General features: G+C 42.8%; 113 protein-coding genes and 1 pseudogene (2 of these 114 cut by a window edge). 36 read left to right on the top strand and 78 right to left on the bottom strand.

The window, feature by feature from the left end; genetic code table 11:
* Positions 1 to 119: the start of an HDOD domain-containing protein gene (locus LRQ06_RS01985; protein WP_232764767.1), read on the bottom strand. The gene continues 802 nt to the left of window position 1, outside the view; only the first 119 of its 921 coding nucleotides appear in the window; the start codon lies at positions 117 to 119; its stop codon lies off the left edge, out of view.
* A gap of 295 nt (positions 120 to 414) precedes the next feature.
* On the opposite strand from LRQ06_RS01985, the gene LRQ06_RS01980 reads away from it, so the two are divergent.
* A complete protein-coding gene (locus LRQ06_RS01980; protein WP_232764766.1) occupies positions 415 to 1,017 on the top strand; it encodes a TfoX/Sxy family DNA transformation protein in 603 nt (200 codons plus the stop codon).
* 59 nt (positions 1,018 to 1,076) lie between these two features.
* On the opposite strand, the gene LRQ06_RS01975 is transcribed toward LRQ06_RS01980, so the two are convergent.
* From LRQ06_RS01975 to LRQ06_RS01965, 3 genes are all read right to left on the bottom strand, one after another.
* On the bottom strand, positions 1,077 to 1,625 hold the full coding sequence (locus LRQ06_RS01975) for a hypothetical protein (protein WP_232764765.1): 549 nt from the start codon (positions 1,623 to 1,625) through the stop codon (positions 1,077 to 1,079).
* Between the two features lie 159 nt (positions 1,626 to 1,784).
* On the bottom strand, positions 1,785 to 2,285 hold the full coding sequence (locus tag LRQ06_RS01970) for a response regulator (RefSeq protein WP_232764764.1): 501 nt from the start codon (positions 2,283 to 2,285) through the stop codon (positions 1,785 to 1,787).
* Positions 2,286 to 2,310: 25 nt separating this feature from the next.
* Positions 2,311 to 4,254 carry an ATP-binding protein gene (locus LRQ06_RS01965; protein ID WP_232764763.1) on the bottom strand — a complete coding sequence of 648 codons (1,944 nt, stop codon included), beginning with the start codon at positions 4,252 to 4,254 and terminating at the stop codon, positions 2,311 to 2,313.
* 146 nt (positions 4,255 to 4,400) lie between these two features.
* On the opposite strand from LRQ06_RS01965, the gene LRQ06_RS01960 reads away from it, so the two are divergent.
* Positions 4,401 to 5,687, top strand: a complete 1,287-nt coding sequence (locus LRQ06_RS01960) for a DUF945 family protein (RefSeq protein WP_232764762.1) — start codon at positions 4,401 to 4,403, stop codon at positions 5,685 to 5,687.
* A gap of 107 nt (positions 5,688 to 5,794) precedes the next feature.
* Positions 5,795 to 6,889: a 3-phosphoserine/phosphohydroxythreonine transaminase gene (gene serC / locus LRQ06_RS01955; RefSeq protein WP_232764761.1), complete on the top strand. Its 1,095-nt coding sequence runs from the start codon at positions 5,795 to 5,797 to the stop codon at positions 6,887 to 6,889.
* A gap of 119 nt (positions 6,890 to 7,008) precedes the next feature.
* Here serC and LRQ06_RS01950 read toward each other — a convergent pair.
* A pseudogene (locus LRQ06_RS01950) lies at positions 7,009 to 9,174 on the bottom strand (YgiQ family radical SAM protein); the annotation flags it as partial.
* 442 nt (positions 9,175 to 9,616) lie between these two features.
* On the opposite strand from LRQ06_RS01950, the gene LRQ06_RS01945 reads away from it, so the two are divergent.
* Together LRQ06_RS01945 and LRQ06_RS01940 are read left to right on the top strand one after the other, a co-directional pair.
* A complete protein-coding gene (locus LRQ06_RS01945) occupies positions 9,617 to 10,246 on the top strand; it encodes an FMN-binding negative transcriptional regulator (RefSeq protein ID WP_232764759.1) in 630 nt (209 codons plus the stop codon).
* A 286-nt stretch (positions 10,247 to 10,532) separates the two neighbouring features.
* Positions 10,533 to 11,165: a LysE family translocator gene (locus tag LRQ06_RS01940; protein WP_232764758.1), complete on the top strand. Its 633-nt coding sequence runs from the start codon at positions 10,533 to 10,535 to the stop codon at positions 11,163 to 11,165.
* A gap of 52 nt (positions 11,166 to 11,217) precedes the next feature.
* Here LRQ06_RS01940 and LRQ06_RS01935 read toward each other — a convergent pair whose 3' ends face one another.
* Together LRQ06_RS01935 and LRQ06_RS20995 are read right to left on the bottom strand one after the other, a co-directional pair.
* Positions 11,218 to 12,456: an MFS transporter gene (locus LRQ06_RS01935; protein WP_232764757.1), complete on the bottom strand. Its 1,239-nt coding sequence runs from the start codon at positions 12,454 to 12,456 to the stop codon at positions 11,218 to 11,220.
* A gap of 2 nt (positions 12,457 to 12,458) precedes the next feature.
* Complete coding sequence (locus LRQ06_RS20995; protein WP_257794072.1) at positions 12,459 to 12,593, bottom strand: hypothetical protein; 135 nt, start codon at positions 12,591 to 12,593, stop codon at positions 12,459 to 12,461.
* 112 nt (positions 12,594 to 12,705) lie between these two features.
* On the opposite strand from LRQ06_RS20995, the gene LRQ06_RS01930 reads away from it, so the two are divergent.
* The 8 genes from LRQ06_RS01930 (at position 12,706) to LRQ06_RS01895 (ending at position 18,281) form a co-directional block, all read left to right on the top strand.
* Entirely contained in the window at positions 12,706 to 13,584 is an 879-nt protein-coding gene (locus tag LRQ06_RS01930; RefSeq protein ID WP_232764756.1) for a LysR substrate-binding domain-containing protein, read from the top strand.
* 95 nt (positions 13,585 to 13,679) lie between these two features.
* A complete protein-coding gene (locus tag LRQ06_RS01925; protein WP_232764755.1) occupies positions 13,680 to 14,375 on the top strand; it encodes a 2'-5' RNA ligase family protein in 696 nt (231 codons plus the stop codon).
* A 185-nt stretch (positions 14,376 to 14,560) separates the two neighbouring features.
* Positions 14,561 to 15,322, top strand: a complete 762-nt coding sequence (locus tag LRQ06_RS01920) for a DeoR/GlpR family DNA-binding transcription regulator (protein ID WP_232764754.1) — start codon at positions 14,561 to 14,563, stop codon at positions 15,320 to 15,322.
* A 114-nt stretch (positions 15,323 to 15,436) separates the two neighbouring features.
* Complete coding sequence (locus LRQ06_RS01915) at positions 15,437 to 16,090, top strand: HAD family hydrolase (protein WP_232764753.1); 654 nt, start codon at positions 15,437 to 15,439, stop codon at positions 16,088 to 16,090.
* A gap of 61 nt (positions 16,091 to 16,151) precedes the next feature.
* Positions 16,152 to 16,799, top strand: coding sequence for an HAD family hydrolase (locus LRQ06_RS01910; protein WP_232764752.1), 648 nt, complete (start codon positions 16,152 to 16,154; stop codon positions 16,797 to 16,799).
* Between the two features lie 67 nt (positions 16,800 to 16,866).
* On the top strand, positions 16,867 to 17,421 hold the full coding sequence (locus tag LRQ06_RS01905) for a GNAT family N-acetyltransferase (protein WP_232764751.1): 555 nt from the start codon (positions 16,867 to 16,869) through the stop codon (positions 17,419 to 17,421).
* Positions 17,408 to 17,815 (top strand): GNAT family N-acetyltransferase, encoded by a 408-nt coding sequence (locus LRQ06_RS01900; RefSeq protein WP_232764750.1) that lies wholly within the window; start codon positions 17,408 to 17,410, stop codon positions 17,813 to 17,815. Before LRQ06_RS01905 ends, LRQ06_RS01900 begins: the two co-directional genes overlap by 14 nt.
* Positions 17,816 to 17,909: 94 nt before the next feature.
* On the top strand, positions 17,910 to 18,281 hold the full coding sequence (locus LRQ06_RS01895; RefSeq protein WP_232764749.1) for a TlpA family protein disulfide reductase: 372 nt from the start codon (positions 17,910 to 17,912) through the stop codon (positions 18,279 to 18,281).
* A gap of 113 nt (positions 18,282 to 18,394) precedes the next feature.
* Here the strand turns inward: LRQ06_RS01895 and LRQ06_RS01890 are convergent, their stop codons facing one another.
* The 7 genes from LRQ06_RS01890 to LRQ06_RS01860 all read right to left on the bottom strand — a co-directional run bounded on the left by LRQ06_RS01890 (position 18,395) and on the right by LRQ06_RS01860 (position 26,204).
* A complete protein-coding gene (locus tag LRQ06_RS01890; protein ID WP_232764748.1) occupies positions 18,395 to 19,423 on the bottom strand; it encodes a DUF6765 family protein in 1,029 nt (342 codons plus the stop codon).
* Between the two features lie 189 nt (positions 19,424 to 19,612).
* Complete coding sequence (locus tag LRQ06_RS01885) at positions 19,613 to 20,515, bottom strand: AraC family transcriptional regulator (protein ID WP_232765454.1); 903 nt, start codon at positions 20,513 to 20,515, stop codon at positions 19,613 to 19,615.
* Between the two features lie 120 nt (positions 20,516 to 20,635).
* On the bottom strand, positions 20,636 to 21,664 hold the full coding sequence (locus LRQ06_RS01880; RefSeq protein WP_232764747.1) for a purine-nucleoside phosphorylase: 1,029 nt from the start codon (positions 21,662 to 21,664) through the stop codon (positions 20,636 to 20,638).
* A 185-nt stretch (positions 21,665 to 21,849) separates the two neighbouring features.
* Positions 21,850 to 22,947, bottom strand: coding sequence for an ABC transporter ATP-binding protein (locus LRQ06_RS01875; protein ID WP_232764746.1), 1,098 nt, complete (start codon positions 22,945 to 22,947; stop codon positions 21,850 to 21,852).
* Between the two features lie 4 nt (positions 22,948 to 22,951).
* Positions 22,952 to 23,914 carry a carbohydrate ABC transporter permease gene (locus tag LRQ06_RS01870; RefSeq protein ID WP_232764745.1) on the bottom strand — a complete coding sequence of 321 codons (963 nt, stop codon included), beginning with the start codon at positions 23,912 to 23,914 and terminating at the stop codon, positions 22,952 to 22,954.
* Between the two features lie 4 nt (positions 23,915 to 23,918).
* Positions 23,919 to 24,782: a carbohydrate ABC transporter permease gene (locus LRQ06_RS01865; RefSeq protein ID WP_232764744.1), complete on the bottom strand. Its 864-nt coding sequence runs from the start codon at positions 24,780 to 24,782 to the stop codon at positions 23,919 to 23,921.
* A gap of 66 nt (positions 24,783 to 24,848) precedes the next feature.
* Positions 24,849 to 26,204: an ABC transporter substrate-binding protein gene (locus LRQ06_RS01860; protein ID WP_232764743.1), complete on the bottom strand. Its 1,356-nt coding sequence runs from the start codon at positions 26,202 to 26,204 to the stop codon at positions 24,849 to 24,851.
* Positions 26,205 to 26,615: 411 nt separating this feature from the next.
* On the opposite strand from LRQ06_RS01860, the gene LRQ06_RS01855 reads away from it, so the two are divergent.
* Both LRQ06_RS01855 and LRQ06_RS01850 read left to right on the top strand, forming a co-directional pair.
* On the top strand, positions 26,616 to 27,293 hold the full coding sequence (locus LRQ06_RS01855) for an HI_1241 family integral membrane domain (RefSeq protein ID WP_232764742.1): 678 nt from the start codon (positions 26,616 to 26,618) through the stop codon (positions 27,291 to 27,293).
* 88 nt (positions 27,294 to 27,381) lie between these two features.
* On the top strand, positions 27,382 to 27,576 hold the full coding sequence (locus LRQ06_RS01850) for a DUF4250 domain-containing protein (protein ID WP_232764741.1): 195 nt from the start codon (positions 27,382 to 27,384) through the stop codon (positions 27,574 to 27,576).
* A gap of 41 nt (positions 27,577 to 27,617) precedes the next feature.
* Here LRQ06_RS01850 and LRQ06_RS01845 read toward each other — a convergent pair whose 3' ends face one another.
* Positions 27,618 to 28,079, bottom strand: coding sequence for an Lrp/AsnC family transcriptional regulator (locus LRQ06_RS01845; protein WP_232764740.1), 462 nt, complete (start codon positions 28,077 to 28,079; stop codon positions 27,618 to 27,620).
* A 160-nt stretch (positions 28,080 to 28,239) separates the two neighbouring features.
* Between LRQ06_RS01845 and LRQ06_RS01840 the strand changes: the two genes are divergently transcribed.
* The 4 genes from LRQ06_RS01840 to LRQ06_RS01825 all read left to right on the top strand — a co-directional run bounded on the left by LRQ06_RS01840 (position 28,240) and on the right by LRQ06_RS01825 (position 32,207).
* Positions 28,240 to 29,445, top strand: coding sequence for a trans-sulfuration enzyme family protein (locus LRQ06_RS01840; RefSeq protein ID WP_232764739.1), 1,206 nt, complete (start codon positions 28,240 to 28,242; stop codon positions 29,443 to 29,445).
* A 186-nt stretch (positions 29,446 to 29,631) separates the two neighbouring features.
* Positions 29,632 to 30,441 (top strand): transporter substrate-binding domain-containing protein, encoded by an 810-nt coding sequence (locus tag LRQ06_RS01835; protein ID WP_232764738.1) that lies wholly within the window; start codon positions 29,632 to 29,634, stop codon positions 30,439 to 30,441.
* Between the two features lie 76 nt (positions 30,442 to 30,517).
* On the top strand, positions 30,518 to 31,462 hold the full coding sequence (locus tag LRQ06_RS01830) for an amino acid ABC transporter permease (protein WP_232764737.1): 945 nt from the start codon (positions 30,518 to 30,520) through the stop codon (positions 31,460 to 31,462).
* Between the two features lie 19 nt (positions 31,463 to 31,481).
* Entirely contained in the window at positions 31,482 to 32,207 is a 726-nt protein-coding gene (locus LRQ06_RS01825) for an amino acid ABC transporter ATP-binding protein (protein ID WP_232765453.1), read from the top strand.
* A gap of 66 nt (positions 32,208 to 32,273) precedes the next feature.
* Here LRQ06_RS01825 and metR read toward each other — a convergent pair whose 3' ends face one another.
* A complete protein-coding gene (gene metR / locus LRQ06_RS01820) occupies positions 32,274 to 33,185 on the bottom strand; it encodes an HTH-type transcriptional regulator MetR (RefSeq protein WP_232764736.1) in 912 nt (303 codons plus the stop codon).
* A 217-nt stretch (positions 33,186 to 33,402) separates the two neighbouring features.
* Here metR and metE point away from each other — a divergent pair, with 217 nt between their 5' ends.
* Complete coding sequence (gene metE / locus LRQ06_RS01815) at positions 33,403 to 35,685, top strand: 5-methyltetrahydropteroyltriglutamate--homocysteine S-methyltransferase (protein ID WP_232764735.1); 2,283 nt, start codon at positions 33,403 to 33,405, stop codon at positions 35,683 to 35,685.
* 244 nt (positions 35,686 to 35,929) lie between these two features.
* Positions 35,930 to 38,230 (top strand): EAL domain-containing protein, encoded by a 2,301-nt coding sequence (locus LRQ06_RS01810; RefSeq protein ID WP_232764734.1) that lies wholly within the window; start codon positions 35,930 to 35,932, stop codon positions 38,228 to 38,230.
* A 41-nt stretch (positions 38,231 to 38,271) separates the two neighbouring features.
* Here LRQ06_RS01810 and LRQ06_RS01805 read toward each other — a convergent pair whose 3' ends face one another.
* From LRQ06_RS01805 to LRQ06_RS01720, 18 genes are all read right to left on the bottom strand, one after another.
* Positions 38,272 to 38,673, bottom strand: a complete 402-nt coding sequence (locus tag LRQ06_RS01805; protein ID WP_232764733.1) for a GspS/AspS pilotin family protein — start codon at positions 38,671 to 38,673, stop codon at positions 38,272 to 38,274.
* A gap of 2 nt (positions 38,674 to 38,675) precedes the next feature.
* Positions 38,676 to 38,972: a YciI family protein gene (locus LRQ06_RS01800; protein ID WP_232764732.1), complete on the bottom strand. Its 297-nt coding sequence runs from the start codon at positions 38,970 to 38,972 to the stop codon at positions 38,676 to 38,678.
* 134 nt (positions 38,973 to 39,106) lie between these two features.
* The gene (yciA, locus tag LRQ06_RS01795) at positions 39,107 to 39,502 is read right to left on the bottom strand and encodes an acyl-CoA thioester hydrolase YciA (protein WP_232764731.1); all 396 of its coding nucleotides are present in this window, start codon (positions 39,500 to 39,502) and stop codon (positions 39,107 to 39,109) included.
* A 123-nt stretch (positions 39,503 to 39,625) separates the two neighbouring features.
* The gene (locus LRQ06_RS01790; protein WP_232764730.1) at positions 39,626 to 40,171 is read right to left on the bottom strand and encodes a septation protein A; all 546 of its coding nucleotides are present in this window, start codon (positions 40,169 to 40,171) and stop codon (positions 39,626 to 39,628) included.
* Between the two features lie 324 nt (positions 40,172 to 40,495).
* Complete coding sequence (locus tag LRQ06_RS01785; protein ID WP_232764729.1) at positions 40,496 to 41,881, bottom strand: amidase; 1,386 nt, start codon at positions 41,879 to 41,881, stop codon at positions 40,496 to 40,498.
* A gap of 88 nt (positions 41,882 to 41,969) precedes the next feature.
* Positions 41,970 to 42,785, bottom strand: a complete 816-nt coding sequence (locus tag LRQ06_RS01780) for an ABC transporter ATP-binding protein (protein ID WP_232764728.1) — start codon at positions 42,783 to 42,785, stop codon at positions 41,970 to 41,972.
* A gap of 11 nt (positions 42,786 to 42,796) precedes the next feature.
* Entirely contained in the window at positions 42,797 to 43,522 is a 726-nt protein-coding gene (locus LRQ06_RS01775) for an ABC transporter ATP-binding protein (protein WP_232764727.1), read from the bottom strand.
* Positions 43,523 to 43,593: 71 nt separating this feature from the next.
* A complete protein-coding gene (locus tag LRQ06_RS01770; RefSeq protein WP_232764726.1) occupies positions 43,594 to 44,412 on the bottom strand; it encodes an ABC transporter permease in 819 nt (272 codons plus the stop codon).
* Positions 44,409 to 45,353, bottom strand: coding sequence for an ABC transporter permease (locus LRQ06_RS01765; RefSeq protein WP_232764725.1), 945 nt, complete (start codon positions 45,351 to 45,353; stop codon positions 44,409 to 44,411). The genes LRQ06_RS01770 and LRQ06_RS01765 overlap by 4 nt, the downstream gene beginning before the upstream one ends.
* Positions 45,354 to 45,420: 67 nt before the next feature.
* Positions 45,421 to 46,911, bottom strand: a complete 1,491-nt coding sequence (locus LRQ06_RS01760; protein WP_232764724.1) for an ABC transporter substrate-binding protein — start codon at positions 46,909 to 46,911, stop codon at positions 45,421 to 45,423.
* 431 nt (positions 46,912 to 47,342) lie between these two features.
* Positions 47,343 to 48,305: a LysR family transcriptional regulator gene (locus LRQ06_RS01755; RefSeq protein ID WP_232764723.1), complete on the bottom strand. Its 963-nt coding sequence runs from the start codon at positions 48,303 to 48,305 to the stop codon at positions 47,343 to 47,345.
* 421 nt (positions 48,306 to 48,726) lie between these two features.
* Positions 48,727 to 49,992 (bottom strand): dicarboxylate/amino acid:cation symporter, encoded by a 1,266-nt coding sequence (locus LRQ06_RS01750; RefSeq protein WP_232764722.1) that lies wholly within the window; start codon positions 49,990 to 49,992, stop codon positions 48,727 to 48,729.
* Between the two features lie 559 nt (positions 49,993 to 50,551).
* Complete coding sequence (gene trpA, locus LRQ06_RS01745) at positions 50,552 to 51,358, bottom strand: tryptophan synthase subunit alpha (RefSeq protein WP_232764721.1); 807 nt, start codon at positions 51,356 to 51,358, stop codon at positions 50,552 to 50,554.
* Positions 51,358 to 52,548, bottom strand: coding sequence for a tryptophan synthase subunit beta (gene trpB, locus LRQ06_RS01740; RefSeq protein ID WP_232764720.1), 1,191 nt, complete (start codon positions 52,546 to 52,548; stop codon positions 51,358 to 51,360). The genes trpA and trpB overlap by 1 nt, the downstream gene beginning before the upstream one ends.
* A gap of 31 nt (positions 52,549 to 52,579) precedes the next feature.
* The gene (gene trpCF / locus LRQ06_RS01735) at positions 52,580 to 53,989 is read right to left on the bottom strand and encodes a bifunctional indole-3-glycerol-phosphate synthase TrpC/phosphoribosylanthranilate isomerase TrpF (protein WP_232764719.1); all 1,410 of its coding nucleotides are present in this window, start codon (positions 53,987 to 53,989) and stop codon (positions 52,580 to 52,582) included.
* 4 nt (positions 53,990 to 53,993) lie between these two features.
* On the bottom strand, positions 53,994 to 55,001 hold the full coding sequence (gene trpD / locus LRQ06_RS01730) for an anthranilate phosphoribosyltransferase (protein ID WP_232764718.1): 1,008 nt from the start codon (positions 54,999 to 55,001) through the stop codon (positions 53,994 to 53,996).
* A gap of 35 nt (positions 55,002 to 55,036) precedes the next feature.
* Positions 55,037 to 55,621, bottom strand: coding sequence for an aminodeoxychorismate/anthranilate synthase component II (locus LRQ06_RS01725; protein ID WP_232764717.1), 585 nt, complete (start codon positions 55,619 to 55,621; stop codon positions 55,037 to 55,039).
* Positions 55,622 to 55,631: 10 nt separating this feature from the next.
* A complete protein-coding gene (locus LRQ06_RS01720; RefSeq protein ID WP_232764716.1) occupies positions 55,632 to 57,200 on the bottom strand; it encodes an anthranilate synthase component 1 in 1,569 nt (522 codons plus the stop codon).
* A gap of 315 nt (positions 57,201 to 57,515) precedes the next feature.
* On the opposite strand from LRQ06_RS01720, the gene rnm reads away from it, so the two are divergent.
* Together rnm and LRQ06_RS01710 are read left to right on the top strand one after the other, a co-directional pair.
* Complete coding sequence (gene rnm, locus LRQ06_RS01715) at positions 57,516 to 58,391, top strand: RNase RNM (protein WP_232764715.1); 876 nt, start codon at positions 57,516 to 57,518, stop codon at positions 58,389 to 58,391.
* 2 nt (positions 58,392 to 58,393) lie between these two features.
* Positions 58,394 to 59,014, top strand: coding sequence for an L-threonylcarbamoyladenylate synthase (locus tag LRQ06_RS01710; RefSeq protein WP_232764714.1), 621 nt, complete (start codon positions 58,394 to 58,396; stop codon positions 59,012 to 59,014).
* Positions 59,015 to 59,080: 66 nt separating this feature from the next.
* Here LRQ06_RS01710 and LRQ06_RS01705 read toward each other — a convergent pair whose 3' ends face one another.
* The 10 genes from LRQ06_RS01705 to LRQ06_RS01660 all read right to left on the bottom strand — a co-directional run bounded on the left by LRQ06_RS01705 (position 59,081) and on the right by LRQ06_RS01660 (position 64,830).
* Positions 59,081 to 59,272 (bottom strand): hypothetical protein, encoded by a 192-nt coding sequence (locus LRQ06_RS01705; RefSeq protein ID WP_232764713.1) that lies wholly within the window; start codon positions 59,270 to 59,272, stop codon positions 59,081 to 59,083.
* Between the two features lie 18 nt (positions 59,273 to 59,290).
* Complete coding sequence (locus LRQ06_RS01700; protein WP_232764712.1) at positions 59,291 to 59,650, bottom strand: VOC family protein; 360 nt, start codon at positions 59,648 to 59,650, stop codon at positions 59,291 to 59,293.
* Positions 59,651 to 59,698: 48 nt separating this feature from the next.
* Positions 59,699 to 60,079, bottom strand: coding sequence for a nuclear transport factor 2 family protein (locus tag LRQ06_RS01695; protein ID WP_232764711.1), 381 nt, complete (start codon positions 60,077 to 60,079; stop codon positions 59,699 to 59,701).
* Between the two features lie 678 nt (positions 60,080 to 60,757).
* Positions 60,758 to 61,780 carry an alpha/beta hydrolase family protein gene (locus LRQ06_RS01690; RefSeq protein ID WP_373054802.1) on the bottom strand — a complete coding sequence of 341 codons (1,023 nt, stop codon included), beginning with the start codon at positions 61,778 to 61,780 and terminating at the stop codon, positions 60,758 to 60,760.
* A gap of 140 nt (positions 61,781 to 61,920) precedes the next feature.
* Positions 61,921 to 62,388: a 2TM domain-containing protein gene (locus tag LRQ06_RS01685; RefSeq protein ID WP_232765452.1), complete on the bottom strand. Its 468-nt coding sequence runs from the start codon at positions 62,386 to 62,388 to the stop codon at positions 61,921 to 61,923.
* Between the two features lie 115 nt (positions 62,389 to 62,503).
* Positions 62,504 to 62,860, bottom strand: a complete 357-nt coding sequence (locus LRQ06_RS01680; RefSeq protein WP_232764709.1) for a nuclear transport factor 2 family protein — start codon at positions 62,858 to 62,860, stop codon at positions 62,504 to 62,506.
* 51 nt (positions 62,861 to 62,911) lie between these two features.
* Entirely contained in the window at positions 62,912 to 63,109 is a 198-nt protein-coding gene (locus LRQ06_RS01675; protein WP_232764708.1) for a tautomerase family protein, read from the bottom strand.
* 24 nt (positions 63,110 to 63,133) lie between these two features.
* Complete coding sequence (locus LRQ06_RS01670) at positions 63,134 to 63,775, bottom strand: LysE family translocator (protein ID WP_232764707.1); 642 nt, start codon at positions 63,773 to 63,775, stop codon at positions 63,134 to 63,136.
* Between the two features lie 24 nt (positions 63,776 to 63,799).
* A complete protein-coding gene (locus tag LRQ06_RS01665) occupies positions 63,800 to 64,177 on the bottom strand; it encodes an OsmC family protein (protein WP_232764706.1) in 378 nt (125 codons plus the stop codon).
* 29 nt (positions 64,178 to 64,206) lie between these two features.
* On the bottom strand, positions 64,207 to 64,830 hold the full coding sequence (locus LRQ06_RS01660) for a LysE family translocator (RefSeq protein WP_232764705.1): 624 nt from the start codon (positions 64,828 to 64,830) through the stop codon (positions 64,207 to 64,209).
* Positions 64,831 to 65,260: 430 nt separating this feature from the next.
* Here LRQ06_RS01660 and rluB point away from each other — a divergent pair, with 430 nt between their 5' ends.
* Complete coding sequence (gene rluB / locus LRQ06_RS01655; RefSeq protein WP_232764704.1) at positions 65,261 to 66,172, top strand: 23S rRNA pseudouridine(2605) synthase RluB; 912 nt, start codon at positions 65,261 to 65,263, stop codon at positions 66,170 to 66,172.
* A gap of 84 nt (positions 66,173 to 66,256) precedes the next feature.
* Here rluB and cydC read toward each other — a convergent pair whose 3' ends face one another.
* The 8 genes from cydC to LRQ06_RS01615 form a co-directional block, all read right to left on the bottom strand.
* Positions 66,257 to 67,978, bottom strand: coding sequence for a heme ABC transporter ATP-binding protein/permease CydC (cydC, locus tag LRQ06_RS01650; protein ID WP_232764703.1), 1,722 nt, complete (start codon positions 67,976 to 67,978; stop codon positions 66,257 to 66,259).
* Positions 67,971 to 69,761: a heme ABC transporter permease/ATP-binding protein CydD gene (gene cydD / locus LRQ06_RS01645; protein ID WP_232764702.1), complete on the bottom strand. Its 1,791-nt coding sequence runs from the start codon at positions 69,759 to 69,761 to the stop codon at positions 67,971 to 67,973. The genes cydC and cydD overlap by 8 nt, the downstream gene beginning before the upstream one ends.
* Before the next feature lie 124 nt (positions 69,762 to 69,885).
* Positions 69,886 to 70,842, bottom strand: coding sequence for a thioredoxin-disulfide reductase (gene trxB / locus LRQ06_RS01640; RefSeq protein WP_232765451.1), 957 nt, complete (start codon positions 70,840 to 70,842; stop codon positions 69,886 to 69,888).
* A 261-nt stretch (positions 70,843 to 71,103) separates the two neighbouring features.
* Entirely contained in the window at positions 71,104 to 72,399 is a 1,296-nt protein-coding gene (locus LRQ06_RS01635; RefSeq protein WP_232764701.1) for a 2-hydroxycarboxylate transporter family protein, read from the bottom strand.
* Positions 72,400 to 72,603: 204 nt separating this feature from the next.
* Positions 72,604 to 73,431: a DUF2797 domain-containing protein gene (locus LRQ06_RS01630; RefSeq protein WP_232764700.1), complete on the bottom strand. Its 828-nt coding sequence runs from the start codon at positions 73,429 to 73,431 to the stop codon at positions 72,604 to 72,606.
* A gap of 18 nt (positions 73,432 to 73,449) precedes the next feature.
* A complete protein-coding gene (locus LRQ06_RS01625; protein ID WP_373054801.1) occupies positions 73,450 to 74,226 on the bottom strand; it encodes a SanA/YdcF family protein in 777 nt (258 codons plus the stop codon).
* A complete protein-coding gene (locus tag LRQ06_RS01620; RefSeq protein ID WP_232764698.1) occupies positions 74,199 to 74,519 on the bottom strand; it encodes a DUF3392 domain-containing protein in 321 nt (106 codons plus the stop codon). The genes LRQ06_RS01625 and LRQ06_RS01620 overlap by 28 nt, the downstream gene beginning before the upstream one ends.
* Before the next feature lie 71 nt (positions 74,520 to 74,590).
* On the bottom strand, positions 74,591 to 76,279 hold the full coding sequence (locus LRQ06_RS01615; RefSeq protein WP_232764697.1) for an NAD-dependent malic enzyme: 1,689 nt from the start codon (positions 76,277 to 76,279) through the stop codon (positions 74,591 to 74,593).
* A 333-nt stretch (positions 76,280 to 76,612) separates the two neighbouring features.
* Here LRQ06_RS01615 and LRQ06_RS01610 point away from each other — a divergent pair, with 333 nt between their 5' ends.
* The gene (locus LRQ06_RS01610; protein ID WP_232764696.1) at positions 76,613 to 76,981 is read left to right on the top strand and encodes a transporter; all 369 of its coding nucleotides are present in this window, start codon (positions 76,613 to 76,615) and stop codon (positions 76,979 to 76,981) included.
* A 107-nt stretch (positions 76,982 to 77,088) separates the two neighbouring features.
* On the opposite strand, the gene LRQ06_RS01605 is transcribed toward LRQ06_RS01610, so the two are convergent.
* The 8 genes from LRQ06_RS01605 to LRQ06_RS01570 all read right to left on the bottom strand — a co-directional run bounded on the left by LRQ06_RS01605 (position 77,089) and on the right by LRQ06_RS01570 (position 83,069).
* Entirely contained in the window at positions 77,089 to 78,195 is a 1,107-nt protein-coding gene (locus LRQ06_RS01605) for a phosphoribosylaminoimidazolesuccinocarboxamide synthase (RefSeq protein WP_232764695.1), read from the bottom strand.
* 317 nt (positions 78,196 to 78,512) lie between these two features.
* Positions 78,513 to 78,905: a hypothetical protein gene (locus tag LRQ06_RS01600; RefSeq protein ID WP_232764694.1), complete on the bottom strand. Its 393-nt coding sequence runs from the start codon at positions 78,903 to 78,905 to the stop codon at positions 78,513 to 78,515.
* A 223-nt stretch (positions 78,906 to 79,128) separates the two neighbouring features.
* Positions 79,129 to 79,308, bottom strand: coding sequence for a Flp family type IVb pilin (locus LRQ06_RS01595; protein ID WP_232764693.1), 180 nt, complete (start codon positions 79,306 to 79,308; stop codon positions 79,129 to 79,131).
* A 218-nt stretch (positions 79,309 to 79,526) separates the two neighbouring features.
* Positions 79,527 to 79,727, bottom strand: coding sequence for a hypothetical protein (locus LRQ06_RS01590; RefSeq protein ID WP_232764692.1), 201 nt, complete (start codon positions 79,725 to 79,727; stop codon positions 79,527 to 79,529).
* A 113-nt stretch (positions 79,728 to 79,840) separates the two neighbouring features.
* Positions 79,841 to 80,827, bottom strand: coding sequence for a tetratricopeptide repeat protein (locus tag LRQ06_RS01585; protein ID WP_232764691.1), 987 nt, complete (start codon positions 80,825 to 80,827; stop codon positions 79,841 to 79,843).
* A gap of 33 nt (positions 80,828 to 80,860) precedes the next feature.
* Positions 80,861 to 81,532 (bottom strand): YiaD family glycine zipper/OmpA-like lipoprotein, encoded by a 672-nt coding sequence (locus LRQ06_RS01580; RefSeq protein ID WP_232764690.1) that lies wholly within the window; start codon positions 81,530 to 81,532, stop codon positions 80,861 to 80,863.
* 40 nt (positions 81,533 to 81,572) lie between these two features.
* A complete protein-coding gene (locus LRQ06_RS01575; RefSeq protein ID WP_232764689.1) occupies positions 81,573 to 82,256 on the bottom strand; it encodes a DUF2786 domain-containing protein in 684 nt (227 codons plus the stop codon).
* Positions 82,257 to 82,385: 129 nt separating this feature from the next.
* Entirely contained in the window at positions 82,386 to 83,069 is a 684-nt protein-coding gene (locus LRQ06_RS01570) for a DUF3334 family protein (protein ID WP_232764688.1), read from the bottom strand.
* Between the two features lie 199 nt (positions 83,070 to 83,268).
* Here LRQ06_RS01570 and ydiJ point away from each other — a divergent pair, with 199 nt between their 5' ends.
* Both ydiJ and LRQ06_RS01560 read left to right on the top strand, forming a co-directional pair.
* A complete protein-coding gene (gene ydiJ / locus LRQ06_RS01565; RefSeq protein ID WP_232764687.1) occupies positions 83,269 to 86,307 on the top strand; it encodes a D-2-hydroxyglutarate dehydrogenase YdiJ in 3,039 nt (1,012 codons plus the stop codon).
* Between the two features lie 87 nt (positions 86,308 to 86,394).
* A complete protein-coding gene (locus LRQ06_RS01560; RefSeq protein WP_232764686.1) occupies positions 86,395 to 86,853 on the top strand; it encodes a methyltransferase family protein in 459 nt (152 codons plus the stop codon).
* 57 nt (positions 86,854 to 86,910) lie between these two features.
* Here LRQ06_RS01560 and LRQ06_RS01555 read toward each other — a convergent pair whose 3' ends face one another.
* The 4 genes from LRQ06_RS01555 to efpL form a co-directional block, all read right to left on the bottom strand.
* Positions 86,911 to 87,639 (bottom strand): DUF3581 domain-containing protein, encoded by a 729-nt coding sequence (locus tag LRQ06_RS01555; protein WP_232764685.1) that lies wholly within the window; start codon positions 87,637 to 87,639, stop codon positions 86,911 to 86,913.
* Positions 87,640 to 87,838: 199 nt separating this feature from the next.
* On the bottom strand, positions 87,839 to 88,549 hold the full coding sequence (hutC, locus tag LRQ06_RS01550) for a histidine utilization transcriptional repressor HutC (RefSeq protein WP_232764684.1): 711 nt from the start codon (positions 88,547 to 88,549) through the stop codon (positions 87,839 to 87,841).
* Between the two features lie 171 nt (positions 88,550 to 88,720).
* Positions 88,721 to 89,041 (bottom strand): HI1450 family dsDNA-mimic protein, encoded by a 321-nt coding sequence (locus tag LRQ06_RS01545; RefSeq protein WP_232764683.1) that lies wholly within the window; start codon positions 89,039 to 89,041, stop codon positions 88,721 to 88,723.
* 19 nt (positions 89,042 to 89,060) lie between these two features.
* On the bottom strand, positions 89,061 to 89,627 hold the full coding sequence (efpL, locus tag LRQ06_RS01540) for an elongation factor P-like protein EfpL (RefSeq protein ID WP_232764682.1): 567 nt from the start codon (positions 89,625 to 89,627) through the stop codon (positions 89,061 to 89,063).
* Between the two features lie 118 nt (positions 89,628 to 89,745).
* Between efpL and LRQ06_RS01535 the strand changes: the two genes are divergently transcribed.
* Positions 89,746 to 90,513 (top strand): nucleotidyltransferase domain-containing protein, encoded by a 768-nt coding sequence (locus LRQ06_RS01535; protein WP_232764681.1) that lies wholly within the window; start codon positions 89,746 to 89,748, stop codon positions 90,511 to 90,513.
* A gap of 1 nt (position 90,514) precedes the next feature.
* On the opposite strand, the gene LRQ06_RS01530 is transcribed toward LRQ06_RS01535, so the two are convergent.
* The 3 genes from LRQ06_RS01530 to LRQ06_RS01520 all read right to left on the bottom strand — a co-directional run bounded on the left by LRQ06_RS01530 (position 90,515) and on the right by LRQ06_RS01520 (position 95,338).
* Positions 90,515 to 92,887 carry a DNA polymerase II gene (locus tag LRQ06_RS01530; RefSeq protein ID WP_232764680.1) on the bottom strand — a complete coding sequence of 791 codons (2,373 nt, stop codon included), beginning with the start codon at positions 92,885 to 92,887 and terminating at the stop codon, positions 90,515 to 90,517.
* 48 nt (positions 92,888 to 92,935) lie between these two features.
* On the bottom strand, positions 92,936 to 94,789 hold the full coding sequence (locus LRQ06_RS01525; protein WP_232764679.1) for an Lnb N-terminal periplasmic domain-containing protein: 1,854 nt from the start codon (positions 94,787 to 94,789) through the stop codon (positions 92,936 to 92,938).
* A 63-nt stretch (positions 94,790 to 94,852) separates the two neighbouring features.
* Complete coding sequence (locus tag LRQ06_RS01520; RefSeq protein WP_232764678.1) at positions 94,853 to 95,338, bottom strand: DUF3015 domain-containing protein; 486 nt, start codon at positions 95,336 to 95,338, stop codon at positions 94,853 to 94,855.
* A 393-nt stretch (positions 95,339 to 95,731) separates the two neighbouring features.
* On the opposite strand from LRQ06_RS01520, the gene uvrY reads away from it, so the two are divergent.
* Genes uvrY through pgsA form a run of 3 tightly spaced genes read left to right on the top strand, consistent with a single transcriptional unit; the run spans position 95,732 to position 98,808 of the window.
* Complete coding sequence (gene uvrY / locus LRQ06_RS01515; RefSeq protein WP_232764677.1) at positions 95,732 to 96,376, top strand: UvrY/SirA/GacA family response regulator transcription factor; 645 nt, start codon at positions 95,732 to 95,734, stop codon at positions 96,374 to 96,376.
* A complete protein-coding gene (gene uvrC / locus LRQ06_RS01510) occupies positions 96,376 to 98,208 on the top strand; it encodes an excinuclease ABC subunit UvrC (RefSeq protein ID WP_232764676.1) in 1,833 nt (610 codons plus the stop codon). The genes uvrY and uvrC overlap by 1 nt, the downstream gene beginning before the upstream one ends.
* 42 nt (positions 98,209 to 98,250) lie before the next feature.
* A complete protein-coding gene (gene pgsA / locus LRQ06_RS01505; RefSeq protein WP_232764675.1) occupies positions 98,251 to 98,808 on the top strand; it encodes a CDP-diacylglycerol--glycerol-3-phosphate 3-phosphatidyltransferase in 558 nt (185 codons plus the stop codon).
* Between the two features lie 153 nt (positions 98,809 to 98,961).
* Here pgsA and LRQ06_RS01500 read toward each other — a convergent pair whose 3' ends face one another.
* The 8 genes from LRQ06_RS01500 to pspF all read right to left on the bottom strand — a co-directional run bounded on the left by LRQ06_RS01500 (position 98,962) and on the right by pspF (position 106,941).
* The gene (locus LRQ06_RS01500) at positions 98,962 to 99,768 is read right to left on the bottom strand and encodes an ABC transporter permease (protein WP_232764674.1); all 807 of its coding nucleotides are present in this window, start codon (positions 99,766 to 99,768) and stop codon (positions 98,962 to 98,964) included.
* Positions 99,769 to 99,797: 29 nt separating this feature from the next.
* Entirely contained in the window at positions 99,798 to 100,592 is a 795-nt protein-coding gene (locus LRQ06_RS01495; protein WP_232764673.1) for a DUF2927 domain-containing protein, read from the bottom strand.
* Positions 100,593 to 100,595: 3 nt separating this feature from the next.
* Entirely contained in the window at positions 100,596 to 101,381 is a 786-nt protein-coding gene (locus LRQ06_RS01490) for a peptide ABC transporter ATP-binding protein (protein WP_232764672.1), read from the bottom strand.
* The gene (locus tag LRQ06_RS01485; RefSeq protein WP_232764671.1) at positions 101,378 to 102,379 is read right to left on the bottom strand and encodes a peptide ABC transporter ATP-binding protein; all 1,002 of its coding nucleotides are present in this window, start codon (positions 102,377 to 102,379) and stop codon (positions 101,378 to 101,380) included. The genes LRQ06_RS01490 and LRQ06_RS01485 overlap by 4 nt, the downstream gene beginning before the upstream one ends.
* Entirely contained in the window at positions 102,379 to 103,266 is an 888-nt protein-coding gene (locus LRQ06_RS01480) for an ABC transporter permease subunit (protein ID WP_232764670.1), read from the bottom strand. Before LRQ06_RS01480 ends, LRQ06_RS01485 begins: the two co-directional genes overlap by 1 nt.
* Positions 103,253 to 104,215, bottom strand: a complete 963-nt coding sequence (locus LRQ06_RS01475; protein WP_232764669.1) for an ABC transporter permease — start codon at positions 104,213 to 104,215, stop codon at positions 103,253 to 103,255. Before LRQ06_RS01475 ends, LRQ06_RS01480 begins: the two co-directional genes overlap by 14 nt.
* On the bottom strand, positions 104,215 to 105,825 hold the full coding sequence (sapA, locus tag LRQ06_RS01470; protein WP_257794071.1) for an ABC transporter substrate-binding protein SapA: 1,611 nt from the start codon (positions 105,823 to 105,825) through the stop codon (positions 104,215 to 104,217). Before sapA ends, LRQ06_RS01475 begins: the two co-directional genes overlap by 1 nt.
* 108 nt (positions 105,826 to 105,933) lie before the next feature.
* The gene (gene pspF, locus LRQ06_RS01465; protein ID WP_232764668.1) at positions 105,934 to 106,941 is read right to left on the bottom strand and encodes a phage shock protein operon transcriptional activator; all 1,008 of its coding nucleotides are present in this window, start codon (positions 106,939 to 106,941) and stop codon (positions 105,934 to 105,936) included.
* A 170-nt stretch (positions 106,942 to 107,111) separates the two neighbouring features.
* On the opposite strand from pspF, the gene pspA reads away from it, so the two are divergent.
* Genes pspA through LRQ06_RS01445 form a run of 4 tightly spaced genes read left to right on the top strand, consistent with a single transcriptional unit; the run spans position 107,112 to position 109,030 of the window.
* Positions 107,112 to 107,792, top strand: coding sequence for a phage shock protein PspA (gene pspA, locus LRQ06_RS01460; RefSeq protein ID WP_232764667.1), 681 nt, complete (start codon positions 107,112 to 107,114; stop codon positions 107,790 to 107,792).
* Positions 107,792 to 108,028 carry an envelope stress response membrane protein PspB gene (gene pspB / locus LRQ06_RS01455; protein WP_232765449.1) on the top strand — a complete coding sequence of 79 codons (237 nt, stop codon included), beginning with the start codon at positions 107,792 to 107,794 and terminating at the stop codon, positions 108,026 to 108,028. Before pspA ends, pspB begins: the two co-directional genes overlap by 1 nt.
* Entirely contained in the window at positions 108,018 to 108,410 is a 393-nt protein-coding gene (gene pspC / locus LRQ06_RS01450) for an envelope stress response membrane protein PspC (protein WP_232764666.1), read from the top strand. The genes pspB and pspC overlap by 11 nt, the downstream gene beginning before the upstream one ends.
* Positions 108,411 to 108,451: 41 nt before the next feature.
* Positions 108,452 to 109,030 carry a DNA-3-methyladenine glycosylase I gene (locus LRQ06_RS01445; RefSeq protein WP_232764665.1) on the top strand — a complete coding sequence of 193 codons (579 nt, stop codon included), beginning with the start codon at positions 108,452 to 108,454 and terminating at the stop codon, positions 109,028 to 109,030.
* 32 nt (positions 109,031 to 109,062) lie between these two features.
* Here the strand turns inward: LRQ06_RS01445 and LRQ06_RS01440 are convergent, their stop codons facing one another.
* From LRQ06_RS01440 to LRQ06_RS01430, 3 genes are all read right to left on the bottom strand, one after another.
* Positions 109,063 to 110,262: a cystathionine beta-lyase gene (locus LRQ06_RS01440; RefSeq protein WP_232764664.1), complete on the bottom strand. Its 1,200-nt coding sequence runs from the start codon at positions 110,260 to 110,262 to the stop codon at positions 109,063 to 109,065.
* Between the two features lie 80 nt (positions 110,263 to 110,342).
* Positions 110,343 to 111,797 carry a cardiolipin synthase gene (gene cls / locus LRQ06_RS01435; RefSeq protein ID WP_232764663.1) on the bottom strand — a complete coding sequence of 485 codons (1,455 nt, stop codon included), beginning with the start codon at positions 111,795 to 111,797 and terminating at the stop codon, positions 110,343 to 110,345.
* 188 nt (positions 111,798 to 111,985) lie between these two features.
* A complete protein-coding gene (locus LRQ06_RS01430; RefSeq protein WP_232764662.1) occupies positions 111,986 to 114,151 on the bottom strand; it encodes a methyl-accepting chemotaxis protein in 2,166 nt (721 codons plus the stop codon).
* 500 nt (positions 114,152 to 114,651) lie between these two features.
* Here LRQ06_RS01430 and LRQ06_RS01425 point away from each other — a divergent pair, with 500 nt between their 5' ends.
* Positions 114,652 to 115,343: the 5' portion of a sodium-dependent transporter gene (locus tag LRQ06_RS01425; RefSeq protein WP_232764661.1), read on the top strand. Its footprint extends 652 nt past the window's final position; only the first 692 of its 1,344 coding nucleotides appear in the window; it begins with the start codon at positions 114,652 to 114,654; its stop codon lies beyond the right edge, outside the window.

Here is a 115,343-nt window from a genome sequence, read left to right as displayed (position 1 = left end):
GGCAAGACAATTTTTCCGTTAGCGATTGATTCATCAACCATCTGACAGAAATCTCGTTCAACGGCACTAAGCATGTCGTTCTGTTGATTCGGGGTCCAAAAAAATGATACGTGATCCATGATAAATCTTATTTACTGGCAGTTATTTACATTATCGATTGCTTTAGTGGGTACTGCAATCTTTTGAGCTAATAAAGTCAGTGCTTTTTGATTCAAATCGGATGAAGTGAGAGTTTTTACACATAAACACTAAAAATTACGACTTTTTCTGGCTGAAAATCATTCATTCTCACATGGAATACATATCACAAATTTTATTTTAAATTACCATTTACATCGGTTATATGTGAGAGGTTAATCCCTTTATACACAATAAGTTAAAAGTTTTCTTTGTAAGAATTTGAAAGGATATCTAATGATTAAAAATCATTTTTGTCACTTGGTCATGATTGAAAATAACATGAAAACAAAGCCCATTTTTGGTGATCTTGGTGTGTTTTGCCAGGGGGTAATGTTTGCACTTGTCGGAGACGATAAGTTGTATCTGAAGGGAGGAAGTTGGTTGGATTCCTGGTTTCAGGAATTTGAATGCGGGCGATATTGTCTGGAAAAGAAACATTCAACAACAACTGTTAATTATTATGATGTTACCGATTTGGCTGTTCACAATCATTCCTATATGCAACCGCTTATCCATTCTTCAAAAAATTTAGCCATTCGGCAATCTGTTTTCAAAAACCATTGTGAAAATGCAAGACTTCGTAATTTACCGAATATGAATGTCTCTCTTGAGAGAATGCTAAAAAAAGCAAGCATATGCTCGGTTCCCGAATTATTAGAACTGGGAGCAGAAAAAGCATTTATTAAAGTAGCAAAGGTCAGGGCGCTGAATGGGAGAGAAACCGATAAACGGGTATTGCTAAAATTGTATGGCGCAATCAACCGGCTCCAATGGCAGCTAATACAGCAGCCAACGGTTGATCGGCTCATGCTTAAGATAGCTGAATCAGAGTTCTGACTACATATGCATTGCGGAGCACTGCTAGTTTTAAATAAACAGCAGTGCTCGTAGCCAGATTAGAATTTAAATCTTGCGCTAAACAGAAGCTGATCATCATAGAGAACTTCATTGAATCTGGCTTCAAGGCCTACTGAAAACAGTTCTGTAGAATGGAATCGTGCGTATGCTGCACCCAGCCAGTCATCATCATTATCAATGGTTATATAGCCAATTTTGCCACCGACTTCTAACTGAGGCCCAAGCCATTGACGAACACCAAGATTTAACTCCATACCGGTATCACTGTCTGAATGCTCAGGATCAGTATATCTTGCTAATGCCTCACCGGTAAAGTCAGCCCAATTGTTGATTGGAGCATGAAACCCTAAACCAGCGGCTAAATCCATATCGCCATCAAGCTCAGAGTCAACACGAGCAATGACATGAGCATTCGGATGAATGGACATGCTCATTCCAGCACCATAGGTATTAGGGCTGGCGCCAATACGAGCTTCCACATAGTCATAACTAAAATTACTCATCACAGACGAACTGCTTGGATCAACAGCCGCTTGTGAATAACCTGAGACTAATAATAATACTGTTGCACTAATGACTTTACGCATAGCTAAAACCTGTTGTTAATGAATCCCTGTTAATGACACTTTAAGTGGCGATGTATTATCTATCTGCATATTAAACACTTAATGTGGAAAAAAACTACTCAATAGCGTCATACTTCTGACTTTCTAACAGAGATTTAGCAATATTAATGCCAGTTTGACTTATTCTCCGAATTGATTTCGTTTTTCGGCCATTTTTTTCAGTAAAAGATCCGCTTCAAGTATATTCAGCCAGGGGGTCAGGTCAGAAGAGTAGTTAATCACAAACAGAGTAAGCTGGTGTTTAATGGTTTTTCTCAACTCATACTGGTCCCATGGTTTGCCAATGTAGAAATCAAGGCAGGCATGGTTAATGGCTTCAACTGTATCGTCCAGTCCGGCTTGTCCTGTTAATAACAGTTTTCGGGTATGAAATGTGGGCTCTTCGTCGTTCAGTTCAATCAGAAAGCTTATTCCGGTTTGTTCCGGCATGATGTGATCACACAAAACAAGTGCTAAGGGAATGTCCTGTGATGCATAATCTGCAATCACATCTTTGGCTTCGCTTACGGATTCTGCCGCTTCAACAATAAAGTGTTCCTCAAATTCTTCCAGATCCTGAACGACACTATCCAGAACATCTCTTTCATCATCGACACATAGTATAAGAAATTGTTGAGTCATTCGTATTCTCCTAAAGTCAGGCTAACTATGATTGCTTAACTGGCAGATAAGCAGATACTGTTGTTCCTTTACCTAATGTAGATTTGATATCCATCCAGCCATCGTGCCGGTGAACAATTTGCTGGCAAATAGACAGGCCAATGCCCAATCCGAAATTGCCTTCTTTTTTCGTTGTGAAGTTTAGTTCAAATACATGATCAAGTTTTTCCGGTGCAATACCAACGCCGCTGTCGGCGACACTCACTTTAATGTAATCCGAATTATCTATTTCTGTCAGATGCGTAGAAATTTCGATGAGTCCTTTATTGTCTTCCAATGCATCAATGGCATTTGATATAAGATTAGTCCAAACCTGCTGAAGACTGTTACCCCATTCGTAAATTTCAGGTATTTTGTGATACTTCTTAACAATATCATGGCGTTGAAGTTTGCTTTCGAAAATCACTAATGTATCGTCAATTCCCTCCTGGATGTTCGAGAGTTGTCTCTTTTCCGTGTCTTTTCTGGCATACGTCTTCAGGCTTTTAACCATTTGAGCAATACGTCCAGAGCAGACTTTAATGGATCGAAGGGATTCGCCCAACTGAGTATAATGCTCAAGCTCTGATAGCTCAGCCAGTGACTGTTTTGGATACGTTTTAGCTTTTGTTGTGACTTGCTTATTCTGTTCAAGCTGGAGTCGGACTATTTTTTTACTTAATGTGCGATTATTCAGCTCATTATTCAGCTCATTCACTTTGGTTCTTTGTTCCACGGTTGATATTGGGGTACTCGAGCTCCCTTTTTGAAACAGTTCTGCGAATGACGGGTACATCTCATTTTCTACGCCGGATTGCTGAGTATTCAGAATACTTTGCAGAGCCGATGTAATCTTGGATGCCTGATGGGCAATGGCTGCAATCGGATTGTTTAGTTCATGAGCAACACCGGCAACCAGTTGCCCCAACACCGCCATTTTTTCTTTTTCTATGAGTTCGTTCTGGGCACTTTCTAATGACTCTAATGTTTCTTCTAACTGCAGTTTTGTATTAATGCTTCTTTGTAAACGGCGGTTAAAATGCCTGAGCAGCAGGTTAGTGAACAGAGGAAGCAGTTCGCTGTTAGAATGCATTACTTTGGCAAAGACTTCCCGGTCAAGTTTAATGACATGTGTTTTTGTCAATGTAACAGCGGTTGAAAAAGATGGTTCTCCGGTAACAAATGACATGCCGCCGACCAGATTCCCTTTGCTGTGTCGTACAACTTCACGTTCTGTGCCGTGTTCATCTTTTTTATACAGAGCTACTTCGCCATTGCTGATAAACCACAAAAAACGATTTTCAGTTCCTTCGCGGGTCAGGACATGATTTTTGGAATAGGTCCGGCAGGCTTTGGTTTCATCTTCTTTTTCAAAAAAATGGTATAACGCGATGATGACATCTTCCGCTAACTGTTCGTCTGACAGGTCATGGTAATTGGTAAGAAAGCCCTGACGGTAATTTTTCATTGACTGGCTGATATGTGTATCCAGTAAGGTTTTGCTGTCGAGGGTCTGACTGTAGAAAAGCAGGTTTTTCTTATCCTGCTCGATAACGAATTTAGTCAGTTCTTTTTTTGCGATAGAATAGAGTACGTTACTGGCCAGTGGTTTTGTCAGACAGTGGTCTAAACGACCTTCGTTAACGGTGTTTAGCATGGCAGGAAGGTCTTTTTCGTCACTAAGAACAAGTATCTTGTGACTTTTTTTTGTATTTGGTGATTTTTCCAGCTCAATCAGGTAGTCCGCACCATGGAGAGCGGAATGATGACTTGCGACAAACAGTGCAACGGTCTGCTTTTGGCCCGTGATAAAATCAATGGTTTGAGTCGCGTCATCCAGAGATTCGATGCAGTAAAGATCAAAACAATCTGAAAAATGGACAAGCTCTTCCTGAAATTGCTCTATACAGATTGGGTTATTATCCAAACAGACGATCGCAAATTTATTCATTACCAGTCTACGCTTGTTATGATTGTTAATTATGTAGTTTACTATTCTTTAACAAATTTGGATGCGAGCTGGGTTTTATAATAAGCACCAAGTTAATAAAAATTCAGGGCTTATCGTTAAAAATGAACAAAAAAACAGTAGGTAATATGGACAAATTAAAAAAATTTTTTGCAGTGGGTGGTGCTCTGTGTTTGATCGCCTGTTGGCCGTTAGTTGTTGGGCAAATTGGCCAGCGGGTGGCTGAAAATGCTTTGTCTGAAGTCCATAATCGTTCCTATGAGATTAAGCTTGTAAAATATGACAGAGGATATTTATCCTCCGATGCGCAGGTAAAGGTATCGATCACAAATCCTCAGTTAAAAGCGGTATTAAAAGAAGGGCATATTCCGACGGATTACCTTTTCAATTCGCATTTTACTCATGGTTTTTTTTCAATTAATGGTGTGACTTCTTCCGTTGACCAGACGTTACCTATTTCTGTTGTAAGTGAAACTCACCTGAACGGTAGCACAGAGTTGTTTGCTAAAGTCGGGGGCATTGACTATCAGGATAGCCATTCATCCTGGGGATATCATTTACCTCAGTCGACAGTTGAAGCTGATATAACAGCAAATGGTCAGGTGTCTTATCAGATCCATATTCCTGATTTTAGAAATGTTTCTTCTGATGGCACGGAATTTGATGTCGGTAACGTATCCATTTCTGGTAATGGTGTGAATCAGAACCGTATCTGGATAGGGGATAATACCGTTAAAATCGGAAGCGTTTCTTTATCGGAGTCCCGCCCGGGTGTTTCCGGTCAGAATTTTGATATCCAGATACGCGATATTTCTTATAAATTATTATCTGAAATGGATGCCGGTAAAACGAATTTTTCCAGCAGTCATCACTTTACAGTCGATAGTGTGTCTAATGGTGCCGGGCAAATTGATAACGGGGAACTTGATGTCACTATTGGCGATCTGAATGCCGGACTGCTTCAGAAACTGGCGGTTTTATCGGATTCTTTATCGTCTTCTAAGAATGTGTCAGAGGCAGAAAATGTCAGGGCTCAGATGATAGATCTGATAAACCGGCTTATTGCAAAAGGATTATATGTCAATATAGACAAGCTGGGATTTAGCTACAAGCAGGGGAGTATGAATAACCAGCTTAAATTGTCGTTGTCTCCCAGAGATGAAAAGATAAAGGCCGATATCGCCACGATTGCGCAATCACTACAGGGTGAAGTGACTTCCGCAGTGGATAAAAAGCTGGCATCGGAGTTCCCGAATTTGCAGGAATCTTTAGATGAATTAGTGGTTATGGAGATGGCAACGGATCAGGGAAAAGGCTATGAATTAAAAGCGACCATAAAAGATGGTGTAGTGCTATTTCCTAATGGTAAGAAGATCCCTATAATCAATGTACTTTTCCCCTTATTTGTTCGGTAAATAAGGCGTTGTGAACCAAAGGATAATATATTTTCACCGTTCACTTTTTTTATTGAAGAATTAGTGATATTAATCACTAATCATTTCTAAGCAGGAGCGAGTTACCCATGGAGTCAAAAACTGACACCGTATTTAATTTCAGTGCTGGTCCCGCAGCATTACCTAAAGCCGTTATGGAAAAGGCACAGGCTGAGTTTGTTAACTGGAATGGTCTGGGCACGTCGGTAATGGAAATCAGTCACCGCAGTAAAGAATTTATGGCAGTGGCTGAAAACGCAGAGCAAGATCTGAGAGAACTGTTATCGATTCCGGACAATTATAAAGTGTTATTCTGTCAGGGTGGCGCACGTGCTCAGTTTGCTGCCGTGCCGCTTAACTTACTTGGTGACTCGACAAAAGCGACGTATATTGATGGTGGTTATTGGGCAGAAAGTGCCATCAATGAAGCGCAAAAATATTGTGAAATAGATATCTGTGATGTCAAAACTGAAGTTGATGGCAAAACAGCGATTCTACCAGCACCGCAATGGAAGGTGAGTCCGGACTCGGCTTATGTTCACTTTTGTCCGAACGAAACGATTGATGGTGTTGAGATCTTTGATCTCCCTGTGACTGATAAGCCGATAGTCGCAGATATGTCATCCAATATTCTTTCTCGTCAAATTGACGTCAGTAAATTCGGTATTATTTATGCCGGAGCACAGAAAAATGTTGGACCTGCCGGTATTTGCATCGCGATTGTCCGTGATGATCTTTTGGATTTTGCGAAAAACGAATTGCCAACTGTCCTTAATTACAAAGTGCTGGCCGAAAAAGATTCGATGTTCAATACACCTCCAACCTTTGCCTGGTATCTTTCCGGACTGGTCTTTAAATGGCTGAAAGAAATCGGTGGTGTGAAAGCCATGGAAGAGATTAATGCGAAAAAAGCAGAGTTGCTATACAGCTGTATTGATAGTTCTGATTTTTACCGTAATACCATTCATCCACAAAACCGCTCTCGCATGAATGTGCCATTCCAGCTTGCCAAACCGGAACTGGATGCCAAATTCCTTGAACTGGCAACAGGAAAAGGTCTGATGGGGCTGAAAGGGCACCGGGCTGTCGGTGGAATGAGAGCATCGATTTATAATGCGACAACCATCGAAGGGGTTGAAGCTCTGGTCTCATTTATGAAAGAGTTTGAAGCGCAGTATGCCTGATTGGCTTTGCTGCTAATCTTCTTGAATCAGATTGAAAAACAGCGCCACTGGCGCTGTTTTTGTGTCGGTCATGTCCTGCATTTTTTCGCCGGTTACCTTTGTCTGGCCGGTTGACGGGGTTTCCCGGATTTTCTTTTATGGCGACTTTCGTTGGTTTTCCCCTTGGCGTTATGGTTTAACGGTTTAAAACCCGGTTGAGATTTGGTGTGTTTGGTCGCAAAACGGTTTGAGCCATGACGTCCGGACTTTCTGCGCTGGGATGGCGTTTGTTTGTCGTGATTTTCTTCCGGAATTAAGCACCCCGGTTTATCGCCGATGAGGTAAGCTTTACCCATTTCCTTCAGCGCACTTCTCAGCAACGGCCAGTTTGCCGGATCATGATATCTGAGCAACGCTTTATGAAGGCGGCGTTGCCGGTCTCCTTTTGCGACCGGAACGGCTTCACGCTTTTTATATTTCACCCGCTTTAACGGGTTGGTTTCAGAATGGTACATTGCCGTGGCATTGCACATCGGTGACGGATAGAAATTCTGAACCTGATCGCATTCAAAATTGTTCCGTTTGAGCCACAATGCAAGATTCAGCATGTCTTCATCTTCGGTTCCCGGATGCGCAGAAATGAAGTAAGGAATCAGATACTGTTTTTTACCGGCTTCAGCACTGTATTTTTCAAACATGGATTTAAAGCGATCATACGTTCCCATCCCGGGTTTCATCATGAGATCCAGAGGGCCTTTCTCTGTGTGTTCCGGTGCGATTTTTAAATATCCGCCAACGTGGTGGGTGACCAGTTCTTTAACATATTCAGGCGATTCGATGGCCAGATCATAACGGACACCGGACGCAATCAGAATTTTCTTTACCCCATTGATTTTTCTTGCATCCCGGTAAAGATCAATCAGATGTTTATGATTGGTATTCAGTTTATGACAGATACCCGGAAAGACGCATGATGGTCTGCGGCAGTTAGCCTCTGCTTTTGGATCGGAACAACCCAACCGGTACATATTTGCGGTCGGCCCGCCAAGATCGGAAATGGTTCCGGTAAAGCCGGGTACGGTGTCACGAATTTGTTTTATCTCTCCGAGAATGGATTCTTTGGAGCGGTTTTGGATAATACGCCCTTCGTGCTCGGTAATGGAACAGAACGAGCATCCACCGAAACAGCCCCTCATAATATTGACGGACGTTTTGATCATATCGTAAGCGGGAATTTTTGCCTTGCCATATTTGGGATGTGGCACTCTTGCATATGGCAGGTCAAAGACATAATCCATCTCTTCGGTGGTCAGTGGTATCGGGGCACGGTTAACCCACAATTCGCGGTTTCCATGAGCCTGAATCAGTGCCCGTCCGGAATACGGATTGGTTTCCAGATGCAAAACCCGGCTGGCATGAGCGTACAAAACCCGGTCATTACGCAGTTTCTCAAAAGAAGGCAGGCGAACCGCGGTGGTTTCTGCATCGTGCTTTGACGGACGAACCGTGATTGGCTGTACACTATTTTCTTTTTTTGACGTTTCGCACTGAGTATCGACATCATAAGGGTTAAGAGGAACAAATGGTTTACCGGGTTTTTCTATCCGGGAAGAGTCAATAATCCGATACTCCTCCGGAACCGTCGGTAAATTGACGGCCGTTCCCCGGATATAGCGTAAATCAGAGACCGGTGTTCCGTTTGCTAACTGGTGCGCGACGTCTACCAGCGCTCGTTCGGCGTTGCCAAAAAGCAAAATATCCGCTTTAGCATCAAAAAGGATAGAACGGCGGATTTTATCTGACCAGTAATCATAATGGGCGACCCGACGTAAACTGGCTTCAATTCCCCCCAGAACTATAGGAACGTCTTTGAATGCTTCTTTACAGCGCTGAGAATAAACCAGAGTGGCCCGGTCAGGTCTTTTCCCGCCTTCATTGCCCGGCGTGTAGGCATCGTCATGACGTAATTTCCGGTCAGAGGTATAGCGGTTGATCATGGAGTCCATGTTTCCGGCGGTAATACCAAAAAACAGATTGGGTTTACCAAGAGACATGAAATCATTTTTATTGTCCCAGCGGGGCTGAGAAAGGATACCGACCCGAAATCCCTGCGCTTCAAGAAGACGACCGATGATGGCCATACCAAAACTGGGGTGATCCACATAAGCATCGCCGGTAACGATAATAACATCGCAACTGTCCCAGCCCAGTTTGTCCATTTCTTTTCTGCTGGTGGGCAGAAAAGGAGCAGGACCAAAGCATTCCGCCCAGTATTTTTTGTATTCGTTAATTTTCTTAATAGTCATAAACTTAGATCTTGCTCACTTTACTTGGGGGCATATTGGGGACACGTTGACCGTATTTTTTATTTAGCATGTCTAGCCGATTTTTCCCAAATACTAATGTGGTGATAATACCGATTCTTAGTATTTTGTTTAGTGGTAATACTAGGCGAAAAACAGGTCTTATAAAAGAACGGAGCAGTTTACCATGTTCTCGCTTCTTTCTTCTGAATTTTTTACAAATGTGAAAATTCGGTTTTTTCTGATGGTAAAAATTTAAGAGATTATATATGTTATTTATTATTCATCTGGTTGTGCATTTACTTGGGGCGGTGGCTGTTTCAGTTTTTACCTTTTTACTGTTAATACCCCCATTCCGTTTTGCATTTCGTTCAGATGAAATTTGGACGCCGGACGTCGCTGACGTTTCGCCGTTGATTGGGGCATTATCATACAAGGAGGTTCGATGTATATCCCTGCAACGTTTAAACAAGATAATATTGATGAAATGATTTCAGTTATGCGTGACTATCCGTTTGCCACTTTAGTCGCTCATACCGGCACTGATATCGAGGTTGTTCACTTGCCTGTATCAGTTGAAAGCACAGAAAATAGTATCGTACTTAAAAGCCATATCGCTAAAGCTAATCCGTTCTGGAAAGTGATAGAAGAGCAGTCGAAAGTGCTTGTTATCTTTAATGGGGCACATAGCTATATTTCCCCAAGTTACTACCCGACAAAAGCCCAACACGGTCGTGCCGTTCCTACATGGAATTACGTTGTTGTTCATGCAAAAGGGAACATTCATTATGTTCATGAGCCTCAGGCTGTTTATCAAATTCTTGAAACGTTAACCAATGAACAAGAAGCTCAATTTGAGTTACCTTGGTCTATTTCTGATGCGCCGGGTGACTTTATCGAAAAGTTACAGACAGCTGTTGTGGGCATTGAAATCAAAGTTGAATCTATCGAGGGTAAGTGGAAAGTAAGCCAGAATCAGCCTGCCGAGAATAAGCAGGGTGTTATTGACGGTTTGCAAGCCTCTACAAACCCAATGGCAAGCGAAATGGTGTCACTGGTTCGCTCAGCGCTCTAAAAGTACGCTAACAACAATTCAGGAGTGATTCCCAACGTTTGGAGTTTTTCATTTCATCGTTGGGTTTTGTGTTTACGGTGGTATGGTTTCAGTGAAGTGGTTGGGCTGTGTTGGTGGAAAGGCTTTTATCCATCATTTTTATTAATGAGTGCTATTAAAATTATCCGTTGGTCTTCACTTTACCGGGTCTTTAAGCTTACAAAGAACGACACACCTGGCTACGAGCGAATAATCGCTTTAGCCGGATTCTTTGAGTAATAATGATTCATGATGGAGAAAAGAGAAAATGGAATTACACAGTACGATAGCGTTTAGTGTTATTGCTGCGTTGTTGGTCATGTCGCCGGGACCCAATGGCTTTCTTATTGCAAAGACCGTTTCTTCCTCCGGCCGTCAGTCCGGGTTTGCCAACGTCTGGGGATTCGTTGCCGCGTTTTATGTGCACGGAACATTGTCCATATTCGGGATTTCCGTTTTTCTGGTGCATTGTGTTGAAGCGTTCTTTATCCTGAAACTGCTGGGGGCCGCGTATCTGATTTGGTTAGGTACAAAAGCACTTTTGAGTGTGTCTGGGATCAAAGAAATGAACCCCACCCACTGCTCTCAGAGGGAACCGGAATCCGTTCGTGGCGCTTTCATTGAGGGTCTTTTAACCAATGTGCTTAATCCAAAAGTCTCTCTGTTTTATCTTGCGGCTTTCCCTCAGTTTTTAACCGTGAACGGCGGTTTGTTCAGCGCATACGCATTGGTTAGTGTACATGCGCTGATTAATTTTATCTGGTTCTCCGCTATGGTTCTGCTGATATCACGTGTAAACACAATGGTCTATCACATCGGGTTTAGAAAATGGTTAAAGGTGATTACCGGAACCGTTTTTATCGGGTTTGGAACAAAACTGGCATTTTTGAGAACCATTTGAATCGCCCTATTGCTGCGGTGATGAGATCCCATCTTGCCTGATTGTTTTTCCCCTATACCACTATTGACGCTTCCAGAAAGGGTTTCTGCAGAGCTTTAATAACATAATAGCCACCGGCCAGAGCCATAATCAGTAATGCAATGGTGAACACGGATGCCCCCGTTGTCAGATTTGTTGCATCGGTCAGGTATCCGGCGGTGACCGGTAATACACCTGCCGGGATATAACTCCCCATATTCATCAACGCATTGGACTCTGCCCGGTGTCTTTCCGGAACATTAAAAGCAATGATAGTCAGTCCTCCTAACTGGCCTAATCCCTGACCCGGGCCGGCAAATAAGGCGGCAATGATCAGTGGAGCAAGTGACAATTCATGGACGGCAAGATTCATGCAAATCATTGACAGACTCGTGCAGAATGTACCCGCCAGTAAAATGCTTTTGAGAGAAAAATGTTTAAAGACGAACTGGATCACAATGGCGGAAATAAACATCATGCCGGCCACCCCGCCGAAAATCACCGGGCTTTTTACACCAAGTAACGATGAAAGTAATGAGGGTCCCAGAGAGAGAATAAAACAGGTGGATGTTAATCCCGGACCAAAAACCGCCAGTCCTACTCCAACAAAACGTTTGTACTCCGGTGAAATTGTCGGTAACCGGAAGCGAAAGGTCTGAGTTTCTTTCGGTGCGTGTGTGTACACAGGCAACGGTAGCATGAAAATAATGATCAAGAATGAAAGAAACAGAACAAACTGAATCAGATATACCCAGAAAATCGGATGATTCAGGCCGGATGAAAGGCTTCCTGCTAACACAGGACCGATTGCCGCGCCCAATACCATCGCAATGGATGCGATAAGAGAAGCCTGTTTCCTGTGTATCGCTCCTCCCAGATCGACGACAGCAGCCATCCCGGCGGAAGAAATCACACCGACGTAAACGCCGGTAAGAAAACGCGCAATGAGTAATTCCGGAATATGGTGAGAAAACATAAACAGCAGGCAGGCGATTAAGGCCGAAACGGTACCGGGAATTAAAACCGATTTTCTGCCGTAGAAATCTGAGAGTTGTCCGACAAATAGCAGAGATAACAGTAATCCCACGATATATGCGGCAAAGACGTCGGTTAAGGTGCCTGAAGAGAAGTGCAGGGCATTTTGCCATCGGACATAGAGTGGGGCCGCGGAATTCGACAAGATAAAAGCAAGCACAACTCCCCATGCTGCAGAGAACACTTTCCATTGAGAGAACGGTTTGCCTCTGGCTGCTGAATGGTCATCCGTGTTCATGTTCAGCTCCTTGTTGCCGGTTGATTGATTATCTGACTGACAATGTCAGCCATGGTGTCGCCACTAATATCGGGCTTTAAGCTGTCCAGACTGAGTACCGTTTCATTAATATCAAACAAAATGGTTTCCCGGTTCATAAATCCTCACTTATTTTTATTTTGCTACTGGTTGAATATCTATTGTGAGCCATTACAATTGGTTAAAAAATCAAAACATTTAGTACTAATAGTCCATAAAAACAGGAATATTATGAATCGTCCCGAGTCCCTCGATATTGAAGCCATAAGAACGTTTGTCACCGGAATTGAAATGGGCAGTTTTTCCCTTGCAGCGAAACAGCTTTGCCGTTCTACATCGGCAGTCAGTGCACAACTGAAAAAGCTGGAGCTTCAGTGTGGTGTTCAGCTTTTGCATAAAAGTGGCCGAAATTTATGTCTGACGGAGAGTGGAGAACTGTTGCTGAGCTATGGCCGAAGGCTGTTATCTCTGAACGATGAAACCTTGTTAGCGGTTCAGAAAAGAAACATTGAAGGGAAGGTATGTCTTGGTCTTCAGGAAGATTTCGGGGAGTATTTGCTTCCGGATTTGTTAGGGCGGTTTTACCGTTCTTTTCCGAATCTGGAGATCTATGCCCAGTCCGGACGAAATAATGTATTAAGTAATGGGGTGTCTGAGAATCTGCTGGATTACGCCGTGTGCTGGCAGGCGTTGTATTGCGAAAATGAAGCGAATTTTATTAAAGCATCGCCGCTTTACTGGATAATGAATGACACTTTTCCTCTTTCTGAGCTACTGAAACAGAATGCGCCTGTTCCTTTGGTGATGCTGGATGCCCCCTGTATCATCCGGGATGCAACGATTTCGGCGCTAGACCGGGCCAATATTCCCTGGAAAATAGCCTTGACCAGCGGTAGCCTCGCCGCCATCTGGGCGGCAGTGAAAGCCGGTGTCGGTATTACCGTCAGAGTCGATATTGGCATGCCTGAATCGCTGTCCATTATTGAAGATCAGACATTGCCGGAATTACCTAAAATCGGCCTGACGCTATTAGAATCGAGAGCGACCAAAAGTGCCCCGCAAAAAATGTTGAAAGAATTATTATTAGACGCATTCAGAACGTATCTTTAAATCCGCCGTTTATTTAACAGGTAGATCAAATCCATCGGGCACTTTATTATGTGATTATATGAATATGTCTCCATGGTTGGTTAAGGCAATATTGAATGAGAGAAGAAAAGCGAATTTATGATGCTATGTGGCACGATTTCGGGCAGGTGATCAAAAACGAACATTATCAGACAGATCCTCTGATTGAGGACCCGAGGGACAGCCGAAGGGGCATTACTGCATTGTCCTACCTACAAAATAGCAAGGCATTGATTCATGAAGTTTCTGACTTTTTGCAAAAACTTCAAATCTTAGAACCCGGACAATATTATCCACCTCTCTCCGACTGGCATTTAACGGTTCTCACTATCATCACCTGTTGTGAAAACTTTCATTTGTCGGAGACTGAAGGGCAGGATTACGCTGAAGTGTTTAAGAACGCCGTCAGAGATATCGGGTCGTTTGATATTCAATTTAAAGGTATCACGGCTTCTCCCAGTTGCATTCTTTTACAAGGGTTTATGCCTGATGAATCGTTATCTTACTTAAGAGAAAAATTAAGAGCTGCATTTAATCAATCACATCTGTATATGAGCCGTGATTCGAGATACCAAATCGCCACCGCTCACTCGACAATGGTTCGATTTAAAGAATCATTACAAAATCCCAATCGTTTGTTTGAATTTCTCAAGGATTATCGTGAATTTGATTTTGGGGTTCATACTGTGGATTGCGTGAAGCTGGTTTCTATCGACTGGTATGTCAAGAAAGAACACACCAAATTGTTAGCGAATGTTCCTCTGACACTTTAATCGTTATGTATGATTGCTGATTCTTCTCACTCCGGTAGCTGGCTGGTATTAAACCAAATGAACAAAAATGAACAAATTAATATTTATTTCTTTTCGATTGTGTTTATTTTTGGTCAGTGTTAAATATAACCATATTGAAGTTAACCTTGGTTCGTTTACAGCGTCATTCTGGAGATTCATCAATAATGGACAAATATTCACCGGAAGAAAGGCAACAGCTTATTCTTCAATTGCTGAAATCACACAACAAGGTTATCGCTGCTGATCTGGCGGTACAGCTTGGAACAACCGAAGCAACAATTCGTAGAGATCTACGATTTCTTTCCGGAGAAGGGCTTTGTAAGCGAATTCACGGTGGTGCCTTATCTTTTGCTCCACCAAGCGGTACTCAGGAAGAACGTCTTGAAAACCGTAATGCTGAGAAACAGGTGCTTGTTCTGGGAGCAGTCAAAATTATCAAGGAAAAACAACTTATTTTCCTTGATGCCAGTAGTACACATATGCTTCTGGCAAGTATCTTACCTGATAATATGGAATTGACCGTCGTTACCAACAGCCCGGCGATTGCGACCCGATTACTGGAAAGAAAAACGATTAGAACCATTCTCATCGGTGGTGAATTAGATTACGCAGTAGGTGGTGCGATTGATATTACGGCCGCTGAAGCCATTAATAAATTTCGGTTTGATTTGAGTTTTCTCGGAGCATGTGCCTGGTCATCAGAAACAGGATTTAGTGCGGTTCATTACAGAGACAGGGAATTTAAGCATTTAGTGGTGACCCGTTCCGGTTCAATAGCCGTACTATGTACTGACGATAAAATCGAAGCGTTGGCCTCATATCCTTTCTTGGCATCTCAGGAAATTGATTATCTGATTTGTAAGGAAAATGATTCATCGCTGAAAAACTACTTTTCACATACTGAATGTCAGTTAATTACCTGTTAATCAAAGAATAATACAGTACTCCCTCCGGGAGATCTGCCATATTACTCAGACTGGCACGGAAGAAAGGCATAAAAGTTAATTCAGAACTAACGTAATGAAATTAAGGTATTTTATATGGAATATAAAGCGATTATTTTCGATTTTAACGGGACGTTATTATGGGATACACACCTTCATAATGAGGCTTGGGATATTTTTCTAGAGCAGCATGGTTTCGATCTTACAGATGAAGAAAAAAACGAAACGATTCACGGTAAACAAAACCAACTGATTTTCAAAGATCTTTTCAGTAACAATATTTCTCCAGAGGAAATCGGAAAATACACGTTAGAGAAAGAAAAAATATATCAAAACCTGTGTCTGGAAGAAAAACTTGGGTTAGGTCCCGGCGCCTTCAGTTTTCTGGATAATTTAAAAGAAGCAAAGATTCCTTTCACTATTGCCACTTCTTCAGGAATAGAGAATGTCAGCTTTTATTTTGAAAATTACAATCTGGACCGTTGGTTTTCAATTGATGACATTGTTTACAATAACGGTAAAATTAAGAGCAAGCCAAGCCCGGATATTTTTGAAGTTGCCATGGAAAAGCTGGAGTGTTCCCCGCAACAGGCAATTATCTTTGAAGATTCTCAGTCTGGAATTATGGCGGCAGAAGCGGCAAAAGCCGGAAAGATTGTGATTGTTAACTCGATAGATGAAGATTATTCCCGTTATGGGCATGATGTCATCACTCATTTCGAACAATTTGAGATGGAAGTTATAAAATAGATCTAAGTTGTTTTAATTCAATGTAATAATTCAATTCAACTCTAAATGGAGCACCTGAAACATGCCTCAATGGAAAGTCGCCTGTTTCGATCTGGACGGAACGCTGGTGAAAAACACCAGTACAGGCCAGCATTTAGCCGGCAAAATGGGCCATGCTGATGAGATGGCGAAAATTGAGCGATGGTATAAAGAAGGCAAAGTCTCCAATGCTGATGTTGCTGCCCTCGATGGGAAATACTACCGTGGCTATTCGGTTTCTGATATTCACGGCTTCTTAGACGATATTCCCACGGTCGATCATATTAGCGAAACGGTGTCTTATTTTGCATCCAGAGGGATTCCTTCTATTGTTTGTATTCTGGCGTGGAAGTTTGTCGCTGAGTATTTTGCTAACAAATACGGATTTTCTGGCTGGAGTGGTCCAGACCTTGAACTGGATTCGAGTGGTATCTTCACCGGGCGGGTTCTTACCGATTTCCATGAAACTGACAAACCGGTCTATGTGAACGACTATTGCCAGAAGATTCATGCAAATTTATCTGAAGCCTTTCATGTCGGTGATTCCCGTTCCGACTTGCCATTATTTAAACAGGTAGGATTTTCGGTTGCATTCAATGCCGATACCACAACTCAACTGGCTGCTTCTGTTTCCGTGGATAGCGGGTCTTTACTGGACATACTGACTGTTATTCCGGGAATAAAACCATAAGATGTATGCCGGGGGCTGGATAACGGTTTATTATGCAGAGTAAACGAATGACAAAGAGTGAATAAAAATGAGAGTAGAGACGGCCGTCATGTCTGACTTTGAAAGTCTTGTTGGGCTTTCCGCAGAAGTTGAAAATCTCTTTGGACCAATGGTAAATGAAGCTTCATTTCATACGGCACTGAAAGAAGCCATTGCAAATAAAATGGTTTTTTGTGTCAGAGATACACTTAATACGCTGAAAGGTGGTATTGCCATTTCAAAAGAGGCGAATGCCATTCTATGGTTTGTTGTTGCTGAGTTATACCGGGGGCAAGGCATTGGCAGTCATCTGTTAAGAGCCGCAATTTCCAGATTAGATTCCGAAAAAGAAATTGTTGTGCAAACCTTTGATAAAACAGTTCAGGCAGGATTAGCAGCCCGAACACTCTACTTAAATACTGGGTTCGTTGACGTAAGAGATGGTGGTAAGAATCCAGCAGGCATTCCAACGGTAATCATGCATTTAATAAATGACATTCTCACCAACCGTTGTCACTGTGTTGCTTTTCAGGGATCGATTAAGTCCAACCCTATAGCAGACAGCGTTAAAATCAGGAACCCGGGAAGATATGGAAATCATTGACACATTTACAGATGAACGAATTGCTCAGGTCCATGAGTTGTATAGCCAGGCATGGTGGGCTAAGGAACGAACGCTAGATCAAACCATCAATTGTGTGAAAGGATCTCAGTTGTGTGTAGGTGCTGTAGATGACGACAATAACCTTGTTGGTTTTGGCCGCGTGTTAAGTGACTTTACTTTCAAAGCGATCATCTTCGATGTTATTGTATGCTCATCCCAGAGACGTTGTGGTTTAGGGGGAAAGCTAATGAGCGCAATCCAAAATCACGACGATCTGAAGAATATAAAACACGTTGAGTTGTACTGTCTTCCTGAAATGGAAGCCTATTATGAACAATTTGGGTTTAGTACAGAGGTTGGTGGTATTCACCTCATGCGTAAAACCAATGAATGACGGGATGCTTAAGAGCGGTGATCTTTTCACATACCGAAGGTTTCCTGATTTTTGGGAAACCGTCTTCGCGATGTTAACAGGAGAATAAAAAACGATGGGGTTGCAAATCGTAGAACCAACAGATGTGAATGATCGTATTGAGAGGAAAGAGACCTTTGTGGTCAATGTTGTGACGGCCTGGTGTCCGGACTGTACTGAAAGACAAAGCCAGCATATTGACGCTTTTGTCCAGCACTTGAATGAGCAACATATTGACGTATTTCAGGTGAATGTTCAGATGACCAAAGGTGTGTTTATCAGTGAAGCGCATGAAACATTGACGAACCGGTTTGGTGGTCATGGTTATCCGAGAACCGTATTGATCAAAGAGGGCGTTATTGCTGATAAAGATAACGTAGAAGTGATAACAGAAACCGGTTTATCCGATTTATCGTCAAAATTTATAAAGCTAGTGCAAGTATTGTAAACATACAGTAGGGAACCGAACCTGGCACGGTTTTTCAGTTACACCGGCGGGGGAGCATTTGCTTAACGTAACGCGCCGTCAGAGAGTGCTTCTGGCGGCGTGTTATTTTTTAGCTATGAATATTTTTCATCGACGAGGTCATAGCCCATTTGCCGGAATAACGGGGATAACAGTTCAATCCCCAATGCTTCCTGTGCTTTCACCGATTCCTGAAATTTATACCAGTTGGTGTTTTCTTTTTGTATTCCTTCTTTCCAGAAATATTCATCTTTAAATATAGTGAGCACAGAGGTTAAGCCTTCATGGGAATCTTTTAATCCATGTACTTCTGTGTCTATGGCTTCATCAAACCAGATGTTTTCATCAAAATCCGGCCAGTTATCCAGACGGTTTTTGTATTCCTGAATACGCTCATCTTTATAGCGGATAAAATCACCGCTGTAAGGGCGTCCCTGAATCGTAATGAGACTGGACTCGATGTTCCGCCATTCTCCAGATTTATCTTCTCTTCCCTGCTGAGCAAGGTATGAACAGTATTGGAGGTATAAACATTTGGCGGCTTCAGTAAACCGTTCACGATTATCAACAACGGATTTTACCAGCCGGTTATCTTCCCATTTATGACATACCCAATCAGGATGGTGCTCTGCATCGGCATGACCGATGTCTGGTTTCGGATCCAAACCGATATTGTTGACGTAGTCGTACCAACCGACAAAATTCTGATGGGCCCAGGTATCAACGTAGGTATGAGAGGCAATTCCAATTCGGTAGAGCCGCATTTCTTCATCAGAACTGAAAGCAGCTTCCAGTAAAGTATTTGCATTCGGACTGTTTGGGGTGGTATTGAGAATGTGCATTTTTCCATCTTTTCGCCTTGCGGTGATTGCAGCAGGGTCTCCTGGCACAAAATGAAAAATGGGATAAATTCGCATCAATTTCTTTTTGGGTTTTAGAATGTTCATGGTCTGACTGATGAAATTAATATACACCTCTTCAGAATGCCGATCTTTAACTTTAACGCCGGTATCGTTGTCATCAACTAATTCAGAGGCATAAGCAATGGTTTTTGCCTCTTCTGACGAGAACCCCGCTTTCAATGCTATGTAGCCGGTTATCCAATAATGAAACTCGATATCCATGGCACTTTCCTCTTAGACTCATTCACCAAATCAATTTTTAATATGCAACTAAATTCTTTAGAAAAGTGTGACCAGACTAGATTAACTGAAAATTAAAGACTGGGTACGGATAGTCAGTTTACGCCAGGCGTCTTGACCCGGAAGGAGCAAGACGCTTTATAACATAATCATCAAGATAAAAAGGGCTTTTTATGCTTTTAAGGGCATACAAAAGCTGACATCGGCCACTTGAGTTTGAGGATCATAACTGTGGTAAAGCTCAAAACAGGGGCGATCATCACATTCCATTCCAGATTCTGTGATTTGCTTCATCAGATCTTCCCATAAAGGACCATATTGACTTTTGTCGGTAACGGTCTGGCGAAGTGTGCCATAACGGCCGCCACTAAAAGGTTTTTTTTCAATACCTGCAGTGGGCTGGGTGTTGTCCGGTACCATCAGGCAGATATCAGTACGGCATTTTTCTGCTGGTGTAATTTCCGGATTGTCATGATAGATGAAAATGCAGGTGTTCTTTGCAAAACCGTTTGGTGATGCCCAGGCCCAGAGTTTATCGCAAGCTTCTTCATAGCCTTCACCGTAGGGGCCGGTTACCCGGACATAAGCCAGTGCTGAAGGATCAAAATGTTCTGTTTTCATGTTTATTCTCCCTGTTAGATACTGAGTGTCAGTATAGGAAGACGATGAATTAAGCGCGTTTCCTTTCTTGCTGTTTGCGTGTCCGATCTTGCTGTTTTTTGCCAGATGTGAAAATGCCCCAACCGTGATACATTCGCGAAAAGCGCTGGGGGCGACGCCAAAGTGACACCGGAATGCTTTAGCCAGACTTTGTGAGCTGGAAAAACCATAATTTAACGCGGCATTGGTGACACTCACTTTTTTATAAAATAACTCGCTGGCCGCGGCCTGTAACCGCAGTCTTCTGAGAAACTCGGCCAGAGTTTCTCCCTGTACCGCTTTGAAGGTACGGTGAAAGTGGTAGGGTGACAGGTTAGCCAGTCTTGCCACTTCATTAAGATTCAGTGGTTCATTAAAGTGTTTTTCCAGATACCGGATTACCGGGCGTAAACGCAACTGATAGTCGACTTTCATTTGCTCCTCTCTTGTTTGAGATAAAGCATAACCGACAACTGTATATAAATGCAGTTGCATTTTGTCTTTTTAGACCGGCTTCAGAATTTGTTCACGGCGCCGGTTCTCCGGACCGGAATATTATTCCGGTATACCGTTTTTCCACTGAGGCCAGTTATCGACGATATTTTGTGTTACCCGGTAAGAAACCCGGTAGGCATTAGTCACTGCGGGAACAAAGCCGCCGGACTGAGCTGCCAGCGATTCTGCCGGGGTTTGATCCGGGGCTTCACGATCAAAGTTAGAGCCGGTACGCATCACTAAAATACGGCCAAAGTCGAGTCTGTCTGCATCTGCCGCACGTTTTAGTGCAGTCAGGCTAGCATTGTCTTCCATTTGGGTTGTGCAGTACCGGGCTTTGCCGTCGGTGATCAAAGAAGCGTAATCCTGCATTTCTTGCGCTATCAGCGAGCCATGCCAGTATGTGTCGCTTGATAGCGTATCGCAGACAGATACCTGAGGTTTGTCTGCTCCGGGGGTACCGGCCTGATACTGTTTTCTGTATTGGCGGGCTTCATCACTGTCGAGAAGGGGTTCTGTTTTTGTCAAATTATAGGCCTTGTCCACCAGTTTATCATTGAGGTGGTAAACTTCTGTGCCTGCGCTCCAGCGGCCTTTTTGGCCGGGGGCGGATGCGCCTAAGGCTAAAATACCGCTTTTCCATGTTGATGGCATCTGGCGTGGGTCAATCTGGTGGATTAGTCCGCCATCGATGACATACCGTGCCCAGTTTGCAGAGCCTAATGTTGCTCTGTCGGGGGCGACACCACCAATTCCTGAGATAATGATGTAGGTCTTACGTAAATCAACATCAGGGCTGAAGGATAAGATACTCATCGTACTTGCCGCATTGGCATAGCCCATTGCGGTTGTGATAAGGCAAACGCCCTGATCATCGCACTGTAAATCGGGATAATCTGCATTTAATCCGGGGAGTGCATAAGAATGAGAAAAATTCAGGTGGCTTTGCCATGGCTTGGCTTCGCCACCAAACATGGTTACGACCAGTACTTTTGGGGTAATGGGTTTAGCTGGCAGAGCTTCTGCATGAGCGGTTCCAAGAGAAAGGCCCATCGCTAATACCGACAGGCGGAAAAGTAGAGAATTCATTTTATTCCTTTACTGAGAGAGTTTACTTCGGGGACACCGGAGTGAACATTTCCAATACGAGATGTAAATGTAATGGATTTCATATATAAATTCGAGTAAAGAGAGTAAATATATTTACCGGTTCTTATTGATTCGGAGTTACCAGACAGATAACAGAACCGGTTCGGGTCTATGGCGAATTATGGTTAAAGCCGTTTTTCGGTTATTGTATCGAATAGCAGGATTCGCGAGAGATCGACGGTTAAATTAATTTTATCCCCCCGTTCGATGACTGAACGTAAATCCAGACGAGCCTTGATATTCATTTCTCCAAAAGTAAAGAGAATTTCCTTGTCAAAACCCATTGGTTCCACCAGGCGAACTTCAATGTTGTCAAAGTCATAACTGTTGCTGCTGTTGGAAAAAAAAGTTTTGTCGTTAAAAAAATCCGGCCGGATTCCCACTTTGACCGGCATACCTTTATCGGGAATTTTAAGATTAGGAGTAATTATGGCTAAGTGTTCTCTGGGTAATTGGTAGGAACCAATATGTAAATAGTCTGTCATTAAGGTGCCATTGAGGATATTCATCGAAGGCGAACCAATAAATGTGGCGACAAAAATATTGCTTGGATTGAGATAAACATCCATAGGGCTTCCGACTTGCTCGATCATTCCGTCGCGTAACACCACCACTCTATCTGCCAGTGTCATGGCTTCGATTTGATCGTGGGTAACATAGACGCTGGTCAGCCCGTATTCATGGTGAATCTGAGCAATTTCAGTTCTCATATGACTACGCAGTTTTGCATCGAGATTCGACAGAGGCTCATCAAAAAGGAAACAGTCGGCATCGCGGATAATGGCACGCCCCATTGCGACTCGTTGCCGTTGTCCTCCGGACAGATCCGCCGGTTTACGGTTGAGATAGTCTTCAAGTTTGAGAATTTTGACCACTTTTTGTAATCGGCCCTGTATTTCGGATTCAGCCATTTTGAGTCGGCGCAGAGCAAAAACGATGTTTTCTTCCACCGTTTTATGCGGATAGAGAGCATAGTTTTGAAATACCATCGCGATATTACGGTGCTGAGGCTCAATATCGTTAACGATTCGGTTACCAATGGTGATTTCTCCGGATGTGGGGGACTCCAGTCCGGCAATCATGCGTAATGTGGTGGATTTCCCACATCCGGATGGCCCAACCAGCACAACGAATTCACCATCGTTAATGTCCAGGTCGATGGACTTGACCACCTTTGTTTTACCATAGTTTTTGGTAATATTTTTTAATACAATTCCGGCCATAAGTTTATCCTTTTACTCCGCCTTCGGTTCTTCCGCCATCCATATGACGCATTGCAAATAAGAAGCAGACCACCACCGGGAGCAGGGTCAGCATGGATGCCGCCATAATGCGATCCCAGATGGCATTTTTAGAAAAAAACAGTTCCTGCAGGGCCAGCGGGAGGGTGTAAAAATTCTGGAACTGTTTGAGAAATACCGAGGCAAACAAATATTCGTTCCAGCCAATAATAAAGCAGTACATAAAGACAGTGGCTAACATCGGGATCGAAAGTGGTAGCATAATTTTCCAAATTGCTTCTTTGCGAGAATATCCATCCATCATGGCCGCTTCCTCCAGAGCAAAAGGAATGGTTCGGAAATAATTACCTAACATATAGAGCGCAACCGGCAGAGTCTGAACTATGTAAATAATGAAGAGACAGAAAAGGCTGCCCCATACGCTTGAAGCCAGACCGACATTTACAGCCATCTGATACAGTGGCACCATCAACAGAACGCCCCCTACCATATAGACAAATAAGACTGAACGCTGTACTACGATTTGTCCGCCAAACCGAAGACGGCTGATTGAGTAGGCACCTAAGACGGCCATGATTAGCGAAAACAGAGCGGCTCCGGCAGAGAGCAGAAAGCTGTTAAGCATAAAACGCCCAAAAGGGAAGACATCTCTGTTGTCCTGATATTTAGCCAGAATCTTTTTCTTTGCCTGTTTGGGTAGTTTAGGGTTACTGAGGATTCTTTGAATAGCCGGTGGAATGTCAGCCTGTTTAGGTTCGCTTAATCCCAGTAATTCCTGATAAGCGCCTAAGTTGATTTTTTCAGGAATCAGAGACGGGTTTCCCCAGTCAAACTGATGCTTGAGGGAGGTCGATAAAATTTGTGCAAATGGCAGCAGGCAGAAACAGACCAGCAATAAAATAGCCATCAGGAATGTTATTCTCGATATCAGCGTTTTTTTTCTTTGCATACTTTTACCACCGCAACACTTTTTTAACGTAGAACCAAATTAAAACGCAGAGCACCACAAACTGGATGACAGATGTTGCTGCTGCAAGTCCCTGATCGATTACTCCGGTAAAGGCCTGATAATAAGTGAATACCGGCAGTGTCTGTACGTTGGGAGCAAGTAGGAAAACGTCTTCAAAACGGTTCAGGTTCCAGATCAAGCGCAGAATCACGACGGTCGCGAGGACAAAATAAATCTCTGGTAAGGTGACGTGAATAAAGCGTCCGAACGGGCCGTAGCCATCAATCGCAGCAGCTTCGTATTGATCGTTCGGGATAGAAGTTAGCTTGGATAAAATCAGCAGGTAAGCGATCGGAAAATGTTTCCAGATGTCGAAAATCACTACGATCCAAACAGCAGAATCAGGGTTTCCGATGAGATTTTCCCTTGATTGCCAAAGGTGAAGTACATCAACCATGATCCAGTTGAATACCCCATTGACCGGATCGAATAAGAATTGCCAGCCAAACACAACGGAGATAACCGGTGCAAAGTAGGGCATTAATATGGCCGCACTGACTAACCCACGTCCCCGGAAAGGTTGGCGCATCAGAAGTGCTACTGCTAATCCAAGCAGAGTTGTACCGGATACGGTACCGACAAGGTAGATTGCTGTCGTACCGATAGAAGAGTAGTAATCCGGGTTCGATAGTAACCTGAGGTAATTATCCAGACCGACAAAACTTTTGTTCCCATCTAACCGGACGTCAAAAAAACTCAGGTAAATATTAAAAGCAATTGGGTAGAAAATCAGTAGCCCGATGATTCCCAGTGTCGGAGATACTAACTGCCACCCCAATCTTGCTTCGGACTTTTCCAATGGCGTCATCGTTTCTTCCTTGTCGATTTCGTCGGTTTTAAAGAGTTTGGAAATTTCTTGTGCGTCTCTATATTCCTATTTTTTATCGACGATCTGTTTCATCTGTTGTTCTGCCCAGTCAAGAGATTTTTGGGTATCCTCGTTTTCTATTACAGCTTTGTAGATCATACGTGGAATGATCTGCTTTGAGAAAATCTCCCCGGCTTTCGGGAAAGCTTTACCATCGACAATGGCAAAATTTTTGATGTTTTCGAATCCGGCGATGATCGCTTGTACCTGCTTTTTGCCATAACGATTAAAAATGCCTTTGGGGTCGTTCATAAACTCATTGGACTGAGCGATGTCTTTCAGCATAGGCAGATGACCTCCAACGGCCATATGAGAATAGGCCACCACTTGATCTTTTTCGTTCATGTATTCTATGAATGCTTTACTGGCTTCGAGATCTTCTTTGCTTTGCTTTGCCATCACAGAAAAGCCATTTAGTGTCCCGAATGTGGACGGGGATTTATGAGTGATGGTTGGTGCGAGCCGGGTATTTTTTACCAATTCAGGGTCAAATGCCGCCCCTTTGAGGTCAGCAAAGTTATCGCTGCCAAGAGAACTGGCGGCGGCTTCTGCCAGAGCAAGGTCATCCATGATGTAGGTTGAATAGAAAAACATCGCCAGCTTTCCCTGCAGATAGTAGTCGCGGGCCCGCCATGTTTGAGGGCCGGGAGGGTTATATCTGGCGAGTTGTTTGTAGAAATCCAGCACCTCTTTTTGTGCTTTTGAGTCAAAGACCAGTTGCCCCTCTTCATTAAATAACGGAGCATTGTCCGATAAAGCAAACTGGGTATATACCTGTTCAGCATAGCTATCCGCTTTGGTGCCGATTAATATGCCGTACTGGTTTTTTCCCGGTTTGTAGAAATACTTAGCGGCTTTTTCTATAGCTTCCCAGGTCGTTGGTGGTGCCAGACCCGCTTTTTTAAACCAGTCTGCACGGTACCATATTCCCTGAACCCAACCACGATAAGGAACGGCAACATATTCTTGTTTAACGGGATCTTCTACCAACTTTAGTGCGCCTTGATAGAAGCGATTTTTTCCAATTGCATTCACTACATCGGTTGTTGCTGCCAGATCGATGATCCCTTGTTCTGCAAATGCCAGAGAGAGGTTTGATCCCACCTCAATCACGTTAGGCAGGGTGTTCGATGCAGCAGCAGCCGCCATTTGTTTTGGGACATCATTTTCATCAATGGCAACGACTTTGACATGAATATCCGGGTGAAGAGCAGTAAAAACATCTGCCATTACCTGAATGGTTTGCAGGCGGTCAGATTGGGTTTGTGTTGTCCAGTATTCAACGGTTGTAGCAAATGCTGTCTGGAAAAAGAAAAAGTAGCTTGCAACGGCAAGGCTTAACGTTGTTATCAATCGTTTCATCTTGTCATCCTTTACGGCTGAAATAGTCCTGGTTGAGAGAACAGAAGCTAGTCTGATATTTTTAGCCAGAGTTAGCATCTGATTTGGTGTTCAGCTTTGTTGGCTAATTTTTAGTCTAGTCAGTAAATTTTCATCGTAGTGTGTTCTGTATCTCATTTAGCCATTTCAATGGACACTTTGGATTTTTGTCTCATTTATGAGATGGAAAGAGGGTGTAGGACGGCCAGGTAGTGAATGAGAGGAGATATTTCTGTCAGAGGATATCAAAAGGGTTTGTTATAAACATCAATCTGGCCTTTTTATGGCATATAATAACAATTAGTTAAAGTTCTTATTACCCGTTGTGAATGAGTAGGAGATGGCTGTTGTTTTTGATAGTATTTGGTAAATTTTTTACGTGATACTCTGGTTATGCTTGATTCTATTCTTTCTGTTTTACCTCCTTTGGCAACCGGTATGCTGTTGATCATTACGACTGTGTTGAAAAAGGGGCAAATCTGTCCCGGTCAGCGTGGCCGTATTCATAAAGTATTGCCAGTACCTGCAATTATCTGGCTGCTCGCAGCAATAAAACTGCCTTTTGTTCTGGTCAATGTACTGTTGATAGGTTTCTTTATCTGGAAGGTCAAGATGGGTAAGAGCCGTAAGTCTGGGCCATTAATGGCTTTGTATCTTGCGAATGTTATTTCGGTTTGCATCATCATTTATCAGATGGTTCTGGCGCAAGGATGGGTTGCGAGCGGGTTCGTACTGTTAGAAACCCTGATGTTGGGGCTAATAGGGGCACATTGGATGCTGGCTTTTGCTAACAGTCGTCTTCAGGCATTTCATAAGCTGCTTCCTGTCAGCGGTATTTTTCTGGCAATGGCAGTTGCCATGATTTTGGTTCCTTTTGCTTTTTCAATTAATGAGGAAACCCTGCAACAGTATATGGGGACGATTTTCTTTAATTTTGCTGTGCTGATGATTGCGACGGTTGTCTGGTGCTGGCATCTTATTACAACCCGTAAAATCCACAAAGTTCAGATCTCAGTTGCCAGTGTGCTGATGTTAATTTCGGTGATTGGATTTCATCAGATGTATTTTTAGTCACACTTAACAATTCTGTTGTCTGGTGGTGAATTCTGATGATGAACGACTAAGCTTAAATACGTGGTTATCATGCAGGAGTGCCGCTATGGATTTAAGTAATGCCAGTCAGCTCGATGGTCATATTTTACTTGGAATTGTCAATGAGAAATTAAGATTGGAATGTTCTAATCTGGAAGATTTAGCATCGACTTATGAACTTGATATTAAGAATGTGAGAGATAAACTTTCTGTGGTGGGGTTCAAATACGACCCATTAACCAATCAATTTAAATCTCAGTAGTTTTCTGCAGGCCATGATGATGAACCATCGTCATGGCCTTTTTATAATGGCAGCTCAAGAGATTGTTTAGGGACGTCCAGAACAACCTGTGTGTTTACCCGTTTTATATTTGGATGCTTGTCCATCATCGATTGGATGAGCTGATCGTACAGTTTTGTGCTATTGGCTTTAATAATCAGTACCAGATCAAAATCTCCGGTGACGTAAAAGCTTTGCTGAATACGTTCTTCACTCTGTGCCCACTGATTGAACTGTTTTAAAGCAGTATAGTTATCTCTGTCTATTTCGACCGAAGTAACAAAGGTGATGGTTTCCGGAAACGTGTCCGGTTCAACAATGGCCGTTTCCCGGCGAATTACTCCTTCCTGACGGAGTTTTTTCAGACGCCGCTGCACGGCTGATGCGGACAAACCCACTTGTTCCGCTATTAATTCGCTTGGTACCCGACAGTTTCTCTGTACTACTTTCAATATTTCTTTGTCGAAATCGTCAATTATTGCCATGTAATCGTCTCACCGGGTCCTGCGTGCCTGCTTTTCATCATTATCATCGATTCCATGATGAATTTCTTCATTTTTTATATCAATAATACCGTTCATCAGCAATCAGATTTCAGATACTAATACATAACCAAAATGTAGTGAAACTGAGTATTGTGTTTTTATGAAAGAGATGGATTACGGGCCTGAAACTTATGCTGTGAACGGCGGTTTACCGTTAAATACGCAACATGGTGCCATTGCCCCTGATATCAGTATGTCGGTTAACAATATTTATGATCCCAACTTTGGCGATTTTTCTGCAAAAGGGATGGATGACTTAACAACGGCTCCGTTTGTGTATGCCGGTTGGAGTAATCCGACGGTCAGGCAACTGGAGAACAAATTAAGTGTTCTGGAAAAAACCGAAGATACACTGGTTACCGCAAGCGGTATGGCTGCTATCTCCGGAACGCTGTTGTCACTTCTGAAAGCGGGTGATCACATAATCCTGAGTGATGTCATTTATGCCGCTGTCAGTGAATTTGTCAGAGATGCTCTGCCAGGTTACGGCATTGACGTCAGCGTTGTTAATCTGACCCGGCCAGATGAACTGGAGCAGGCCATCAAACCCAATACAAAAATTGTTTATGCCGAGACGCCATGTAATCCCTTATTGCGTTTAACGGATATCCATGCCGTTTCGTTGGTGACGAAAAAGCGCGGTCTTCTGTTTTGTGTTGATTCAACATTTGCAACTCCAGCCGCCACTTGCCCTTCACAACTGGGTGCGGATTTGGTGATTCATTCTCTGACTAAGTTTATCAATGGACATGGTGATGCTATGGGAGGAAGTGTCAGTGGTAGCCATCTTCTTATTGCTAAGATCCGGGCGCATGCCGGTGTTTACCTGGGCGCCAGCTTACCGGCTCACAGTGCCTGGTTGATTATGCGTGGTGCTGATACGTTTTATCCCAGAATGAAAACATTGTCTGATTCTGCATTGGAAATCGCCCGGTGGCTGGAAAAACATCCAAAAGTAAAAAGAGTGAATTATCCCGGCTTACCATCACATCCTCAATATGAGCTTGCACGCCAGCAGATGGATTTGTTTGGCGGTATTATTAGTTTTCAGGTTACTGAACCTTCGCAGATACTTCACCGGTTTTTAAACGAAGCTAAACTGTTTTTGCATGCGTTTTCAATTGGTCATCAGAGAAGTCTGGTTGTATATCTGGATAGTGATGAATTAATTAAGACATCGTATTCTTTTACTGACCAGCAGGAAAAAGATTACCGGGAAATGGCCGGAGAGGGAGTATTCAGGTTATCTATCGGTTTGGAACGAACCGATGATTTGCTGGCTGAATTAGACACGGTTCTGGCCTGATTTTGGTCCGGATGAATAAAAATTAGACGAGTATGCGATACTTAGTCACTAAAACACCAGTTTTCTGTAGATTTTGAGGTAATATCACTATATAAATTGGTTTGAAATAATAAAAATAGCACAACATTGCAATTACGGAATGAGAATTGTTGAAACTCAACATATTTAATATAACTAAGGAATGTTATGAAAAAGTTCATTAAGACTGCTGTTGCCGGCGTTGTTTTAGCTGGTTCAACTCTGTTAAGCGCTCAAAGTTTTGCTGCGGAATCAACACTGGAACACATCATTTCATCGGGTGAAATGAAAGTGTGTTTTGATGCGGGTTATATGCCTTTTGAAATGAAAACCAAAGATGGTCGTTTTGTTGGTTTTGATATCGATTTGAGCAAGCATATGGCGCGTTCTATCGGTGTTAAATACGTGCCTGTTAATACGGCGTGGGATGGCATCATTCCTGCGCTTCAGACAGACAAGTGCGATATTATTATTGCGGGTATGACCGTGACACCGGAACGTAACCTGAAAGTTAACTTTGCTGACCCGTACATTGTTATTGGTCAGTCCATCCTTTTATCTCCTAAACTGGAAGGCAAAGTAAAAACGTATAAAGATTTGAACAACTCTAAATATACTATTGCCACTAAATTGGGAACAACAGGTGCAGAAGCGGCTAAAAACTATATTCCAAGAGCGAAATTAAGCCTTTTTGATACAGAAGTTGATGCTGTACTTCAGGTCACCAATGGTAAAGCGGATGCGTTTGTGTATGATTTCCCGTATAACGCTATCTATAACTCACAGCATAAAGACCAACTGAAACATTTGGATAAACCGTTTACTTACGAACCGCTTGCGTTTGCAATCAAGCAGGACGATCCAAACTTCCTGAATTTCCTGAATAACTATTTGCGTCAAATCAAAGGTGATGGTACATATCAGCGTATCTATAACAAGTGGTTTGAATCAGATAGCTGGCTGAAACAGGTTCAGTAAATCAGAGACAATTCCTAAAGTGTTGAGCAGACGAAAGTCTGCTCGACTTTATCTATAAAGTAAGAGTAATTTTGTAATGAATTCTAAATCCGGTCGCCTGATAGGACATGGCCTGTATGTTCTTATCATGTTGATATTGGTTGGCGGTATCTACTTCTCAGGTAAGACCATTAATTATAACTGGCACTGGGAAAGGTTGTGGCCATACGTCATTAATACCGAGATGCAAAGCATTCGGGCTGAGTCGGATGGGGTTGCCTCGCTGAATAACGGGACGTTGACAATCCAGTTCGATAATCAGGATACACCACAGGTTATAAAAAAATATGACAAGTTAGCGGTTGGTGATGGTGATTTGATCTTTGAAGGGGATACGGTCGCTTATCTGAAAGAATGGAAATTCGGGCCTATCGCAAATGGATTATGGGTAACAGTAAAAATATCGTTTATTTCTCTGTTTTTCGCCATTATTCTGGGGCTGATTTTTGGATTAATGAGGGTATCGAAAAACATTACGGCCCGGAATTTATCCCTGACCTATGTTGAAATTATTCGTGGAACGCCGTTACTGGTTCAGATTTTTATTGTCTATTTCTTTATTGGAACGGTGTTAAACCTTGATCGTTTTACTGCGGGTGTCGTTGCCCTGTCAATCTTTACCGGTGCCTATGTTGTTGAAATCATTCGTGCCGGGATACAATCGGTCGCTGTTGGTCAGATGGAAGCCGCTCGTTCACTCGGGATGACATACTCTCAGGCGATGACGTACGTTGTGCTTCCTCAGGCTTTTAAAAGAACGCTGCCGCCACTAGCCGGACAATTTATTAACCTGATTAAAGATTCTTCGCTGGTTTCTGTTATTTCCATTACCGATCTGACAAAAGCCGGACGGGAAGTGGTAAGTGGTAGTTTTGCGCCGTTTGAAGTATGGTTTACTGTTGCTGCTTTGTATTTAGTGGTAACAGGTAGTTTATCCTGGGCAATACAACGTTTAGAAAAGAGGTTATCAGCCAGTGACTAGAGAATATGACGGAACGGATATGGTAGTCGCGACCGAGGTAGATAAGTTCTATTCAAACGGTTGCCATGCACTGAAATCGGTCACAGCATCGATAAAACGCGGTGAAGTTGTGGCTATTATCGGGCCTTCAGGTTCCGGTAAATCGACATTTTTGAGAACACTGAATCAGTTGGAAGAGATTAGCAGCGGTTCGATTTTTGTTGATGGTGTTGATATGTACGATAAATCAACAAACATTAACCAGTTGCGTCAGAATGTTGGTATGGTATTTCAGAGTTTCAATCTGTTTCCACATAAAACGGCATTAGAGAATGTCATGCTCGCACCGTTGAAAGTGGCGAAAAGACCGCTTAAGCAGGTAGAGGAAGAAGCTAAATCTCTAATGAAGCGGGTTGGTCTTGCTGATCGCATGAATAACTATCCTTCTCATTTATCTGGTGGTCAGCAGCAGCGTGTGGCCATTGCCCGTTCTCTTGCGATGCAACCAGATCTTATGTTGTTTGATGAACCGACATCTGCACTTGACCCTGAGATGGTCGGAGAAGTTCTGGATGTGATTAAAGGGCTTGCTAAAGAAGGCATGACCATGGCCATAGTGACACACGAAATGGGCTTTGCAAAAGAAGTGGCTGATCGGGTGTTATTTATGGAAGACGGTGCATTGCTGGTTGATGACTCTCCGGATAAAGTATTTGATAATCCGGCTCATCCTCGTTTGAAACAGTTTTTAGCAAAAGTGCTCTGATTTCTTTTGCTACAAAACCATATTAAAAACCGGCTGACAGGTGATGGTCATGCCGGTTTTTTATTTTTACGCCATTTTTATGCCATCCAGGTGTGTTTTACTTTGCTGACGGGCCGTAGCAAAGAATGCCTGAAGGTATCGTTTGTCTTTATCACTGTGTCTGACCGCAGCAAAGAGACGACGCCATAAGCCTTTACCCAGCGGTTTACTGACAATGAGTCCCTGACGGGAAAATTCACTGATTGCCCAGTTTGGCAGCGCTGCAACGCCAAGGCCGGCAGACACCATCTGTACCAGCATTAAAGTATTATCTGCCTGCTTCCATTTATGGGGTTCTATTCCTGCTGGTTGCAGGAAATGCTTGACCACATCCAGACGTTGTTTTTGTACAGGGTAGGAGAGCATCGTCTCTTCCGCCAGATCGCCGGGTATGATCGATTCTTTTTCTGCAAGTGGGTGATTCGATGAGGTTATAAGCCGCATTTCAAAATCAAACAAGGGCTCATAGTGGACTTCAGAGCGTGGGAGAATATCGGATGTGATGACCAGATCCAATTCTCCGGCAAGAAGCGCTGGCAGGGGTTCGAACCCAAAGCCGGAAGAAAAGTCCAGAGTGACACTGGGCCAGGTGATCTGATACTCACGTAATGCCGGCATAAGCCACTGAAAGCAGGAATGACATTCGATTGCCATATGCAACCGTCCGTTGACATCTTCTTTCAGGCTGGCAAGTTCGTTTTCTGCCCGGGCTAGTTTCGGTAACACGTCATCGGCGAGATTGAGCAATATTTCACCTTCAGACGTAAATTTTACCGGTCTGGTTTTTCTTAAGAACAACTGACTGCCAAGTCTCGATTCCAGATCTTTAATCTGATGAGACAACGCCGACTGAGTCAGATGTAAAGCAGTGGCGGTAGCAGTCAGAGAACCGGTATCTCTGAGAGACATGAGTGTTTTAAGATGTTTTATTTCTAACATGATTTATTTTTATGATTATGGCTGACATGATGAGAATAACTTACGAAGTTATGGTGAGAATGTAAACTATTTTGTCGGATAAAGTGTATTGTTTTTCATTTTTAAAATATCAACATGAATTTTATTCAATGTCCCGTTGAATATTTAGATGTTGTCGAATTTGGGTAACTTAGCCAAGATAAAGCCATCTAGACATCTATTTCATGGAGATTGGACAATGGTTACAACACATATTTTAGGTTTCCCTCGTATTGGTGAGCACAGAGAATTAAAATTTGCTCTTGAACGTTACTGGCGTGGTGAAATTTCCCAGCAAGAACTTGAAAGTGCCGGGCAGACGATACGTCGTCATAACTGGACCAAACAAAAAGAAAGTGGATTAGGTTACGTTACTGTCGGGGATTTTGCCTGGTATGATCACGTGCTGAATACCTCTTTGCTACTAGGTCATATCCCGGCTCGTCACCGCAGCCAGACACTTTCGTTAGACACACTGTTTTCGATTGCCCGGGGTAAGGAAGGATCAGGTTGTGGTTGTTCGAACCGGGCCGCCTCTGATATGACAAAGTGGTTTAACACCAATTATCATTATATTGTTCCGGAATTTTCACAAGATGATAAGTTTGAAGTCTCGTGGACGCAGCTATTTGATGAAATTCAGGAAGCACAATCTTTAGGGCATCAAGTAAAGCCTGTACTGATTGGTCCTTTAACGTATCTTTATCTGGGTAATGAAACGGATAAATCGTTTGATAAAAAAGCTTTGTTACCTGCACTGGTTGACGCTTACCGGGTTATTTTAGAACGAATAAAGCAACTTGGTGTTGACTGGGTTCAGATTGATGAGCCAATTCTGGCTCTGGAACTGGATGAGAGTTGGCTCGATCTGTTTAAACCAACATACGAATCACTGTCGGGATCAGTAAAACTGCTATTGGCAACATATTTTAGTGGTGTCGGTCATGTTCTGGAAACCATCGGAGAACTGAAAGTGGATGGCCTCCATCTGGATCTGGTTACCGCTCCGCAGCAGTTATCTGATGCGCTTGCAACATTACCGGCATCCTGGATTATTTCACTTGGTGTCATCAATGGGCGTAATGTCTGGAAAGCAGATTTGGATAAATGGCTTTCAGTGCTTACTCCTGTTCTGAATGATTTTAGTGAGCGTGAGTTCTGGATAGGTTCTTCATGCTCATTACTTCATAGTCCGGTAGATTTAACCCTGGAAAAAACGTTATCCGTAGAAACCGGATCCTGGTTTGCATTCGCCTATCAGAAGCTTGAAGAAGTCCGGTTACTGAGCGAAGCGCTTGATGGGAATGAAAAAGCCCAAAAGGCTTGCGAGGAGTACAGCATCCCTGTCCGTCAGCGGCAAAAAAATGTACGTGTTAACAAAAAAGAAGTGGCAGAAAGGATTGCTGGACTTACGGCTGCTAACAGTGTACGCAAACTGGATTACAGTGATCGGGTTTCTTATCAGCAGGAAGAGCTGAAATTGCCACTGCTACCGACAACAACTATCGGATCGTTTCCTCAGACGGATGATATCCGGAAAACGCGCAGTGCATTCAGACAGGGCAGGCTGGCTGAAAATGAGTATAAAACGGCTATTCAGCAGGAAATTGCCAGAACAATCCGTGAGCAGGAAGCATTGGATTTAGACGTTCTGGTACATGGTGAAGCAGAGCGAAATGATATGGTGGAGTATTTCGCTGAAAACCTTTCCGGATTTCAGACGACAAAATTCGGATGGGTTCAAAGTTATGGTTCCCGTTGTGTTAAACCGGCGATAGTGGTTGAAGATGTTACTCGTCCGGCACCGATGACGGTCGAGTGGAGCCAGTACGCTCAGTCATTAACGAAAAGACCGGTGAAAGGGATGCTTACCGGTCCGGTGACCATTCTTGGCTGGACTTTCCCCCGTGAAGATGTTTCCCGGGAAACGGTTGCACTCCAGATTGCTCTGGCACTTAAAGATGAGGTTGATGATTTGCAGAAAGCCGGAATCGGTATTATTCAGATTGATGAACCGGCATTACGCGAAGGATTACCAATTAAACAGACGGAACATCAGGCTTATCTGGACTGGGCGGTGAGAGCATTTCGGTTGTCTGCTGCGTCTGCCTGGCCGGAGACTCAAATTCATACTCATATGTGTTACAGTGAGTTTAATGAAATCATTGAGTCAGTATCTGCTTTGGATGCAGATGTTATTACCATTGAAACGTCTCGTTCTAATATGGCACTGCTGGACGCGTTCAGAGAATTCCGCTATCCGAATGAGATTGGTCCTGGAGTGTATGACATTCACTCTCCGAATGTTCCGGATGTTGAGTGGATGACATCTTTACTGAGAAAAGCCGCAAAGTTGATTCCACATCAGCGTCTTTGGGTTAACCCGGACTGCGGACTGAAAACCCGGGGCTGGACTGAAACGAGAGCCGCATTAAAAAATATGGTGGCTGCGGCCAGAGTATTACGTAAAGAATTAGCTTAACTTTTTTTATTATATGATATAGCCTGCATATGCGGGCTATTTTTTATTGGTAATAAAGGTTATAAAAGTCTGTCGAGCATCTGAAGAGGGAAAATGTAACCTGTGTCAGCCTTATTCTTCTGGTGTCATATATCACATATTCCAATCTGTCATCTGGGAATACTCGACTTGGCGTGTTCTATGAGCTTTAATAAATTTGTCAGATGGTTGAATCAATTAAGAATAGATAAAAGGTTGCCGCAGTATGGAAATAGCGCATCGTGTAGATATCTTTCCCTGGAATAACAGTTTTAATACCGGAGTTTATGAGATCGATCAGCAACATAAGAAGCTGGTTCAGATATTAAATAAAGTGGCCGGATACATGGCGCTGGAAAGTTCTCACGTTGACTTCGATGTGTTAATTGATGAGCTTATCGATTATGCAATTTACCACTTTGAAACAGAGGATCATTTCTGGCTCGAAAAATTACCGGATACATCGCATACGAGCGAACATCAGGAAAGTCACCACCATTTCATACAGACCATTAACCGTTTAAAAGCCAATGTGAATCACTATCCGGAAGAGGTCTGGATTGAAGAATTGTTGTCATTTCTGGCTAGCTGGCTGGCTTCACACATTCTGGAAAGTGATAAACGAATGGCATTATTGGTTGAAGCCGTGCGTGAGGGGATGTCGCCAGAAGTCGCAGCCAGATGGGTGGATTTGCAGATGCACGATGATGCGAAAGCGACCATTAATGTCATATTAACTGCCTACAAAAGCTTGGCTGCCAATACAATACGTCTGATGAGGGAAATTAAAGCCGGAGCCATTACATTCAGTAAGTTATCTGAGAGTGAGCAACGCTTACAGCAGGCGATGGATTATGCAAAGATTGCGCACTGGTCATTTCCATACAAAGGGAACGTAGCAAACTGGTCGCCTCAGGTATACAGTCTGCTGGGAATTCCCGATAGTCAGGTTGCTGGGACAAAGACCCTTTGCAGCATTATGAATGACGAATTTCGGCAACCTTTTTTAAGTTCAATGAAACGAAGCTTTGATACTGGTCTGGAACATCATATTGAATGTCAGATTCTTCGTCAGGCGGATGATAAAATTCGTTGGATTGAATGCCGTGGAAAAGTGATTTATGGCGATGATGGAGAGCCCTGTAAAATTTCAGGTTTTGTTCAGGATATTACTGACAGGAAAGAACACGAAGATAAAATTACTCAGCTTGCTTATTACGATTCGTTGACGTTATTGCCAAACCGGCGGTTGTTAGTGGATCGGTTAAATCAGTCGATTGCTATGTGTGACCGTAATTCGTTTTATAATGCTTTGTTGTTCATTGATATCGATAACTTTAAAACCGTTAATGATACCCATGGTCACGAATATGGCGATTTTTTACTTCAACAGGCCGCTTCCCGTATCCGGGGCTGTATCCGGATGGGAGATACGCTGGCTCGTATCGGTGGCGATGAATTTATTATTATTTTGTCAGGAATGGGGGTGACGGAAGTCGAAGCCTCCATAAAATCAAAAACAGTAAGTAATAAAATACTGAAGGCTCTGGCATCCCCTTACAGTATTAATAAGCATCAGTTTAATAGCAGTGCCAGTATCGGAATTATTTTATTTAATGATAGCAATGTATCAGCATCTGAATTAATGAAGCAAGCCGATATCTCAATGTATCAGGCGAAACAATCCGGGAAAAATTCAGTCTGTTTTTATAACCCCCAGATGCATAAAGACATGACGACCCGGATTCGGCTCGAGAAAGAACTGCGTACCGCATTGCAGGAACAGCAATTCGAATTATTTTATCAGCCTCAGGTTGACCATCTTAATCATGTTATTGGGGGGGAAGTGCTGATTCGCTGGAAACATCCGAAAAAAGGTTTAATTAATCCGGAGCGGTTTATCCCAATTGCTGAGGATACGGGGTTAATTATTCCTATTGGTGAGTGGGTACTGGAAAAATCGTGTGAACAGCTTAGCCACTGGATGAAAGACGACAGAACAAAGAATCTAACGTTGGCTGTCAATGTCAGTTACAAACAGTTTTGTCAGCCGGGGTTCGTCGCTGAAGTCAGCCTGTTGATTAAACGTTATCATATCGATCCCGGGAAATTGAAAATTGAGCTTACAGAGACGTTGTTCGTTGACAACATGGAGAAGACAGTTTCTCAGGTTGAAGCGCTGAAAAGACTCGGTGTACTACTCTCACTTGATGACTTTGGAACCGGCTATTCTTCGCTTCAGTACCTTAAACGTTTACCATTGAGTCAGTTAAAAATTGATCGGTCGTTTATTGATGATCTGGAAGACGATTTAAATGATCAGTCGATAGTGAAAACTATTATTCTCATGGCCCGTTCTTTAGGGTTAAATGTGATTGCTGAGGGCGTCGAAACCGCTGAGCAGAAGCATTATCTGGAAGAAAACGGATGTTTTCTGTATCAGGGCTATTTTTATAGCAAGCCTGTTCCGGTCTGTGAATTTGAAAACTATGCAATAAGCACAGAGGAATTAGTCTGTGATGACTGAGTAGTATAAGTATAATGGCCTCAAAAGAGGCCATTACTTGATCACTTACGATTGAAAGGTTCACAGGTTTGTTTGTTAATGATTTTATCAATCATTAACTGGCCCCGCGGATTGCGCATTTTTATGCGGTATGTGAGACCAATATCGAGATTGGTAAGTGTTGTTTTGTCTGAACAGTAATAGTGAATGCTTTGCGCTAATACTTGTTTTATCGGTTTTGCCCCTTTACTGTCAGAGTTATAAATCATCATGATTTCGACAATGTTTTTATTTGCGCTGGCTCTCATGATATGAAGTGGTCCCACTTCGATAGGTAATTCCGCTTCAATTAAACTGGCCCGGTTCATTGCCAGTAACTCCAGTTGTTTTTCTTCATTGCTTGAGGAACTACATGCAAAAATAAAGAGAGAAAGGAAAATAACGATAAAACGTTTTAATAGCATAATTAAAATACTTGTTTGTATGGTTTTACAATGACAGAAGCATATACTCCTGCATCAACGTAAGGATCCGCATCAGCCCAGGTTTTCGCGGATTCTAACGAGTCAAAATCTGCAATTACAGTAGACCCTGTAAAACCTGCTTCACCCGGATTTTCTGAATCAATTGCAGGCATAGGGCCGGCAGTGAGAAGACGTCCTTCATTTTTTAGTTTTTCCAGGCGTTCCAGATGTTTTGGACGAACACTCATCCGTTTTTCTAATGAGTGTTCGATATCCTCAGAAAAAATAACATACCACATAAACAAAATCCTTATTTGACGTAAAAATTCAATTCATATTCTACGGGTGAACCGGAGAGTTCAGACGTTAACAATGACATATGCATATAATATACAAGCATTATCTCAGCTTTTCATTTATGTTAAAGCATAATTTATTTTTCAATAGTGCGGGGTCTGCCTTCACCATCGATGGCAACATAGTTAAAGGTTGCATCACAAACCATAAAACGATCACCCACACCGTCTTTTTTGACGGGTTTAACCCAGACTTCCAGCTCTATGGACATGGAGGAGCGGCCGATGTTAATACAGTCGCCATAAATACAGACTACATCGCCAACCTTGACCGGCTTTTTAAAGGTAATTCCCGACACTGAAACCGTTACTGTCCGGCCGCTGGAAATTTCTTTGGCAAGAATTCCGCCCGCTAAGTCAATTTGAGACATAATCCAGCCACCAAAGATATCACCATTTGCATTGGTATCGGCTGGCATGGCTAAAGTTCTGAGCAAAAGTTGCCCCTTTGGAGCATCAACATTTGTCGTCATTTTGTTATTCCGTAAACAATCACATTGGCTCTATGAGCGAAAAAGCCAAGAGAACCCATCTCTTGGCCTAAAATCAGCCATTATTATAACGGTTACTGATTAATTGTGAATATTGTAAGTAACTTATTGCTCAGTATCTTTTGTTTCTTTGGGGAGGTGTTTATAAATATAGGCACCGGTCAATACAGTGAAAATCAGTGTGGAGATTAACAGACCGAATACTTTAAAGTTGACCCAGACATCCAGAGGAAGACGGAAAGCGATATATACATTAACGATGGCGCATAGAAGAAAATAGCCGACCCATGCCCAGTTTACTTTTGCCCAGACCGCTTCTGGAAGATGAATTTCTTTACCAAGCATGCCTTTGATTGCTGATTTACCCATTAAATGACTGATCGTTAGTCCCCCGGCAAAAACAAGGTACACAATAGTGACTTTCCATTTAATGAAGTTATCGTCGTGAAGGAATATGGTCATTCCCCCGAAAACCGCCACCAGTACGAAAGTGATTAACTGAATTTTTTCTACTTTGCGGTAAAGGAAATAGGTAATGATGATTTGAAGAGCGGTTGCAACGATAAGGGCACCGGTCGCAACGTAGATATCATAAAGTTTGTACAGGCCGAAAAAGATAATTAGCGGGATAAAGTCGATGAGTTGTTTCATATGTTTTGTTATTCCTACTCGTATAACTTTCGCTAGTCTAACGGATTTCTCAGTTGAGAAAAACCGTGGGTAACAGATAGAAACAAAAAGGCTGCCCGGAAATGTGCCTTTTGAAGAGCGTTTACTGCTTTATTGTAGTAGGCCGAGAACATCGTGCTTAATCATAACGCCACATTCGTTAATTCAGGCGTACTCTTTGCCGATTCTTCATTGAGGTTAGGATCGGCGGCTTCCGGATAGTTGATGGCAATAGATAAGCTATCGTTGATGACAGTGTCATCAACGTGGAAATATCTTTAATGTTTTTGGGTATTTTAAATATTATCAAAGTTCAGGCCAGTTAGTGATGGGCCCTCGCCATATTTCATAGGCTTTCGCCATCGAGATAACTTTTAAATCAGCAAATTTAGGAGCAATGATTTGCAGGCCAATCGGCATGCCACTTTTCGAAAAGCCGCAGTTAATAGACGCCGCCGGCTGTTCTCCCATATTCCATGGCACAGTAAAAGCGATATGTTCAAATGGGAGTTTTGGATCGTTTGTTGGAGAGGCCCAGTCAGCAGGATAAGATACATTTGGATTAACAGGAGATAATACGGCATCCACTTTAGTAAAAATTTGGGCGCATGCGTCACGCATTGCCATTGTTGCATCAAAGCCATTGACTACTGCTAGTGGACTGGCATCACCACCAGTTTTTGCCCATTCATAAATATAGGGCAGAATTGACTGACGTTTTTCTTCGGTTAGTTTTAGCATCGTATCCCAAAACCGGGCACGCCAAAACACATCCAGCCCATCAAGCCATTCACGTTTCATTACGGGACCAATTGGAATAATTTCTGCCCCTTCCTGCTCAAATCGTTTGGCGGCTGCAATCACTGCAGCTTTTACTTCTGGCTCAGCTTCAATACCACATCCGGCGTCCAGCATGAGTCCGATTTTCATTCCGTTAACCTCTGCCGGTGCAACATCCCACTCAAGATCCTGATAGTTAACGGATGTCGTATCGCGCCAGTCCGGCTTTGTAATAGTAGGCATAATCATGACTGCGTCATCGACAGTCCGGGTCATCGGCCCGGCGCATCTTCCTGTGTAATATGGGTAGATCGGAATGCGTCCTAAAGTAGGTTTGAAACCAAACAGACCTGTCCAGCCAGCGGGCAGGCGTACTGAACCACCGATATCGGTACCAATATGGAGCGTACCAAGTCCGGCTGAACCGGCTGCGGCTGCTCCTGCTGAAGAACCTCCCGGGTTTTGCGTTAAGTCCCAGGGATTTCGGCTTAAATGATGAAACGTGGATAAACCGGAAGAAAGCATTCCGTAATCAGGGCAGGTGGTCTTAGCGAAGATAATTGCTCCATCTTCTTTGAGGCGGGCCGATGTCGGAGCATCTTCTTGGGCCGGTATTTTCTCTGTTGCTGCTGTTCCCATCGGAATCGGGTCGCCTTCCGTTGCTATCAATTCCTTAACCGTGACGGGAATTCCGTCTAAACGTCCCTGCGGTTGGCCTTTAAGCCAGCGATTTGTGGCGTGTTCTGCTAACTGTAAAGCCAGCTCGGGTTTGTAGGCATACAGTGCACATATCTTTGGTTCAACTCGTTCAATGCGTTCAATTAGCCAATGCATGTATTCTGTCGGGCTGGTTTCACCACTAGCGTATGCCTTCAACAAGGCACGGGTATTCATTTGAGAAAAATCACTCATAGCACAAATTCCATCTTGTTTGATGATTAAAACGGGTGAGTAACTCACCGTTGGTCGATTTTGGGGAAGAGGTTTCAATGGTGTACAGTCAGGAAACTGCTTTTTTCAGTCCCCGGGACTTACGTCCTATTTTTTCCAGAGTCGGTTCTGCAGCTAGTAATCGTTGGGTATAGGGTTCCCGGGGATTATCTAACACCTCTCTGACAGGACCTGTCTCAATTAACTTACCGGACTGCATGACGGCTACCTGGTCGCAAATTTCGTCTACGACACCGATGTTATGAGTAATGAAAAGCACTGATATTCCGTAGGTGTCGCGCATCTTTAATATCAGCTTAAGAATCTGAGCTTGCACTGTAAGATCCAGTGCGGATGTTGCTTCATCTGCCACAAGTAGCTTTGGTTTTGTGATTAATGCTCTGGCGATGGCAATGCGCTGTCTTTGACCACCAGAAAATTCGTGTGGATATTTATCCATGTCATCTGGCTGTAATCCGACTTGTTCAAGTAACGTACCGATGCGATTACGAAGTGCCTTTCCTTTAGGGGGATTCTCTTCAAGATGTAAAGGCTCTGCTATGATTCGCCATACTTTATGACGTGGATCCAATGAACCATAGGGATCTTGGAATATCATCTGAAAATTTGCCCGTAGACGGCGTAAATTGAACGCTGTAAGGGCAAAGATATCCTTATTTTCAAATAAAATATTACCCTTTGTGGGTTTATCTAACCCCATGACAATACGTGCAAGCGTCGATTTTCCTGAACCACTTTCACCTACGATGCCAAGTATTTGACCGGGCTCCATAGATAGAGAGACATTATCCACAGCATATACTTTTGATTCTCCTTCACCAAATTCCCGGAAAAGACCGATAATTTCTAATATTTTCTTTTTCACAGAGTGTCTCCTTACACTGATAAACTGGCTCGTGCACGTCTGGGCATAGCAGAGAGAAGTTTTCGGGTGTAGTCATGTGCCGGTTGGCGTAAAACGCGTTCCGTATCACCTTGCTCCATTTCGTTGCCCCGGTACATCACTAAAGTTCGATCCGCAATACGGCCGATAACACCTAAGTCGTGAGAGATCAAAATAAGAGAAATATCGAGTTCACTCACCAGATCATCGAGTATATCCAGTATTTCGGCCTGAACCGTGACGTCCAGAGCAGTGGTTGGTTCGTCTGCGATCAGCAGGTCAGGTTTTAAAGCAAGAGCAATTGCAATTCCTACCCGCTGTCTTTGTCCTCCTGACATCTCATGGGGATAGGAGAACATCTTTTGAGCTGCGTTAGGAATCTGTACCATATCGAGCAGTCGTAAAACTTCCTTGTTTGCTTCACTACGGCTGATAGAGCGATGAAGATGAAGTCCTTCAGCAATTTGGGCTCCAACTTTCATTGCCGGATTGAGAGCTGTCATTGGCTCTTGAAATATCATTCCTATTTTAGAGCCACGAATACGGCACAGTTGGCGCTCTGACATATCGAGCAGGTTATTTCCATTAAACAAAATCTTGCCGCTGGCATGTGCTGTTTTTGGTAATAACCCCATAGTTGCAAGTGATAGAACCGATTTCCCTGAACCGCTCTCTCCGACAATTCCTAGGGTTTCACCCTTACCGAGTTGTAAGCTCATACCGTGAACAACTTCAGTACATGCCCCATTTTCATTTTGAAAGCTGACTCTAAGATCTTGAATATCCAGTATCATGTGGATTGCCTCCTTCGGGGGTCAGTCAGGTCACGCAGACCATCACCTAAGAGATTAAGTCCTAATACGGCAATACAAATTGTGAGTCCGGGGACCAGAACCATATGAGGAGCAATGGAAAGGTAGGTTTGTGAATCTGCAAGCATTCGTCCCCAGCTCGGTGTCGGCGGTGACACACCGAGTCCAAGAAAAGAAAGGCCTGCTTCAGTTAATATTCCAAGTCCGGTTTGTATTGCTATCTGAACAATGATTTGTGCTCCGATATTTGGAATGACATGTTCTATCGTAATGTGGATGTCACTTTTCCCGGCCATTTTCGCAGCAAGAATGTAATCTCTGGCCCAGATTTGTAAAGCCGCACTGCGTGTTATACGCGCAAAAACGGGGATCATAAACAAAGCAATAGCAACAATGGTAGTAATAGGACCGCCACCTAATATGGCCGCAAGGAGAATGGCAGATAGCACTGGAGGAAATGAAAACAGCACATCACTGATCCTCATAACCAATGCTTCAAAATGACCACGTTTCGCTGCTGATGTTACACCCAGAAATGTTCCTGTGATACCACCTAAAGCAATGGAGGAAAAGGATATTCCAAGTGAAATCCAGGCTCCACTCATGATCATTGATAATTCATCGCGGCCAAAATGGTCTGCACCCAGTAGCCCGGCGACTCCCGGACCTTTTAACCGATGAAGGATATTGATTGTGGTCGGATCTGCCGGCGTCCAGAAACGACTGGTGATCGCTGCAATGATAAATATACTGGTAATAATGACTCCGATAATCAGAGACCAGGGCAGTCGTTTCATTTTCTTACCCTCAGTCTTGGATCCAATATGGTGTAGACGGCATCGACCAGTACATTAACTCCCATTACGATAGTGGCAAAAAAGAGCACGACATTTTGAATAACGATGAGATCTCTTTGCGCGAGTGCCTGATAGGCTAGTGAGCCTAATCCCGGTAAATTGAAGACGTTTTCAACTAATACTGCACCTGCGATAAGCACTGATATTTGCATACCCAGCATAGTAACCACAGGAATCAGAGCGTTAGGCATTACATGACGCCATAGGGCAATGCTGGGCGTTGCTCCTTTTGCTCTCGCTGTTCGGACAAAATCCTCGTTAGTAACTTCAATAACAGCAGAGCGTGTTACTCTGGTTAATACTGCTGCCTGAGGAATAGCCAGGGCAATGGATGGTAATATAAGTGCTTTGATTCCCGGCCATAGGCCTGAATTCCAGCCGGGGAAACCGCCTGCAGGCAATGCTCCGAAATAGAGTGCAACGCCGAGTATAAGCAAGAGGCCAATCCAGAAGTTGGGCACAGCGATACCGATTTGAGCGAACAATGAGGCAAAATTATCGATTAACCCGTTAGGACGTGATGCTGCGATAACACCAAGAGGTAAAGAAATAGCAACTGAAATTACAATAGCCATCGCAGTGAGAGGTAACGTTACTTTAAGACGTTCTCCAATGAGCTGTGCAACGGGGGTCGAGTAGGTATAGGAATTACCAAGATCGCCGTGCAAAACACCGGTTAGCCAGCAAATGTAGCGTGTGATCAGTGGCTGATTAAGTCCAAGCTGATTTCTTAGGGCTTCCAGCGTGTCCGGGGATGCGGATGTACCGAGGATAATTTCTGCAGGATCGCCAGGAACCGCTTCCATCACCAAAAAAATCACGAAGGAAACCACAAGCAGGGTAACTAACAGCCCTGCCAGTGATTTGATTATAGGATTCATTGCTTATTTGTCCTTGTGGAAAAATAGAACAGATTTTTTATTTTGTTGTGCTTAAAAGTAAGTTTGCTTATTGCCAATAAACATCTGTGAGATCATTTGACGGTATTGGTTCATTTGTCCACAGACCATGTAGTCCTTTTTTCCAAACTCCTATTTTAGGGTAAGCATATAAAAATAATGCAGGGACGTCGTGGGCCAGAATTTCCTCAGCGTGGCGATAGCCCTTCAGCCGTGAATTTTCGTCAGTCGCATTAGCAATCACCGTCATTGCTTTATCAAACTTCGGACTGTGATAATTGAAATAATAATGAGATCGGTTATAGATACTAATATCTAATGGTTCAGCATGACCGATAATGGTCATATCGTAGTTTTTGTCTTTAAAAACATCTGAAACCCATTTGGCGGGAAACTCAGAAGATTCAATCTTCATGGTGACACCAATCATCGCAAAGTATGCCTGCATAATTTCAGCTGCACGCTGAGCGTAAGTACGTGTAGGGACTTTCATCGTAAAAGTAAACCCATTTGGATAGCCGGCTTCAGCAAGCAGTTTCTTCGCCTTTTCGGGTGAATAGGGTAATACTCCGGTTAGATCTTCATAACCTGCATCTGAAGGAGAAAAGTGGCTTCCTATTGGTGTTCCCAGTCCTTCATTGGCTGCATCAACCAGCGTCTTACGATCAATGGCCATCATCAGAGCTTGTCGAACTTTTATATTGTTAAACGGTTTTCTCGAATTATTCATACCAGCGACAATTTCCATGCTGGTAGTACCGATAACAGTGTTAAATGCAGGATTATTCTGAAATTGTTTTACCAGCTCAGGCGCATCAAACTCAGCCATCGCATCTACACCGCCAGAATTTAACGCCGCGGCCTGAGCCTGTGCGTTACCGATAAACCGGAAAGTGACTTTCGTTAACTTAGCGGGAGCCCCCCAATATTGAGGATTTTTTACCAGGGTTACCTGGTTACCTTTCTTCCATTGTTTTATTTCAAATGGGCCTGTGCCGACAGGATGAGTTGCGTTTGTTGGTTCGCTGCTTGGTTCTACCATAATTGCTGCGGGATAACCTAAATAGTACAACAGGTCAGATAACGGTTCTTTGAGAGAGAGAACGAGAGTCGTCGCATCTGGTGCTGACACTTTATCGATGACTTTATACAGGTTTTTCTGAGGATTGACGGAATCATTTCCGAGTATTTTTTCAATGCTAAATTTGGCACTAGCGGAATTAAACGGTTTGCCATTTTGGAAATTTACGTCATCACGCAAGTGAAAGGTGTAGGTTAACCCGTTATCTGATATGTTCCAACTTTTGGCCAGTTCTGGTTGTACTTTCCCATCTTTGTCGATCGTGACCAATCCTTCAAAAATGTTTTGCCAAACGACCTGACCAATAGCGACGGGTGCCGCGACTGTGGGATCCAGACCTGAGGGTTCAACCCCCATCCCCAAAATCAGGTCGGTTCTAGATGCTGCGGATGCACCTATCGATAGGAATAGCCCAACGATGGCTGTTGAAGCTAAAAGAGAACGAAAATGACTTGTCATAAACCAGTGACCCCTTTTTTAGTGTGCAAAACTGTCCGTGTTCTGTGTACTCGTTCATTGATTTGATATTTATACCTTGCCTGAATTTTCAGTGAAATTGCAATGTTAATTTTTAGTGCATAGTGCAATCAAAACCGTTGCACTAAAATATAGTATTAATGAAAAAAACTGTATCAAATAAAATTTAAGGTTTTTTATATTATTACTAACGTTAGTCAGAGATAAAGATTATTTATAAATTAAATGCAATTAAACGTTGTTAAATAGAAAAATTAAATGGAGTTTTTTGTATCTTATTCAATTAATTATATTTAATGAATGATTGAGCTTTTATTGTTATAGGAATAAATAATTTAGCTTAAATCTTATTATATAGTGCGGCATTAAATTCTGATTTTTTATGTAAGGATATAATATTCGACTTGAGTAACTTAATGTTGGTTTGGCTGAATATTCGTATTTTCGTGTGATTTTTCCATTTCTTCTTGCAGTATTTTAGCTTCAGCAGGAAGAAAAGTTTCCAGAAACTCTGCAAATTTTGCAGCCGCAAAACTTGGAGGAACTTTTTGGGCCCGGCTTAACTGAAGGTCGGTTTCAATGATGTAAGGTTTTTCAAAGGGGCGGGCTACGAGTTCATTTGCACGTATTTCACGAATGACTGACATTGCAGGAAGAATTAACAAGGCAGATGTTCTTAATGCAACCTCTTTTTGTAGCTCCAAAGATGAGGTTGTAAAGGTTGAGTCCAGTGGCTGAAGACCTGCAACCCTTTGTAGGTGGTCAAAATTCCGCCTGATACCAAATGATCTATCTGGCATTGCGATAGGGTAGTCTTTCATTTTTTTCAGTGGAACCTCTGATAATGTTGCCAGTGGATGGTTGCGAGCCATAATTAACTCATGACGAACTGGTAATTTAAAGCGTATGTCTAGTTGGGGATCGGCTTCGGAGAACATCGTTACAGCCATATCTGTGTTGCCGTTCAATACAGCACTGACAGCATCATGTGCTGAGGAAACGGTTACTGTAATAGTTATTGCCGGATAAAGGGCGTAAAACTGAGCCAGAGCAGGAGCCAACATGGTATGGATGGCGGCGCCATTAACATAAATAGACACGTTCCCCTGTTTTAGTCCACGTAGATCATCAATTGCTTGTCGGGTTTTACTGATATCTCTCATCATTTCTTTGGAACGTTTAGCAAGAGTTTCTCCGGCTGCCGTTAAAGTAATTCCTCTGGCATTCCTTATTATCAGGGGCGCGCCAAAATAGTGTTCCAGGTTTTCGAGTTGACGGCTGATTGCTGTTGGTGATACTCCTAATGTTTCTGCCGCCTGACGAATTGAACGAGAGCGAACAAGTTCATTAAAATAGGTGATTGCTTGCAACTTCATTCTTTATTTAGTTCTCCATTATATTGTTAGGGTCTGTATATGGTAATTTTAAATCCGGAAACGTGTGGAAGTTAATTTACCTCAGTTTTTTCCATAATTACTTTTCCTACTCAAGTATGCAATTCCAAAAATAAAAGACTGGCATCGATTATATGTTTTAGTTAGAAATTTAGATGGTATTTTTCTAGATTAAGAAGAACAGGATAGAGTAACGACTATCTGAATATTGCAGGGAATATCCTGCCTGGACGTTTGGGGTTATTGAGCAAATGCTATCATTTTCTTGCTCTGTGAAAGGGTGGTAATTGATCTTATTATTAGATCAGGAATGTGTTCAAAAAATCCCCGGGGGTTACCCGAGGATTTATGTATGAGAAACAGGTCTGAAAGTCACCTTTAGTGAAATAGAATAAAAAGCGTATTATTCCTGAGTAGCAACTTCGTTGACAGATTCTTCTTCTGTCTGTTCCTGAACCAGTGCATCCACGATAAGTGCACAAGCTGCATCACCGGTTATATTTAGAGCAGTACGGGTCATATCAAAAATACGGTCAAGCGCAAACAATAGCGGCAGACCTTCGATTGGAATACCGGCAGCAAGCAATACAGCCACAACAAGGAAGGTTGGTCCGGGTACGCCTGCCTGACCTACAGCGCCAAGTGTTGATGTAATAATGATTGTGATATAAGCGCCCATGCTTAAATCGATATGGAATAACTGAGCGAAAAATACAGCGACTAATCCGTAGTAGATAGCATTACCCGACATGTTGATGGTTGCACCTAAAGGCAGTACAAATGAGGCTGTCGGGTTACTGACTGCGAGTTCATTTTCACAGGTATCCATAGTGACCGGTAATGTTGCCATTGAGGATGCAGTTGAAAGCGCAACCGCCTGTGGTTTTTTCATTGCAGAGATAAACTTGCGGGCAGAGGTTTTTGTGAAAATCTGAATCATCAGTGGGTAAACGATAAAACCGAAGATCAGAATGGCGGCCATATAGACGACAAACAGTTTTAATACAACAGTCAATGCGCCGAAGCCAAATGTGCCAACCGCTTCTGACATCAGACCGAAAACACCAATTGGGGCGATAACCATCACTTTGTTAATCATCCATACCATGGCATCAACAATAGTGTTTACGCCCTGAATGATGGGCTCTCTTTTTTCTTTGCTTTGTTTGGTAAGTGCAATACCAAAGAACAGACAGAATACAAGAATCTGAAGAATATTTGCATTATTAAGTGACTGGAAAATATTGGTTGGAATCATGCCAATGACCGTTTCCCAGAAAGTAGGCAGGTCACCTTTTGATGCGTATTCTGATGAGAACATACTTTGTACGCCGGAAACATCAATTCCGATTCCGGGTTTAAACATTTCTCCCATCACAAGAGCAAGCGTTACTGCCAGAGCAGACGTTAACGCGAAGTAAGCCAGTGTTGTAACACCAACTTTTCCTGCTGACTGGCTGTTTCCCAATCCAGCTGCACCGGAAATAAGAGCGACTGCAACCAAGGGGATAACAAGCATTTTAATTAAATTGATAAAGATTGCGCCTAAAGGGGCAAACATTGAAGCATTATGCCCCATTGTGGCACCGACAACAGTACCGAGGATCATTGCCAAAACGACCTGAAAGCCGATGTTGGTTAGCAAATTCTTTTCTTTTAACACTTCCATAACCTCTGTGCTACGTAATTAACAACTTCCTGGAATTACCCACTGATTAAATGTCAATTTCTGGATAATGATTCGACTATGCGTTTTACAGATCTATGACGCTTAGATCAAGAGAAATTGTCGTAAAGATCGAATTTATTATAGAAATTAATTATAAATTGAATAAATGTGGATAATTATTTTGCAAAACTATTGCGCAAACGTTTTCTTTCGGGGTGATTTGTAAAAATTGTGAATAAATTCTTTCGAAGAATATGCTGAAAATGACTGATATTTACCAATAAAATAGCGAGTCTGTTGATCTTTTTTCTGTTAATTTTTGTTCTCTATGAACGGGGTTTGATTGAGAGGCAGGGCATGTAGCTTACTCATTCTAAGAAAGCCTGTTCAGATTAACTCTTCGGGCAGCGCTTGATGGTGATTGATTCAGCGTTGGGCCATGATTGATGTAGATGACTACACTTCACATGCCCCGCTTTGCCTAAATCACCATCAACCCGCTGCAAAAATAATTACCAAAGATCATCAGATCCTAGCTATTAATGAGGAAGGATAGAGCTTATTTCTGAGTTGCGGCTTTCATTTTTTCTGTAAATGATTTTAGCTCACTCAGCATAGCTTCCGGATTCTGGTGATAGTTCTCAATGATTTTAACTACCGCAGAACCACTGATTGCCCCAGCCGCACCTGCGTTAAGCGCTGCTTTAACCTGAGCTGGCTCAGAGATTCCAAATCCAAGTAACGCTGGTGGAGCATTGAAGTCCGCCAGCTTGTCGAGAATTTCATGAACCGGCATATTGGCTTTGGTTTCAGCCCCGGTGACCCCGGAACGAGATAGCAGGTAAGTATAACCGGAGCCCAATTCCGCAACCTGTTTTAGTACTTCATCCGAAGCGGAAGGCGGGGCAATAAAGATGGGTTTAATTCCGAATTTTTCAGCCGCGGCAAGGAAATCTTTGCTTTCAGTTGTTGGAACGTCTGCAACTAATACCGAGTCGATACCTGCTTGCTGACAGCGTTGATAAAAGGATTCTATGCCATTAGAAAAAACAAGGTTAGCGTACATCAGAAGCCCTATGGGAAGTTCAGGGTATGCAGCCCGGACAGAAGCAATAATATCAAAGCATTTCTGTACAGTGGTATTGGCGTTCAGTGCCCGCAAATTTGCTCCCTGAATGGTTGGTCCGTCAGCAAGAGGATCGGAGAAAGGCATGCCCAGTTCAAGAGCGTCGGCACCACCTTCTATCAGTGCAAAGATGACATCCTTAGAAAGTTCAGGGTTAGGATCGCCAATAGTAACAAACGGAACAAAAGCGCCCTGATTTTTTTCTGTCAAGCGATTAAACAGCGCAGAATAACGATCCATTATAGAGCTCCTTTTTCTTCTAAGATTTTATTGACGGTAAAGATGTCTTTGTCTCCACGTCCGGACAGATTTACAATGAAAATCTGCTCTTTATCCGGTTCGGAGAAAGCCAGTTTCAGTGCATAAGCCAGTGCGTGCGAGCTTTCCAGGGCCGGAATGATACCTTCGTGTTTTGCTAGATTCTGAAATGCTTCCAGTGCTTCATCGTCTGTTGCATTCTCATACTGAGCACGACCAATTGAGTGGAGATACGCGTGTTGTGGCCCTACGGATGGGAAGTCGAGACCAGCAGAGACTGAATAGGATTCTTCTATCTGTCCGTCATCTGTCTGCATCAATGGCGCTTTCATTCCGAGGTAAATGCCGGTTTTTCCATGGCGAAGAGGCGCTCCGTGCATATGAGTATCTACACCTTTACCACCAGGTTCGACGCCGATCAGTTTTACATCGGTTTCGTCGATGAAATCGGCGAACAGACCAATCGCATTTGAGCCACCACCAACACAGGCAATAACGGCGTCAGGCAGACGGCCTTCCCGGGCCAGAATCTGGTTTTTAGCTTCTTCACCAATCATTTTCTGAAATTCACGTACAATTGTCGGGAATGGGTGCGGACCCGCCGCTGTCCCCAGAAGATAGTGAGTGGTTTCATAAGTGGCGGACCAGTCTCGTAGTGCTTCGTTACAGGCGTCTTTCAGGGTTGCTGAGCCTGCATGTACCGGGATAACTTCGGCGCCCATCAGTTTCATACGAAATACGTTCGGGCTTTGTCTTTCAACATCTTTTGCTCCCATGTAAATCCGGCATTTCAGATCCAGTAGTGCACAGGCCAGAGCGGTAGCGACACCGTGTTGTCCGGCACCGGTTTCTGCGATGATTTCCGTTTTTCCCATTCGTTTGGCAAGCAGTGCCTGACCCAGAACCTGGTTGGTTTTGTGGGCGCCGCCGTGCAGCAGATCTTCCCGTTTCAGATACAGTTTTGTTTTTGTACCTTTGGTAATGTTCCGGGTCAGAGTCAGAGCGGTAGGCCGCCCGGCGTATTCCTGCAAAAGGCCCATAAACTCAGATTGGAACTCAGGATCTTTCTGAGCGTCGACGAAGGCTTTTTCTAATTGTTCCAGTGCTGGGACCAAAATTTGTGGTACATACTGACCACCATATTCACCAAAATAGGCGTTGAGTATAGACATAATGTTTCCTTAAACTGATACGGTTAGGCGTTTAGTATTGACGAAGCTTATCAAACGCCAGTTTTAATTTTTGACTGTCTTTTTTACCGGGTTCACTTTCGACACCGGAGTTCAGATCCAGTCCGATACAGCCAAGGTTGGCTGCCTGTTGAATATTGTCAGGGGTTAAACCACCGGCGAGCATGACCTGGTTGTTTCCTGAAAGTAATTGCCAGTTGAAAGCCTGTCCGGTTCCACCGGAACAGTGACCTACCTTACTGTCACATAAATGGCGGTCGACATTATTTGCAATAAGTTGTGGAATTCGGTCAGTTACACCGTAGGCTTTCCAAATCTGTATGCTATCGGGAAGCGTGGCTCGTAATTTATCAACGTATTTTTGATCTTCGTTACCGTGTAACTGAACGGCGTGTAATTTCAACATTTTGGCCAGATGGCTGACTTCATCAATGGCATGGTTCTGGAATACACCGACATACCGTAAGGATGCACCAGCAATGATGTGTTTTGCCTCTTCATCGGTGACATAACGGGGGGATTTCCCGACAAGGATAAGACCACCGTAAATGGCACCTGCATGGTGAGCTTTGGCGGCATCCTCCGGTGATGTCAGTCCGCAAACTTTGACTTCCCCATAGATCACTTTGCGAACCGCTTTTTCTAAGTCGTCTTCTGCCATTAAAGAACTGCCAATTAAAAATCCGTTCGCATAGCGGCTAAGCTCTCTGACCTGATTGTTGGTGTAAATTCCGGACTCAGAAATAATCGTAACGTCTTTTGGTAGCATTGGTGCCAGATGTTTCGTCCGTTCCAAATCTGTGGTCAGATCTCTAAGGTTCCGGTTGTTGATTCCGATGACCTTCGCCCCGAGTTTTATTGCCCTTTCGGCTTCTTCTTCATTACTTGCTTCAGTCAGAATTCCCATGCCAAGCGAGTGCGCCAGTCCGGCCAGTTCCTGATAGGATCGGTCATCAAGTACAGACAGCATAAGCAGGATAGCATCAGCCTGATAGTAACGGGCTAAATATACCTGATATGTAGAAATCATGAAGTCTTTGCACAGAACCGGCTGAGTGACCTGACTTCTGACCTGATTGACAAAATCCAGATTACCCTGAAAATATTTTTCATCAGTCAGTACTGAAATGGCATTGGCGTAATGTCTGTAAACGGAGGCAATGCCATCAAGATCAAAGTGCTCCCGAATCAGCCCTTTTGACGGAGACGCTTTTTTACATTCAAGAATGAATGCGGTGCTATCCGATTTCAGGGCATCGTAAAAACTTCTGTCTGATGTGGTCACCTGAGACTGAAAACTGTCAAGAGGCTGAACTTTCATTCTTTCTTCAACCCAGACTCGTTTATCTGCCACGATTTTAGCGAGAACTTCCGCCATTTCAGTGTCTTTTGTTGTGATATGTTCAGACAACTTTCCGGTCATTCTTTTATCCTCGTTTCGCTAATTCTTCAACAAGCTCGTATGCTTTACCCGAGTTCATGACCTCGATGGCTTTTGCCGCATTTGCCTTCAGGTCCTCTTCACCAAATAACCGCATCAGCATGGCGACGTTTGCTGCAACAGCTGCAATATGGGCGGGTTGTCCTTTTCCGGTTAGGATGTCTGCAACCAGACGTTTATTTTCCTCTGGGACACCGCCTTCAATCGCAGACAGCGGGTAGGTGGATAAACCAAAGTCTTCCGGTGTCAGGGTGTACTCAATGATTTTTCCATCTTTAATTTCGGCAACCTGAGTTGGGCCATGGATAGCCACTTCATCCAATCCGGAGCCATTGACAACGGCAGCTCGTTTCATTCCCATTTTCAGCATTGTTTTGGCAATGGGCAATATTAACTCTGCACTGTAAACGCCCATTAGCTCAATTCCGGGCCGGGCAGGGTTAATGAGTGGGCCAAGAATATTAAATATGGTCCGGGTTTTCATTGCCTGACGCACAGGCATAGCATGTTTTACCCCTCCGTGATATTGAGGTGCGAACATAAAGGCGACGCCCAGCTCATCCAGTGCTTTGCGGGTGTTTTCGACACTCATCGCCAGATTAATACCGAAGGCATCCAGTAAATCGGAGGAGCCGGATTTACTGGAAACGCCACGGTTACCATGCTTTGCTACTTTAAATCCTGCGGCAGCTGCAACAAAAGCTGAGGTGGTTGATATATTGATGGTATTTGCGCCGTCACCACCGGTTCCGACGATGTCTGCAAAATCGTAGTCAGGGCGTGGGAAGGGTTTTGCATTGTCCAGTAAAGCCTCGACAGCTCCCGAGATTTCGTCAGGCGTTTCGTGCTTTATTTTTAATGCTGTCAGAGCGGCGCCCATCAAAATGGGGTCGAGCTGGCCTTTGATGATGCTATCGAACAGAACCTGGCTTTCGTCTTTCGTCAGATTTTGTTGTTCATATAATTTATTGATAATGGCTTGTTCTGCCGACATAAGATAATTCCTTTGTTAAACCTTTATTCCATTCGTTACTTAGTACCCGTTGCCCAGTTAATGGCATTAGAAAGAAGTTGTGCACCATAGGTTGTCATAATGGATTCCGGATGGAACTGAAAACCGCAGACTTTGTCCTCTTCATGAACGACCGACATGACCAGCCCGTCCACTTCTGCCGTCACCGTTAATGCTTCAGGAATATCATGAGCCACTAATGAATGGTATCTGGCAATGGCAAACGGAGATGGCAGGTTTTCATACGTCGGATGATTGTTATGTTTCATCATGGATACTTTGCCGTGGATAATTTGTCCTGCTCCACCAACAGTGCCACCGTATGCTTCTACTATCGCCTGATGTCCCAGACAGATACCGATGATTGGTGCTTTGCCTTTTAACAGTTCAATGAGTTCAGGCATAGAGCCGGCATTTGACGGCGTGCCCGGACCGGGAGAAAGTACCACAATTGGATCTTTTGCTGTTAGTGCTGCCTGCTCAATTTGTGTGGCTGCAATGCTGTTTCGGTAAACCGTCACTGAGTGCCCCAGAGAACGAAACTGATCGACCAGGTTATAAGTAAAGGAGTCGAAGTTGTCGATAAATATAATGTTAGCCATGAGAATCTCCTTACTTCATCTGATGCGCTGACTGAATGGCTGAAATGACGGCCTGTGCTTTGCCCCGGGTTTCGTCCGCTTCAAATTGAGGAATCGAATCATAGACAACACCGGCCCCGGCCTGAACGTTCGCAATGCCATTTTCGACATAAGCCGAGCGGATAACAATACAGGTGTCCAGATCACCATGTCCCGTCAGGTATCCAACAGCACCACCATAGCTGCCGCGACGTTCTTTTTCATATTTTCTGACCAGCTGCATTGCCCGGATTTTTGGTGCTCCGGTTAATGTTCCCATATTCATGCAGGCCTGATAGGCGTGAAGAGCATCCAAATCAGAACGGAGCTGTCCGACAACCCGGGAGACCAGATGCATCACGTGGCTGTACCGGTCAACTTTCAAAAGATCGGCAACATGACGGCTGCCTGCTTCAGAGATTCTGGCAACATCATTTCTGGCCAGATCAACCAGCATCATATGTTCGGCATTTTCTTTTTTATCCGTCCGCAGTTCCAGTTCGATTCTTCCATCCAAATCTAAGTTTATTGAACCGTCTGAATTTTTTCCGCGGCCACGGGTGCCGGCAATCGGATAAATTTCTATCTGATTGGTTTCTTTTTCGTATTTAAGGGCACTTTCCGGAGATGCACCAAACAGAGTAAAAGCCTCGTCCTGTATATAGAACATATAAGGGCTTGGGTTACTTTCTTTGAGCGTTTTGTACGCGGCTAACGGAGAAGGACAGGGTAAGGTGAAGCGTCTTGACGGGACGACCTGAAAGATATCGCCATTGACAATATATTCTTTCAGTTCGGAGACGGTCTGGCAGTATTCTTCATCGCTGACGTTGGTTGAAACACTCATGTCGGCGATCTGCTCAGCTGCCGGTAGTGTAATTGGGGTGCGGCACTGTTGGCTGATTTCTGCCAGACGCGCATCCAGCAATGTTGGTGAAGCATTATTGCTGTCAAAAATGGTTCCCTGCAACTGACATTTTTCCGCCTGATGATCAATAATCAGCAGGTTTTCGGCAACATAAAACACATAATCCGGACATTTGTTTGTGGCAACAGCGTCTCCGAGTGGTTCGAAATTTGCCACCAGATCGTAGGCGAAAACGCCGCCAATGAAGATCGCAAACTGGCCATGAGCTTCTGAATCAAAACATTGTTGAACCATCCTGATGCCGTCAAAGGGGGAGGCTTCTTTCAGTCGACTGTCTTCGTCCAGTAAATCATTGGCTTTTTCAAAATTAAGGGTGAGCTTTTCTTTGCTCAGGGAATACCGGACTGAGTCGTCCAACTGAGTTTCCAGAAAACGAATCAGGTTCTGGCCATTTTCGGTCAGAGCTTCAAACGTGACTTCTTGTCCGAAACAGACAATTCTTACAGCTGCATCAATAAGGAAGAAACTTTTGGTGTTCTCTTTAGAGTCAATTTCTGCTGATTCCAGCAACAGACAATCGGTTTTATTTTCACATAAAGTATGGAACAGACTGGTTGGGTCTGAGTAGTAAGGGATTGATCTGCTTATAACATTTAGCTTCCCTTTATTTTTTGCATTATCTGAAATTTTCATCCCAAGTTCCCTAAAGTGTATTTTATGTTTACGAGAAGTGTAGAGGATATTTCTGGTTTTCTTTGGCTACTTCCCATAATAAAAAAGTCCGCATCAGCGGACTTTTTTCAGAAATCGTGCACTAGGCATCCGCTTGATAGTTCAAGAAATTACAACGCCACCAACGCCAGGTTTTAAGCGATGGATTACTAAGGGCATTTAACTGTGTCTCAAACTTATGTAGCATAACGACATACCTTTTGTGTATTTGCGTACTAGTAAACTAGTTCGGCAATTAAAAGTCAAGCCTTTATTGGTTAATTACCTAAAAATATTATGAAAATAGATTTACATAGTCATACCACAGCATCGGATGGCCATTTATCACCTGCTGATCTGGTTGCCAGAGCCATTGAATTTGATGTCAGGGTGCTTGCTATTACTGATCACGATACAACTGATGGATTAGCAGAAGCTCAGACTTATATTGATTCTTTGCAGGATCGACCTATTAAACTGATTCCGGGGATAGAAATATCAACGGTCTGGCAGAATAAAGACATTCATATCGTCGGACTGAACATTGAACCGCAGCATCCGGAACTGACCGCCTTTATTCATACCCAGAAGCAGAGGCGTCAGGTGCGGGCTGAATTGATTGCCGAACGTCTGGAAAAAGTGACCAGAGAAGGCGTATTAGAGGAAGTTCAGACCATCGCCGGGGAAGCCTCGATTACCCGGGCGCACTTTGCTAAGTGGCTGGCTGATAATGAGTACGCTAAAAATCTTCAGCAGGTGTTTAAAAAATATCTGAAGAGAGGGAAGCCGGGTTATGTACCACCAAACTGGGGAAGCATGGAAGAAGCGATCAACATTATTCATGCAGCCGGTGGTGTGGCCGTTTTGGCTCATCCGGGACGTTATGATCTGACGGCGAAATGGGTTAAACGTCTTCTGGCCGCGTTTGTTGAAGCCGGAGGGGACGCCATGGAAGTGGCTCAGCCACAACAGGGAATGCAAGAAAGAAGAAATTTATCTGATTATGCTATACAATACAAATTATTAGCTTCACAAGGTAGCGATTTCCATTATCCATCCGCCTGGCTAGAGCTTGGCAGAAATTTATGGCTACCATCGGGTGTTGAACCAGTCTGGAAAGACTGGGGTTTGGACCCGGATAAAATGGCCGACGGGCCTGTTGGCGAGGAGTAGTTATGAGCCAGTATTTTTATGTACATCCGGAAAATCCGCAAGCCAGATTAATTAATCAGGCTGTTGCTATTATTCGAAATGGCGGTGTAGTTGTTTATCCTACTGATTCAGGATATGCACTGGGGTGTCAGCTTGAGAATAAAAGTGCCTTAGAAAGAATTTGTCAGATCAGAAAATTAAACGATAAGCATAATTTTACATTGTTGTGTCGTGATTTGTCTGAGCTGTCGTTGTATGCCAGAGTAGATAATGTGGCGTTCCGGTTGTTAAAAAACAATACCCCCGGTCCGTATACTTTTATATTTAAAGGTACGAAGGAAGTTCCAAGACGCTTAATGAATTCAAAGCGTAAAACCATTGGTATCCGGGTGCCAAATAACCGTATAGCACTGGATTTATTGGAAGCATTAGGTGAGCCGTTAATGTCGACTTCTTTGATCCTTCCCGGCAACGAGACAACGGAGGCTGATCCGGAAAACATTCGTGATCATCTTGAGCATGCCGTTGATGTTATTCTTGATGGTGGATTTTTAGGTGAACAGCCAACCACTGTGATTGATTTCAGCGACGGCTCAACGGACATTATACGTCTGGGAGCTGGCGATCCCGCTCCTTTCGAATAAAGCGTAAACCCTAAGCAAATCGTGTTGGTCAGATAGAACGTTATTTCTGTGGTCAGCACGATTTTGTTATGTCGTTTTTTTATGCCTGTGTGGCAGAGGTTTACGTGTACATCGTTTTGATAAACTCAGAACGACCAGCGAAGACCCGATCAATTTTTCTGTAAAGCCGGCTAAAGAGAGTGGTTCATTCAGCCAGAAGACGCTGATAATCAGACTCAGACTCGTCATTGCCAGAATAATTACCCACTTTCTAACCATTCTTTTGCCTTTGAAATTTTAGGAACGCTGTTCAGACCACACGGCAAATTCGTTACCGCTCGGTTCGGTAAAGTGGAAACGACAACCCCCGGGGAAATCATAGATATTGCGGATAACTTTCCCGCCGTTTCTCAGGATTTTATTAAGAGTATCTTCAATATCGGAACTGTAAAAAACCAGAAGAGCACCACCATTTGCTGTCTGGCTGCAGGTATCTGCATTGAAAAAACCACCATCCAGCCCTTGATTGGAAAATGCTGTGTATTCCGGGCCATAATCGACAAATTCCCACCCGAAGACAGAAGTAAAGAACCGTTTTGTTGCAACAAGGTCTTTTGCAGCAAATTCGACATAATTGAGCTTTTCATGCTGGTTCATGTTTACCACCTCTGACTTTTTATTCTATTGGGTAGGATAACGTGCTTGTTAGTCCTCCATAAGACTAGAATGAGCCGCAATAACCTGCCAATGATTCCCGGTTGTTTTTTGCCATACCCGGGTAAAACGGAACGAACCATTGGCCGGATTTCCGTCATAGGTTCCGAGGATATTCATTTTAACGAAGACAACGGCAGTGTCTTTTTGCAACTTGATTTGCTGCTCATCTACCGAAATATTTAAAATGTGTAGTAGTCCGGATTGATGAGCGCCTAAATCATCATTTTTTCCAAGGACCATTCCCAAATGATTCGTAAAAATCAGTTCAGGGGATAATAGTTGATCCAATACATCGATATCAGATGCAAGCATGGCTTTGCATAACAGGGCTTCAGATTCCTGAATTTGCTCTATTGTGTCTTTTTCCATGAATTTTCCTTTAAGTGTGTTTTTTATTCACCGGGAGTGGTGACGGGATGAAAATAAACAGATTAACAGAACGTTGTGCTCTGTTAATCTGTTTTGACTCATACTTGATCTTACATATTAACGGGTAAGTCACAACTAGGTGTACAGGTAAATTGCTAACTGTGAAACTCATAATTGGACATAAACGTGTCAGTGGGCTTTCTAAATTAGCAACTCACGGATAACTTCAGGTATTGCACACTTCGAATCAAGTGGCCAAATTTACTCAGCCACTACAGTGTCCGAACAAAATTAATGTGATGCTACGTGTGGCCTTTGAAAGTATCATTCTGCTCTTTGCTACTAAGAAGATTATTACTCAATCAAACACATAATGTAGTATTAGATAAGTTAGGTCAAACAAAGATCATAAGGAGCGATGCTAAAACTAGCTCTAAGAAGGAAGGGGGCATTAACTACTTAGAGCCAATGCCCCCAGCGTATTACCCTAAAGATAATATACTGATCCCTGAGACAATGACTGCTCCCCATAAGATACGGCGATACATATTTCCTTCATTCAGGCTTTCCGACTAAGTCGGATTTTCACCGCGAATTTTCTAGAATAACTGAGCAGACGCCCAGTGAATATCGTCAGATTCATTGTGAAAGTAAGGCAACACAATTAACGAGCGCTGATTAATGCAAAAATGTCAGAATATCTTGCAACATTTGCTGATGTAATGCCTTACGGCTGGTACTACCGTCATGGCAGATTATGCCATCACCGGGTTCGGCCTTTTCAAGAAGTGCCTTGGCTCCCGGTTTACAGAGCTGCATAAAGCTAAAGTGTATTGCTTGTTCATAGACTTTATAACGCCGCAGTGTCAGAGGAATAAACTCGGCCAGATAACCGGATTCTTTAGCCTGCGGCAGATCGCCTATATCTATTCCTGCTGCAAGGATTAAAACAGGAATATGAATGGTTTTCAGGCTGGCGGGTAAAAAGCTTCTCGCCAGACCCAGATCAAGACTTACCACCCGTTTTATACGTGAATCATATAACGTGCCAGCTACGGGCTCATTATCCTGCGCTGTTTTGAGGCCAAGTTCGCCCGCCAACCCACAAATGCGAGGGTTGGGCAATAACGCACACTGGTGCTTAAAGGTCGGCCGATCAAATACTGCGCCGGTAAGCTGCATCACCGTCCATCCTCCTAGTGAATGGCCGATAGCGGAGACATCATCGTGATTAATGTTATTTTTCCACTGTTTGTCAGTAAGTAAATAATCCAGTACTCGCGAAATATCCTTTACCCGTAACCACCACTTGGCGGCCAACTCCGGTGGGTGGTTTCGTGAGGTGGTGCCGGGATGATTCGGTGCCGCAACTACATACCCTTTGTGCGCAAGGGCAGCTGCAAGCCAGCTTAGATTTGTCCAGTTTCCCCGATAGCCATGGGAAAGTAAAACCACCGGAGCGGACTGGATATCAATGGTTGCGTTGCGAACAGCTTCAACACCATAAAAAGCGGCATTTTCCCCGATAGCGGAAACCGGACCGGTTTGAGCTGTCGGATACCAGATTGTCACTGTTAACGGGCGGTTCGAACCGGCATTAATTTGCACCTCTTTAAAACCGATATTTTGCGCCAGAGCGACATTAATACTAAGCAGGCATACAAGCAAAAATGACCATATTATGTTCATCACACTCTCCATATTGTTGTTGATTGACAGAAACAGCTGCCAGAGTAATGAATATCAGCTTGTTGTGAGTCCTGAAACCGGATCTAGGACATCCTCAATCAGGATTTCGGATGTATATTTGGTCAAATCACTTTTGTGTCGGTAACCGCCGTTTATAGCTTGCGTCCTAAACGTTTTTCGATTTGTTTTTTTTCCCATTTGGGACCTAAAAAATGGAACACTTCAAAGGCATTCAACCCGTGCTTCACCACGCCGATACCCCAACCCAAGGCTGGCCACCAGGCCCAGATATGGTTGGAATTCGTTAACAGATTAATCGCAAACAAAAAAGCCATAACCACTAAATAGGTCGTCAGATGAGAGTAAAAGCTTTTGATTGCACGAACCTGATCTATCACCGTCTGCTCTTCATCGGTAACCTTGATATTACTCTCTTTCTTGTCCGGGGTCTGCTGAAGCTCCGTGACGGTCATTTCAAAGACGGCAGCCAACGATTTTAGGGATTCTAGACTCGGTGAGGTTCCTCTCTCAATTCGTTGGATCGTACGGATGCTCAGTCCGCTCATTTGAGCTAACTGCTCCTGAGACCACCCATGCTGCAATCTTAGTTCTTTTATTATCACTGAATTCTTCCTGCTTTTTCGATAGAAAAGGTACTGATACGTACCACATAATGTAATGGTATTCCCACGACGTTATCATGACAGGAGTCATTCATTTCATGGTTCAATGCGCTTAGCCTGATATTGGCAGATTATGCGCCTTTAGGAAACTTAATTTGTCCCAATAACCTCGTTGAAAGGTAATCAGGCCAGACTGTATTTTAAAAAAGCCGCAACCTCTTAAGCCAAGAGGATCTTTCCATTCGAGAATGGCCCATTCCCCATCCTGAAAAATGTTTTCCACAATGCAAACCATTTTTGCGGCAGAAAATTCATCGATAAACATGGCTTTAATGGCGTCTTTGCCTACCACAGGCTCATTCGCTACCTGATGATTAATCGCATCATGATGATAGAATGTTGCGATTTTTTCTGCATCGTTTTGGTTAAATGCATCAACCCATTGTTCAATAATTTGTTTTGGTTCCATCGCTCATTTCCCGCGTTGCTGGTGAAGGGGAGTGGTGTTGTATTTTTGTGCTTATAGCAAGCCCAGTTCTTTCTTGATGGCTTTTACGGACTTGCCACCAATAGCGATATTCTCATCGGGTTGTTCTCTTAATGTGATAAAGAACGATGCCTTTGGAATACCGGTTATTTCAGAAGAAATACTTGTTAACTTTTCTGTAAGATCCCGTTTCTGTTGTTCAGTCAGTGTTCCTGACTCAAAAGTAATCATTGGCATATTCCTATTCTCCCAACGTTATGTTCGTGAACTTAACAGGATACCACCGCCCATGGTGATAAACAGTCCGCCGGTGATTTTCGTCAGTTTACGCTCTATGCTTTGGGTTTTCAGTGTTTTCCCTATGCGATGGCTCAAAAATGCATAACTGAGATGAACGGAGGTGACGATAAGACATATGGTCAGATACATCACGGAAAACTGTTCAAGATGAGAATGAGTGATATCTAAGAACTGCGGTAGAAAAGCCGAAAGAAAAATCAGGGTCTTAGGGTTACTCGCTGAGACGAAAAACGCCTGAGTAAAAAGGGACGTCGGTGGTTGTTGTGTGTGTGTGTGTTTGTTTCCGGCTTCCGGTAAGTCAATATTGGCGCTTCGGACGGAATGCAGATTTTTAAAACCCAGATAAATTAAATACAGACCGCCAATGCATTTCATGGCGAAAAACCATTCGGGAAGTTGTGCCAGTAAATGGCCAATCCCCACCGCGACCAGACAAACAATGATGAGCTGACAGAGCAGGTTACCCAATATGGTGATTAAGGCGGACTTCCAACCCTGTTGAATGCTGTTTTTGATGACCAGTATGACATTAGGCCCGGGGGATAAGGTGACAATCAGATACGCTGTGGCAAACATGATCCATATTTCAAAACTCATTGTATATTCCTTTAAGTTAAATAATCAGCCTTGTCTGAAGGTGATGCTTTTTGACAATGTCTGACGAACCGGGCAGGTTTCTAACATTTCCATGATTTGTCCGTTCTGTGCTTCTGTCAGATTTCCACTGAGTTCAACACGGTATTCAAAGCAGACGTTGTCGGGATGGTTTCTGTCAAGGTTAACGACGGTAGAAACGGCGTCCAGTGGTATTGAATGGCTATCAGCAAACATTCTTACTGACATGTTCATGCAGTTAGCAAAAGCGGCTTCAAGTAGTTCATGAGGACGAAAGCCATCCGCGTTTCCGCCTTTATCCGGGGTATTATCACTGAATGAACTTACCTTTCCGTTTGTGAATTCTGTTTTGTATGGGGTTGGTTTACTGGTTGATTTTATCATTTTCCCATCTTCTCTTAAGGGTTCTTCTTTTATTTTCTATGTAACGTTGCAGAGTAAACTCCGGCAAAAATTAAGCTGATACCACCAGTTAAGTTGAAGGCTTTTGAGAACGTTGCCGAGTGAAACGTGTGGCTCATTTTGGACGCTAACAGGGAATAAAAGAGCACATTTATCAGTGCCAGTATCAGAAATGTGGTTGCCAGAATGACCAGTTGCCACAACACATCCTGTCCACTGGTAATGAACTGAGGCATAAAGGCTGAGTAGAAAATGATGCCTTTGGGGTTCAGGGCATTCACAATAAACACGTCCTTAAATAACACTCTCGGCCTGAAATCTGATCCTTTCGTATGTTTAAAAGCAGAATGACTGCCGGTCATCACCATTTTGAGGCCAAGATAAATCAGATAAGCGGCTCCCAGATATTTAACAACAATGAAAGCGGCTGAAAAAATGGATAAAACGGTACTGAGCCCAAGCAGAGATAATGTGATACATATTGCATCTCCGGATATGACTCCCATCGATAGTGGAAGACTGGCTTTTTTCCCGTGATTCAGAGACTGTCCTACTACATAAATAATGGTTGGGCCGGGTATGACCAGAATAGTAGTCGCTGTCAATACAAAGGTAAGCCATAATTCAATAGACATAACTATCCTTATTTGTCTGTTTTTAAACGATTTCTTGTTGTTTTTCTTTCTGATACTTTGATTCCTGAAACCATTCATTCGCTGTTTTTTCAGACAATCCAATAGGTGGAAAGTATCATAAGGCAAGAATTGAATAATGACATTAATGAGCACATAAAGACAAGCGGTTAACAGAACATTTTTTATTCACCTTTCTCATCCGGTGCCTAAATGCGTTATTCGCCATTGTATTTCCTCTGACCGAGATGAGGCCGGGAGCGGATTCAACCTGATTCTGATTATTTTTGAGGCGATGTTATTTGGAAACCGGGTGGGAAACCGGACTGAAAATTGATGCTTTTTTGATTAAACTTTGAGATACTATCCGGCCGCATTGAGCGGCTGAATTTTTCATTTTGACGTCTGAGAAGACGACACACAAGGTAAATAAATGAGCGAAAAGTTACAAAAGGTTTTAGCACGCGCCGGACATGGTTCCCGTCGGGAACTGGAGACATTGATCCGGGCCGGTCGCGTAAGTGTTAATGGCAAGGTAGCTACTCTGGGTGAACGCTTAGAGGATGAAAACGCTGTTGTGCGTATTGACGGGCATAATGTGTCGGTTAAAGCACAGGAAGAAATCATATGCCGGGTTCTGGCTTACTATAAGCCGGAAGGTGAACTCTGTACCCGTCATGATCCGGAGGGACGCCGGACCGTGTTTGATCGTCTTCCGAAAATTAAGGGGTCACGCTGGATTTCTGTTGGACGTCTGGATGCGAACACCTCCGGTTTATTACTGTTTACAACGGACGGGGAGCTGGCTAACCGGCTGATGCACCCAAGCCGTAAAGTAGAACGGGAATATCTGGTGCGGGTCTTTGGCGACGTTGATGAACAAAAAGTTCGTAACTTAGTGAGCGGCGTGGAGCTGGAAGATGGTTTAGCCCGCTTTGAGGACGTCGTTTATGCTGGTGGTGAAGGTATGAACCATACCTTTTATGTTGTGATTAATGAAGGCCGTAACCGGGAGGTAAGGCGTTTATGGGAATCACAGGAGACAACCGTCAGCCGCCTGAAACGTGTTCGTTACGGTGATATCTTTTTAGATAAAACGTTACCCCGGGGGGGCTGGACAGAACTGCCGCTGGCTCAGGTGAATTATCTCAGAGAGTTGGTTGAACTGAGACCGGAGCAAAGAACCGTACTGGATCTGTCTAAAGACAACACGTCCAGAAAACGTGAGCGGGCCCGCAGTCAGAAAATCCGCCGGGCAGTGAAACGTCATGAAGAACGAGTCAATAGTCCGAGAGGCCGTTCCGGGAACAAACGGGCCGGTTCAAGAAATACCCGCCATTCCTGAAAAATCACTGACGATTTGTCTTTTTAATAAAAAACCTGAGCTAAATGCTCAGGTTTTTTTGTGGTAAAAAAGGGCGTTTTCGGGCTAAATTGTCTGGTTTAGCTGGAAATAACGGCCTTGTTGAGCAATGAGCTGTTCATGGCTGCCTTGCTCTACGATTTCACCCTGTTCAATTAAACAGATGGAATCCATCTGATCCAGATTGACCAGCCGGTGAGTCACAAACAAAACGGTCTTGTTTCTGAACTGTTCCAGTAACAGGGCCATGATGTTTTTCTCTGTCGTTTTATCCAGACCTTCTGTCGGCTCATCAAGCAAAATAATGTCGCCGTTGTGCAGCAGTGCCCGTGCAATGCCAATCCGACGTTTTTCGCCTCCGGATAACTGGCGTCCACCATCACCAAGCCAGGTATCTAAGCCATGGTCATCGAGAAGTTTTGCAAGTCCTACGTTGTTGAGTAATTCAGACAGCGCTTGGTCAGTGGCGTGGCTGTCGGCAATTTGTAAATTTTCACGCAGGGTACCGTTGAGGATATCAACACGCTGGCTGACAATACTGATAGCTGCACGTAACTGACTTTCGTTCCACTGGGTTAAGTTGATACCTCCCACACTAATGTGGCCGTTATTCGGATCCCAATAACGTGACAGAAGCTGTATCAGAGTGGATTTCCCTGACCCGGTTTGGCCGACAATGGCGATTTTTTGCCCGCTCTCGACACTGAGGTTAATGTCTTTCAGTACATCGGATTCATTATCGGCATAACGGAAGTGAATACCGGAAAAGACGATGTCATGGTTGTCGATTTCGTTTTTATCCGGATTGAAAGTGACTTCCGGTTTGGCAGCCAGGACTTCATTGAGGCGTCTGGCCGAGGTAATCGTCTGTCCCAGATACTGAAAGGCACCGGCAATCGGCATCAGCAATTCAAAGCTTGCCATCGTCGCAAATACGGCCATTGCAATCATAGGATCCTGTACGACGCCGTTACTGACGCCATCACCCACCACCCATAGCATCAAAACCAGAGTCAGGCCGTTTGAAAGCATGAGCAGTGCCTGAGCAAGTCCGGTGATGTGTGCATTGTATCGTTGCTTTTCTATTAAATCGGATTCGAAAGCATGAATTCGGTTACGGTAATCGGCTTCCGCTCCGAAGATGCTTAATTCACCAAATCCCTGAACCCAGTCCATCAGAGCAATGCGGAACTGAGCTTTGCTGTTGGTTAATTCAAAACCGTTTTTCTTGCCTAATTTATAGAAAATGACCGGCCAGGTGATCAAAAGAAACAGCAATATTCCGCCAAGAGCCAGTCCCATGGTGAGATCAAACCAGCACAGAAAAGCCGTCAGGAAAAGTATCCCAAACGTTCCGACCAGTACCGGGCTGAACAGACGAAGGTAGACGTGGTCCATGGCATTTACATCAGCCACCAGACGGTTTAACAGATCGGCATCACGCAGCCCGGCAATGCGGCCGGGAATTAACGGCGAGAGCTTATCAAAGAAAAAGATTCGCAGATCGGCCAGAACTTTGAACGTAGCATTGTGGCTGGTAACGCGTTCACCCCACCGGCCTGCTGTGCGTCCGATTGCCAGCCCCCGGACAATCGCCCCCGGCAGCATGTAATTGAACGTTTCTCTTGCAATGGTCAGTCCGGCAATCGCGGATGCGGTCAGAAACCAGCCGGACAGAGTAAGGAGCCCGATGGAAGCACACAGCGTCAGTAACGCTAAAATCATACCCAGAGTCAGGCCGAACCAGTGTTTTCTGTATAATTTGAGGAAAGGGATTAAATCACGCATCTAAATTCCCCTTATCGTGAGATTTTAATGCCAGATTTGCTTCCAGCATATCTTTAAATATTCCGTCTGTTTTGCTCAGACTGGTGTATTGCCCGGACTGAACTAGCTGTCCGTCGGCCAGTACCAGGATTTGATCCATGGCTTGCAATGGAACCAGTTGATGAGTCACCAGCAAGGTGGTTTTTTTCTGAGTCTGATTATCCAGTCCTTTCATAACCAGTTGCTCACTGTTGGCATCTAAGCTGGCGGTTGGCTCATCCAGCAGCCAGAATGCGCCATTCTGAACGGCCGCTCTTGCAACTGCCAGCCTTTGCGCCTGTCCGACAGACAGTCCTCCCGCCCGGTCAGAAATCATATAATCCATACCATGAGTCTGTATGAATTCACTGGCGAAAGATTGTTCCAGCGCAGAATGAATGGTTTCTTCGGAGACGTTGGTTTTACCGAGGGTGATATTTTCTCTGATGGTGCCATGCAGTAATACCGGATTCTGTCCCACCCAACTGACATGACGTCGCCAGTCAGAGATATCCAGCTGATTGAGCGGAACACCATTTATTAACAATTCACCTTTGTATGGCATGAATCCAAGAATCGCGTTAATGAGTGAGGTTTTACCCGCGCCGCTGGGGCCAACCAATGCGGTATGCTGTTCCGGTGAAATCTTAAAGGAGACCGGACCAACCAGTGTGCGTCCATTCTCCGGATTCAGAACTTCCAGATTTTTAGCTTCAATAGAGACAGAATGCGAGTAGGGCAGGGTTTGCCGGCCTGAACGGATTTCTTCAACATTAAGGCTTAAGAAATCCACAATACTTTCCGCGGCACCAATGGCCTCTTGTTTGGCATGATAAAACGTGCCTAAGTCCCGTAGTGGCTGATAAAACTCGGGAGCCAGAATCAGGATGAACAGGCCGGAGAAGAGGGTGACACCTGCGCCATAGTAGCCAAAATTCAGTTCACCGATATAGCTAAAACCAAAGTAAACCGCCGTGATGGCAATGGAAATAGAAGTGAAGAATTCGAGAACCGCGGAAGACAGAAAAGCGATTCTCAGTACATCCATGGTTCTTTCCCGGAACACGTCGGAAGCGGCCCGCAGGTTGTCCGACTCTGTTTTTGTTTTATCAAACATCCGGATGGTGGTCATTGACTGCAAACGATCATAAAAGTGACCGGATAACCGTTGCAGCGCTTTGAAATTCTTCCGGCTGGCATCGGCCGCTTTTATGCCAACCAACGCCATGAAGAAAGGCACCAGCGGTGCGGTGATCAGAAAGATCAGACCGGCAGCCCAGTTTGTCGGGAACACAACGACCAGAATAATGAAAGGGATAAACACAGACAGAGACATTTGTGGCAGATAGCGCGCAAAAAAGTCCTGCATGTTTTCAACTTGCTCCAGAGTCAGTGTTGCCCATGCTCCGGCGGGTTTTCCCTTGATGTATGCTGGTCCCAAATCGCGCAACTTGTTGAGAATCAGTTGCCGGATGTAGACACGGATTTGTTCACCACAGCGGAAACCGGCTAATTCCCGTGCCCAGGAACAGGCCGCTCTGCCGACAATCAGGGCAATGAGCCCGGCAAACTGCGGAATAAGAGTATGTTTGTCCGCTGATTCGATAACAAGCTTATACAGCATGGAAGCGATGAGAGCAGCTTGTCCGATCAGGAAAAAACTGGATAAAACTCCAAGGCTGACAGCGATCAGCAGCCAGCGTTTTGCCAGCTTACTCTGTTGTCTCAGCCAGGAATTTAACCGTTTTTGCTTTTTTTTATCCATGATTATGAAGGCTTTTTGTAAGAGTTATAATAATGATGAGGAGGCAATATAGTATCCAAAATAAAGCCCGGTGAAAACAATCACCGGGCTATTGGATAGCGGATTCAACAAAAAAGTTGGTTAACTATTTGGCTAAGTTATCAAGATAACGTTCTGCATCGAGTGCAGCCATGCATCCTGTTCCTGCCGACGTAATTGCCTGGCGGTAATTGTTGTCCATGACATCTCCGGCGGCGAAAACACCTTTTACACTGGTTTGCGTTGCATTACCGTCAAGGCCTGACTGAACCTGAATATAACCGTTCTTCAGTTCAAGCTGATTTTCAAACATGGCGGTATTAGGCTGGTGACCAATTGCAATAAAGACACCCATCACATCAAATTCTTCTGTTGCACTAGATTTTGTGTCTTTTACCCGGACTCCGGTTACGCCCATTTCATCACCGGTAATTTCTTCTAATGTACGATCAGTATGAAGAATGATATTCCCGTTTTGAACTTTTTCCATCAGTCGGTCGATGAGAATTTTTTCTGACCGGAAACTGTCTCTGCGGTGAATAAGATGAACTTCGGAGGCGATGTTAGAGAGATATAACGCTTCTTCAACCGCAGTATTACCGCCACCGACGACGGCGACTTTCTGATTGCGGTAGAAAAAACCGTCACAGGTAGCACAGGCTGATACGCCTTTGCCTTTAAACGCTTCTTCTGACTCGAGGCCAATGTATTTGGCTGACGCTCCGGTAGAGATAATCAGAGCATCACAAGTATAGGTTTCACTGTCGCCTTTCAGAGTAAACGGCCGTTTTGTCAGATCCACGTCCTGAATGTAGTCAAAGATGATCTCGGTATGAAAACGCTCTGCATGCGCTTTCATTCGCTCCATTAAATCTGGTCCGGTCAGACCTTCAGCATCACCGGGCCAGTTTTCAACTTCTGTGGTTGTGGTCAGCTGGCCGCCCTGCTGCATTCCTGTTATTAACACAGGATTCAGGTTCGCACGGGCTGCATATACCGCTGCGGTATAGCCTGCTGGTCCGGACCCCAGAATCAAAAGCTTACTGTGTTTTGCGTTGCTCATCATAGCCCCACTTAAATTATGCATGAAATGATTCGTGATCGGATTTTAAGAGATTCCGCTCATGAGTGAAAGCACCCGGAATCATTAATTAATAAATAAAAAGTTATAGGTTAGAACAATACATGATGAATTAAACCATGTGGAAAATTCTTTCCTATTAGTAGGATAGGTGAAACCGATGAAAATGTGGCAGGAAGTGACAGGAACGACAGTGTGAACATCCAATCTCTGATGTTCACACCGTTTTTATATGAATAGTAGTTACAGCATTTGTATGATAAACGTTGCAAGAATTAGCATAAACGCGCCACCAATACGGGACGATATTTGTGCAAATGGCATCAGTTCCATTCTTTTACTTGCTGCCAGTACAGCAACGTCACCAGTACCACCCATATTAGCCATACATAAACCGGCAGTAATCGCTGCTTCAATTGGGTTGAAGCCCATGAGACGACCAAGAATACCTGTGCCGACAATTGCTCCGAGAACGGTGGATGCGACGATTAAGAAATAAACTAAAGTCAGTGAATCAATGATTTGGTTTAAATCCGTATAAGCAACACCGATACCAACCAACAGGGCAGGAGTCAGATTATCAACAACAAACTTATACCAGGCATGAGCTGCTTGTTCCAGCTGACGGGGCATGACACCTGTGATTTTAACAAAGGCAACAAACAGGATCATCAATGCGTAAGAGTGCATTGCAATTACAGAGCTAAGTACGGTACCAATAAAGAACATCGTGATGGCAATCAGAGCACCGATGCCAAGCATGTCGATGGTCATCGGCGCAGCTTCTTCTTCCTGTTTCACTTCTTCTTTTTCGCCACGGATCAATTGACCGTTACCTGTTAGCGATGGGAATACTTTGCCCACTTTATCTAAAAGACCGGCACAAACGATGGAAACGGCATTACCGATTGCCAGTGCCGGTACCATTTTAGACATCAGAAATTCCGGATCCATACCGGTACGTCCTGACATGATTTCAACAAGGGGTACGGCTCCGGCGCCCATACCACCACCCATGATTGGCAGTGCAAGCAACATAATAGAATCAAAGAAACCATGACCTAGTGCGGCTCCGACTAAACCTGCGAATAAAAATGCACAGGCGACACCGGCAAGAATGACAGGAATGTATTTCAATGCGGCTTTTTTCAGTACATCACGATCCATACCCAAGACAGAGCCGGTGACCAAACTGGCGATAAAGAAGGAAAGGAAGCCACCGCCTTTAACAAAGGTAGTAATTGTCTGAGTTGTTTCAGCTGGCATCCAGTTACTATGAAACAGATAAGAGGAACCAAAAATAACGGCAATGGCACCACCGCCAAAGAATTGGTTGATGATTGGCGTTTTATCACCAACGACGTTCAGGATATAGCCAACAACGACCATAATTCCCAATGCACCGATTAAACCAGATGGTAGAAGGTTCTCAATTGAAGCGAACAGGATGATAAGGGCAGAACAAAAGAGAGTAATGTTAATTGCTCTTTGATTCTGACCAGCCTCATTTTCCTGAGGTGACATCACATTACTAAGCATGTTTTTTTACCTTAATTAAAATTGTAAAGACGTAGTAGGGTCGACTTGCGGAAAGTGTAACAGTGATTATTTGGGATATCGTTGAAGTATATATTTATGTAACTATGTTGTACTTTTGTAACTTTTACTGTTTTTGGTGACTTTAGAATGTATAAAAAATAACCTCTTGTTTTAAGAGGTTATTTGAAGGGATTATCGGATTTTTCAGGCATCAAATTCGATTTCGTAAGAGGTGAATTTTCTGATGTTTATGACGCCGGTATCCAGCAGTAGGTATTGACCTTTTATACCCTGAAGAACCCCGTTAACAAGTTGATTTTTGTCAAAATTATGGGAAATAATTTTCTCCGGATGTTTCTCAACAGGGTAATGTAACTGGTAAGAATCTGCATCATTAAGTTTGGCAATGGAATCATCGCCATACTTGGCTTTGAGTTCTGCTATTTTTTCATCCAGAAATGGTTCTAATTCATGCCATTTTTGTTGAAGGTTCATATCTTTACCGTCGCCTTTCAGCAGGGTTCGCCAGTTTGTTTTATCAGCAATATGTCTGGCTAGTTCGACTTCTATCAGGCCGGATAACTGGCGTGTTTTGACTTTGATTACCGGCAGACCTTGCGTTGCTCCCTGATCAATCCACCTGGTTGGTATCTGCGTATGGCGCGTAATACCCACTTTCAGGCTGGAAGTATTTGACAGATAAACGTAGTGGTCGACCATGCAGTTTGATTCAGCCCATTCAGGTTCTCTGCATGTGCCTTCGGCATAATGGCAGGTTTCCGGTTTCATTATGCACATATCGCAGCTGGCGAGCTTTTTCATACAGACAAAACAATGTCCCTGCGAATAGCTCTTTTTGGTCTTTTTACCGCAGTGGCAGCAGAAGATATTACCGGTATGTAACATCGAAATGGGTTTGCCAATCAGGGGATTTAGATGAATACGGTGTTCGCCGACAGGAAGATGATAATCAATCACCTCGTGATGGCTGGCCAGCATCTTACTCAGAGTGCCTTTTATAGTTGAACTCATGACTTTGCTCTTATCGTTTTATTTGTTTGTCTGAATGATAACAGATTCTTCAGGTTTCGTAGGAGCAATTGAGTCTTTCGGTATAACAGGCTGGGCAGGTTCAATGGGTTCAACCGGGCCTAAAAATTTGGGCTCTGAATTGAAAACGTATAAATCGAGCACGGCTTTCACCCGGGCAAAAATCTCCCGGATACGCAGCGCCAGCCCAATGTGGTTTTTGGGGCCGGAAACGGCCAGACAGCGGGCGTCGATATGGTGGGCATTAGCAATAAATAGGGCCCGTTCACAATGAAAACGCTGGGTAATGATCAGAAAATGATCGGAAACAAAGATATTTTTAGCCCGCAGAATTGAGTCAAGAGTACTAAATCCGGCGTAATCGAGCGTGATTTGTTTTTCCGGGACACCGGCTCTGAGTAAATCCCTTTTCATTGTCCAGGGTTCATTGTAGGAACGGTGCGCGTTGTCGCCACTTAACAGGAAATTGTCGGCGGTATTTTTATGGAAAAGGTAAATGGCTGCATTAATCCGGTTCATATAGTAGTCATTCAGCGTTTTTCCTAAATATTTACTGGTTCCCAGAACCACGGCAACTTTAACGTGCGGAACATTATCAATGTCGTCAATAATCTGTTTTTGAGTTGACCATGATACCCACCGGTCAATTAAGATAAGCCCGATAATCACAAGTAAAAATAACCTGACAGATGTGACCAGCAAATCTGATAAGTTACCCATTCGTTTTACAGTGTTAACCATAGAACGAATTATATGTGCCGGTTTTTCTGAGCCCATAAACCTATTAATATAAAACTTGTTAGCAGAATAGCGACCATCATGCCTTTTTCCAACTCTCTGAGTGTCCGAGCAAGGTAAGGGCTTAATTTTACAATGATGAACCCGTAACCAAATGCATTTAAAATAATAAATACAACGGTTTTAACAATAAAATGCTGGTTACGCATGACTTTGCGCAGAAAGGCATTCACCTCATTACCTGCCATAACCAGTATGCATGCCACCAAAGCTGTCGATATTTCACGAAGGTATGGTGAGATATATTGACCGATAGAATTGAGTACTTCCATATTATATATAAAATAAGGCCTTCATCTGAAGAGAAGGCCCTATTAAAACACTGAATTGACTATGTTGTAAATTAGAAAGCAGTCCGTTTATAACGTCTGTAGTTTGGTTGCCAGAAGTGTTCGTCGATTGCTCCTTCCAGCGCTTTTTCCGTTATGGCTTTCGCGACACCCTGTTCAATTGCTTTTTTACCGACAGCAATGGCAATTTTTTTCGATACGGAATGAATTTCTTCCAGTGGTGGAAGAAGGGGGCCTTTTCCATGAAGAGCAAGAGGAGAACATTTTGCCAGGGCCCGGCTGGATTCCATTAACATTTCATCGGTTACCCGCGTCGCGTTGCAGGCCAGTACACCTAACCCAATGCCCGGGAAAATGTAGCTGTTATTGCACTGAACAATCGGATATGTTTTATCATTATGAATTACAGGTTCGAACGGGCTTCCTGTTGCGACCAGTACTTTTCCATCGGTCCATTTTATCAGGTCGGCCGGTAGTGCTTCTACCCGGCTGGTAGGATTCGATAGTGGGAAAATAATTGGACGTTCACAGTTTTTATGCATTTCTTTAACGATTTCTTCGCTGAATAAACCAGGAGCACCGGAAACACCAATAAGAACGGTTGGTTTGCCTTCGCGAACAACATCAAACAATGAGAAACCGTTGCCTTCGGACTTCCATTTGGCCGTGTTCGTTTTTTTCTGAACAAGACGCTGCTGGAAATCAAGAAGGTTCTGCATGCCTTCTTCTAAAAGTCCCCAACGGTCGATCATGAAGACTTGAGAACGGGCCTTAGAGTCACTGATCCCTTCGGATACCATTTGAGCAATAATCGCTTCTGCAATTCCGCATCCTGCTGAACCGGCACCTAAGAATGCTATGCGTTGTTGAGAAAGTTTACTTCCGGCGGCTTTACAAGCTGCGATGAGTGAACCGACTGTAACGGCAGCTGTACCCTGAATATCGTCGTTAAAGCAACAAATACGATCTTTGTATCGTTCTAATAAAGGCATGGCATTCTTTTGTGCGAAGTCTTCAAACTGCACTAACGCATCCGGCCAGCGACGTTGTACGGCCTGAATGAATTCTTCAACAAAAGCGTCGTATTCAGCACCGGTAATTCGAGGGTGGCGCCAGCCCATGTACATTGGATCAGCAAGGCGTTGAGGGTTATTAGTACCGACATCAAGAACGATAGGCAAAGTGTAAGCCGGACTGATTCCTCCACAAGCTGTATAAAGGGCCAGTTTACCGATTGGGATTCCCATACCGCCGATCCCCTGATCGCCCAGACCAAGAATACGTTCGCCATCTGTGACCACAATGACTTTTACATTGTGAGTTGACGCATTATTCAAAAGATCGTCAATTCTGTCACGGTTTGGATATGAGATAAACAATCCCCGGCCACGGCGGTAAATATTTGAAAAATCTTCACATGCTGCACCAACAGTTGGTGTGTAAATGATCGGCATCATTTCGCTGATGTGATTTTGAATCAAACGATAGAAAAGCGTTTCGTTTGTATCCTGAATGTTACGCAGGTAAATGTGTTTATCCATGGCATTGTCAAAATTACAATATTGCTGATATGCACGGACAACCTGCTCCTGGATTGTTTCGGTTACTTCAGGTAGTAAACCTTCCAGGTTAAAAGATCGTCTCTCTTCCGCTGTGAATGCAGCACCTTTATTGAGTAACGGAGTGCTCAACAGGATGGTTCCAGCGTAGGGTATGTATAAAGGTCTTTTGTCGTTTTTCATTGTGTTTTTCTATCTGTCTGTTGTCAGTTTTTGTTTATGGAGCGAACAGAGAAAAATTCTATGCCTCAGTTTATTTGATGTAAACCGACCATGTAGATATGTAACTTTATAAAACGAAAACATCGTTTAAAAAGGAATATGAAATAAAAGAATTAATGATGAGAATGCTACATCTTTTCAAGAATTTTATCTACATGTTAAGAAAATGTGTTGAATATGCCGTATTAATCGCTTAATAGTGTTTAAAAGAATATTTATGTATAACGTATTGCTATATAAAAATTCTTGATTAATAGTGAAATAACTATTCTTTGAGTAACCAGAGGCTTACATATGAAAAAGCCTAGTTCGAGTGTTGTGTTTGATTATACCTCGTTTTTAGGTGTATCCAGTCAGCAAAAGTGGACGTTTGTTGATGCCTTTCATCATTTATCATCACCCGGTGATGAGGATGAACAGCAGGCGGATCAATATGAATTAGAAAGCCGATTATGGAGAAAAGCTCAGAACGTATTGTCGTCCCGTAAAAGCGATGAGTGTAATTTGCTGGCTTTGATGGCGATAGCCCGTGCCGAAGGTGTAGAAGAATTAAAACTGTTGATGCCTTACGATTTAGAACCGGATCAGTTGTCGTCTATCCGTGAACATTCCCGGGATATTATTAATGATAGGGAGCATGACGAATTGTTGATTACTCTGTAGTATCGCAGCCTTTCGTATTCTTGTTTTATAGTTGTTATCTTGTATGAAATGCCCACGTTTAAAGTGGGCATTTTGTTATGTGATACGGTATGTATTTGCCAGTCGTATTATTGGCTGATTAAACCGTATTCTTTGTCCAGAATATCGATAATCTCTTGTTTAGGATTATCACTTAGCTCAATTTTCCTACCTGTAATTTTTTCAGCAATGCCAATATAAGTACGGGATATGTCCATCAGGGATTCCAGTGGCAGTGCATTGTCTCGTGCAAGTGCTGCTCGTTCAGGCATTCTGTTTTTATTTAGTAAAATATCCGGATCAGGGAAATAAGAAAGCAGGAACTGTCTGAAACCTTCTTTTGAGTTTTCTACAATTTTACCTTCTTTGTAACTTTGTGCATCCCAGATTCGGGATGAGTCAGGTGTTCCCACTTCATCCATATAAATGAGCTTTTCATTTCCGGCTGCGTCAGTCACATAGCCAAACTCGAATTTTGTGTCGACGAAAATCTGGTCGATTTTTCTCAGGGCCTGACTGATAACGTTAAAACCATCTTTCAACAGCTTTTCATACAGAGCAATATCTTCCGCTTTAGAAAAATTAAAAGCGTCAAAGTTATCTTCTATATTTTTGCGGGAAATGTTGACATCATCGGCTTCAGGAACGCCAGGAATGCCTTTCAGAATTCCTTTCGTCGATGGTGTAATCAGATAGTCATTGAGAACTTTATCTTTTTCCAGACCTTCTGGAAGGATGTTTCCACAAAATTCGCGTTCGCCTTTTTCGTAGGCACGCCACATTGAACCGGTAATGTATTTACGGCAAATGGCTTCGATTTTTATTGGTTTGGCTTTTTGGACAATCCAGACAAAAGGATGTGGAATATCAAGAATATGGCTGTCAGCTAATCCATTTTCCTGAAAGAGCCTGAACCAGTGATTTGAGATTGCATTCAATGCGGCTCCTTTCCCCGGAACTCCCTTTATATTGCCTTCGGCATGCCAGATACAGTCAAACGCTGAAATACGGTCACTGATAACCATAATGGCGAGTGGGGCATCCGGAGCAACGTCATAACCTTTTTCCTTAATCAGACGTTTGCTGTCTTCTTCTGTTAACCAATATACCGAGCGTACTTTACCGCTGTGCACGGGTTGGTTAGTGCGTATAGGTAGGTCGTCGTTGACGGCGAGAACTTGATCTGCAAGGTTCATGAGGGAAATCCTGTCTATTTCAAAGTCAATTTTGAACGCTATCTCATGGAGATATGCCTCTGTTGAAGCGCATCATACCAGAAATAGGAACAACTGCCAGATAAAAAGCAAACGTTTGCTTTTTATTGTTTTTAACGATTCTTTTTAATGTACTCAAATGTCTTCAGAATGTTGGAATTTTGAGCGTCACCGGAGCTGTAGTCTAAAGAAAGTATCGGGTAATGATGATTTATCCAGAGTATTGGACATAAAAAAGCCAGTTATCTTTCAGTAACTGGCAAACAGGAAGCAGTGGATAGTATGTATAAAAAAACGGATTAGTGGTAGCAACGTTTGTTGGGTTTAACAAAAAAGATTTTACACTGATAAGTATTGCTTAGATCTTCCAGATATTGTTGCTGTGTTTGTGTCATCGTATTGGAGACAACCAGTGCACTTGCATTGCCACTTTTTATGGCCTTTGTGGCAACTTCGAATTCGGAGAGGTGAGCCGATGCTTTCAGTTGTATGACCTGATTCGCCGGTATTCTGAATGAAGCAAGTTGAGTGACTGACGGGCGCACGCTTTGAGAGGTAAACCAGATCCACTGATTGTTCCGAATAGATTCAGATAGCTGAGCAAACAATTTGTCGGATGGAATCATGCCGGTGTTTAATAATGATGTGTTAGCCGGACCTGAATGATTAAATGAGACTTGAGGACTAAGCATAATACTGTTTCCTTATACATACTGTATATGTAAACAGTACTGGTTGTGCGATCATATTTCAAGCGTTTTTTTGTTTAAAATATACGCAAGGTTGATTTTTAGTGATCCAGATCGACAAATTTTGTTTAGTCCCTAATGTTTGGGTATTCAAGAAACCGGACAAGGAAAATCGGTCTGCCGTAGTAAGTTGTTAACAGGGAAGGATTTCTTTAAGAAGGAAATTTTATGGTGGTGGTGTGTTTCCCATTATGTTGTCAAATTTAGTAATAAGTTGATCATCCATCGTTGCAAACACCAAAGTGACAACTCCGACGAGAAGACTGGCGGCAATAACATACTCTACAGTGGTCAAACCATCTTCATCTTTACAGAAGGCTTTAAGGCTTTCTAAAAGTCTGTTCATGAGCAATAGGCCAGTGGATGAATATACCTATAACTATAGTTGGGAAATATGAAGTTGTTATCTTTTGAGTTGAACAAACTTTGTTCTCAGGCTCGATGAGTCGGTTCCAGAGTTCAGAAAAGAAAATAAGTTGAAAATTGAAAGAAAAGAATAAAGAGGGGATTCTATAGGCCGGATGACACTTCCTGTAACATCCAACCCGAGCTCACCAGTGCAGATTATGCACTTTGCTGATGCGTGTTTTGTGATTGCATTTGAGCGACAAAGCTTGCCTGCTCTAAGTTATAGAGTCGAACATCCATTTTTGCTGTGTCATAGCATTCTTTGCATGCGAAGTTCGCTTTCCCGTCGATATAACTTAATTTTTTTACTTGAGCGTGTTTTTTACACCAATCACAGACACCGTCTTTTGTGAACATTTTTCCTCCTAGTTAGGGATAATTTGCCACCATTGTGGCGAGAGAATGTTACACTGATATGCAACTTTTGTTAAGCATTTGCTGATGAACAAAACTTACAAAAGTGCAAACTATTAACGGATCTGGCTTAATATTATTTTCAGAGCCTGATTCAGACGCTGCATTTCTTCATCTGAGCCTTTCATATCAGGATGGTAAATTTTGCTGAGTTGTTTATAACGGATTTTAATTTTATGTTTATCCGGTATGGATGTTGTTGTGTAACCAAATGTGGCGCATGCCTGAGACAGTTTTTGCTTTTCGGCACTGCTTTTTGAGCGCTTTAGTTCTTTAAAGAGAAGGTTAATCTGCTGCTTTTGTTTTTGAATTTTGTTTTCCAGAGAACTACGGTGTTGATCGACAGAAGAATGGTGCTGACTGATTTGTTGTTTTAAGTGGGTCGTCGTTTTGAATAAATGTATTGCGGCAAAAAAAACACCAATAGGAACCAGCATCAATAGCCAGAATAACCAGTCACTGGTTATTTTATCACCAGATGCGGCTTTGATGTTTTTGTTTCCGGACATTCCGGTATTGTCTGTTTGTTCAAAGGCCGATTCTATTTGTTGGGAGTCAGAGAGCTGTTCTTCTCTTCTTTCATTAAATTTTGTTTCCAGGTATTTGGAATATTCTTTTTCACCTTCAGCAGAATGCTTTGCCGCAATGCGTAACCATAATTCAGTAAAATCCAGTTTGGGATTTGGATGAGTCTTAAAAAAATGCGCGAGTTCTAATTTTGCTGAATCCTGACCTTCAAATGCCAGAACAGTCAACCAGTAAACAGCGAGCTGATTGTTTTTTTTGGCCAGTAATCCTTGTTGGTATTCCTGAGCAAGGAAAGCCTGGGCTTTCTGGTTACCATTTTCTGCGGCAGTTTCAAACCAGTAGAGGGCCAGTTTACTGTTTTGGGCATCATTGTCTTTTTTAAACAGGTAATAAGAGGCAACATCGTATTGTGCCTGTGGGTCATTTTGCCGAGCTTTTTCTAGCTGCTCATTAAAATTATTACCAAAAGCTCCGGTTGATATCAGCAACAGTAAAACGACCGTTATGTATTTCACATACTGCCTCTTATTTGTTTATCGTAGCGCAAATTACCTGAGCGGTAATATTTGAATTTCGACCCTGCGATTGCAGGTTCTGCCAGCTGCGTTCATGTTTGAGCATAGAGGCATCCTCTCTCCCATGCCCCTTGCGATCGCTCTGCCGGGAGCAACACCCTTATTAATCAGGTAGGAACGCACGGATTCCGCTCTTTTTTCTGACAGTATCTGGTTAGTTAAATCACTGCCGGTACTGTCTGTGTGGCCTTCAATAACCAAACTGGTGTTCGGATATTCAACTAAAATTTTTGCAATGCCATTTAGTGTGTTGTGAATAACCGGTGACAGTTGATAGGAGTTTGTGTCAAATCCGATGCCATTTTTCAGGCGCAGAAGTAATTCATTATCCGATACCCGCTGAACCTGTACACCCGAATTTAACAGCTCTTTACGTAACGCGGCTTCCTGTCGGTCAAAATAATATCCGATACCACCACCGACAGCTGCGCCCCCAGCGGCACCAATTAAAGCCCGTTGTCTTCTTTCTTTAGCATCATCTCCTGATGCAAGGCCGAGAGCAATTCCCGAAATGGCACCAATCACCGCTCCTTTAGTAGTGGAATTGGTCTCGTATTCACCGGTTGTGGCATTCTGGCGTTGAGTATATTCACAACCAGAAAGTAATGTCACTATGACAAGTGACGTAGCCAGATTTTTAAACATGTTTATCTCCTGCGCTAGAAATATAATTTTTCTGAATGCATTATTTCAACATTTTGGGGGCTTGTGCACCGTTTACGGGTCTGTTTACAGAAACTTTACGTCCTTTTTTTAATCCAACCTCATAATCTTCAGTCAGATTTTTCATTGCTTCTTTCAGTTGTTTTTTGAAGGTTTCTCTGTCGAGATTTTCAAACTCTTTATCAATATAGTCGTTAATTGTGTCTCTTGACTCGTCGTCCGGAATAATTTCCGGGAGTTTTTCTAATGCCCCTTCAATCCAGCCTGAGATAAAAGAGTTCACTCTGCGGGACACCTCGGTATTTGACGTTCCGGTTCCGGCAAAACTATTTCTGAACTGGCCTGTTTGCTCGTTCATCTCACGATAGATGATATCAAAGGCAAAAGCAGCAAAGATGGCACGATCAGCTTCACCAATAAATTCAACTCTTTTTAAGCCTTTGTGATTCAGCAATACCGCCTCAACACCAAACTTGGTATTGATACCACGTATTATGCGAAGAATGTATGGACCGATATTTGCCGGGAGTAGGTGGGTAGATTGAGTTTTCCCCATTTTAATGAACGCGATATCGTCTTTATCCAGACCATACTTTGTCATTAAACGGTGAGCCATTTTTATGGCGGATGCAGCTTCATTTACATTATTAGAATTACCAAGCTCTAAACACTTTGCAATTTTTTTCAGGGCTTTTTGTTTATCCATCGAACAGTAAGTATCTCGAATTTATGAATGCGAACAAAAGTCCGGTATTTTAACGTTTTTATTTCAATAGTAAAAGGGAACATCGACAGATGTTCCCTTTGTTAAATGATAGATAACGACCTTTAGCTCTTAAATACCGAGTTCGTCGAGTAGATCGGATGCCCCGTCGGCATCATTTTCGTTTTCCTGAGAGGATTGAGCTTCATTATTTTTTTGAGTGGCTTCTAATATTGAATCCGGACTTTCATCTTCCTGAATTTCAAATTCTTCCAACTGGATAAACTCGGTTTTATCCATAGCCAGTTCCAGATAAAAAATATTATTTTCTTTAGTAGAGAACGTGACTCTTCTGGCTTGTGGACGATCCAGATTGGTATCAACGGAGATTAGAACCTGCTTGTTAATGGTGAGCATTTTCGGCTGGTTCTGTGTGATGTTTGTCTGGAGCTCTTTTCGAATCCGGTTGGTAAAGTTGCCGACAATCTGGTTCATTAGTTCGCCAAGAACATCGCCAACATCATCAGAGGTATGCAGGACTGCGATTTCATCTTCTGGCATTCCCATATTGCGCATGTAATTAGTGTATATTTCCAGAGCGGATTTGGCCGTGAAATTAATGACAACCAGCCCCGTAAAGCCACCATCAAAAAGGACAAAACAGCCAAAGTCTGGTTTGAGTGCAGTTTTGTTGATTTTTTGTACCATGGCTGAGTAGGTTACATCAGATGCGGATGCCGCAGTCAGTACCCCGGAAACCGATTGGCATAGCTTGAGCAAAATGTCTTCTGTTGTAACAACTTTATTTTTTTTCATATTTTCATCCATTTATATCTATACATTTGACGTATTGCTCAACGGTGTTATGCCGCAAGAAAACATCATTTATTATTGTGGCATTGATATTCTGTTTTGAACACGTCAGTAAATGTTGTAAAGTGACGCAACTCAAATATCAATAATAAATTCATAACCCGGCGCTGATTGGAATCAGCAACACAGGGGCAGGAAGCATATGTTACCGAGACTTCATCATCAAACTGACGTTGATCCTATCATCATTAGTTTTTTACAAGAACTTGAAAATTCTGGTTTTACCGGCGATATAGAAACTCAATTTTCCAGTCGTTTAGCGGTATCAACGGACAACAGTGTTTATCAACAACTCCCCCAGGCTTTAGTATTACCTAAATCGACGGAAGATGTCTCCTTAATAGGTAAGCTTAGCAGTAAATCCCAATACAAAGCGGTGACGTTTTCTCCTCGTGGTGGCGGTACCGGTACAAATGGACAATCTTTAACCAAAGGGATCGTCGTCGATCTTTCCCGTTATATGAATCAGGTTCTGGAAATTAACGAGGAAGAAGGATGGGTACGTGTTCAGGCCGGAGTTGTTAAAGATCAACTTAATGATGTTGTTCGTCCATACGGATTGTTCTTTTCTCCGGAATTATCGACCAGTAACCGCGCAACTTTAGGTGGAATGATTAACACAGATGCTTCTGGTCAGGGCTCCCTTAAGTATGGGAAAACCTCTAATCATGTCTTGTCTTTGCAGGCCGTTTTTTCTGATGGTTCTGTTTTAGAATCGGATCTGTCTCAGGGCATGCCGGAAGAAGGCACATATGCAGCGCAAGCGTATGCTGTGACAGAGCAGGTATGTCGTGAAAACAGAGATAAAATCCTGGCAAAATTTCCAAATCTGAACCGTTTTTTGACCGGATACGACTTAAAGAATGCTATTCATGAAGATTCGGAAAAATTTGATATTACCCGTGTTTTATGTGGGGCTGAGGGGTCATTGGCTTTTATTACTGAAGCAAAACTGAACCTGACAAAAATCCCGACGGCAAGGGCATTGGTAAATATTAAGTATGATAGTTTTGACTCTGCATTGCGAAATGCTCCCTTAATGGTGAAAGCCAATGCACTTTCGGTTGAAACGGTAGACTCTAAAGTACTGAATTTAGCGAAAGAAGACATTATCTGGCACAGTGTGAAAGATCTCATTACTGATGTTCCGGGTAAGGAAATGTTAGGGATTAACATTGTTGAGTATGCCAGTCAGGATCCGGAAGAAAACCGCCGTCAGGTGGATGCTCTCGCTGGAAAAATTGAACAGATGATGGCAAACGGTGAAGCCGGAATTATTGGTTTTCAGGTATGCCATGATTTAGCCAGCATTAACCGCATTTATGCCATGCGCAAAAAAGCGGTTGGTTTGCTTGGTGCTGCGAAGGGCAGTGCCAAGCCGGTCGCATTTACGGAAGATACCTGTGTTCCTCCTGAACATCTGGCCGATTATATCTCCGAGTTCAGACAATTGCTCGACAGCCATAATCTTGCTTATGGTATGTTCGGACACGTCGATGCGGGGGTTCTCCATGTCCGGCCGGCTCTCGATATGTGTGATCCCGAGCAAGAACTGATGATGCTTAAGATTTCGGATGAAGTCGTAAAGCTTGTCGCTAAATATGGTGGCCTGATGTGGGGAGAACATGGTAAAGGCTATCGTTCCGAGTATGGACCGGAATTCTTCGGAGAAGAACTCTTTACTGAGCTGAGAAGAGTGAAAGCCGCGTTTGATCCCGATAATAAGATGAACCCCGGGAAAATCTGTACACCGTTAAATACGGATTTTGAACTGGTGAAAGTTTCGGATAAAAAACGTGGTGAGTTTGACCGTCAAATCGATGTTCAGGTCCGGGATAGTTTTAGACAAGCGATGGAATGTAATGGTAACGGCCTGTGTTTTAATTACGATACCAGCTCACCAATGTGTCCATCCATGAAAGTGACGGCCGATAGACGGCATTCTCCAAAAGGCCGTGCCGGTCTGGTCCGGGAGTGGCTGCGCCAACTGACAGAAGAAGGGATTGACGTTCTTGATCTTGAAGAGCAGACATTGAATGAAACATTGTCAGTGAAAACGCTTATTGACCGGGTTAGGAACCGCTTTAATAAGCGTCATGAGTATGATTTTTCACATGAAGTTTATGAAGCAATGAATGGTTGTCTGGCCTGTAAAGCCTGTGCAAGTCAATGCCCTATTAAAGTTGATGTGCCGAGTTTCCGGTCTCGTTTCCTCAACATTTATCATACCCGGTATCAACGTCCGGCTAAGGATTATTTGGTCGCAAATATTGAAACAATGTTGCCACTGATGGCAAAAGCACCATCATTCGTGAATCAGCTTTTGTCTAATAAATGGGTGAAAGAGCTAACTAAGAAGTCTGTTGGGTATATCGATGCTCCATTGCTGAGTGTTCCGACTCTGGCTCAAAGACTCAGAGAAAGGACTGTTATTGAGTATAACTACCAGGCCGTAAAAGCGATTCCGGAAAGCCATAAAGAAGATTATGTTATTGTTGTTCAGGATCCGTTTACTTCTTATTATGATGCCGATGTGGTGGATGACTTTGTTTCTCTGGTCATTAAATTGGGTAAGCATCCTATCATGTTACCGTTTAAGCCAAACGGAAAAGCGCAACATATTAAAGGTTTTCTGAAGCAGTTTAAATCAACAGCAAGTTCGACAGCAGAATTTTTGTGTGAAGTTTCAACTCTCGATATTCCTATGGTCGGTGTTGATCCTGCTACTGTGCTTTGTTACCGCGATGAATACAATGAAGTCTTATCTGAGTCTCGGGGTGATTTTTCCGTTCTCAATGTTCATGAATGGCTGATACCCCGCCTACATTCTTTTGAGCGGCCAGAGACAAAATCTGTAGAACCCTGGTATTTGTTTGCGCATTGCACAGAAAAAACAGGAATGCCGAATGCGGAGAAAGAGTGGGTTGAAATCTTTGCTCATTTTGGTGCTCAGTTGAAGCCCGTTTCTGTGGGGTGTTGTGGTATGGCCGGAACATTTGGACACGAAGTAGATAAATATGAAATGTCGAAGGACATATACGATCTCAGCTGGAAACCAAATTTGGAAAAACTACCAAAAGAGCGATGCCTTGTGACAGGGTATTCATGTCGTAGTCAGGTGAAAAGGTTTGAAAAAATCAAACCTAAGCATCCGGTACAGGCATTAACTCAGTTGCTGTAATTTTTAAACCGCCAATGTTAAATTAAGCATTGGCGGTTTTGGTTTATATTCCGTCATCCTTACATTATGGTGATAGGAGAGAATTCATTGAATCGGATTATTCCTCCGGTATTCGTGTTTGCTATCGCGATTGCTGCAATTTATGGTGTTAATGATCTTATCGATTTTGGTAAGACAGACAGTTTCCGCTTATTGCGCTACCTATTGGCTATGATTTGTTTTATTGGTGCCGGGATATTCGGTATTTTTGCTTTGTGGGCATTTAAGAAAGCATCGACAACTGTCAACCCGGTTGATGTCAGTAAAGCCAGCACCGTGGTATCTGGTGGCGTTTTTCGTTTTTCAAGAAATCCAATGTATTTAGGATTGGTGTTGCTGTTGCTTTGTTATAGTTTGTATATTGGTAACATATGGGGCGTTTTTATTAGCTGGCTGTTTGTCCTTTACATGAATCGTTTTCAGATTCTTCCTGAAGAACAGGCAATGACCCGAAAATTTGGTCAGGATTATCTTGAATATAAAAGCAGAGTCCGGCGCTGGATATAAAAAACCACAGCAGAGCGCTGTGGTTTATCATCTTTGATTATTGTAACTTTTGGGTTATCAGGCAGCAACTACCGAAAATTGTTCACGGAAATACGCTTTTCTTTCGTTGAATCGTTCGACAAGTCCGTCCACTGCTTCCTGAGAGTAGGGCTTCAGGCCACTGGCTACCATCTTTTTTGCCCCTCGGCCAACAATTGATCCCTCTTCAAGAAATTCAAAGTTCAGAGTAACGATACCTCTCTTACCATCGACATCAAAAGTTGCTCCGGAGAATGACACTTCGGGGTGGGTGAGGTTCAGGTGACTGAATTCAACTTCCATACTTTCATAGATAACAAGTGGTCTTGAACAATTAATCATCATTTGCTGTTCCTTCATTAGCGGAACCATGATGTGTGGGAAGTTCATTCCGGAGAACTTGACATAACTGGTCACCAGATGTTCGATAAAATCGCTGTTTTTGCTTGTCTCACCTTCATGGTGCATGTGCAAATACTCTTTCTCATTTGCATCAACGACTGCAATTTCACCTTCCGATTTTTGTGCAATATGTAATGGGATTCCATCGTTGACCATGCCCGAAAAGGTGAACCGCATTCTCTGGCAGATACCGTGTTTTTGCAGTAAGACAGCAAACAAAAGGTCGCCAGGGACACAGAAGCGTTTATTGTCTTCATCATGGATAGGATTGAAATCACCAGCCACTTTTTTAGCAAAATGACTTGCCTGTTCGCGGGTAAACTGAAATTGTTGTTCGTTCGAAGAATAATAAGGAGCTAAAAACATAATATACGTTACATAACCAAAACTGAGTCAAATTATATATGACAATGAAGTCTCAATGGTCTATCCAGTTCAGAAGATAATAAGAATATCCCGGTCAGAAGAAAAAGACTGTGACTGTGATTTCATTGAAACGAATGCGTTAGTTTATGAATTCCTGACAGAAAAACAAGCGATTTATCCTTTTTTGACGTATATGCATTTAAAGTGAGACTTTTGATGATAGCTTATATTTGCTTGCCGGATGGTACAATAACGCAGAACTGATTAACTTTTCATTACTCCAGGTCCTTCTGTTGAGTAACAAACAGGGTTCTTGTCCGGAAAGTAGTAGTGCTGCTCTTATTTTTTGATCCGGAATTATCGCTTCGACAGTGTGTTCAATTGCGCTTAACGGACATGCCTGTGACAGATATTGATTTGGGGTGATTTGGGTAAAGTCCTGATTAATATAGTCGGGAGCGTATTGTGCGTTTACCCAGCGAACCTCAAGTTGAATTGGCGTATCGTCTGCGTAGTGAATGATTTCAGTGTAATAGGTTTGTGATCCAAGCATAACCCCCAGCTTTGTTGCAATATCGTCGGTTGCAATCAGGCTTTTCTGTACTTTGACTTTGCTATGATATTCCTGCCCCCGGCTATGGATTTCATCCGCAATATTTCTTATATCCAGTAATGGTGATTCTGCTTTCTGTTGAGGAGTTGAAACGAAAGTTCCTAAGCGGGGACGTCTTTGTAGTTTTCCTTTATTGACTAGATCCCGAATAGCTTTGTTGACGGTCATACGGCTGACGTTAAATTGTTCGGCCAGATCCATCTCTGTGGTAATCCGATGTCCGACAGACCACAGGCCTGAATCAATTTTGTCTTCTATATATTGTTTTATCTGAATATAAAGTGGGGATTCGTTCATAACTTCGTCAGGTTGATTTGAATATACAAATCATCTCGGTTTACGGACGAAATTGCAACTGTTTATGCTGCCAGTGATGTTGATGTTCAGCTTCGTTTACTGCGAGGGAGTGAGAAGACCAGCCAGAAATGGATCTGTCTGGTCCTTTGTATCTGACTAGCCAGAGTGTTTTTAATCTCTTTTCCAGAGAATATGACACGATTTGTCTTCTGGAATCAGGCTGATCAGCATTCTGGCAAAAATATCATCGAGAACATCATTTTCTTCATTAACCAAGCCAATTCGAACTTCTGCAAAACGTTCTTTATCAACATCAAAGCCGGTATGCTCTGCCCAGTCATCCGAAATATCAACCAATTCTGCGGCTCCCCGGTCATCAAACTGAGCCGTGAAAAGAATCACGTCTGCTGCTTCAAGATTGTCCGGAGCCATTTCTAAAAAAATGTCGTAAGCGGCTTCAATTGCTTCGTCGTATGTTAATTTGTCCGTCATAATGATATTTACCGTTTTGTTATGCTCTGCTCATGAATTTGCGTTCAGCGGTATTAATTAGAACACGATCACCGGTAGCAATGTATTCCGGTACCTGTACCACAAGGCCGGATGCAAAGTGAGCCGGTTTGGTTCTTGCAGATGCAGATGCGCCTTTGATAGATGGATCGGTTTCATCGATAACCAATTCAACAGAAGCTGGTAGATCAATGGCAACCGGATTACCGTCAATCAGAACAACACTTAACCCCTGAGTATCTTCATTGATAAACAGAAGTTCGTCTTCAATATCTTCTTTTTTGAAGTTGTATTGTGTGTAATCTTCTGAATCCATAAAAATATATTCATCGCCATCGATATAAGAAAACGTCGAAGGGCGCTTGTTCATTTCTACTGTTTCCAGAATATCATCGGCTTTAAAGCGTTCTTCAACTTTGCCACCCGTAGCCAGATCTGAAAACCGGAACCGGTAAACCGTATTGCCGCCACGTGCACTCGGTTTGGTTACATCAATGTCTTTCACAAGCAGTACTTTGCCATTCAGAGAAACGACAAACCCTTTTTTGATTTCTGTTGCCTTTGGCATGGAATAATTCCTTAGTTACAATAGTTAGCGTATTATAGCGAAAGCCCATCTTGAATAGAAATATTTAGAAACGTATTCTTTTGCTCATTGAAACTTAAAGGAAATTGACAATATAAATATGCCTTTACCTGTTATTGATCCTAAACTTGGGTTCCAGACGATGTATCAACCGGTTGTTGCTGATTTATGTCGCTATATGAAAGCCGGATTAGGCTCCAATCTTCACAGTTTGTATATTTATGGAAGTGTGGCCCGGAAAACAGCCGTGGCTTATCAATCGAATCTTGATGTCATCGTTGTAACTCATCATCAGTTTGAAGAAAACAGGCAAACTCTTTTTAATACGTTACGCTGGCGTTTTCAGAAAGATTTCCCATATGTTACAGATGTTTCGATAAAAACGGCCTTGGTTTCTGAAATTGCTTCACTGGACAGCTTGTTTTCGTGGGGTTTTTTACTAAAGCATTGTTCTGTTTGTGTTCACGGTGACAACATGGCGGAGTGTTTTGGGGATTATGAACCGAGTTGGGAAATTGCAAAGTACTGGAATATGGATGTGTCTGACTGGATTCCATTTTATCGTGGTAAAATAGCAAAGGCGACCAGAGAAGAAGAGCTGATAGAAGCTCAGAGACAGATAGCGAAAAAGTTACTCAGGGCTTCTTATTCACTTATTATGTACAAAGACAAACGTTGGTTTGATGATCCGGTTGAATGCGGGGTGGCGTTTCTGAAATACCATCCGGAAAAAGAAAAGCAGATTCACCGGTTGGGTATTTTATTAAAAGGAAAACTGATCCCGAAGCGTTCCGTTATCGGACTTATTGATGATTTCGGCCTTTGGCTTATACGTCAATATGAGAAAACGGAATTTCGTATCGGGTGAATCAAAATAATCCTAGCTGAGGTTTCCAAATGTCATCAAATGATTTTCCGATAAAAGGTAAAATGGCGTCGGCAACCGGTTTTAACTGCTTTTCAATATAGTGGTCATAGTCAATAGGTGATTTTTGATATTCCAGAGGCTCCGGTCCGGACAGAGTAATGACGTATTCTATCACGCCTTTGTTTTGGTACTGAAGCGGACGTCCTAAACGCTGATTAATGTCATCGGCCAGCCTTGCGGCTCTGACCTGAGGGGGGACATTTTTCTGATAATCTGACAGTTTCCGCCGTAATCTTTTCCGGTAAACAAGCTCGTTGTCATGTTTTCCCGAGAGTGTCTCGTTAACCAGAGTCTCAATATATTCTTCCGGAGCCTGATGATTAAAAATCAGTTCATATAACCGATACTGAAAATGTTGTGACAATTCGGTCCAGTCTGTCCGGGCACTTTCCAGTCCTTTAAAAATAATAGTTGATTCGTTATCAGAATTGACTTTCAGTCCGGCGTAACGCTTTTTAGAACCGATATCTGCTCCACGTATGGTTGGCATCAGAAAACGCTTATAATGTGTTTCGTACTCGATTTCGAGACAACTTTCTAAATTGTAGTCTGATGCTAAGTGTGTCTGCCACCATTGGTTGATAAGCTTAACCAGTTTTTTGCCAATAGCATCCGCATCTTCCTGAGTGGCTTTTTGGTGTAAAGATACGAAGGTTGAATCGGTATCTCCGTATATGACGGTGTATCCCTGATCTTCAATCAGTTGCCTTGTTTTTTTCATGATCTCATGACCACGCATCGTTATGCTTGAAGCCAGACGGGTGTCGAAAAAGCGGCAACCGGATGAACCCAGAACACCGTAAAAAGAGTTCATAATAATTTTGATAGCCTGAGAGAATGCTTTTTCGTCGTTTTTTTTAGCAATATCACGGGCTTTCCAGAGATCATCGATCATTTGAGGTAAATGGTGTCTGGTCCGGTGAAACTGACCGCCACGAAATCCGGGAACGGCTTCATCATTTTTATTTCCGGTGGGTAGCTTTAATCCTTCTATTAAGCCAAGCGGGTCAATAAGGAAAGTCCGAATAATAGAGGGATACAGACTTTTGAAGTCTAAAACGAGTACCGAATCATAAAGTCCCGGTAGGGAATCCATGACATATCCACCAGGGCTGGCGACCCAGCTTTCTGTTTGTAAATTGGGGGCAACATAACCGGAACGGTGAAGTTTAGGCAGGTACAAATTGGTGAAGGCGGCAACGGAACCTCCCACTCTGTCGATTTCGAGCCCGGTTAACTTGGAACGCTGAATTAAAAAATCCAGCAGATGGGTTTTGGTGAAAATGTTGGAGACAAGCCGGCAGTCCTGAAGGTTATAAATAGCCAACTGCACTTTGTTATGGAGAAACATATCATTGATTTCAGCCATACGGTCATGAACATTATGGATAATTTTGCCTTCACCTAATAATTCTTGAGAGATATTTTCCAGAGACCATGAACGGAAATAATAAGTCGCCGTTTTTAATGCGCTTATCCCGTCAATAACAACTCTGCCCGGAATTGAAACGTAGTTTTTCTGATTTGATGAAGTGCGGCAGTAACCGGTCTGGTTTCCACGGCCAATGATAAAAGGGAGTTGGTGCCATTTTGCGCGTTTAAGTAAAAGCTGAAAATCAAAATCGATAACATTCCATCCGATGATGATGTCCGGGTCGTAAACCTGAAACCAGTTAATGAGTGACTGAAGCAACTGCTTTTCATTGTTAACCCATTCAATAACAATTTCACTGCTATTATTGGTAGGGGTATCACCAATCATAATGACTCTGGAATCGGTTTTGCTGTGTAAGCCTACGGAGTACAGAATTCCTTTTTCGGAGCATTCAATATCAAGTGAGACAACACTTAACTGAGGCGTGTATTCAGCGCTCCGACACTGCGCATTATGAAATTCAGTATAAGTGGTTTTCCTTACCGGCTGGCCTTTAAAAGTCATACTGCCGCCAATAAAACGTTCCATCAGGTATCTTTCCGGTAGTCGGACATCGTTTTCGTAGAGCGTGATATTTTGCTGAAGGCATATCGCTGAAAGTTGATTTGCTGTTTTTAATGTTGGCGTGTAAATGGCACAGACCGTTTCGTCTTTAAACGTTTTTAACTCAACGTCTCGTATGATCGCGTTAATCTTATGTTGTTCGATTAATGATGAAAGTGAACTTTTGAATGCTATCGGTGAAAAATAGCAGTGTTTTTGTTCTGGAACTAAAAGCCTGGCCGGTCCATTATCCGTCGCGATCCAGAATTCGAGATGCGAGCTGCCATTGATCTCTCTGGTATGGTGTGTGAGCAGGAAGCCGTTTTGAATTTGCAATGGATCAGGCCTGACTAAACGAGTAATTAGGCCTGATGATAACAAAATTTAATAGTAGAAATAAGCCGTGACTTGGGCGTTCATTTCTTCTTCATGCCATTTCGAGTAGCCAATTTCGGTTCTGAGTGCCGTATTGGTTGATAAACTCCAGTTCCAGGTTCCTTTTATTGATGAATGATCATCGGTAATACCATCAATTAAAGAGATCCATTCGGCTTCGATTCCAATCCTATGCTGTGTGGTCAATGAGTAAAGGAGACCGGATTTCGCCCCAACACCTAAAGTAAAGTCGTGATCCGTTAATTGTCCCTGATTTAGTTCAGCTTCGAATAGCCAGTAAACATGTAAATGGTCTGCCTGCCCCCATGCTTTCCCTGCACCGCCTTTGATAAACAGACGGCTTTCATTGGTCGCATCAGGTCGGTCAAAACCAATTTTCACTCCCCAGCCGAGACTATCAAAAACCCGGTTGCTTGGGGCTAATGCTAAAGCATCCATAAAATAAAAATGGTCAAGTTCACTATGACCGTTATCGTCAATATTTACTTTTGTATCGAGAAAGCTGATTTGGGCTCCGGGGATAAAACCGCTCTGGGCATCAAACAAATCATGATAGGACGGACGCCATTCAAAAGACGTCGTATTTTGCCTGTGCTGATATTGATTACGGGCTATTCCGATTCTGGCTGAGCCATGTCCCTGATCGGGGGACGTTTGTGGTGTAGGAACCGGTGGAAAAGGCGATTTTGCGTTAATCCGGCTACGGGCAATCAGGATTTTGGTTAATCGCTTGGCTGTTGAATTTCGCTCCAGTCCATCATCATAAAGTTCAAAATTTAGCCATTCGTAGGCAAATTCAAGGATGGCCGCTCTTTCACTGTCGGTGAATTCTTTATCAGAAGGGTAGATTCCTTCTTCTTTTAATTTTTTTGTGGCCAGATAAATTCGTTCGCTCACGTGATCTGATTCATGCAGCAGACGTGTTCCGAATGCTTCCCTGTACTTCGGTGGTTGTGTTAATCCGGCTTTGACCAGTGTTTTTACTGTGTCGGACGGAATCGCCGTTACCGGAAAATCGTCTACCAGATCCAAATCATGATTGGCTAACTGAAGCAGAGCCAGCAACTGATATGAGCAGTTTTCGTCCAGAAAATAGTAATCAAATTCTGCTTGTTCCAGCTCCCACAAATGCAGAAGAATCCGGTTTACTTCCGTGGTAGTAAAATTCAGTGGGTATTCCCATATATCACGTGATTCAATGTCATTATATTCGCGAACTTTTTTGTAATATGGCATGACAGTAAAGCGTCCGGGATATGAACCGATCAGCCCTTTCATGGCATATAAAGCTGCATTATCATTCGTATCCGGATTGGCAGCAAAATTGACGGCAAAGGCAACAAGCTCACTGTTTTTATTTTGATTTTTTGCGTCAATGCGAAGCAGGGTATGGCCAAACATTGAAGACGGATTGTTCATGAATGCGGTTGGAAATACCAGCGTAAGCTTGTTAGGTTCGATCACTTTCTGCCATTTCTGTAATTCCGGGCAGTTCAGGGTGATATTTTTATTTCCCCGTAGTTCTTCCAGCCAGTGATAGCGTGCAGGGAAAGTGCATATTGCCTGATGGTTTTCCTTCGGATTTCCCTGATAAAAGGCCTGAATGGTCGCCTTTAGTTCTTTTTCCGGATTGGATTTCCCATCGGGAGATAAAAAGAAAGTTTTTGAGTCTACGGTACTGGTATAGTTACCAAAGTGACCTTTAAGATAATGTCCTAATTTCAGCCAGTACGCATCCTGACTCAGTGAGTGAGTATCGAAAGAAGTTTCGGAAGCATGGCTGTATAAAGGAAAGATAAAGCAAAATGTGAGTAATGCGGAGAAAAAGCGATCAAACTTCATGTCGTTTCTTTGAATTAGAAAGTGCCCCGAATAGAGGCACTTTTACCTGAATTAACGCCGGGTTTAGATAGCGTATGCAGAAAGCTCAGAATCTTTAGAGATTAGAGTGTTCAGATTGTTGAATACTTCTGTAGAAGTCACATTTTCTGAACTGAATACAGTTGCAAAGTTTTGTTTTGCAAGAGTATTAAAGCTTGCTTTATCTGCATCACTGATGCCCCAGACTTCTGATAAAGTTGCCAGTGTTTCACCCTGACCTTTTGCCATATCACGAGCAAGGTTATCCATGTTTCCGTCGATGAACATAGCAAGTTTTTGTTCTGAATTGATAGTACCTGTGCCATCACAACCAAGAGTACCGAAAGTGATACCGAAAGTTTGGTTACCAGAAGAGCCGTTGGTTGTTGCGCCCAGAACTTTGAATACTTTGCCTGATTGGCCATCGAAAATCATAGTACCCAGACCACAACCGATATCTTCGTCAGCCATAGCAAATTGTGAAAGTGGAAGGGTCGCTGCCAAAGCTGCCACTGCTAGTAATTTTTTCATGTGTTAATCCCTAAGCTAAGTTTAAATAGAATCATCAATAAGTTAAGAGATGAATCCAAACCAGATTAGATTATTGATAATAGTATTGCAAGCAATTGCAATTATTAGAACTGAGAATAGAGTCAAGATCATTATTTTGAGTTGATATGCTTGATTATTTAAATAGTTACAGTGTTTGATATGCGCTTCGAAGCTTATCTTTTTGTAATTAGGGTCTGAATTGTTTTTTATTTTTCCGTTACTTATTCTGTCTGGAGATTCGGCAAAGAATTGCTTGCCAAAGAAGTCATTTGGGCTCATAGTCAAGGAATAGACAAAATTGAGAGTCGTGCCAAAAAATAGACACTCATTAATTCAGTGATTTAGAACCTTTTTGATTTTGGAGATACAAGTTTGATTAGTGTTTTCCTTGTAGATGATCATGAGCTGGTTCGTACAGGGATTAGACGGATTATAGAAGACGTCCGTGGAATGTCAGTAGCAGGGGAAGCTGACAGCGGTGAGCAAGCGGTAAAGTGGTGTCGTAACAACCATGTAGATGTGGTCTTAATGGATATGAATATGCCGGGTATCGGTGGCTTAGAGGCAACAAAAAAGATACTCCGCTACAATCCAGATATTAAAATTATTGTGTTAACTGTTCATACAGAAAACCCATTTCCGACTAAGGTCATGCAGGCTGGTGCAGCAGGTTACCTGACTAAAGGTGCCGGTCCGGACGAAATGGTGAATGCAATCCGGGTTGTGAATAGCGGCCAGAGGTATATTTCACCGGAAATAGCACAACAGATGGCGTTAAGCCAGATATCACCAGCGTCAGATAATCCGTTTGCCGATCTTTCTGAGCGAGAGCTTCAGATTATGATGATGATTACGAAAGGGCAAAAGGTGACTGATATATCTGAGCAGTTAAATCTTAGTCCAAAAACGGTAAACAGCTATCGATACCGTTTATTTGCAAAGCTTGATATCAGCGGTGATGTGGAATTGACGCATTTGGCGATCCGGCATGGGATGTTAGATACCGAGACGTTGTAGTGGCAATACCTTTCGATCATACCTCATTTTTAAAAAGTGTCACGAGTCAGCCAGGCGTATACAGGATGTATAACGCCGATAATGTCGTTATTTATGTCGGCAAAGCGAAAGATCTAAAGAAGCGGCTTTCCAGTTATTTTCGGAAAACGCTGGATAACGAAAAAACCCGGGCACTGGTTTCCCATATAGTAAAGATCGATGTGACGGTTACGCATACTGAAACCGAAGCGCTTATTCTTGAGCATAATTATATTAAGCAGTATTTGCCCAAATATAATGTCTTGTTGCGGGATGATAAATCCTATCCGTATATTTTTATCAGCGCACACCAACATCCGAGAGTTTCTGTTCATCGTGGTGCGAAGAAAAAGAAAGGCGAGTATTTTGGTCCTTATCCGGATTCCGGAGCAGTCAGGGAAACGCTTCACCTGATACAAAAAATCTTCCCGGTCAGACAATGTGAAGATTCTGTGTATAGTAACCGAACCCGTCCTTGCCTTTTGTTTCAGATTGGGCGGTGTGCGGGACCTTGTGTAGATAGTGTTATTTCATCGTCGGAATATCAGGAGCTTGTTCAGTATTTGCGTCTGTTTTTGAAGGGCAAAGATCAACAGGTCCTGAACAGTCTGGTAGAAAAAATGGAGCAGGCCAGTCAATCGCTTCAGTTTGAAGATGCCGCCAGATACCGGGATCAGATTCAGGCCATCAGACGGGTTCAGGAGCAGCAGTTTGTTTCTGATGATACTGCGGATGATATTGATGTGGCTGGCTTTGCTCAGGAAAATGGTCTTGCTTGTGTCCATATTTTAATGATTCGTCAGGGTAAAATATTGGGCAGTCGTAGTTTTTATCCAAAAATCCCCCGTAATACCTCCAGGGAAGAGGTATTTGAAAGCTTTTTTAAGCAATATTATCTGGCTCATAATGAAAGCCGTACATTACCAAATAAAATCATTCTCAATTCAGAATTGCTTGATGATACCTCTGTTCTGGCAATGGCTTTATCTGAACTTTCGGGAAGAAAGGTTAACTTCTTCGTTTCCCCATCAGGTGTTAAAGGACGCTATCTGAAATTGGCGAATACCAATGCTTTGACGGCAATTACCACGAAAATAAACCATAAGATGACGATCACGCAGCGAACCAGAGAGTTAGCAGACGTACTTCAGCTGGATATGATAAACCGGATGGAATGTTTTGATATTTCACATACTATGGGTGAAAATACCATTGCGTCCTGTGTCGTATTTAGTCAGGAAGGGCCTGTGAAACAGGATTATCGTCGCTATAATATTGAAGGTATTACTGGTGGGGATGATTATGCTGCCATGGCACAGGTTTTAGAAAAAAGATATTCAAAACAGTTGGATATTGATAAGATTCCTGACATTATCTTTATTGATGGTGGTAAAGGTCAACTTTCCAGAGCCTGTGATATTATTCATCAATGCTGGCAGGACTGGCCTAAGAGACCTTTGATCATTGGTGTTGCTAAAGGTGTCACCAGAAAACCAGGACTGGAAACCCTGATTTTGTCATCAGGCAAAGAATTTCATTTAGAAAGTGATTCTCCGGCATTACATCTCATTCAGCATATCCGGGATGAAAGTCATAATCATGCTATCAGCGGACACCGAGCCAAAAGAGGAAAAGCCCGGCGAACCAGTTCTCTGGAAAATATTGAGGGAGTCGGTCCTAAAAGACGTCAGGCTTTGCTGAAGTTTATGGGAGGAATGCAAGAGTTAAAAAGAGCAAGTGTTGAAGAAATAGCAAAAGTTCCTGGCATTAGCCTAACTCTCGCTGAGACAATCTATCAGGAATTAAAACATTAATTCATTTATATAACTTTAACGTGACGGATAAGAGCAAGTGATATGCGCTTAAATATACCTAATATCTTGTCTTTAATAAGACTATTTTTAATTCCTGTTTTTGTTATTGCTTTCTATTTGCCATATCAATGGGCTCCGTTTGGTGCCGCTTTTGTTTTCTGGGTCGCTAGCGTGACCGATTGGCTGGATGGTATGCTGGCCAGAAAATTAGGACAAACATCCCGGTTTGGTGCGTTTATTGATCCGGTTGCAGATAAGGTATTGGTTGCAACAGCGTTGATCCTGATTACGGAATATTATCATTCTATCTGGATAACCATACCTGCAGTAACAATGATTGCACGGGAAATTATTATTTCTGCGCTTCGCGAATGGATGGCTGAGATTGGAAAAAGAGCCAATGTTGCTGTGTCTTGGGTTGGTAAAGTCAAAACAATGACTCAGATGCTTTCTTTGCTTGCTTTGGTGTGGCGTTACGATGACTGGATGATTTGGCTTGGCTATTTATTTATCTATGTGGCAACCGTTTTGACGTATTGGTCAATGATACAATATCTCAAGGCCGCAAAGGACGATTTATTAAGTCCGGACAATCATTAATCAGTTGACATGTGACAGAAAAACCAGCGAAGGCTGGTTTTTTTGATCGTTATCCACAAAATCTGTGGATAACCTGTTTTATGAATAACGTTTGAATATAATTGTTTGAAATTAAATGATATTTTGTCTTCTGATTCAACTTGTTTTTCTTTTTTAATTGTCAAGTGTTTCTTCGTCAATAAATGAAACTAACACTTTCCCTTCTTTGGACAGACAGCTTCTTAATACCATTTTAATTGTGATTAATAATGAAACAGTTAAGACAACAAAAATCGCAACCATGATCAAAAATTGATACTTAACGGCGGTTACCGGGGCAGCTCCGCCAAGTATCTGCCCGGTCATCATACCGGGAAGGGTAACGAGACCAATTGTTGTCATAGAGGCTAAAATTGGCGCTATGGCTTTTTTAAACGCATCCTGAACAAAAAGACGAGAAGCATATTGTGGTGATGCGCCCAGTGCTATTGCCCCTTCGTACTCATTTTTTCGTATGGTGAAAGCAGAAAACAGGTTTTGTAGTGCAACAATATTACCGCTCAGTGTATTACCCAGTAACATTCCGGCCAAAGGGATCATGTACTGAGTACTATAAAAAGGTACGGGTTGTATAATGATGATACATAGTGTCAGTAGTACAGGTACACAACCGGCAAATAATCCACTGCTAACTGCGAGCCAAAGAGCTTTTTTAGGCAGTCTGGCTTTGTCTATGATGGATAAGGAACCAATAAGCACCATTATGACTAACCAGACGATATTGACGATCAGCAGATTTAGCTGAAACAGGTAACTCAGGTAGAAACCGACCATTGTAAGCTGAAGTGCCATTCTGAAAATGGAAATAAGAATTTCTTTTTCCAGATTGATTTTAAGGTGTCGACATATAAAAGCGGGTATCAGCAAAGTCAGGCTAAAGACGCTGAGTTGTAACCATGAAATGTCAATTACACCTTCCATTCAAATCTCTCCTAATTAAACAGGGACGATTACATACCTAAATATAGGCGTAATGGGGAATGAACCGCCTGATATATTGACTTATCAAGTTCTCCGCTACGTTTCATTTTTTTGATTTCCCGGGTCAGAACAGGCTTTAACTCTTTTTTATTCATACCTGGCTTGATGGCCGGATTATAAAGAAGTTTCAGTAACGTAATGTCCAGTGGTGATAGAAATGTATCCGGGGTTTTATCGTTAAAGATAGATGGGTATGCGTATACGGAGTCATTTTTCAGGCCCAGAGATTGCGTTGTTTCTTCAATAATACAGGCGATCAGTTTACCGTGGTCTCTGGCTTGATCTACGGGAATAACAATAACGGCTTTGGATATGACAGACGTTGATTTTTTGGCCCGGATGTTAAACATACAGACAGAACCATAAGTATTTTTGGCTGAACGCTTGCCCATTTCTTTTCTGACAATTCCTTTCCATAACGATTGTTTAGTAAAGAATATCAACATATTGGCTTCTGAACGGTTTTTTGCCGGGGAAAAGGGCAGGTGTGTAATTTCAGATAGATGTTGAAAATGCTTTTTTAATAACAGGTCGTGAATTTTTCGATTGGCTACATCATGCTTTATCCAGTATCGGACCGGTGTCTGCCATTTCAAAACAGGTGAGACATTTGTTTTAAACTCATTTTTCAGGGCGACTTCGAAAAACGCTTTTTCGATAAAGGGCAGTGATTGCCATTTATGTTCAAAATCGGTTGTGGCACTTGTATGAAAAGCGGAAAAACCGATGACAATGGATAGAAACGTAATAACCAACTTTTTCAACAGTTAAAATACCAACGATTTATTAAAATGACTTTCTATCATACGTTGGGTGACGATGTGCTGAGGGTTCGCCAATACTTCTTGTGTATAGCCGGATTCAACAACTTCACCTTCATGCATAACAATGACTTTATCCGTTATGTGTTTGATAATACCAATATGCTGAGATACATATACGAAAGATACGCCCATTTTTTCCTGTAATTCCAGCATCAGGTTGATAATTTGTGAACGCATGGCCATATCGAGTCCGTTCAATGCTTCATCGGCAATTATGATGGATGGTTGGAGAATGAGAGCGCGGGCCAGACAAACCCTTTGCTTTTGTCCTGTAGCTAGCATTTGTGGATAAAAGTAAGCGTGTTCTGGTAATAGTCCGACCCTGAGCAAGGTTTCTTTAATTCTTTTTTGACGATCTTCTACAGACATATTGGTATTCCGTCTTAAAGGACCATCCAATATCCGGCCTATCTGAATTCGTGGATTAAGCGATGTATTTGGATCCTGAAAAATCATCCGAATTAATTTACAGCGGGTTTCGTAATCTTTGTGGTGTAATAAGTCTCCATTGACTCGTATTTCACCGGTTGTCGGTTCAATTACCCCGGCTAAGATCTTAGCCAGAGTTGATTTTCCTGAGCCATTTTTCCCTATAAATCCAATGGTTTGACCAACTTCAAGTGAAAAGCTCACCGGTTTGACCGCTTCCTGATATTTTTTACGAAAAAAAACTGAACGGGTAGAGAATGATTTTGATAAGTCAGACACTTCTAGTAATGGGGTGCTCATTTTTCATCTCTCTGTTCGGTATTTAATGGAAAATGACAGGCGTACTTGTGACGTTTTATTATGGTACTTTCGGGAACGACAATGCACTTGCGCTGAGCCAGAGGGCATCTTGGACCAAGACGGCAACCTATTGGTAAGTGCTGTAAAGGGGGAATGGTTCCTGGCAGGGAATGTAATTTTTGTTTATGTGGAATCGCATCGCTGAAATCAGGCATGGCTGTTAATAAAGCCAAAGTATATGGATGCTTAGGCTCCGTTATGATCTGTTCGGTTGTTGCTGATTCAACTGATTGTCCACAGTACATTACAGTAATGCGGTTTGCCCATTGAGTAATGGTTGTCAGGTCATGTCCTATTAGTAGAATTGTTGTGTTATCAACCTGATTCATCCTGCTGAGCAGCCGCAGAATCTGAGACTGTGTAATGGGGTCCAGGTCGTTTGTTGGTTCATCAGCAATGAGAATTTTGGGCTTCGCTGCAATGGCCATGGCTATCATTACTTTTTGACATTCACCCTCTGTCAGTTCGTACGGATAGCAATCCATAACCCGGCTGTGATCTTTGATTCCCACTTTGTGAAGAAGAGCAATTGCCTGTTTTTTACGCCAGGCTAATCTTTGCCACCAAGCTCCGTTAAATGCTCGTGAAGGAATGGCTTCGATGAGCTGTTTCCCCAGAGTGTCTGATGGGTCCAGGCAGGTTGATGGTTCCTGAAAGATCATTGCTATATCTCTGGCAATAACTCGTCTACGTTCTTTCGGCGTTAGTTGTAATAAATCAACATTACCCAGTCTCATGCGATCGGCGGTTATTCTCCATTGATCTTTGCACAACCCGACAACGGCCTTAGCAATCAGGCTTTTTCCCGAGCCGGATTCTCCAACCAGTCCCCGAATCTCACCTTCATTCATTGTCAGGCTCATCCGGTCGACCGCTTTAACAATACCTTGCGGCGTATCGATTTCGATAGTTAAGTGGCGAATGTCTAAAATTGGCATTACTCGATCCCCGCGTTAATTGCCCGACGAGTTCCATCACCGACTATATTAACGATGATAATAGTAAACATAATGGTCAGACCGGGAAGTGTCACTGTCCATGGTGCAAGATATAATAGTTCTACCGAGTCACCAAGTATTGCTCCCCATTCTGTACTTGGTGCCTGAGCCCCAAGTCCTAAGAATCCCAAAGCGGTGATATCGAGTATGGAGGTCGATAATGCAAATGTAATTTCAGATGCAATAACAGTAAGTACATTGGGTAATATAGAGTTCCAGAGCAGATAAATATCTTTTGCCCCGTCCAGCCTTGCCGCCATAATGTAATCTTTTTCAATTTCGTTATGAACTGCTACATACAATGATCGGATAAACCTCGGTATGAGTGCGAGAGTAACTGCATACAAGACATTAATTTCTCCAGTACCCAAAAAAGCAACAAATATAATGCCTAGTAGCAGAGATGGAATGGATGCAATAGTATCTAAGAGGTGATTTAATGTACTGGACAGTATGCCTGACGTCATTCCGGCAAGAATTCCAATCAGACATCCTATTAGTGTGGATACCATTGTTATTATGATGGCATAACCAAGAGAATGCCTGGAACCTTCAATAACACGGGATAGAATGTCCCGGCCCAAATCATCGGTACCAAAGAAGTAATCCACACTACCGGATGGATCCCATGACGGAGGTAAAAGCAGGTTCCCGGTTTGCAACTGGCTGTTGTGAGGTGATATCCAGGGAGCCAATACGGTTATCAGAATCAGTATCAGCAGACACCATAATCCAAACATCGCAAGGTTGTTAGTACGGTAGCTTCTCCAGAATCGTTCGAACTGGCTAGGGATGTGCTCTTCCTGATAAACATTATTGGTTAGCATACCATTCTTTCCTTACCAGAGGGTTGACGATTGCGCCAAATAAATCGGATAAAATGTTGGCAGTTAATACAACGGAGGCAACGACAATTACGCCAGCCTGAATGGACACATAGTCTTCTCTGGCTAATGCATTTAGCAACCACCGGCCAATACCCGGCCAGTTGAATATGGATTCGGTAATCACGGCGATGGTAAACATGGTTGATAGCTGAAGTCCAAATTTAGGAATAATCGGTGGAATGGCATTTCGGAGGATATGTTCTCTGATAATGCTGTATTGAGATAGTCCCCGGATTTTTGCTACCCGAACATAATTTTGATTAATAACATCCGATACGGATTCTCGCATCAGTCGGATTATTTGAGTGGTTGGAGATAAGGCTAAAACGATACAGGGTAACGTTAAATGTTGTATGACACTTTCTATGGCCTGTTGCCGGTTTGCGCTGTCAGATAAGAATACATCAATTAATGTAAATCCGGTCACATGATCTATCTGGTATAACAGGTCATAACGTCCGGAAACCGGGAAAAGCTGATAGTTCAGGGAAAGAACCAGTATAAGGATAAGCGCAACCCAGTACACAGGTGCCGCGTAACCACACATTGAGATAAAAGAAATAACAGTATCTATCCATTTTCCCTGTTTCATTCCTGCTATGGTTCCCAAAGGAATTCCAACAAGCAACGAAATAATAAAGGAAAGTACGCATAATTCCAGAGTAGCCGGGAATACGACTTTGAGTTCTTCAATAACCGGTATTCCCAGATTGTTGAGTCCAAAGTTTAAATGGCCCAACTCCCGTATATATAAAAACCATCCACTCCAGAAATTATCTAATGCCCAGTGTGAAGTGGTATCTAATCGGATGATGTTGTATCCCACTAACGTAAGAATCAACAGAGTGATGATAAAAAGAGCTAATTTGCGAAGGATGTAAACGAGCATTATTGAACCCTCTCAACATGATTAAACGGTTCAACATTAAACGGGTTGATTTTAAACCCCTTAAGAGTTTTGTTATACGCTTTAAATTGCATTCCGTGAGCCAAAGGAATTACCGGGACTTCGTCGTTAATAACATATTGTGCTTGTCTGTAAATATTCAAACGGTATCTTGGGCGATTGACTTCTGTGGCCAGATCCAGCAGAAAATCAAAATCCGGATTACACCATTTGGATAAGTTCCGGCCATTTTTCACCGCAGAACAGGAGAGAATCGGCCTTAAAAAAGAATCCGGATCCGCTGTTTTGCCTGACCATCCGGTAATAATGAGGTCGACACTATTCAATTCTTCTTTACTTACCCGTTTCTCAGAAATCAGGTGTAATGTTATTCCTACATTTTTTAGATCAGACTGAATCAGTTCAGCCGTTTTTCTCGGACTTGGATTATAAGATGAAGGTTTTAGAGGGACCAGCATGGTCAATTCTAAGCCGGAATCGAATCCTGCATCTTTTAATAAACCCAAAGCGTAGTTCTTATCATAACGGACATTAAACGTATCTTTTTGATAGGCCCATGATGATGGAGGAAGCATTGTGTAAGCAATACTACCGGTTCCATAGTAGACCGAATCCAGAATGTTATTACGGTTTATTGCCATACTAATGGCTTTTCTGACCCGACGATCTTTGATTGCCGGATGTTCAGTGTTGATTGCGATGTACGATACATTCATTGCCGGAGCCGACAGTAAACCGATGTTGGGTCTTTGTTCGATAATTGGTATCTGACTGGAAATCGGTGTGCTCAGCACATCGCATTCATTTAAGAGCAGTTTGGCTAAGGTTCCTGTTCCTCTTTGAGAGATATCGAAGACCACCTGAGCCATTTTTGCTACACCATTCCAGTAATTATTATTTCTTCGTAGACGGATGAAGTCATCGGAGTGAAATTCATCAACATAAAAAGGACCGGTTCCGACAGGGAAGTTGTCTAACATTCCTTTTTCGTCTTCGAGTATAAGCTGGTCTGCATACTCTTCGGACAATATTACCGCATGAGGCGTTGCAATATTGGAAAGAAAACTGTTGTCAGGTTTTGAAAGAATGAATTCTACCGTGTAGTCATCCAGCATTTTTACGGATTTGACCAATTGCACGAAATTGATTCCGTCAAACCATGGATAGTGTCCACCATTGACGAAATGAAAAGGGTTTTCGGGATTTATGATTCGATCAAAACTGAAGACAACATCTCTGGCGTTAAGGGTTCTCGATGGTGTGAACCAGGCTGTATTTTGAAAATGAACATTTTTTCTTAATTTAAAGACGTAATGGGTACCATTGTCACTAACTGTCCAGCTTTCCGCAATATTAGGCCGAGGTTTTTGATTATTATCATTGAGGACGAGTAAGGTATCGTAAATTTGAGGGCCTAATGCGCTGACAATTAAACCACTCTCTGCAAGTTGAGGATTAAAAGTCGTTGAATTCCCCTGAGCACAATAAACAAAACCGGTTTTCCGAATGTTATTGTGATCAACGTTATCTTTACATGCTGATAGTGTAACCAGGCTGATTAGGCCTAGTATTACATTTGATAGTATTTTCATATTCAAAAGAATTTTAATAATGAGGGAATATCCGGATCCCTTTTGAATTAGCGCCACTTTAACACTTTTAGCATTGTCTACCAATGAGAAAGGCATAAGAGCAGGGTTTTATTGGCTATTTTTTGTCGAAATCCCATATTTTCTTATCAGCCCTCTTAGTTGATGATAGCTTAGATTTAATTGTTTAGCGGTTTCTTTCTGATTGAAATGAAGAGTTTCCAGTGTGGTTAATAGAATATGTTTTTCTGAATTTTCCAGCCATGATTTCAGATCAAGCGGTAATGAAAAATCCGGTTTTTTTAAAGAGGAAACATTCTTGTGCACAGCAGTGGTTGTTGCCTGATATGGGTTTTGTAACGGGTTGAATATAATACTGTCGATTGGAGAGTCCGTGTGTTGATTGACATAGACAGCTCGCTCGACGACGTTTCTGAGTTGCCTTACGTTTCCGGGCCATTGATATGAAAGCAGTGAGTCTTCAACACTCCGGCTGAACCCCGGGAAATAGGATAGATTTAATTCACGACACATCTTGATACCAAAATGTGTTGCCAGAAGCAGAATATCTTCCTGGCGTTCCCTAAGCGGTGGAACATGAATAACATCAAAGGTCAGGCGATCAAGTAAGTCGGCCCGGAATTCATGTTTATTGATAAGCTCCTGCAGATCTTGATTGGTTGCAGTAATCAGACGTACATCTGATTTCAGTGTTTTGTGCCCGCCAACCCGTTCGAATTCACCGTACTCGACAACCCGTAATAGTTTTTCCTGAACATGCAGAGGAGCTGTTGCAATTTCGTCTAAAAAGAGGGTTCCCTTTTCGGCTCGTTCAAAACGGCCCTGATGCTGGTGCCTGGCTCCGGTAAAAGCGCCCGGTTCATGACCGAAAAGCTCTGAATCGACCAGTTCTCTGGATAAGGCGGCACAGTTCATTGTCAGGAATGGTTGATCCCAACGGGATGATAAATAATGCAAACGTGAGGCAATCAATTCTTTTCCGGAGCCTCGTTCGCCAAAAATCAGCACCGGCCTCTGAACTTTTGCCAGAAGAGATACTTTTTCCAGCATGGCTGTGAAATTTGGTGATTCTCCAATAAGATTGTCTCGTGGTTTCATAACATCGCCTTTTTGGTTAAATTTACCACTCCTAGGTTAAAATTTCACTAAAATGAAGTGCTCATGATCATTGTTGTTGTTTAACTACTTGTTTTTTCGACTTTAATATATTGGCATGGCAATTGATATTGGAAAAGAGACAGTGTTTATTTTTAATAGGAGTAACCAATATGGGTATTTTCTCAAGATTTGCTGATATCGTAAATTCAAATATAAGCGCTTTGCTTGATAAAGCCGAAGATCCGGAAAAAATGATCAAGCTGATTATTCAGGAAATGGAAGACACTTTGGTTGAAGTCAGAAGTGATTCTGTGAAAGCTATTGCGGACAAAAAAGATTTGACCCGGAAAATAACCGCATTAGAGCATCAGGTCTCTGAGTGGAGTGATAAAGCAACATTAGCGCTATCAAAAAACAGAGAAGACCTGGCCAGAGCCGCATTAATCGAAAAACAGAAGTTGGTGGACATCATTAATGATTTAAAAAATGAGTTAGTTATTATTGATGAAACCGTGGATAAATTAACCGGAGAAATTAATAAGCTTGAATCAAAAATTATTGAAACCAGAGCAAAACAACAAGCCTTAGTGATTCGGAATACCGCTGCCGGGAATCGTCGTAATGTACAAAAACATTTGTATAAAAGTCAGGCAAATGACACGATGGCTAAATTTGAACAGTTTTCCCGCAAAATTGATGAGTTAGACGCTGAGGCGGATTCATATGCTAAATCAGCGCAGAAAAAATCATTACAGGATCAATTTGCTGAGCTTCAGGCTGAAGACGAAATTGAAAAAGAGCTGGAAGCGCTAAAACAAAAACTTAATAAAGAGGCAGATAGCAACAAATGATGATGTTTCCTATTATTTTTGTACCCTTGGTGATTTTCGTTCTTATTGTTGCTCCTTTGTGGTTAATTTTACATTACCGGAGTAAGCGGTATACCAGTCAGGGGCTGAACGAAGACGAATTACAACAGCTTCACCAGCTTATCCAGCATACGGAGTCGCTCAAGCAAAGAGTGAAAACACTGGAAAAAATATTGGATGATGAAGCACCAAACTGGCGGGGATACGATGGCAAATAGAGAATTATACCGGGACCCGGTAAACGGTAAAATATCAGGGGTATGTGCAGGAATCGCCAATTATTTCGGACTTGAAGTATGGCTGGTAAGAATTATTGTCATATCGGTTACTTTGCTAGGTGGTGGATTCATTGTCTTTCTTGCTTATATCGCTCTAAGTTTGATGCTGGAAAAATCAACGGAGCATTCTGGTAATAATAAGGACGTTTTTGAGAGAGCCCATACTTTGAAGCAACGTTCATGGAAGCAGGGTGAAGCACCGGATAAGTTATTGAATAATCTGTCTGATGATATAGAACAAATCGAGCAGTCGGTCAGAAATATGGAAGCTTATGTCACATCGGAGGCTTATAAAGTGAATAAGGCGTTCAGAAATTTGTAGAAAAATCATCACATAACCACTACACATAAGAAGAGGTGACTGTGGAGAAAAAAAGATGCCCATGGCTGGATTTATCCAAAACTGACTACGTTAAATACCATGACAAGGAATGGGGTGTTCCGGTATACGATGATAGAACTCTGTTTGAATTTGTAATTCTGGAATCTGCTCAGGCCGGGTTAAGCTGGTATACGATTCTAAGACGCAGAGAAGGGTACAGGAAGGCTTTTGATAATTTTGAACCGTCATTGGTAGCGAATTATGACGCAGAAAAGGTTGAACAGCTAGTGAATAACTCCGAAATTATCAGGCACAGGGGAAAGATTCAGGCTGCGATTGGTAATGCAAAAGTTTTTTTAGCTATTCAGAATGAGTTTGGTTCTTTCAGCCGGTATCTCTGGGAATATGTTGGCGGTAAGCCCGTGGTTTTACGCCCGGAGAGAAAGGAAGATTTTCAGGTAACGTCAGAGTTATCTGATCAAATCAGTCTTGATTTAAAGATGCGTGGATTTAAATTTTTTGGATCAACTATTTGTTATTCTTACCTTCAGGCTTGTGGTTTAATTAATGAGCACAGTATTGACTGTTTTTGCGCTCAAAAAGAGAGTGAAACTACGTGAGCCAAATCGTCTCACGTAGTTATTCGTTTCACTTATTCTGGTTTCTGTTGAAGCATGTTTCGATACCGGTTTAATCCTGCTTCCAGATCATTAATCAGATCGTCCGGGTCTTCCAGACCTATATGGATGCGGAATAATGTCCCACTGAAATTCGGATTTGCGACTGTACGTAATGACTTAAAGCTTTCGGGTTCATTCGCCAGAATTAAACTTTCAAATCCACCCCACGAGTATCCCATACCAAAGTGTTTCATGCCATCAAGCAATGCCGTGGTGGCTTTTGGGTGACTTCCTTTCATGACAAATGAAAACAGGCCATTTCCGCCGGTAAAATCCCGTTTGAAAATATCATTTCCCGGGCAGGATTCCAGAGCCGGGTGGCGAACATGATCGACATCGGGCTGTGATTCCAGCCACTGAGCAATCTTCAGGCTGCCGGACTGGTGTTGTTTCATACGAACATCCAATGTTCTTAATCCTCTGAGTGCGCTATAGGCATCGTCAGGCGAAACACACTGTCCCATAAGATAAGCTTGTTCACGCAACTGGTCCCAATAGGGCGCTTTGGCAACGGCTGTGCCTATCATGGTATCTGAATGACCAACAATGTATTTCGTCGCCGCCTGAATCGAAATATCAACCCCGTGTTCTAAGGCATTAAAGTGAAGGCCGGCAGACCACGTGTTATCCATTATAACAATAATGCCGTGCTCATGGGCTATTCGAGAAAGGGCTGGAATATCCTGAACTTCCATTGTGATGGACCCTGGAGACTCAGTAAACAAAATTTTGGTATTGGGTTGAATTAAGGAGCCAATATCTTTGCCGATGGTCGGTTCATAATAGGTTGTTTCAACACCCATTTTTTTCAGCATAACATCACAGAAATTCCGTGTCGGTTCGTAACATGTATCAACCATCAATATATGATCTCCGGTTTCAACAAATGAGAGGATTGTATTTGCAATGGCTGCAGCACCACACGGAAATAGTGCACATCCGGCACCGTTTTCGAGTTGTGTCATTGCATCCTGAAGTGCGAAATGTGTATTTGTTCCCCGGCGCCCGTAGAAAAGAGTTTTATTTGCTCTGTTCGTTGTTGCTTTATGTTTTTCTAAAACAGAATTAAACAAAACAGTAGATGCTCGTTGTATCGGAGGGTTAACAACACCCTGGGTCCATTGGTTTTTTCTGCCCATGGTAATGAGTTGGGTTTTTTTATTTTCTGACATTACGAGTCCTTGTTATGTTAATTAATTATTTGTAACTGCGTTTATTTTTTACGTTAAATCGGATTGATGGTTATCAGGTCTTAAAGCAACGGATTAAATAAGTAATAAATACGCTCTAATACTTTGTTGTATAAAGGTCTGTTTTGCCATTCAGAATAAATCACTTTATGTGATTGTTGTATATATTGATTTTGAATCTCATATAACTGTTTGGTGAAATCACTGTCGTCAACGGCCAACGTCACTTCGAAATTGAGCCATAAGCTGCGCATATCAATATTGACGGTTCCAATCAGACAAAATTTATCATCAATAACAACGGATTTTGTATGAAGTAACCCACCATAAAATTCATAAATATTAATTCCGGCATCAAGAAGATCACCGTAAAATGAACGGGATGCCCATTTGACCATCAGAGAGTCATTTCTATGGGGGATTACGATATTGACGGTGATGCCCCTTTGTGCGGTTAGTTTAAGGACATTGACCAGATCCGCGCTGGGAACAAAATAAGGCGTTGTAATGGTAATTGACTCATTGGCCTGATGAATAGCCAGTGTTAAAACCTGAAGAATCAGGTTTTCCGGTAGTCCCGGACCGGACGGAACCACTTGTATCGGATGAGGAGCCGCATTGGGTACCAGTTTGCATTCCGGTAGTGTCGGAAAGTTACGCTCACCCGTTTCAAATTCCCAGTCCCAACAATGTATAGCAGCCAGAACGTTAACCGTTGGTCCGGTTACTTTGACCATCAGATCAATCCATTCTCCGACACCGGAATCCTGCTTAAATGTACTTGGGTCGACCATATTCATTGAGCCCGTATACGCGATTTTTTCATCAATGATGATGATTTTCCGGTGTTGGCGTAAATCAATACGCCGGAAAAAGATACGTAATATATTTACTTCCAGGGCAGGGATGATGTTTATACCGGCATCTTTCATCATCGTGAACCAGGCGCTGGAAAAGAAGCGGTGACTACCTGCTGCGTCGAGCAAAATATTAACAGAAACCCCTCTTTTGGCTGCCTGTATGAGTGCAGATGAAACGGATTTGACTAAACCTTCCGGGTGCCAGATATAAAATACCATCCGAATTGAAGATTGCGCATTTTGAATATCGTCAATGACTGAACGAAGGGTTCTATTCGGATCTGAGTGCAGGGTTAAAGTATTACCACTCAGGGCGGGTATATCCATCCTATGATTACATAATTCGTCAATTTTGAAGATGTGTTCACCCATGGTGTCAGTCGCATGCGCCTGACAGCTATTCAGTTGTTTGAACCATGAACGGAAGGGGACAAACATTTCCCTGGCTCTTTCTGCTCTTTTCCCTCCTAAATTCAGTTCTCCGAAAAGAAAGTAGCAGATGACACCGAGGATTGGAACAATATAGATAACCATTAACCAGGCCAATGAGACACTCACGGCGGTTCGTTTGGTTACGACCCTGATTGTTACTGATGCAACTAATAACCAGTAAATAGCAACAATTGCAAGGGTGAGCAGATGATAGACTTTATCCATATAACCTAATGTTCAGTCATGTTAAATAGAATAGTAATATCAAAAAAGGTAATTATCTAATATCACTCTCAATTGCTACTGTATAGTAAGTAATGTTTTTAGCCTATTTTTTTACGAAATAATCTGAGTTTTGAACGGCAATTATCGCCCCTGAACTGATTTTCAGAACAGGGGCATGGTGGTGTGTTTTATTTCAGGTTGAACTGTTTTATTAGATCGTTGAGTTTTTCTGATTGCTCAGTTAGTTCATTTGCGGCCGTTGAACAGTCCTCAGAATTTTGGCTATTTTTATGTGTTACCTCATCAATTTGATTAATGCCCTGAGATACCTGTTCGGCGCCTTCCGCCTGTTCTCCGGCGGCCTGCGCAATTTCGTTCATGATATCCGAAACCTCAGCAACGGTTTCCACAATTTCATGTAAAGCACTTGCCGTATCCTGTGACAACTGGATACCATTTTGTGTTTTGACAGAAGACGTTTCAATTAATTTACTGGTTTGTTGTACTGCTTCTGCACTTCGGGCTGCAAGTTTTCTGACTTCGTCAGCAACAACAGCGAAGCCCCGGCCTTGTTCGCCCGCACGAGCGGCTTCAATTGCGGCATTGAGTGCCAGTAAATTTGTTTGTTCAGCGATGTCTTCAATGGCACCAATAATATTATTAATGTCTTGACCTGATTGTTCGATTTCCTGCATTGCATCCTGAAGCTCGGCCATTAATGCATTACCTTTTTCTGCAGATTCAAAATTTCGTTTAGAGAGCTGACTGGCCTTGTCTGCATTATCGGATGTCTGACGGATTTGTGCAGCTATCTGGGTTATGGTCGCACTGATTTCAGTGATGGCTGAAGCTGAATCATTTGCCCCGTTAGATAAGTCATGGCTTAAGTCTGATACATTTGATGCGGTTGTTGAAATGACATCCGAGCGCTGTTTTATTTGTCCGACAAGATTGTTCAAATCCTGGATCATAAGGTCAAGAGCATTACCAAGCTGGTCTTCGTCAGAGGCAAGTTGGACATCGATATTCAGTTCACCTTTGGCAATTTGTTCTGCAATTTCTACCTGGCCTTGTAACGAAACCGCCATATTATCCAAAGATTCAGCAAGTTGACCGACTTCATCTTCACTTCGGTAGTCTAGTCGTTTATTGAACTGACCCTTTGATATGGATGTCGCCATGTCGACGGCACTGAGAATCGGAGTCGCCAGTTTTTTAGCGGTCAGAACCAGTGCGATGATAGCCAGGATAGTAATTATCACCCCAATAATGATCTGCCATTGAACATCAGATGAATTGTTGGTGGATAATTCACTGACTAATTTATCGACATCCTCCAGTACAAGATTCTTATTCACCGATATTGTGATGGCCCATTTAATGTTTGTTTTACCAAGACTGATTGGTGCTAAGATTTGGATATTATTTGTTTTTTTATCCAGAGAAACGGTAACTTTTCCCGCTTTTGTTGACTCTATGATTTTTTTCGAATTATCGGCAAAGATATTGGTAATTGGTTTCCCTATTGCTTCTGGATGGGCGCTATCGGCGATGGTCAAGCCATCTTGAGTGAGAATCGTGACCTGAGATTGTCCGTTATATAATTGCTGGGAAACTTCTTTCGCCAGTTTTTGCACAAAATCCAAATCATAATCTGCTCCGACTACCCCAAAAAATTTATTGTCAGCGATAATGGGGACGGACAATGTTACCAGCCAAACATGTTTTCCATTTACAATGTATGGCAACGGAGCGGTTACGGTTTCATTTTTTGTGGCTTTTGGCACCTGATACCAATTCCCTTTCATTACTCCGTTTGGGTGTGACTCTGTTGAATCATATTCAACCAACGATTGAACCCGAATGTTGCCAGATGAGTCTCTGACCCAGTATGGGGTAAAGCGGCCAGTGTCCTTATTATTGCCATTTTCGCCATTGCGGAAATGAGGATCTTTATTATCAAATGCATTGGGTGCCCAGCATGAGTAGGTACCATTTAAATCCGGATTACTTTTTAAAACCCTTACCAACATGCTATTAAAAAGTGGCCTGGTCAGGGATTGTACATTGTGGTTTAAGTCGTATGCTTTGGCTGCGCCGGAAGCATCTGCGATGGCTCTGGCACTACTTATTGCTTCTTCCAGCCGCCGGCTGATTGACTGAGCATAATCTTGTGCCGTTGACACCAGTTTTTTCTCCGTTTCGTTATTAACTAATGATGAAACATTGTGAGAAACAAAGCCTTGTGTCGTTGTTGATGAATAAATGCTGAAGACGACCAGCATACCTGCTGTTATGAAAAGGCAGATACCGGCGGTCAGTGCAATTTTTGTTTGTATTGATTTTAACTTCATATAAAACACCCTAATTAAGGTATAAGCGACGGTTATTAATCAAAGTAATAATAGAAAGACTATATGAAGTTATCGAAAATTTTTTCCGATTCTTTAGATAACTTAGAGAAATGAATACAAAAAGATCGAATTGATCTAATAAATATGACATTTCTTTTGAAATTTTATAATTGAAGGGTTTCTGTATTCTCTGTGGAATAAAACATTTGAAGAAGAAGCGAAATAAGCCGTATTTTTAGTCGGATTTCATTTGGAGTTTTATGTTGTTTAAACGTTAATGAATAGTTTGTAGTTGTATAAAAACTGTTTTGTTCAGAAAACAAAGCCTGATATCTTCAAAAAAACAGAAGTATTTACAATTTTTGCCTTTCAATTTTATTCCGAAACTGGTTTACTTGCCACGCTTTGACAAATGGATGTTTTTCATTTGTTGTAAAGATTTTTTTACAGTCTTTGGCATGTTCTGAAGATGATGATGTGTTTTAATTTGGTATATATGTATGGCAAGTAGTAGTAGAGGTCATTTCTCGTCGAGAATCGGCTTTATCATGGCTGCAGCAGGTTCAGCGGTTGGTTTGGGAAACGTCTGGGGTTTTCCGACAAAAGCTGCGGATAACGGTGGCGCCGCGTTTTTAGTGATCTATCTGGTGATGGTGTTCTTATTGGCTTATCCGATGTTAGTTGCGGAACTGACCATCGGACGCTATGGTCAGTCTAACCCTATCTCTTCAATTCGTTCCATCTGGAAAAGTAACCGGTTTGCCGCCGGTAGTTTCGGGTTTATTGGTTTGTTAACGGCTGCATTTATTCTGAGTTTTTATGCCATTATTGCCGGTTGGCTGATGGGATATGCTGTTGCTCCGATTCTTCAATCGATGGGTATGGAAACTGTCGCCGACTGGTTGGTTAATTTCGGTGATAGCCGGAATATTGTACTGGCTTTATTATTCGGTCTGGTGACCATTTTTGTTGTTCAAAAAGGTGTTGCAGATGGTATTGAAAAGTGGTCAACCCGATTGATGCCAATGCTGTTCGTTCTATTTGCAGTTATGATTATTTATATCTTCACGCAGGATGGTGCAATGGAAGGTCTGAAGATGTATCTGGTCCCCGATCTTTCACATATCAATGGCGGTTTGTTAGTTGATGCGATGGGACAGGCCTTTTTCTCTTTATCGCTGGGTTGTTGTTC

Origin of the sequence: Vibrio salinus (genome assembly GCF_021272385.1) — a bacterium.
GTDB lineage: Bacteria > Pseudomonadota > Gammaproteobacteria > Enterobacterales > Vibrionaceae > Vibrio > Vibrio salinus.
This window is presented reverse-complemented; position numbering and strand designations above follow the sequence as displayed.

Bases quoted from the DNA above. Each gene is read 5' to 3' on its own strand.
- LRQ06_RS01980 (WP_232764766.1), top strand. From the start codon at position 415: ATGATTAAAAATCATTTTTGTCACTTGGTCATGATTGAAAATAACATG.
- LRQ06_RS01975 (WP_232764765.1), bottom strand. From the start codon at position 1,625: ATGCGTAAAGTCATTAGTGCAACAGTATTATTATTAGTCTCAGGTTAT.
- LRQ06_RS01970 (WP_232764764.1), bottom strand. From the start codon at position 2,285: ATGACTCAACAATTTCTTATACTATGTGTCGATGATGAAAGAGATGTT.
- LRQ06_RS01965 (WP_232764763.1), bottom strand. From the start codon at position 4,254: ATGAATAAATTTGCGATCGTCTGTTTGGATAATAACCCAATCTGTATA.
- LRQ06_RS01960 (WP_232764762.1), top strand. From the start codon at position 4,401: ATGGACAAATTAAAAAAATTTTTTGCAGTGGGTGGTGCTCTGTGTTTG.
- serC (WP_232764761.1), top strand. From the start codon at position 5,795: ATGGAGTCAAAAACTGACACCGTATTTAATTTCAGTGCTGGTCCCGCA.
- LRQ06_RS01945 (WP_232764759.1), top strand. From the start codon at position 9,617: ATGTATATCCCTGCAACGTTTAAACAAGATAATATTGATGAAATGATT.
- LRQ06_RS01940 (WP_232764758.1), top strand. From the start codon at position 10,533: ATGGAATTACACAGTACGATAGCGTTTAGTGTTATTGCTGCGTTGTTG.
- LRQ06_RS01935 (WP_232764757.1), bottom strand. From the start codon at position 12,456: ATGAACACGGATGACCATTCAGCAGCCAGAGGCAAACCGTTCTCTCAA.
- LRQ06_RS20995 (WP_257794072.1), bottom strand. From the start codon at position 12,593: ATGAACCGGGAAACCATTTTGTTTGATATTAATGAAACGGTACTCAGT.
- LRQ06_RS01930 (WP_232764756.1), top strand. From the start codon at position 12,706: ATGAATCGTCCCGAGTCCCTCGATATTGAAGCCATAAGAACGTTTGTC.
- LRQ06_RS01925 (WP_232764755.1), top strand. From the start codon at position 13,680: ATGAGAGAAGAAAAGCGAATTTATGATGCTATGTGGCACGATTTCGGG.
- LRQ06_RS01920 (WP_232764754.1), top strand. From the start codon at position 14,561: ATGGACAAATATTCACCGGAAGAAAGGCAACAGCTTATTCTTCAATTG.
- LRQ06_RS01915 (WP_232764753.1), top strand. From the start codon at position 15,437: ATGGAATATAAAGCGATTATTTTCGATTTTAACGGGACGTTATTATGG.
- LRQ06_RS01910 (WP_232764752.1), top strand. From the start codon at position 16,152: ATGCCTCAATGGAAAGTCGCCTGTTTCGATCTGGACGGAACGCTGGTG.
- LRQ06_RS01905 (WP_232764751.1), top strand. From the start codon at position 16,867: ATGAGAGTAGAGACGGCCGTCATGTCTGACTTTGAAAGTCTTGTTGGG.
- LRQ06_RS01900 (WP_232764750.1), top strand. From the start codon at position 17,408: ATGGAAATCATTGACACATTTACAGATGAACGAATTGCTCAGGTCCAT.
- LRQ06_RS01895 (WP_232764749.1), top strand. From the start codon at position 17,910: ATGGGGTTGCAAATCGTAGAACCAACAGATGTGAATGATCGTATTGAG.
- LRQ06_RS01890 (WP_232764748.1), bottom strand. From the start codon at position 19,423: ATGGATATCGAGTTTCATTATTGGATAACCGGCTACATAGCATTGAAA.
- LRQ06_RS01885 (WP_232765454.1), bottom strand. From the start codon at position 20,515: ATGAAAGTCGACTATCAGTTGCGTTTACGCCCGGTAATCCGGTATCTG.
- LRQ06_RS01880 (WP_232764747.1), bottom strand. From the start codon at position 21,664: ATGAATTCTCTACTTTTCCGCCTGTCGGTATTAGCGATGGGCCTTTCT.
- LRQ06_RS01875 (WP_232764746.1), bottom strand. From the start codon at position 22,947: ATGGCCGGAATTGTATTAAAAAATATTACCAAAAACTATGGTAAAACA.
- LRQ06_RS01870 (WP_232764745.1), bottom strand. From the start codon at position 23,914: ATGCAAAGAAAAAAAACGCTGATATCGAGAATAACATTCCTGATGGCT.
- LRQ06_RS01865 (WP_232764744.1), bottom strand. From the start codon at position 24,782: ATGACGCCATTGGAAAAGTCCGAAGCAAGATTGGGGTGGCAGTTAGTA.
- LRQ06_RS01860 (WP_232764743.1), bottom strand. From the start codon at position 26,204: ATGAAACGATTGATAACAACGTTAAGCCTTGCCGTTGCAAGCTACTTT.
- LRQ06_RS01855 (WP_232764742.1), top strand. From the start codon at position 26,616: ATGCTTGATTCTATTCTTTCTGTTTTACCTCCTTTGGCAACCGGTATG.
- LRQ06_RS01850 (WP_232764741.1), top strand. From the start codon at position 27,382: ATGGATTTAAGTAATGCCAGTCAGCTCGATGGTCATATTTTACTTGGA.
- LRQ06_RS01845 (WP_232764740.1), bottom strand. From the start codon at position 28,079: ATGGCAATAATTGACGATTTCGACAAAGAAATATTGAAAGTAGTACAG.
- LRQ06_RS01840 (WP_232764739.1), top strand. From the start codon at position 28,240: ATGAAAGAGATGGATTACGGGCCTGAAACTTATGCTGTGAACGGCGGT.
- LRQ06_RS01835 (WP_232764738.1), top strand. From the start codon at position 29,632: ATGAAAAAGTTCATTAAGACTGCTGTTGCCGGCGTTGTTTTAGCTGGT.
- LRQ06_RS01830 (WP_232764737.1), top strand. From the start codon at position 30,518: ATGAATTCTAAATCCGGTCGCCTGATAGGACATGGCCTGTATGTTCTT.
- LRQ06_RS01825 (WP_232765453.1), top strand. From the start codon at position 31,482: ATGGTAGTCGCGACCGAGGTAGATAAGTTCTATTCAAACGGTTGCCAT.
- metR (WP_232764736.1), bottom strand. From the start codon at position 33,185: ATGTTAGAAATAAAACATCTTAAAACACTCATGTCTCTCAGAGATACC.
- metE (WP_232764735.1), top strand. From the start codon at position 33,403: ATGGTTACAACACATATTTTAGGTTTCCCTCGTATTGGTGAGCACAGA.
- LRQ06_RS01810 (WP_232764734.1), top strand. From the start codon at position 35,930: ATGGAAATAGCGCATCGTGTAGATATCTTTCCCTGGAATAACAGTTTT.
- LRQ06_RS01805 (WP_232764733.1), bottom strand. From the start codon at position 38,673: ATGCTATTAAAACGTTTTATCGTTATTTTCCTTTCTCTCTTTATTTTT.
- LRQ06_RS01800 (WP_232764732.1), bottom strand. From the start codon at position 38,972: ATGTGGTATGTTATTTTTTCTGAGGATATCGAACACTCATTAGAAAAA.
- yciA (WP_232764731.1), bottom strand. From the start codon at position 39,502: ATGACGACAAATGTTGATGCTCCAAAGGGGCAACTTTTGCTCAGAACT.
- LRQ06_RS01790 (WP_232764730.1), bottom strand. From the start codon at position 40,171: ATGAAACAACTCATCGACTTTATCCCGCTAATTATCTTTTTCGGCCTG.
- LRQ06_RS01785 (WP_232764729.1), bottom strand. From the start codon at position 41,881: ATGAGTGATTTTTCTCAAATGAATACCCGTGCCTTGTTGAAGGCATAC.
- LRQ06_RS01775 (WP_232764727.1), bottom strand. From the start codon at position 43,522: ATGAGCTTACAACTCGGTAAGGGTGAAACCCTAGGAATTGTCGGAGAG.
- LRQ06_RS01770 (WP_232764726.1), bottom strand. From the start codon at position 44,412: ATGAAACGACTGCCCTGGTCTCTGATTATCGGAGTCATTATTACCAGT.
- LRQ06_RS01765 (WP_232764725.1), bottom strand. From the start codon at position 45,353: ATGAATCCTATAATCAAATCACTGGCAGGGCTGTTAGTTACCCTGCTT.
- LRQ06_RS01760 (WP_232764724.1), bottom strand. From the start codon at position 46,911: ATGACAAGTCATTTTCGTTCTCTTTTAGCTTCAACAGCCATCGTTGGG.
- LRQ06_RS01755 (WP_232764723.1), bottom strand. From the start codon at position 48,305: ATGAAGTTGCAAGCAATCACCTATTTTAATGAACTTGTTCGCTCTCGT.
- LRQ06_RS01750 (WP_232764722.1), bottom strand. From the start codon at position 49,992: ATGGAAGTGTTAAAAGAAAAGAATTTGCTAACCAACATCGGCTTTCAG.
- trpA (WP_232764721.1), bottom strand. From the start codon at position 51,358: ATGGATCGTTATTCTGCGCTGTTTAATCGCTTGACAGAAAAAAATCAG.
- trpB (WP_232764720.1), bottom strand. From the start codon at position 52,548: ATGTCTATACTCAACGCCTATTTTGGTGAATATGGTGGTCAGTATGTA.
- trpCF (WP_232764719.1), bottom strand. From the start codon at position 53,989: ATGACCGGAAAGTTGTCTGAACATATCACAACAAAAGACACTGAAATG.
- trpD (WP_232764718.1), bottom strand. From the start codon at position 55,001: ATGTCGGCAGAACAAGCCATTATCAATAAATTATATGAACAACAAAAT.
- LRQ06_RS01725 (WP_232764717.1), bottom strand. From the start codon at position 55,621: ATGGCTAACATTATATTTATCGACAACTTCGACTCCTTTACTTATAAC.
- LRQ06_RS01720 (WP_232764716.1), bottom strand. From the start codon at position 57,200: ATGAAAATTTCAGATAATGCAAAAAATAAAGGGAAGCTAAATGTTATA.
- rnm (WP_232764715.1), top strand. From the start codon at position 57,516: ATGAAAATAGATTTACATAGTCATACCACAGCATCGGATGGCCATTTA.
- LRQ06_RS01710 (WP_232764714.1), top strand. From the start codon at position 58,394: ATGAGCCAGTATTTTTATGTACATCCGGAAAATCCGCAAGCCAGATTA.
- LRQ06_RS01705 (WP_232764713.1), bottom strand. From the start codon at position 59,272: ATGGTTAGAAAGTGGGTAATTATTCTGGCAATGACGAGTCTGAGTCTG.
- LRQ06_RS01700 (WP_232764712.1), bottom strand. From the start codon at position 59,650: ATGAACCAGCATGAAAAGCTCAATTATGTCGAATTTGCTGCAAAAGAC.
- LRQ06_RS01695 (WP_232764711.1), bottom strand. From the start codon at position 60,079: ATGGAAAAAGACACAATAGAGCAAATTCAGGAATCTGAAGCCCTGTTA.
- LRQ06_RS01690 (WP_373054802.1), bottom strand. From the start codon at position 61,780: ATGGAGAGTGTGATGAACATAATATGGTCATTTTTGCTTGTATGCCTG.
- LRQ06_RS01680 (WP_232764709.1), bottom strand. From the start codon at position 62,860: ATGGAACCAAAACAAATTATTGAACAATGGGTTGATGCATTTAACCAA.
- LRQ06_RS01675 (WP_232764708.1), bottom strand. From the start codon at position 63,109: ATGATTACTTTTGAGTCAGGAACACTGACTGAACAACAGAAACGGGAT.
- LRQ06_RS01670 (WP_232764707.1), bottom strand. From the start codon at position 63,775: ATGAGTTTTGAAATATGGATCATGTTTGCCACAGCGTATCTGATTGTC.
- LRQ06_RS01665 (WP_232764706.1), bottom strand. From the start codon at position 64,177: ATGATAAAATCAACCAGTAAACCAACCCCATACAAAACAGAATTCACA.
- LRQ06_RS01660 (WP_232764705.1), bottom strand. From the start codon at position 64,830: ATGTCTATTGAATTATGGCTTACCTTTGTATTGACAGCGACTACTATT.
- rluB (WP_232764704.1), top strand. From the start codon at position 65,261: ATGAGCGAAAAGTTACAAAAGGTTTTAGCACGCGCCGGACATGGTTCC.
- cydC (WP_232764703.1), bottom strand. From the start codon at position 67,978: ATGCGTGATTTAATCCCTTTCCTCAAATTATACAGAAAACACTGGTTC.
- cydD (WP_232764702.1), bottom strand. From the start codon at position 69,761: ATGGATAAAAAAAAGCAAAAACGGTTAAATTCCTGGCTGAGACAACAG.
- trxB (WP_232765451.1), bottom strand. From the start codon at position 70,842: ATGAGCAACGCAAAACACAGTAAGCTTTTGATTCTGGGGTCCGGACCA.
- LRQ06_RS01635 (WP_232764701.1), bottom strand. From the start codon at position 72,399: ATGCTTAGTAATGTGATGTCACCTCAGGAAAATGAGGCTGGTCAGAAT.
- LRQ06_RS01630 (WP_232764700.1), bottom strand. From the start codon at position 73,431: ATGAGTTCAACTATAAAAGGCACTCTGAGTAAGATGCTGGCCAGCCAT.
- LRQ06_RS01625 (WP_373054801.1), bottom strand. From the start codon at position 74,226: ATGGGCTCAGAAAAACCGGCACATATAATTCGTTCTATGGTTAACACT.
- LRQ06_RS01620 (WP_232764698.1), bottom strand. From the start codon at position 74,519: ATGGAAGTACTCAATTCTATCGGTCAATATATCTCACCATACCTTCGT.
- LRQ06_RS01615 (WP_232764697.1), bottom strand. From the start codon at position 76,279: ATGAAAAACGACAAAAGACCTTTATACATACCCTACGCTGGAACCATC.
- LRQ06_RS01610 (WP_232764696.1), top strand. From the start codon at position 76,613: ATGAAAAAGCCTAGTTCGAGTGTTGTGTTTGATTATACCTCGTTTTTA.
- LRQ06_RS01605 (WP_232764695.1), bottom strand. From the start codon at position 78,195: ATGAACCTTGCAGATCAAGTTCTCGCCGTCAACGACGACCTACCTATA.
- LRQ06_RS01600 (WP_232764694.1), bottom strand. From the start codon at position 78,905: ATGCTTAGTCCTCAAGTCTCATTTAATCATTCAGGTCCGGCTAACACA.
- LRQ06_RS01595 (WP_232764693.1), bottom strand. From the start codon at position 79,308: ATGAACAGACTTTTAGAAAGCCTTAAAGCCTTCTGTAAAGATGAAGAT.
- LRQ06_RS01590 (WP_232764692.1), bottom strand. From the start codon at position 79,727: ATGTTCACAAAAGACGGTGTCTGTGATTGGTGTAAAAAACACGCTCAA.
- LRQ06_RS01580 (WP_232764690.1), bottom strand. From the start codon at position 81,532: ATGTTTAAAAATCTGGCTACGTCACTTGTCATAGTGACATTACTTTCT.
- LRQ06_RS01575 (WP_232764689.1), bottom strand. From the start codon at position 82,256: ATGGATAAACAAAAAGCCCTGAAAAAAATTGCAAAGTGTTTAGAGCTT.
- LRQ06_RS01570 (WP_232764688.1), bottom strand. From the start codon at position 83,069: ATGAAAAAAAATAAAGTTGTTACAACAGAAGACATTTTGCTCAAGCTA.
- ydiJ (WP_232764687.1), top strand. From the start codon at position 83,269: ATGTTACCGAGACTTCATCATCAAACTGACGTTGATCCTATCATCATT.
- LRQ06_RS01555 (WP_232764685.1), bottom strand. From the start codon at position 87,639: ATGTTTTTAGCTCCTTATTATTCTTCGAACGAACAACAATTTCAGTTT.
- hutC (WP_232764684.1), bottom strand. From the start codon at position 88,549: ATGAACGAATCCCCACTTTATATTCAGATAAAACAATATATAGAAGAC.
- LRQ06_RS01545 (WP_232764683.1), bottom strand. From the start codon at position 89,041: ATGACGGACAAATTAACATACGACGAAGCAATTGAAGCCGCTTACGAC.
- efpL (WP_232764682.1), bottom strand. From the start codon at position 89,627: ATGCCAAAGGCAACAGAAATCAAAAAAGGGTTTGTCGTTTCTCTGAAT.
- LRQ06_RS01535 (WP_232764681.1), top strand. From the start codon at position 89,746: ATGCCTTTACCTGTTATTGATCCTAAACTTGGGTTCCAGACGATGTAT.
- LRQ06_RS01525 (WP_232764679.1), bottom strand. From the start codon at position 94,789: ATGAAGTTTGATCGCTTTTTCTCCGCATTACTCACATTTTGCTTTATC.
- LRQ06_RS01520 (WP_232764678.1), bottom strand. From the start codon at position 95,338: ATGAAAAAATTACTAGCAGTGGCAGCTTTGGCAGCGACCCTTCCACTT.
- pgsA (WP_232764675.1), top strand. From the start codon at position 98,251: ATGCGCTTAAATATACCTAATATCTTGTCTTTAATAAGACTATTTTTA.
- LRQ06_RS01500 (WP_232764674.1), bottom strand. From the start codon at position 99,768: ATGGAAGGTGTAATTGACATTTCATGGTTACAACTCAGCGTCTTTAGC.
- LRQ06_RS01490 (WP_232764672.1), bottom strand. From the start codon at position 101,381: ATGAGCACCCCATTACTAGAAGTGTCTGACTTATCAAAATCATTCTCT.
- LRQ06_RS01485 (WP_232764671.1), bottom strand. From the start codon at position 102,379: ATGCCAATTTTAGACATTCGCCACTTAACTATCGAAATCGATACGCCG.
- LRQ06_RS01480 (WP_232764670.1), bottom strand. From the start codon at position 103,266: ATGCTAACCAATAATGTTTATCAGGAAGAGCACATCCCTAGCCAGTTC.
- LRQ06_RS01475 (WP_232764669.1), bottom strand. From the start codon at position 104,215: ATGCTCGTTTACATCCTTCGCAAATTAGCTCTTTTTATCATCACTCTG.
- sapA (WP_257794071.1), bottom strand. From the start codon at position 105,825: ATGAAAATACTATCAAATGTAATACTAGGCCTAATCAGCCTGGTTACA.
- pspF (WP_232764668.1), bottom strand. From the start codon at position 106,941: ATGAAACCACGAGACAATCTTATTGGAGAATCACCAAATTTCACAGCC.
- pspA (WP_232764667.1), top strand. From the start codon at position 107,112: ATGGGTATTTTCTCAAGATTTGCTGATATCGTAAATTCAAATATAAGC.
- pspB (WP_232765449.1), top strand. From the start codon at position 107,792: ATGATGTTTCCTATTATTTTTGTACCCTTGGTGATTTTCGTTCTTATT.
- pspC (WP_232764666.1), top strand. From the start codon at position 108,018: ATGGCAAATAGAGAATTATACCGGGACCCGGTAAACGGTAAAATATCA.
- LRQ06_RS01440 (WP_232764664.1), bottom strand. From the start codon at position 110,262: ATGTCAGAAAATAAAAAAACCCAACTCATTACCATGGGCAGAAAAAAC.
- cls (WP_232764663.1), bottom strand. From the start codon at position 111,797: ATGGATAAAGTCTATCATCTGCTCACCCTTGCAATTGTTGCTATTTAC.
- LRQ06_RS01430 (WP_232764662.1), bottom strand. From the start codon at position 114,151: ATGAAGTTAAAATCAATACAAACAAAAATTGCACTGACCGCCGGTATC.